Genomic DNA, 113,231 nt, shown 5'->3' on the forward strand with positions numbered 1-113,231 from the left:
TGGCGAGAAGACCGCCCGTCGCCTCGCCGACGATCGCCGGCTCCTGCAGGCCCATCGCCTCGATCGCCCGGGACAGCACCTCGACGGGATCGCCCGCCAGCGGGGCGGAAGCGCCATGACCGGGAAGGTCGAAGACGACCACCGGCCGTCGGTCCGCCAGTCGCGGCAGGATCGCATCGAAACGCGCGTGATCGTCGCCCCAGCCATGGAGCAGTACGAGCGGTCTGCCCGCTCCGCCTTGCTCGCCGCGCCAAGCCAGTCCGCTGGAGAAGCCACGGTCGCTCGCGTCTCGCGGGCGCGCGCCAAGAACATCCCCCGGTCGCCGCTTAAGATAGTCCGCAGCGGCTTCGTGAAGATCGGTGGTCGCGTCGAGGACGAGGACGTCGTCGCGTCCGGCCGGCAGACGCTCCAGGTGCGCGGCGAGCACATCGTCGCGTGTCGCCATCAGCAGGCGCGGGGCGGCTGGCGCAGACAGCCAGTCGTCGGCCCGAAAAGTGAAGGCGGCGCGATAGACGTCACGATAGCGGTCGCCGGACTCGAGCAGGTCCATGGCGTTGGCGTGCAGCCGGTCGAGCGGAGACAGATCATAGGCCAGGCGAGCGCGCGGCGTTGGATCGCTCCAGGGGAAGAACAGCACCTGCTCCTCCATCCGCGCCCAGATCCAGGCCATGTGCGCGCCGTCCCAGCTGGGCGCGAACGGCGGCAGGTAGTTGGCCAGGAAATCGGCGCGCTCCTGCTCGGTCCAGGCCGGCAACCCTTCCAAGGCGGCGGCGGCGACCCGATCCGGCGCGATCGTGGCGAGAGCGCAAGCGGTGCAGGCGCCGGTGTGGAACCCGTAGAGTCCAAACCGTCCCAGGCCGAGCGCGTCGGCGAAGGCTAGCAAGGCGCGGGCGAAATCTCCGGAGTCGGGCTGGGCTTGGAATAGTGGAGTCGACAGGCCCGCGCCGGGGGTGTCAGGCGCGATCACACACAAGCCGCGCCGGGCCATCGTCTCGGCGACGCCGGCGACCGCCCGCGAGGACTGGGGCGATCCGTGCACCGCCAGCACGACGGGCCCCTCGCCCCAGCGCCTGTAGTGGACGACGCGATCGCCCACGTTCAAGAAATGGCGGCTGCTGGTCAGCGACTGTTTCATTGGCGCCCACTGGACTCCCGGGCGTCCCTTAAGGACGCTAGCGGCTTGTCGAGCCGAAGCTAACATGGATAAATGATATACATATAGACCATATTCGACGAGACGAACCGTCGGGCTTCTAGCGGGAGAGCGAAATGGACGGATCTGGCGAGGCGCGGAACGCCGGCCCTGCGCAGGACTACGAGGGACCGCCGGACTATCGCGTGGTTGGGCGACATTCGCTGCTGCCCGACATGACGCACGACGAGATCGAGCGTCTGAACTATCTGGCTCAAATGAACCGCCACCTGTCGACGCGCGTGATGCCGTTCGTGAAGGTGGCCTACGACGCCCGCGTCGAACCTCAGCTAAAGGCCCAGGGCGGCCCCAAGACCCGCCATGATGTCCGCAAGGCCCTGCTGAAGGATCCCGCTTTCCAGACATGGTCCAGCCTGCGCCGCGCCACCATGGAGCAACGGCAGCAGGCGGGCCGCTGGACGGCGCTGCGCCAGGCCGAAGCGCTGGCCGCGAAGGCGGAAGGAATCCTGACCAACTCGAACACGCTGGAGCTTGACCCGAGCATCAAGCAGCCCCGCTATGTCTCGGCCATCGACCACCATTGCATGCCCGGCTCGTACCACACCGAGCGCTTCCCCGGCGATGTGTCCGGCGCGGCCAACTACGACGCGGGCCTGTTCGCCACAACCGGCGGCATGTTGGGCCGCTTCAATGACGGCGGCGGCGTCGCCGTGGCGCGCTGGGTCAAGAAGAACCTCCCCGACTTCAAGCCCAAGCGCATTCTCGATATCGGCGCGACGCTCGGCCACAACACCGTGCCGCTGGCCCTGGCCTTCCCCGACGCCGAGATCGTGGCGGTGGACCTGGGCGCGCCGATGCTGCGCTACGGCGCGGCGCGGGCCAAGGCTCTGGGCGCCCACAACATCACGTTCGTGCAGGCCGACGGCTCGGACCTGTCGCGCTTCGCCGACGGAAGCTTCGACTGGGTGCAGACGACGATGTTCCTGCACGAGCTGTCGTTCGGCTCGATGCGCGCCATCCTCGCCGAGACGCACAGGCTGCTGGCCCCCGGCGGGATCGTCCTGCACGTGGAGCAACCCCAGTACGACAAGGCCATGCCGCTGTTCGAACAGGCCATGCGCGACTGGGACGCTTTCTACAACAACGAGCCGTTCTGGAGCGCCCTGCACGAGATCGACCTGGACGCCTACATGGTCGCCGCCGGTTTCAAGACGGAAGAACTGATCCACGGCGCGGTGACCGCCGTCGTCGACAAGGACGTCTTCCCCGACGCGGCCGATGATGACTCGGAAGACTATGGCCGCAAGGCCGCCTGGCATGTGATCGGAGCGCGGAAACCCCAATGAGCATCAACGACGCCCTCCTCGCCTCTGCCGCCAAGCCGGCCGGCAAGCGCCCCTACTTCCTGAACCCCGAGGTCGAGCGGGTCATGGCGATCACCCTCGCCGTCGCCCAGGAACTCGCGGTCGCCCGGCAGCGGATCGACACGCTCGAACGCCTCCTCGACGCCAAGGGCGTCCTGGACCGCGAGGCGATCGAGACCTTCCGCCCGGACGCGGACGCCGCCGCCGAGCGGGGCCTGTGGACCCAGGAATACCTGACCCGCGTGCTGCGCATCGTGCAGCAGGAGGGCGAGGCGGCCGCCGCCAAGGGCGACATCACGTCCGAAGCCGTGGCCGAGGAACTGAACCTGGAATAGCCGGCCTCTTTGGTCCGTATCACAGAGGGCAAGCGTCTACGGCGCTTGCCTTCGACGCGTCTGGCGCACGCCCAGGCCTTCTCCTCGAACGCTCCGGATTCCGATGAACCTGCTCCGCGCCGCCACCCTGACCACCGCCGATCTGGACGCAACGGTTGATCGCTACGCCAGATGGCTGGACTACGCGCTGGTCGAGCAAGGCGACATCCCGGCTGACATCGCCGTCAGCTGGGGCGCGCCTACCTCCGCGGGCAAGCGCTTCGCGGTCATGCGTCCAGCCTCCGGCGTCGACGCCTACCTCCGCTTCATCGAGGATACGCCGGTCGCCGGCTACGCGCCGCTGCGCACGTTCGGCTGGGCCGCCGTCGAGATCTGCAACCAGGACGTCCTGGCCGTGAACGAACGGATGCTGCGCTCGCCGTTCGAGATCATCGGACCGCCCAAGACGATCGACGGCATCCCAACAATCCACCCGATGCAGGTCAAGGGCCCTGACCAGGAGATCGTCTACCTCACCGAGATCAAGCCGGAAGCCCAGGGCATGGGCTTGCCTCGCCCCCAAAGCTTCATCGACCGCCTGTTCATCCTGGTGATGGCCTGCTCGGATATGGACGCTTCGGCCGAGTGGTTCGCGAGCAAGCTAAAGCTGACGCTCAGCCCCTCGACCTCGATCATCTACACGATGATCAACGGCGCCTTTGGCCTGCCTGCCGACACCAAGCACGCTTTCCGCATGGGCGGCCATGACGGCGACGTCTTCATCGAGTTCGATCAGTACCCTGAGCAGACGGTCGCGCGCCCTCGCCATGATGGGGCCTTGCCCCCAGGAGTCTCGCTCTGCACGCTGAAGCATCCTGACTTCGACACCATCGACGCGCCCTGGATCGTTCCCCCGACCCGCCGTGAAGGGGCCCTCTACGGCGGCGGCCGTGTCGGAACGGTGACGGGGCCCGATGGAACCTTGATCGAGGTCGTGGAAGTCTAGCCTGCGCATCTTGCGCCAAAGTAAAAAAGCCCGGCGAGCGATCGCCGGGCTTTTCCGTTTCGAGACCCGCTCGCGGATCAGAAGTGACGCGTCACCGAGAAGGTCACGCGGCGCGGATCGCCATAGTAGTAGCCGTTGAAGACGGAGTGAATATAGACCTTGTCCGTGCAGTTCTTGCAGGCCAGGGCGGCCGACCAGTCGCCATTGTCGCTGTTGTAGGCCAGCGACATGTTCAACAGGGTGTAGGCGTCCGACTGCGAGTTCAGCGCCGTCGGGGTCCTGGTCGAAGGGGCGGAGTTGGAAGCCGTCGTCCAGAACTTGCCGGTGTAATTGGCCTCGATGTTACCCGTGAACGAACCCGCCAGGGCCGCGACCGGCAGGGTGTAGGTGGCCCCCACCGCCACCGTCTGCTTGGGGAAGCGAGACAGTTCGTCGGACGGATCGATCGCGTTGACATAGACGCCCGTCACCGAATTGGTGAACGACTGCGCCCGGGGGTTCACATAGGTGTACTTGCCTTCCTGCAGACCAGCCGTGGCGTAAAGGTCCAGGCCGCGCACCGGGCGGGCGAACAGTTCCAGCTCAACACCCTTGACCTCGATATCGCCCGCATTGTCCTGGGTCGAAAGGGTCGTGCCAACGACAGACCCCGGCGTGGTGTAGGATAGCTGCAGGCCCTTGGTGGTGGCGTAGAACGCAGTCGCGTTGAAGCGCAGGCGGTTCTCAAGCCATTCGCTCTTCAGACCGCCCTCGTACGACCAAGTGTATTCCGGCTTGAAGTCCTGGAACGCCTGCGGGGTGTAGGCGGTGCGGGTGTTCCAGCCGCCGCTCTTGTAGCCGCGCGTGGCGCTGACATAGAGCATCTTGTCGTCGTCGATCTTGTAGTTCAGGCCAAACTTGGGCGTGACCACGTTGGCTTTCAGCTTCGTGTCGACGCCGGCCGCGACCAGGTCGGCCGTGGTCATGCCGCCGTACGGCGTGGCGCGCAGCTCAACCTTCTTGGTCTCGTTGGTGAAGCGCGCGCCGACGATACCGGTCAGCTTGTCGGTGAACTGATACTCGCCTTGGGCGTAGGCGGCGTAGCTGGTCGTCGTATTGACGATATCCCGAACGCTGGAGAAGCCCCTGGCGGTTCCGCAGGTCATGTTGCCCGCGCCATTCAGCCCAGCGCTGCAAGAGACGCTGGCGCCAAGCACCTGGCCGGCCAGCGTGTCGTTGTCTTCCGTGAATAGATAGACGCCGGTGACGTACTTGGCCTTGTCGCCAATCGTGCCGTTGATCTTAAATTCCTGACTGAAGGACTTATAGGTCCCGTCATTGGTCAGATAGAACGGCGTGGGCGTCGTGGTTGAGCCCTTCACCGGCAGGGAGAAGTCGACGACGAAGGTCTGGGTTGACCAGCGATAACCCGTCAGCGAGGTGAAGGTGATATTGTCGCCGCGCCATTCGACATTGGCGACCGCCGCGTTCGATTCCGCCTTGGTGTGCAGGCCGCGATTGGCCAGAGCGTCGGAAATCAGGTCGCCCGTGCCGCCGTAGGTGACGCCGCGCATCGTGGTGTGATCGCGATCGCCGGCATAGGCGCGCAGGGCGCCGCCCTTGCCCATCATGTGCTCGAGCGACAGGTCAATGGTCATGTCGTCGCTGGGCAGAAGCCGCACCGCGCCGCGAACGCCAGCGTTCTTGCTGCCGTTCAGGGTCTGGCCGGTGGCGTCGTTGTGAAGATAGCCCTCGTCCTTGACGTAGTAGCCGTTCAGGCGCGTCTGGATCTTGTCATTCACAGGCAGGTTGATCGCACCGCGGAACTGCGCGCCGTCAAAAGAGCTGACGCCGCCCTGGACAAAGCCGCCGAAATCAGGACCCGGCTTCTTGGTGACGATGCTGATCGCGCCGCCGGTCGAATTGCGGCCAAACGTCGTGCCTTGCGGACCGCGCAGGACTTCGATCCGCTCGATGTCAAAGAAGCCGTAGTTGTTGACGTTCTGGCGCGGCACGATGATGTCGTCGACATAGGTCTGCACGGGTGGGTCGATCGTCGCGATCTGTTCGGTCGAGCCGAGACCGCGGAGGTAGTAGGTATTGGCCGAGCCGAAGCCCGTGTTGTTGCTGCCGAAGAGGTTGGGCACCATCCGGACCAGATCAAGCGCCTGGCTCACCTGCCGCGCCTCGAGTTGCTTGGCGCTGAAGGCCGAGACCGACACAGGCACGTCCTGCAGGTTTTGCTCGCGCCGCTGCGCGGTGACCACGATCTGGTCGAGTTGGGTTTCGCCCGCGTTTTGGGCGTGAGCGAGGCCGGGCCCCAACAACGCCGCGGCGGCGGACGCGCCGATCAGAACCTGCTTCCGAACCATGACCTTTTCTCCTCCTCATATCCGTGAGCCGGATAATTGATATATTTTTATGTCATTAAATGTCCGGACAACTATATCCCGTCAAGCGCGTTCAATTGCGCCTGGCCGCCTGCGCTTTAGGCGCGTCTGGGGTTCAAACGCTGCCTGGTTGGTCAGCTACCAGACCCAGCGGCTGCAAAGAAAACGGCGCTCGCCTAAAGGACGAGCACCGCTCTGGTTCTGCAGCTCTTCCAGGTCTCAGGCGCGCGCGGCGATCTTCACCAACGCCTTGCCCTGGTTCTGGCCGCGCATCAGCCGCTCGAAGTGCGCCGCCGCCTTGTCCAGACCTTGAACGGCGTCCTCGACCACCTTGAGCTGACCGCTGAGCACCCAGGGCGTCGCCAGCTCGATCCACTCGGCCCAGCGCGGATAGAAGTCGTAGACAACCAGGCCATGGACGTGGGCCCGCTTGCCGATCACCGTCCCGACGGGAAGGGTCGCCGGCGTGCTGTTCTGATAATGCTCAGCCAGACCGCACAGCACGATGCGCCCGCCGACCCGCAGGCGCTGCAGCATCGGCGTCAGCACCGAGGCCCCAACGTTCTCGAAGTGGACGGTCTGCCCCTCGGGCAGCGCCTCGGCCACGCGATCGGTCCAGCCCTCGACGCGGTAGTCAAAGCAATCGTCGAAGCCATACACATCCCGCACCAGGGCGCACTTCTCGGCGCCGCCCGCGATGCCGTAGGCCTTCGCCCCCAGTAGCCGCGCCAGCTGGCCCGCGACGCCGCCGACAGGGCCGGCCGCAGCGTCGACCGTGAAGATATCTCCCGAGCCGACCTTGGCCAGCTGAGTGACGCCCGCCCAAGCCGTGAGGCCCGGCATGCCCAGAACGCTGAGGTGCGCCGAGGGCTCGGCGCGCGGATCGAGCTTGCGCGCCTTGCCGGCGTCGAGAACGCCGTATTCGCTCCAGCCCACCTCGCCGGCCACGATGTCGCCGGGGGCGAAACCCTCGGCCTTGGACTCCAGCACCTGGGCGACGCACTCGCCCGGCAGCCGCCCACCGACCGTCGGCGCGGCTCCACCCAGGTGCCGTCCCCGCAGGCGGGATCCGATATAGGGGTCAAGGGACAGGTCGAGGACGCGAACCAGCAGCTGGCCCTGCGCCACGGCGTCCGTCTCGCGCTCGACGACGTGAAAATCGGCGGCGACAGGCATGTCGGCGACGGGCCGCGCCAGGACCACTTCGAGGCTTTTCATCAGAGCGGCATCCTTCCTAAAGGTCCTCTGCAGCGAGGAAATCAGAGTACTGAGCCGCGCGCGCCTCGGTCGAGGCGGCGCGGGGCGCGAGTGTTCCGCGCGGCGTCCGCGAAGCCAGGATCTCGCCGCCGGCCTGGCGCGGGTCGCCGGGGTCGGAGGGGAACAGCACCCGCGAGCCGACCTTCGGCGCGATATCGTTGAGGTCGACGTCCAACGCCGCGCGCAGGGCCGTCGACCATGTTCCGGGCTGCCTGAGCATGTCCAGGGTCGATTGGCGAAGCCTTTCCGGGCGGATATCCGGCTCGCGGTGACGGATGGCTGCGGCCGAGCCATCCCACCACGGATATTGCGCCTCCCGGTCCCGCAGCAGATGCCAGGCCCGAAGCCAGTGGGCGCCCGACCGTTCTGGCTCCAAGGCGGCGTCGGTCTCCACTAACCAGCGTGCGCGAAGATCGGGAGAGACCAGAGGGGCGCCGTCCGCCACGAGCGCGGCGACGAGGTCCGGCCGTTGCGCCGCGAGCCCCAGCGCAAAGGCGCAGGAGGCGCCGTCCGCGACGATGTCGGCCGGCGCCAGCTGAAGGGCGCCCAGCACGTCCTCCAGCCAGGCGACATGCCCCTCGAAGGCGGCGTGTTCGACGGGATCGCTGCAGCCGCAGCCCGGAAGGTCGATCGCCAGGACCGGCCTCCGCGCGGCGAGGTCCTCCAGCCAGCGCCCCTCCCCGCCCGCGCCGCCGGGGAGGTCATGGAGGTAAAGGATCGGTCGTCCAGCGTCGGCGCCAAAGCTTCGCACGTGAACCTGTCCCGCCGGCGTGTCGACGTAAAAGCGACCGCCCCTCGCAGGCGGCCCCTCCGATCTGGCTTCGCCGGTCGGCTGGGCGAACAGCGTCTTCAGGATCTCGAGCCAGCGGCGCGTATCGGCGGGCGCAGAGCGCGCCACGATGCTGGTCGACCGGTCCGCCGGGATGCGCGCCAGATGGGCGTGCAGCACATCGTCCTCGCGCGCCATCACAACGATCGGCGCCTTCACGCGGCGCAGATTACGGCTGGGATCATGTCGCATCGCCGCCTCGTAGGCCGAGACATAGGTCGGCCCCGCCAGAAAGTAGTCGAGCGCATAGGCGTGCATCTGGGCGATCGAAGGCTGGTCGATCGGCATCCGCGCCGACTGCGCCTGATGAAACCAGGGGAACCAGCGCCAGGTGTCCAGCACCCGCGTCCACTCCCGCGCAAGCCATGCGCCTTCGCCATCCAGCGTGAACGGTCGCATGTAGGACGCGATGAACGCCTCGTCGGGCGCTCTGACAGGAATGGACAGACCATCTAGCACCGCCAGAGCGACCCGATCGGGCGCGCTCACGGCGAGTTCCAGCAGGATCTTCGAGCTGGTGTGAAAGCCGTAGAAGATCGCTCGACCAACGCCCAACGCCTCAAGCGCGTCACCCAGCGCCTCCGCGAAATCCGCTATAGAGGGCTTTCCTGGCAAGGGATCGGACTCGCCGTAGCCGGGCGTATCCAGCGCGATCACCTCGTAGCGATCGCTGAAGGCCTCCAGCAGCGGCGCATGCAGACTCGATGAACGAGGCGAGTCATGCAGCAGAACCAAAACCGGTCCGGCGCCCGCGGTGCGGTAGTGGACGTTTCTGTCCCCCACGCGAACGAACCCCCGCCTTATGGTCACTCAGACGACTCCGTCGGATTCCAGCGCGACACCGCTTGCGCTCGCTTCGATGACAGATGTTATATGGTTATATCATTAGCGCAATCGCTCGGTCGGAGAGATCCCATGGACGCAGCCCTTCCTGAAGGCGACACCCAAAGCCAGGTCCTCGCCGAGCTGAAGCAGATCGTGGGCGTCGACCGGGTCGCCAGCGACGAGGCGCGCCGCAAGCTCTTCAGCCAGGACATCTACAAGGTGTCGGATGACGTGGTGGTCGCTGTGGTCTCGCCCGAAGACACCGACCAACTCGCGCGAGTCGTCAGCGTCGCCGCGCGCCATGATCTGCACATCGCGCCGCGCGGCGCGGGCATGAGCTACACGGCCGGCTACGTGCCGACCTCGCCGCAGACGCTGTCGATCGACACCACCCGCATGAACAAGGTGCTGAACGTCAACGCCGAGGACATGACGGTGAACGTCCAGGCCGGCTGCACCTGGAAGACGCTGCACGACACCCTGACCCCGATGGGTCTGCGCACGCCGTTCTGGGGCCCGCTGTCGGGCCTGACCTCGACGGTCGGAGGCGGCCTGTCGCAACTGAACGCCTTTTTCGGCGCGAGCCTCTACGGCACGACCAGCGAAAGCGTCGTGTCGGTGACGGTCGTGACCGGAACCGGCGAGGTCCTGCGGACGGGCCTGCAGCGGCCGGACGGCGCGCCCGCTCACTGGCGCCACTACGGGCCCGACCTCACCGGCCTGTTCGCTGGCGACTGCGGAGCGCTGGGGGTCAAGGCGGAGATCACCCTGCGTCTGATGCAGGCGCCGGCCCACGAATCCTACGCCTCGTTCGCCTTCGAGACCGGCGCCCAGATGCTGGACGCCATGAACACCATCACCCGCGCGGGCCTCGCCTCGGAGCTCTGCGGGTTCGACCCTGGCCTGACCCGCGTGCGGATGAAGCGCGCTTCCCTCGCCGCCGACGTCTCGGCGCTGAAGAACGTGGTCTCCAAGCAGAAGTCGCTGTTCGCCGGCGTCAAGGAAGCCGCCAAGATCGCCCTGGCCGGCCGCTCGTTCATCGAGGAAGACACCTATCCCCTGCACGTGATCTGCGAGGGCCGTTCGAAGGCCGCCGTCGACGCCGACATGGCCGAGGTGCGCGCGATCATCGCCCGGTTCTCCGGTAGCGAGATCGAGAACACCATCCCCAAAGTCATCCGCGCCATGCCGTTCACGCCGCTGAACAGCATCCTGGGCCCCGAGGGCGAACGCTGGGTGCCGATCCACGGCGTCCTGCCCCTGTCGCGCGCCAAGGACGCCTTCGCCGCCCTGAACCAAGTCTTCGCCGACATGGCGCCGCAGTTCGAGAAGCATGGCGTCTACAACGGCTTCCTGTTCTGCACGCTGTCGACAAACGCCTGCATCATCGAGCCGACCTTCTATTGGCCCGACGCCCGCCAGGCGATCCACGAGGCCACGATCGAGGCCCCGCACCTGGCCAAGCTGCCCACCCTCCCCGCCGACGCCGAGGCGGCCGCGGTCGTGGTCGAGGCGCGCAAGCGGGTGATCGCGGTGTTCCAGGCGCACGGCGCCGGCCACTTCCAGATCGGCCGCACCTATCCCTACAAGGACAGTCGCGATCCGGCCGCCTGGCGTCTTCTGCAGACGATCAAGACCGAGGTCGATCCCGACGGTCGCCTGAACCCCGGCGTGTTGGGCTTGGGCGCATGAGCGAGACCTATCGGGCGCTCCGCCTCGAACGCTTCGCCAAGACCCTGCGTGAGGCCGCCGACATCGTCGAGCTGCCCGTCGTCGCCCCGGGGCCGGGCGAAGTGCTCGTCACCAATCACTGGTGCGGCGTGAACGGCCTGTTCGACGTCCAGATCGCCCGCGATGCGGTGTCCTACGTCAAGTTAAAGCCGCCGATCGTGATGGGCGTCGAAGCCGCCGGGATCGTCGAAGCCATCGGTCCCGGCGTCGAGAGCCTGAAGGTCGGCGACGCCGTGGCCAGCAACCGCTTCGGGGGCGGCTATCGCGAGCGCAACATCGGCCCGGCCGAGTCCTTTGTCCGCCTGCCGGCCTGCACGGCCGAGATGCTGACCTTGGCCTCCACCGGCGTCTCCGCCCATGTCGCCATGCACGTCATCGGCCAGATCCAGCCCGGCGAGACCGTCGCCATCTCGGCCGCCGCCGGCGGCTTGGGCCACATCCTGGTGCAGTTGGCCAAGCTGCGTGGCTGCAAGGTGATCGCCATCTGCGGCGGCGCGCGCAAGGTCGAGTTCGTCAAATCGCTGGGCGCGGACGTGGTCATCGACTACCGCGCCGAGTCGATCGCCGAGGTCCTGAACCGCGACTTCCGCGACGCCTTGAACCTGGCGATCGACACCGTGGGCGGCGAGGTGTTCGACGCCTTCCTCGACAATCTGGCGCCACATGGCCGCCTGGTCGTCGCTGGCGTGGCCCAAGACATGGACGCGGGTCCCGAAATGGTCACGGCCCCGCGCGTGGCCCACAAGCTCTACTACAAGGCCGCCTCGATCCGCGGCTTCATGAACGGCCTGCTGACCGCGCACTGGCCCGCCGCGCGTGAAGAGCTGCTGGAGCTCTACGCCCAGGGCAAGATCATCGTGCGCTTGGACGACAGGACCTTTGACGGCGTCGAAAGCCTCTATGACGCCGTCGACTGGCTGACCTCGGGCCGCTCGATGGGCAAGGTCGTCGCGCGCCTGAAGCCCGCCTAGTCCGCCGATAGGAAGGCTTCGATCACGGTGGCGGGATCGGCTCCCCAGGGGTCCCCGCCGTCGCTGGCCAGCGCCGCATAGGTCACGTTGGGCAGCAGTTCGGCGGCGGCGCGAGTATGCGGCAGCAGAGGATCGTTGGGACGCGCCAGGGCCAGAACGGGGTGGCTAATCTTTGGAAGCCGCTCTGCGCCCGGGTATCGAAACGCCGCGCCATAGGCCAGGTGATAGGTCTCGGCCGCCTTCAACACCTCGACCAGCCAGCTGTGCAGGACGGCCGGCGGCGGCAAGGTCCCGCCATGCAGATGGGCGGCGCTGCGGCCGTACCAGGGCCAATAGACCAGTTGGTCTCGCAGGAACATGAAGGCCGTCTGCAGGTAGGCGCCGCTCAGATCAGGTTTGAGGCTGGGCGTGTAGTTGGCCAAATATTCGTCCCGCTCCTGCGGCGAGAACAGGCCAAAGCCGTCCAGCACGACCTTGCGCACACGCTCGGGCGCCAGCAGCGCCGTTTCAGCCGCGATCGCCGCGCCCGTGTGCGAGCCGTAGAGATCGACCTTGTCCAGGCCCATCGCGTCTAGAAGCTCGATCAGGCCACGGGCGTAGTCGGCGATCTCTGGCTGGGCCACGGACAGAGCCGGACTGTCGCCGTGGCCCGGCGTATCCGGTGCGATCACCCGCCGGCCCTTCGCCAACTGCCGCGCCAGGGGCGCCAGCTGCGCGGAGGCGCCGGGCGAAGCGTGCAGCATCACCAGGGGAGCCCCCTCCCCGCCCTGGCGAAGATGGACCTGCCGGTCCGGCAGATCCACGAAAGCGCGCTTCAGGACATCGGCTTGGCTCATGGCTTGCTCCGCTAAAGCACTCGCATTCGAAACTCGCCGTCCGCCGACCTGCGACGAAGACCGCTGATCGCATTCTCGGCCCAAAGCTCGACGCTGACCGTCGCGCCGACGCCGGGCTCGATATCGAACGCCCTGGCCGTCAGCTCGACAATGTCGCCGCCGTCGATCGGCGCCTGGAAGTTGACCGCCTGGGACGCGGCCATCATGACCGGTGCGCGCAGGGCTCGGGTCGAGGCGACGAACGCCGCCTTGCCCATCATCGCCAGAGCCTCTCCGCCGAACAGCGTGCCGTAGTGATTGGTGCGATCGGGGAAGACCATCTCGATCATCCGCAGCGCGCCGTCTTCCGGCTCGAATGGAGACTCCAGAGGCGGCATTTCACGCAGAGGCGCATCATTGGCCGGCACGGCGACCATGTTGAAGACGCCGCGCGTGCACTCGCGCCGCTCGCCGGTCAGCAGGTTCTCGGCGCTGAGCACCGCCTCGACGCCGATCGAACGTCGGCCAACGCGGACAACGCGGCCCTCGGCCTCGACGATCTCGCCCAGCTTGGCCGGCGCGCCAAAGTCGATCCGCTCGCACGAGGCGGTGACGAAGGCCATGCGGGCGTGGCGCGTCGCGGCCACGAACGCGACCTTGTCCAGGTGCGACAGCCCCGTTCCGCCGAACAGGGTGCCGTGGTGATTGGTGTCGGTCGGAAAGACGATGTCGACCAGACGGCTGGCGGCTCCGCTCATGCGGCGGCTTGGGTCGCGGGCTGGAAACCGAGCGGCAAGCCGGCGTCGGGCGTGAAGCCGTACAGCGGCTCGCCTGGCAAGGCAGCTTGCAGGATCTCACGCACCTTCAACAGGGCCGGCAAGTCGATCCCCGTCGACAGACCCATCGCCTCCAGCATGAACACCAGGTCCTCGGTGACGATGTTGCCGCTGGCGCCGGGCGCGAACGGACAACCGCCCAGCCCGCCGAGCGAGGCGTCCAGGGTCGTCAGCCCGCAGTCCAGGGCCGCCAGGGCGTTGGCGAGGCCAAGCCCGCGGGTGTTGTGCAGGTGGATTCCGGTCAGGACCTCTTCGCCGAATGCGCCATGCACCAGACGAATCAGACGGCGAACCTCGGCGGGGTTGGCGTAGCCGGTGGTGTCGGAGAGACCGACTTCGTGGCAGCCGGCCTTCAGCAGCCCCTCGGCCAGGCGCAGGATCTGGGCGTCGGGGATGACGCCCTCCAGAGTGCAGCCGAACACCGTCGACAGACTGCCCTCGAACTTCGGGCGCGCCCCTTCCGGCTGGTCGGCGATCAGCTCGGCGATGGCCTTGGCCTCTTCCAGGACCTGATCGTGGGTGCGCTTGATGTTGCGCAGGCTGTGGGTCTCGCTGACCGACAGCGGCAAAGTCATCTTGTGCGCGCCGGCCTCGATCGCCGCCTGGGCGCCGCGCAGATTCGGCACCAGCACCGCCACAACGAGTCCCGGCAGGCTGCGCGCGAAGGCGACGACCTCGGCGGTGTCGGCCAGTTGAGGCAGCACCTTGGCCGGGACGAAGGAGCCGACCTCGATCTCGCGGACACCGGCCCGATACTCGGCCTCGATCCAGGCCTTCTTGGCCTCCAGCGGCATGATGGCGCTGATGCTCTGCAGCCCGTCGCGCGGACCGACCTCACTGACCAGAATGGCGGGTTCCAACGGCTTCCCCTGAAAACGCGAAAACGACAATTGATATATTTATAGATCATATTGTAGGTTTCAGCCAACGCCCTCGCGAACAAGGGGCGACTGGAGTTGCGCATGTCGGCGAGCGGTCCCCTCTCGGGCCTGAAAGTGGTCGAATTCACCCACATGGTGATGGGGCCGACCATGGGCCTGATCCTGGCGGATCTCGGCGCGGACGTAACCCGCGTGGAGCCCATCGGCGGCGACCCGACCCGGAGACTCGTCGGCTCGGGATCGGGCTACTTCCCGATGTACAATCGCAACAAGAAAGCGGTATTCCTGAACCTGAAGGCGCCCGAGGACCTGGCCAAGGCCCACGCGATGGCGCTCGACGCCGATATCGTCCTGGAGAACTTCCGTCCGGGCGCGCTGGAGCGTCTTGGGCTCTCCTATGAGGCCCTGTCGAAGGAAAATCCGCGTCTGATCTACTGCTCGGCCAAGGGCTTCCTGGCCGGCCCTTACGAGAACCGCACCGCCCTGGACGAGGTGGCCCAGATGATGGGCGGCCTGGCCTATATGACCGGCCCGCCCGGCCGCCCGCTGCGGGCCGGCGCATCGGTGATCGACGTCACCGGCGGCATGTTCGGCGTGATCGGCGTCCTGGCGGCGCTGGCCGAGCGCGAGAAAACCGGCCGCGGCCAGGCGGTGAAGTGCTCGCTGTTCGAGACCACCGCCTTCCTCGTCGGCCAGCACATGGCCCAGAAGGCCGTGACCGGCAAGGCGGCCAACCCGATGCCGGCCCGCATCTCGGCCTGGGCCATCTACGACGTGTTCGAGACCGGCGACGACCAGCAAATCTTCGTCGGCGTGGTCAGCGACAGCCAATGGAAGACCTTCCGCGAGGCCTTCGACCTCGGCGAGATCGGAGCGGACGAAACCCTGGCCGCCAACAACGCCCGCGTGGCGGCGCGCGATCGGATCCTCCCCGTGGTCCGCGCGACCTTCAAGCAGTTCACTCTGGCCGAGCTGGCGGCGAAGCTAGAGGTGATCGGCCTGCCGTTCGCCCCGATCACCCGGCCCGAGGACCTGTTCGACGACCCTCACCTGCTGGCCGGAGGAGGCCTGGTCGAGGTTGGGCTGCCGAACGGCGATCGCACCCTGCTGCCCGCCCTACCGCTCGAGATGAATGGCCAGCGCATGGGCGTCTATCTGGACCCGGCCAAGGTCGAGCCCGAGGACGTCGCCGGATGACCGGCAAAAGCCTGTTCGACAAGATCTGGGACGCCCACGCCGTCCAGACCCTGCCGGGCGACGCGGCGCTGATCCTGATCGACCGCGTCTTGCTGCACGAACGCACCGGCGGCGTCGCTCTGAAGAGCCTGAAGTCCAGCGGCCGAGCCATCGCCGCGCCGCGCCAGGCCTTCGTGACGATGGACCACGTGGTCGACACCCTGCCCGGCCGCACCGACAAGACCCTGATGCCCACCGGCACGGCGTTCATCGTCGAGACGCGCAACGCCGCGCGCGAGGCAGGGCTGACTCTGTTCGACATCGGCGACGAACGGCAAGGCATCGTCCATGTGATCTCGCCCGAGCAGGGTCTGGTCCTGCCCGGCGCCACCCTGGTCTGCCCCGACAGCCACACCTGTACGCAAGGCGCCATGGGGGCCCTGGCCTGGGGCATCGGCTCGACCGAGGCTGAGCACGCCCTGGCGACCCAGACCCTGCGGATCAAAAAGCCGCGTACGATGCGGATCACGATCGACGGCGCGCTTGCCCCGGGCGTCACCGCCAAGGACCTGGCCCTGCATGTGGTCGCCGAGCTGTCGTCCTCGGGCGCCAAGGGCTGTATCGTCGAATACGCCGGGTCTGCGGTCGAGGCGCTGTCGCTGGAAGAGCGCCTGACCCTTTGCAACATGGCCACAGAACTGGCGGCGTTCAGCGCGATCATCGCGCCCGACGACAAGGTTTTCGACTACCTCGCCGGCCGCCCCTACGCGCCGAAGGGCGAGCAGTGGACGCGGGCTCTGGAGAGCTGGCGCGATCTGCGCAGCGATCCGGATGCCGTCTTCGATGTCGAGGCCCATATCGACGCGAACGAGGTGGCGCTGATGGTCACCTGGGGCTCCAGCCCGCAACAGGGCGCGCCGCTCGACGGCGAGGTTCCAAGCTACGAGACCGTGGCCGGCCGCGACAGCCGCGAGGCCTATGACCGCGCGCTGGACTATATGGACCTGAAGCCTGGCCAACCTTTGTTGGGCCTGCCGATCCAAGGCGCCTTCATCGGCTCCTGCACCAACAGCCGCATCTCCGACCTGCGCCGCGCGGCGGCCGTGCTGAAGGGCCGAAAGGTCGCCGACGGCGTGCGGGCCATCTGTGTGCCGGGATCGAGCCAGGTGAAGAAGCAAGCCGAGATCGAGGGCCTGGACCGCATCTTCCTCGACGCCGGCTTCGAGTGGCGCGATTCCGGGTGCTCCATGTGCTTCTTCGCCGGCGGCGAGAGCTTCGGCGAACGCGAGCGCGTGGTCACCTCGACCAACCGCAACTTCGAGAGCCGCCAGGGTCCGGGTACACGATCGCACCTGGCCTCGCCCGAGACCGTCGCGGCCTCGGCCATCGCCGGCGCGATCGCCGATCCTCGCCCGTTGAGCCGCTGACCATGGAACCGCTGACCAAGCTGACCGGCGTCGCCGCCCCGCTGATCCGGGCCAATATCGACACCGACGCGATCATCCCTTCGCGGGAGATGAAGGGCGTCTCCAAGACCGGACTGGCGGACGGCCTGTTCGCCGGCTGGCGCTACGCCAGCGTCGGCGGCCGCGAGCCCAATCCGGACTTCGTGCTGAACGATCCGGCCTATGCGGGCGTCCGCTTCCTGCTCGGCGGCGAGAACTTCGGCTGCGGCTCCAGTCGCGAGCACGCGGCCTGGGCGCTGGCGGAATATGGCTTCCGCGGCGTGCTGGCCCCCTCGTTCAACCCGATCTTCTTCAACAACTGCATCCGCAACGGGATCGCCCCGGTCACGGTCTCGGCCGCGACCATCGCCGCGCTGGCCGCCGAGGTCTCGGCTGACCCGCAGGGACGCCCCCTCACCCTCGACATGGACGCGCTGACGATCACCGCGCCCTCGGGCCTTACGGCGCCCTTTCCTTTGGCGCCGGAAGCCCAGGAGATGCTCCGACAAGGGCTCGACGAGATCGACCTGACCCTAACCGCTCGCGAGGCGATCAACGCCTTCCGCGAAGCAGACAAGACACGACGTCCCTGGATCTATGCGTAACTCTCGATAAGCGGCGCGGCCCATGCACTCGACCCCGAACCTCTACGACTACTGGCCCTACAGGGACCGCCCCAAGATCGTATGGCCGGAGGGCAAGAAGCTGGCCTTCTGGATCGCGCCGAACATCGAGTTCTACGAGTTCGACCCGCCCAAGAACCCCTCGCGCGGCGGCTGGCCCAAGCCGGCGCCCGACGTCGTCGGCTACTCCCAGCGCGACTGGGGCAACCGCGTCGGCCACTGGCGGCTGATGGAGATGATGGACCGCTACGGCATGCGCGGTTCGATCTCGCTGTCGACGGCTCTGATCGACCACCATCCCGAGATCATCGAGGCCTGCGTCGCGCGGAACTGGGAGTTCTTCTCGCACGGCATCTATAACACCCGCTATTCGTACGGCATGACCGAGGCGCAGGAACGCGCGGTGATCGAGGACTCGATCCGCTCGATCCAGGCCGCGACCGGACAGCGAATCCGGGGCTACCTCGCGCCGGCCCTCACCCACACCGAGCGGACCTTCGAGCTCCTGGGCGAGTACGACTTCTGGTACACTTGCGACCTCTTCCAGGACGACCAGCCCCAGCCGATCAAGACCCGCCAGGGTCAGGTGATCTCGATGCCCTACTCGCTCGAGGTCAATGACGTGATCACCTACGGCCAACAGGGCATGGACCCGTGGCGCTATGCCGACGTGCTCAAGCGTCACTTCGACCAGCTGCTGGCCGAGGGCGAGGAGAGCGGCACGGTGATGTGCATTCCGCTGCACGCCTATCTGGTCAGCCAGCCCCATCGCATGGGCCCGTTCGAAGAGGCGTTGAAACACATCGCCACTCACGCCGACGACGTGTGGATCACCACGGCGGCCGAAATCGCCGGCTACTATCGCCAGACCTATTGGGACCAGACACTGGCCGACATCCAAGGCCGCGGCCTCGCCACGGGCGGCTTCGGCTTCGCGCCCCAGGAGGACAAGGCATGAGCCTCCCCGACGACTATCTTGTCTATCCCAAGCGCCAGTACGGCATGGACCAGGCTCTCTACGCCTGGCGTCCTTCGGACAAGCGCGCGCCCGTCGCCTGGCCCGAAGGCAAGGCCGTGGCCGCCATGATCGTCGTGCCGATCGAGCATCATATGCTCAACCCGACCGGCAAGCCGTTCAAGCATCCGGGCGCGATGGTCACGCCCTATCCGGACCTGCGTCACTTCACGACGCGCGACTACGGCAATCGCGTCGGCGTCTTCCGGATTCTCAAGGCGCTGAAAGCCGCCGGCGCCAGGGCGACCTTCCCGATCAATGCGGTGCTGCTGGACAAGGTCCGACCGCTGGTCGACGCCATTCTGGAGGACGGTCACGAGATCGCCGCCTATGGCGTGGACACCGACCACATCCACTGGGGCGGCCTGGACCGTGAGACCGAGACGGCCTGGATCGACGAGACCAAGGGCCTGTTCGCCAAGGCGGGTCTGTCGCCCCGCGTGTGGCTAAGCCCCGCGCGCCAGCAGTCGTTCTCGACGCTGGAGCTGCTGGCCCAGGCCGGCTTCGAGACCTGCCTGGATTGGGAGCAGGACTCCGTTCCGGTCCGCATGGCCACGCCCGGCGGCGACATCATCGGCGCGCCCCTGTCCAACGAGTTGGATGACCGACTTCTGCTGGCCGACCGCAAGCAGGACGAGGCGGTCTGGAGTCGTCAGATCCTGGAAGCGGTCGCCTGGAGCAAAGCCGAAGCGCCGCGCTTTGGCGGCCAGGTCGTAGGCTTCACCCTGACGCCCTATGTCACGGGCCAGCCCTTCCGCTCGGCCGCCGTGGCGGACTTGCTGAAAGCGCTCACCGCCGACGGCGGCGTCTGGACCGCAACGGCGTCCCAGATCGTCGACGCCTGGGCCGCCGCCCAGCCCTAACCTCAAGTACGCGCTCCGGAGGTCGTCATGACCAAAGACCTGAAGTTCGAACCGACCATGGTTCGCGAGAACAAGACCGCCCGCGAGCTCTATGAGGCGGTGAAGGCCAATCCGGCGCGGGCGCGCTTCGGGTTCGGCGAGAAGCTGGCGATCGTCAACATCGACTTCCAGCAGGCCTACACGCGGCCCGACCTGTTCCCGAAGTCGGCCTATGTGACCCATCCGGATCAGATCGCCTTCACCAACCAGATCTCGCGTCTGGCGCGCGGCGCCGGCATGCCGGTGGTCTGGACCCGGGTGGCCTACAAGGAAGACGGCGGCGACGCCGGCGTCTGGGGCACGCGCACCGACACGCCCGACAGCCTGCAGAACATCAAGTACGACAGCCCGCGCCACCAGTTCGACCCACGCGTCGAGATCGACGAGCACGTGGACCTGGTCTTCACCAAGCGCATGCCCAGCGCCTTCTTCGAGAGCCAGCTGCAGAGCTATCTGGTCTGGCACAAGGTCGACACGGTGGTGATCACCGGCGGCTCGACCTCGGGCTGCGTACGGGCCACTGGCGTGGAGTCACTGTCGCGCGGTTATCGCACGATCGTCCCTGAAGAATGCGTGGCCGACAAGCACGAGAGCTACCACTACGCCAACCTGACCGACCTGCAGCTCAAGTACGCCGACGTGGTTGAGGTGGCCGAGGTCATCGCCTGGCTGGAGGCGCGTCAGTTAGGCGCCTGAAGCCTGAATAACGGGCGTCTTGGCTAAGCGGAGCTTCAGGCTTGCGTCCGCACGTGAGACCTCGCAAAAATGATATAAAATTATGTCTTTTGGACAAGGGAGGGTCGAAGCGTCATGACCCGTCAGGACAACGAATTCGCCAAGGGCTGGCCCTACGTGCTCTGCGCTCTGCTTGGCGTCGGCATAGGCCTTGGTCCGGTGCCCTTCTACACCATCGGGATGGTGGCGCCGCATCTGGCCAAGACGTTCGGCTGGTCGTTCTCGGAGATCATGCTGGGCCTGCCCGTCATGACCTTCGCGGCTCTGCTGGCCGGGCCCGTGATTGGCATTCTGGCGGACAAGTTCGGCGTGCGTCGCGTCGCCCTGATCTCGGTCGTGATCTTCAGCCTCTCGTACATGGCGTTCGGCCTGTCCAATGGCTCTCTCCCCCTCTATCTGCTCACCTGGACGGTGATGGCCATTGGCGGCGCGGGCACCCTGCCCATGACCTGGACGCGGCCAATCAGCGCCCACTTCCGTCGCCAGCGCGGTCTGGCCCTAGGTTTCGCCCTGATGGGCACCGGCCTCTTCGGCTTCCTGATCAAGCCATTCGCCGCCTGGCTGATCGCCGAGCACGGTTGGCGCTCGACCTATTTCGTGATCGGCGCCCTACCCCTGCTGATCACGCTTCCGGTCGCTCTGAAGTTCTTCCACGACATCAAGCCCGATGCGACAAGCCAGCCCGAGGCCAGTAAGGCCGCCGCCGACGGCTTGACGCTGAAGGAGGCCCTCAAGACCTGGCGCTTCTGGGCCATCTGGCTGGCCTTCGTGCCGATCGCCTTCGCCACGTCCGGCCCGATTCCGAATATGGAGAACCTGCTGAAGGCCCAAGGCTTTGACTTGGCGCAGATCGTCAGCCTGGCCCCGCTGATCGGGCTCTCGGTGATCGTCGGCCGCCTGCTGGGCGGCTGGCTGATCGACCACTTCTGGGCGCCGGGCGTGGCCATGGCGCTACTCAGCGTCTCGGCCCTTGGCTGTGTCGCCCTGGCCCAACCGGGCGCTGGCTATGGCCATGCCTTCTTCGCGATCTGCATGATCGGCTTCGCGGCCGGTATGGAATATGACCTACTAGCGTATCTGACGGCCCGTTACTTCGGCCTGCGCGGCTACGCTTCGATCTACGGCGCGCTCTATGGCGCTTACGCCCTAGGCGCCGGTGTGGCGCCGGTCGCCTATGGCGCGGTGTTCGACAAGACCGGCGGCTATGGCGCCGCGCTCTGGCTATCGGCCGTGCTTCTGGTGCTGGGCGCTCTCGTCCTGCTGACTCTGGGCCGCTATCGGCGCGAGGCAGAGCCTGAGACCTCCGTCACCGAGGACGTCGCCCGGAGCGCCAACCATGCGCCAGCGTCGTGAGCACAAAGAAGAAGGGCGGCGTCTCAGGACGCCGCCCTTTCCATTTTCCGCTCCGAAGACCGCTACTTCAGGGTCTTCAAATAGGCGATGACATCGGCGCGGCGCTTCGGATCGGGAACACCCGCGAAAGCCATGGAGGTCCCCGTGGCGAACTTGGTCGGACGGGTCAGCCACAGATCCAGCTTGGCGTCGTCCCACTTGCCCTGCGTACCGCTCAAGGCCTTCGAATAATGCGAATAGCCCGGACGGCTGGCGATCTTGGCCCCGTAGATCCCATGCAGGCTTGGCCCCATGCGAGACGGCCCCTTGGCGTCGACCGAGTGACAGGCTTGGCACTGAATGAAGGCCTTCTTGCCGGCCTGGGCGTCGCCGACCACCTGGGCCATGGCGGAAACGGGAAGAGAAACAGCGCCGCATGCGGCGAGGACTATCAAGACCGATTTCATCGAATTCGCACTCGTTACGGTGACGCCGCCTTAGAGGGGCTCGTGGCTTTTTTCATCATGAGGCGTCGCGACGAGACCGCACACAGCGACGGTCGCGAAGCCGAGGATCAGGAACTCCAAGAACGACTTCAACACAATGAGCCTCATCAACTGGAGCCTATGCTTGCCAAGTATGACCACACAGCGACTCTGCACCATGCTCGGGCGCGTGAAAGTCGCCAGGTGGATAGAGCCGCTCACCACGGACTGGGAAGCTTGTTCGATGGACGCCGCTCGCTCCGCGGCAGTGTAAAAAAGCGTCAGTTTCGCCCCATGAAACCACCGAGTTCAGGACAATGATCGAGACCTTCGCGGACGGCGCACTGACGCTAGAGATCTTTCAGCAACACGCCGTCCTGACCCTGGATCAGCCCGCGCGCAAGAACGCGATGAGCCAGGCGATGTGGCGCGCCCTCCCAGAGGCGCTCGCGACCGTCGACCGCTCGTCGGCCAAGGTTCTGGTCTTGACCGGCGCCGGCGGTGTGTTTTCGGCGGGCGCGGACATCAGTGAATTCGAGCGCGTTTGGGCCAATGCCGAGAGCGCCCAGGCCTATGCCGAGCTGATCACCCAGGCCGTCAACGCCCTTTCCGACTTCTCCAAGCCGACCTTGGCGGCGGTACGCGGCCCTTGCGTGGGCGGCGGCATGGCCCTGGCCCTGGCTTGCGATCTTCGCGTCGCCGATAGCTCCGCCCGCTTCGGCATCACGCCGGCCAAGCTGGGCCTCGTCTATTCGCTCGAGGACACCAAGCGGCTGGTCGACGCGGTAGGCCCCGCCAACGCCAAGGACATCCTGTTCACGGGCCGTATTCTCGACGCCGAGGAAGCCCGAGCCATCGGCCTGCTCAACCTCGTCGTTCCGCCGGAGAGCTTCGACGCGGCGCTTCAGACGAAGGTCGACCAGATCGCCGCCGCCTCGCAATGGAGCACGCGCGGGATAAAGGCGATCATCGGTCTGATCCTGGCAGGACAGAGCCGCGACGACGACCGCACCCGCGCCGCCTTCCTGGAAGCCACGCAAGCCGCCGATTTCCAGGAGGGCCGCGCGGCCTTTCTCGAGAAGCGTAAGCCCAACTTCCCCTTCCGCTAGCCGACACCGACGTTTCCGGAGTTTCCCATGTCCACCGCCCGCAGATGGCCCGAGGGCCAACGCCTCGCCCTATCCATCGTCGTCAATGTCGAGGAAGGGTCCGAACGCTCGATCGCCCGCGGCGACAAGGGCATGGAGGCGGTCGACGAACTGGGCATGTTCGTCAAGGATCCGATCCGCAACTATCCCAACGAGAGCAACTACCAGTTCGGCCTGAAGGTCGGCGCGCGGCGCGTTCTCGATATCCTGGCCAAGCACGGGGCCAAATCCACCTGGACCATCTGCGCTCAGTCTCTGGAGGGCGAACCCGATCTAGCCAAGGCCATCGTCGCCGCGGGCCACGAGCCCTGCAGCCACGGTTATCGCTGGCAGTTCCAGTACAAGATGGACGAGACGGCCGAGCGGGCCTTCATCCGCAAGGCAGCGGACTCGATCGAGGCCACGACGGGCCAGCGCCCGGTCGGCTGGCTGAGCCGCTATCTGACGACCGACAACACCCGCCGGCTGCTGGCCGAGGAGGGCTTCCTCTACAGCATGGACGACTTCTCGGATGAGTATCCGTTCTGGGATGCGCCCGACGGCAAGCCGATCGTGGTGATCCCCTACCAGATCGACACCAACGACATGAAGATGTGGAGCGATCCGGCCTATACGGCGCGAGACTGGCTGGACTACGCCATCGACAGCTTCGACACCCTCTACGCCGAGGGCGGCGAACATCCGGCCATACTGTCGATCGGCCTGCACCTGCGCATCATCGGCCGCCCCGGTCGCTCCTGGGCGCTGGATAAGCTGCTCCAGCACGCCAACGCCAAGCCCGGCGTCTGGATCGCGACCCGGCGTGAGATCGGTGAGCACTTCGCGAGAATGTCGCCCTATCCAGGCTGATCGCCGCGTCTTCCGCGCATAGAAAACGCCCGGTGGGACCTTCCGCCGGGCGTTTTGCCGTTCACGCCGGCGCTTCTAGAAGGGCTTGGTGGCGCCCAGGAAACAGACGCCCGCGATCGTGATCCAGTAGACATAGGCCATCAGGCGGGCCAGCACGATCTCGCGTTCCAGCGCGGCCTCTTCGGCGGGATTGGGACCTTCGGCCAGGCGACGGAAACGAACCGTCCAGGCGCGCATGACGAAGCGCAGGCCAAGGCCGATGATCAGGGTGAAGCCGTACAGCGTCAGCTTGGCCGGGTACCACAGGGTCCCGGGACCGGCCTCCAGCGGACCATGGCCCAGCATCGAAGAGACGCCCACGATGAAGATCAACGGGATCAGGACGTAGCGCAGGCCTTCGTCGATCTTGGTCAGACGGATGCCCAGGTCGGATTCGCGCGCCAGGAACGCGCTCCAGGTCAGACAAAGCCAGGCCGCGAAAGCGATCCACATGCCAACCAGGAAGCCGCCGCCATAGGGCTGAATCCCATAGATGTGGCCCATGTGCAGGCCCAGCGGCAGCAGCAAGATGATCCCCGTGCGCGCCAGGATGTCGATCCGATAGGCCGTCTCCAGGTGGCGACGTCGCTCCTCCAGCGAGAGCTTGCGGTTGACGATGTTGTACGACGTCTGGAAGACGCCCCACTCGCCGCCAAGCCAGTAGACCATCGCCAGGATGTGAACCCAGCGCAGCACATCCAGTTCGTTCAGGTTCATCGCCCCCTCCTGATATAATAATATATCATTATCACTCGAAGGAGGTGCAGCGCTCAAGCGAAAAGCCCCTACCTCTGGCAGGGAAATTCAACCTCACCGCAGAGTGAGTTCGCCGACGGCGTCCTTTCCGATCGCGGCGGTCAGCGCGGCGGCGGCCTTGCGATCCCCCGCGCCATAGGCGGCGAGGAACTGGGCGGAGATCTCCACGCCCCGTTTCAGGCCCTCGCTTTGGGCTGGAACGTCGCGTTCCGGGCGGCAGATCAGGTGACCGAAGTAGTGGTCCACCCCTTCAAGCACCAAGCCGTACTTGTCGCCCGGCGGGGCGTTCTCGAACGCGGCGAGATGGACCCGCCAGTCCGGCGCGCCCGGCGGCACGTCCAGGGTTCCCGTCTGGATCAGGGCGGGCCTGGCCAGGCTCTTGAACCCTTCGGCCGAGATCAGGCCCGGCGTCACGCCCGGCGGCGAGAAGGCCACCACCGCCTTGATCGTCGCATCCGACAGAGACCCTTCGAAGCCTGCCGGACGCTCGGCGGCGGCGCCGCCAAGCGTCAAGGCGACAAGGGCACCGTAGGAGTGACCCGCGGCGATGTAAGGCTTGCCGCCCGCGAAAGCCTTGGCCAAGGCGCGCATGTCCAGCAGCCGCGCCTTCCAGCTGTCGGCCATGCCATACTTGGCGCGATCGGGATGGTCGGTGGAGTCGACATGCAGGGGCGCGGCGATATCGAAACCAGCGGCGCGCCAGGGCTCCAGCAGATTCACGTACTTGCCGGGAGCCGACAGCGCACCATGCGAGAAAAGGATCAAGCCCTTCGGCTTGCCCGACGCCTTCCAGACGCTGACCTGGACCTGGCGACCGTCATCGGTGGTCAGGGTCCGCAGGGACGCAGCCATGGCCGGCGCGGCGGCCAGCGTGGCGACAGCCGCCAGAAGGGATCGACGATCGATCATCACGCCCTCTCCTAGGCCTTGCGCCACAACGGCTCGAGCCGCGCGCCAGGATCGGTGAGCACATCCGGATGCCGTTCCTTCGTCGCTTCGATCCAAGCCGCCGGCAGGTCCTTTATGGCGACGCCCCAGGCGCCGGCGCCGTTGCCCATCAGGTGCCCGGGGGCGTCGCCCATCTTCAGCCACGGGCGCCAGTTGACGACGGAGCTATAGGCGTTGCGGCAGGTCACGCGTGAGGTCTTGTTCGACGCCAGTTCAGCGACGCTGGTCTGTAAGGTGACCAGCTCGCTGTAGTGCAGCGGCTTGGCCATCCCCGGAATCTGCGCTTCGGTCAGGACCTCCTCGGTCCACCAAAGGTCAGGTCCGATGATCAGCGGCGACAAGGTGGCGTGACGGATCTGCAAGCCCGGGATCGCCGGCTCGGGCCGGATCACCAGATCCTCGCCGATCACGACGCGCGCCGGCTTGGTGAAGGTGTGAGCGACGTCGACGGTCTCGCCCGTGTACGGGTTGGCCCAGCGGTCCATGACCTTGCCGGTCTCGAGATCGGTGAAATAGGCGACCTCGTAGGTGAAGCCTTCAAACCGACCGTCAGGCAGCTCGCGATACCGGACGAAGGTGGAAGCGGTCACCCCGTAGAGCGGGCGCACCTCGGCGCCGACCACGCCGTAGTAGCGGCCGCTGATGCAGCCGGCGACCAGCGATTGGTCCAGCGATCCGCGCAGGCGCATGAAGGCCCGCAGGCGCTTCTTGCCGTCGGACAGGTCGAGACTGGGCGCGGCCTGCGCCGACTGCACGGCCAGACCGGCGCCGGCGACAGCCGCGAAGCCCGTGACGACCAGACCACGGCGGGTGCTGTCGATCATTTTGAAACTCCCGAGGAAGAAGCGCCGGCCTCAAGGCCGCGAAGGATGGTGTTGGGCAGGATCGCATTATCCCATTCGGGCGACGCGGGCGGGGTCTCACCCAAACGGAGCACGATCAGGCGACGGGATGGCGCGATGTAGACCACCTGGTTTGAATTGCCGTCGAACAGGACGAGGTCCTTGGCGAGATAGGGTTCGCTGTGCAGCACTCGCGGTCCAGCGACGTCCAGCGCGCCGAAGCCGCGGCGCTGCGCATAGGGCTCGCCCAGATAGAGGCCCATGCCGACATGCGGGTTCTGCGGCGTGGCCGTCCGCATCTCGGTCACGAAGCCCTTGGGCAGCAGACGCTTACCGTTCCAGACGCCGTCGTCCATGATCAGGATGGCCAGCCGCAGCCAGGTCTGGGCGGGCGTCATCATGCAGCAGCCCGCATGCGCCACGCCGCCGGGTCGGTTCAGCCAGACGCTCACGTCAGGCGCGCCGGTAGGCTGGAGCAGCTGCTGCGACAGGAAGGTCGAGAAACGCTGCTTTGCGGCGCGCTCTAGGACGATCGCCACCAGCTCGGCGTTGGCGTTGCTGTAGTCGAATCGCTCGCCGGGCTTGGCCACCAGGGGATATTCGGCGATCAGCACCTCTTCGTGCCGTGGGCTGAGATAAGCGCGGTTGAGGATGTGGTCGGCCGTTGGGGCGGGCCCTTGCGGCATCAGGCCGGTGCGCATGTCCAGCAAGTGCCGGATCAGGATCTTCGACCGATCGTCGCCCTTCCATTCGGGGATGAAGTCGGCGACGGGCTGGTCCAGCGACTTGATGTAGCCCAGCTGGATGGCGCGCCCCACCAGGACCACGCCCAGGGGCTTCGACAGCGATTTCGAGACCAGCGGCGTATCGGTCTTTGTCTCGCCGAAATAGGTCTCGCGCTCGATCGCGCCATCCCTCCAGACGATAAAGGCCGTCGAGCGGTTGGCGCGGGCGTAGGCTTCGGCTGCGTCCAGGGCCGGCGCCGCGATCTTAGGCGCCGTTGCGCGCGACGGAGGCGTCGAGCCGGTCTTGCCTGCGGCGCGTTCAGCCGGCGCATAGGTGGTCATGATACCGCCCTTCAGCTGGGCGAAGCGCGCCTCCAGAACGGCGCGATCTGCCTCGGCCGTCGGAACTTGCTCGCTCCAGGCGTTTCCAGCGCTCAACAGAGCAAAAGCCAGCGCGGCGACGATCCTTGATGCGGCCTGATTTCGCCCAGCGTTCTTCATGTGACTCGCCCTACTGAACCTGTCGGAGTCTAAGCTGAACTCGCGCGCGCCCGTGCCGCTCCGAGCCCCTTTTGTCCGTAGCGCGGATACAAGGCGAGCATGGGTTGCATCGACAACGCTGGCCGTCCGATCGTGACCGTACAGTTTGAGGAGACGATCATGCCCGCCAAAATGACTCGCCGCGAAGGACTTGGACTAGCGGGTCTGGCCGCCGCCGCGCTTTCGGTTTCAGCCACCAGCGCCAACGCCAAGCCGAAGATCGACTTCGTCACCAAGGTCGATTTCAAGGACCCCAAGTGGAACCGCGACACCTACGCCCGGATGGACGCCGACGTCGATCCGACCAAGGAAAAGTGCGGTTGGATCCGCGGCACCGCCTTCGGCGTCCGCCCCAACGAACCAGTCCGCCCGCTGTTCGAGGTCGAGGGGTTCAGCTTCGTTCGCATCAAGCGCCTGGAAGACGGCAGCTGGCGACGGATGCTGCGCGAGATCGTCTTCTATCGCGACAGCAAGACCGGCGAGGTCCTCAAGACCTGGCACAACCCCTATACGAACGAAGACGTCCGGGTCGTGCCGATCGCCAACGACCCGTTCAACTTCACGATCAGCGAGTACCTGCCCGACCCGCCCTCGTACGGCGGCCTGCAGACCGCCAAGGCGCCCAAACGGCCTTACCTGCTGGACTGGACTGCGGGTCCGGAAGACACCCTGATCTGCCGCACCGGCATCGACATGATGTATCCGAACGCGCTGCAGCCCGACAAATGGCCGCGCGAGTCCTCAGGTCCGATGAACCGCGTCTCCGAGCACTTCATCTACACGATCAAGCGCAAGGACGCCGAGAACCCCCACCTGACCCACATTCCGCATGTCGGCGCGTGGTCGCGTATCACGCCGTGGCTGCCCTGGATGCTGATGGGCCAGGCCGAGGGTCACGTCTCATACTTCACGACCTTCGGGACCCTGCCCGGCGGCGTGAAGGACCTTAAGCCGGACCTGGTCGAGGCCGCCCGCGCGGTTGACCCGAAGTTCCTCAGCGCCCCGACCGAGGACTATGGCCCGTCGCTGTCGAGCCTTGAGAACTACGCCCGGCAACAGACGCCGGCGCCGGTTCCGCCGGGCTGGACGCCGCCGCAGCCACCGCCGGTCCCAACCTTTCCCAAGAAACCGGCCTGATCGGGACGCCGATGGATCGCCGCACCCTCATCGCAACGTCCCTGGCCGCCCTAGCGGCCGGGACGGCGTCCGCCGCCGAACTGCCGCAGGAGGGCAAGCTCAGCGTCGCTCAACTGCGCGCCCGCTACATGACGCCGGCCGACAAGCTGGTGACCCTGGGTGGCGTGGAGGTGCGCTATCGTGACGAAGGTCGCGGTCAGCCGATCCTTCTGCTTCACGGCTCGCAGAGCACGCTAGAAACCTGGGACGGGGTCGCCGAGGTCTTGAAGCGCCGCTATCGGGTCATCCGCTTCGACGTGCCGCCCATGGGCCTGTCGGGTTCGGTCAGCGAGGCCTCGAAGGCCACGCTGACGGGCCCGGATGCTCTGATGATCGGCTTCCTGGATCACCTGAAGATCAAGCAGGTCATCGCTGTTGGCGTCTCTAGCGGCGGCACTATGGCCTACTATCTGGCGGCGGGGCATCCAGATCGCGTCAAAGCCATCGTGCTGTCCAACTGCCCGTCGGAGCCGCTTGATCGACTCGGCCTGGTTCCCCCGCCCGAGATCACTGCGGCCAACGCCCGGATCAAGGCCACGGGACTGCAGGACAAGGCCTGGTGGCGAACCTATCTGACTTGGCTTTACGGCGACCCCGCGCGGATCACCGACAAGAAGATCCAAGTCAGCTACGACATGGGTCGACGCGGCGCCGAACCCAACATGGTCCACCTGCTGGCCCTAGCCGGCAATGGCGAGGAGACGGCCAAGCGGCTCAAGGCTGTCAAGACGCCGACCTTGATCATCTGGGGCATGCGCGATCCGGTGCTGCCGCCGAAGGTGGGCACGGATCTGCGCGATCGCCTCACGAGCGTTATCCCCTCGATGGTCGCGCTCGACGACGTCGGTCACTATCCGCCCATCGAGGTTCCGGAACGCTTCGCGTCGATCGTCGAGACCTATCTGACGCAGGTCCTGCCGCGCTAAAACGCGACGAGCTCTGAACGCGCGGCCGCCCTTGGCGTCCGCGCGTTTTCATTTGCAGAAGAGACGGCGCGAGCGCTTCCACCCACGCATCCGGAGCGTGCGGGGCTTCGACCTCAGGGTGCGAAGTGCGTAAGGTTTGATGCGAATTTCGACCCAAATGGCCCATGAATAGACCAATTGAAGTCGGGTCGGGGTGGCGTTTCTCGCACGTCGGATAAAAGCGATCTGCCGCCGCATCCGATACCGTTGGTTTCTGCAGCATACCCCTGTCGCCCACGAATGAGGCGCGCCAAACGATGGTCGGAAAACAGCAATTGGGGGATTTCGCTATGAACACGAAACGGATCACCAGAAGCGCTAAAGCGCTCTTGATCACCAGCGCGGCCCTGGCCGTCGGCGTTCCGTCGCTCGCCCTGGCGCAGAGCGCCGCGCCCAGCGGCGCCGTCGAAATCGGCGAAATCGTCGTCACAGCGCGGAAGCGCGCCGAAGACGTCCAGACGGTGCCGATCTCGATCAGCGCCCTCTCGGCCAAGGATCTGGAAGCCCGCAACATCAGCAACCTGGCGGACCTGTCGAACAGCACGCCCGGCGTGGCGATCACGTCGATCACCGGCGGCACCACCCTGCTGATCTATCTGCGCGGCCTCGCCCCGGCCAATACCGCCAACGACCTCAACGTCGACGGCAACGTCGGTGTGTTCATTGACGGCATCTACCAGACCAGCCGCAACACGCTGGACGTGATCTCCGTCCTTGACCCCGGCCAGATCGAAATCGCCAAGGGCCCGCAGAGCGCGCTCTACGGTCGGTCGACCTTCGCCGGCGCGATGGGCATCACGACCAAAGGCCCCAGCCACGACCTGTCGGGCGCCTTCTCGGCCACCGCCGGCGTCGACAAGGACTTCCGCGTGAAGGGCACTGTGTCGGGCCCGGTCGCCGAGAACCTGTACGGTCGCCTGTCGGCCGGCTATGCGACCTATGACGGCTTCGGCAAGAACGCCGCCACCAGCGACAAGCTGGGCGGCTTCGACAAGAAGGCCATCGCCGGCTCGCTCGAATGGGCGCCGACCGACACCTTCACGGCCAAGCTGTCGGGCTTCTACACCAAGTCGGCGGTCGAGGCCTCGCCTAGCTCCGTGCTAGCGCTCGGCAAGTTCAACTGCGGCACCACGAACGCCTCCACCGGCCTGCCCACGCTGTACTGCGGCGAGGTGACCACGCCCAAGACCAGCGACATGTCGACCGACATCCCCGACACGCGCTCCAAGAACGCCCAAGTCGCCCTGGATATGAAGTGGGACCTGGGTTGGGCCTCGTTCGTCAGCGTCAGCGGCGTGACCGCTTCGCAAAACCAGGCCTATTCGGACTACGACGTCACCAGCGGCGGCGTGCAGTTCGGCGTCTGCACTCTCGGCGCCGGATGCCTGGCGAACGGCGCCTACACGCGTCTGGCCAAGTCCAATCTCTATGTCGCCTCGCGTGAGAAGGTGCGCACGGTCAGCCAGGAGTTCCGCCTGCAATCGCCGGACTCCTCGAAGCTGAAGTGGATGTTCGGCGGCTACTACTTCAACTCAATGATCCCGCTGGCGGCAGGCGGTCTCGGCGCCGACAGCACCGGCCTGGCGGCCAATGAGCGCTACGTGACGGTCACGCAGGTCGGAACGCCCGCCGCGACCGGCGTCGGCGCGTACGACTTCACCGCCAACCTGTTCCTAACGGGGGATGGTTCGGCCAATCAGCTGTTTGGCTCCTACACCAAGTCGGCGACCCGCACGAAGTCGCTGTTCGGTTCGGTCGGCTACGAGTTCGGCAAGCTGCGGGTGAACGCCGAAGCACGCTACAATATCGACCAAAAGCGGGCCCAGACGTTCTCGGTCACCAACGCGACGTTCCAACCGAACATCTACAAGCCGATTGACGACGTGAACGTCCCAGCCGCCGGCGTCTTCCCGGTCGCCAGCACGCCCTATCGCAAGACCTACAAGAACATCACGCCGCGCTTCAGCGTCGACTACCAGTTCACCCCGACGATCTTCGCCTACGCAACGGCGGCGAAGGGTATCCGCTCGGGCGGCTTCAACACGGCCAACGCGGTCAGCGCGACCGGCATCCTGGCCAGCGAGGTCTCGTACGACGAAGAGGAAAACTGGACCTATGAGGCCGGCTTCAAGAGCCGCCTGCTGGACCGTCGTCTGCTGCTGAACGCCTCGGTGTTCCACACCGACTGGAGCAACGCCCAGGTCTCCTCCTATACGGACAATCCCACGGCGGTGAATCCGGTCCGCATCGTCCGCAACGCGGGCGACATCAAGGTCGACGGCTTCGAACTGCAGACCGACTTCCAGGCGACCGACGCGATCCAGATCGGCGGCAGCCTCACCTACTCGGATCCGAAGTTCCAGGATGGCGCCTACGACGCCTCGTCGATCACGCAATGCGTCACCGCGACGGGAACGGCGGCGACCGGCTGTAAGGTCACGACAATCACGCTGGCCAACGGCGCCACCCGCGTCGTGCCGTCGATCGCCGGCAATCGTCCGCAGCGCGCGGTCAAGACGCAGTGGAACCTCCACGCGGTCGGCCGCTACGACGTCTTCGACGGCTGGACCGCCGAAGGCCGCGTGGACGTCAACTACACCGGCTCGATGTACAACAATCTGCTGAACACGGTGAAAGTCGGTTCACGCACCCTGACCAACGTCCGGCTCAGCCTGGCGAAGGACAACTACAACGTGGCGCTGTGGGCCAACAACCTGTTCGACGAGACCTACGTGACCAACTCGATCAACCAGCCCCGCGCCGGTTTCCCGAGCGCCTACAGCATCCCGGAAATCTATCTGGGCGAAGGCCGACGCGTCGGCGTGACGATCTCGGCCACCTACTGATCACTCCCCGACCGCCGTCGCTTCTCCCCGGAGCGAGGTGTCGTCAACTCCACGCCGTTCCGCTCAGCGGACGGCGTGGTTCTCTTTTTGCGCCGCTCTCCGACGAGCGGATAAAGACGATCCATGCCTCGCCTTGCGCGGCGGACTGTAATCTCTTCGGACCAGTATCAATCCCACGAGGCGTCCCATGACCTTCACGCGCCGGCAAGCGATCCTTGGAGCCGCCATCGCCCAGCTGGGGGCCGCCGCCGCGCTGGCGCCGGCAGCGCAAGCCGCGCCCAAGGCAGCCAAACCCAAGGACGCCAAGTCTCCCGCGTCTTCGTCGGAGCCCGACGTCATCATCCTGGGTGCCGGCATCTCTGGCCTGGGCGCGGCGAGCCTGCTCGAGGAGCAAGGCGCAAAGGTTCTGATTCTGGAGGGCCGCCAGCGCGTCGGCGGCCGCATCTTCACCCTGCTGGACCAGCCGGGCACACCGGAAATGGGCTTCAACTCGATGGGCGCGGGCTATGGCCGCGGCATGGACATGGCCCGCCGCGCCGGCGTGGAGCTCTATGACGTCGCCCCGCGCTACATGAAGGATCCGCGCCAACAGTTCGTCCTGGGCGGCGTCACCCTAACCCGCGAGGAGTGGGCCGCTTCGCCCGGCAACCCCTTCCCGGCGGCGCTGAAGAGCATGATGCCCTGGGAAATAGCGCCGGTGCTGGTGTCCAAGAACAATCGCCTCAAGGACTGGGCCGACTGGATCGCGCCGGAAAGCGCGCCGCTGGACATCTCGATGCACCAGTTCCTGAGCCAGCAGGGGCTAAACGACGCCGCCATTCGCCTTGCGTTCGACAAGGCGCCCTACTACGGCCTGAACGGCCACCAGTCCTCGGCTCTTGTCTACGAATTCAACGACGGCTGGGGCAAGGCGCAGAGCGCCGCGGGGCCCGGCAGCTTCGCGGTCAAGGGTGGCAACCTGCTGCTTGCCCAGGGCCTGGCGTCCAAGCAGAAGGGCGACATCCTGTTGGGTAAGGAGATCGTCTCTATCAGCAGCGGCCCCGACACCGCCGTTGTCACCTGCCGCGACGGCTCGACCTATCGCGCCAAGAAGGTGATCTGCTCTCTGCCGTTCTCAGTGCTGCGCAATATCAACTTCGAGCCCGGTTTCACCGGCGCCCAGGCCCAGGCGGTGGCCACCCTGCCCTACCAAGCCATCTCGATCGCTTTCCTGACCGTGTCCGCGCCCTACTGGGAGAAGGACGGCCTGCCGCCGACCATGTGGACAGACGGCCTGCTAGGCCAGGTGCTGGCCCAACGCTACGGCCCGACGCCGGACGAAGTGACGGGCCTCAGCGTCTTCGCCCGGGGCGAACTGGCTCTGACCTGGGACCGCATGGGCAAGGAGAACGCCCTGGCGATGATCGTGTCGGAGCTGGAACGCCTGCGTCCGGCCGCCAAGGGCCTGGTGAAAGGCGCCTACTATCACAGCTGGGGCCTGGAGCCGTTCAACGGCGGCGACTGGGCCTACTTCAATCCGGGCCAGATCACGACCTTCGCGCGGCAGATGAGCACGCCGGTCGGACGCGTCCACTTCTGCGGCGAGCACACCGGCACGTCGAACCGGGGCCTGGAGGCGGCGCTGGAGTCGGCCGAGCGCGTGGCGCTGGAGATCCTCTCGGCCTGAGCCCGACGCCAAGACAAAGCTAAAGGGGCGGCCCGCGAAGGCCGCCCCATTTTTTTGGCCAGGATTCAAGGCTTAGCGCGCGGCCTTGTCCAACAGCGCGATCGCCTCGGCCTCGCTGACAACCTCGGCGTACTTAGCCTGCAGGTCGAACAGATTGGCCTCGTGCGGCCCTGGGTGGCGGTCACCGCAGGCTTCCCGGACGACATAGGGAACAAAGCCGTGCTGCAGGGCGTCCAGCCCCGTGGCGCGCACGCAGCCCGAGGTGGAGAACCCCGTGATCAACAGGCTGTCGATCCCCATGGCGGTCAGGGTCGAGGCCAGCGACGTGCCGAAGAAGGCCGAGGCGTATTGCTTGCTGACGACGACATCGCCCGGCGCGGGCTGGAGCGTGTCCGGGAACGCCCCGTCCGCCGAGCCGGCCTTGAACGCCTTCAGCGCCGGCACCTTGCGGTAGAAGAGCCCGCCGTCGCGGCCCCCTTCCGCATAGACCACATTGGTAAAGACCACGGGGACGTCCTCCGCCCGAGCGGCCGCGACCAGCCGCTCGTTCGACTCCAGGGCGACCTGGAAGGCCGGATCATAGAGTGGCGAGCCGGGCCGCAGATAGGCGACCACGACGTCGACGATCAGCAGGGCCGGCCGCTGGCCGAACGGCAGCCGGCCATCGAACGCGCCAGCGTAGTTGGCCTTGAGGTCCTGCTGGCTCATCAGGCCGCCGCCGTGTGGCGCAGAGCGACCGGCTTCTTCGGCGCCGGCAGACCCGTCTCGGCCAGGCAGTTGGCCCGCAGGGTCTCGATGTCCGGACCGAAGTTGAACGGACCCGACTGGGCGGGACGTTCGGCGCGGATCTTGGTCCGCAGCGCCTCGGTAGCCGAAGCGTCGACCTGACCGTCCTTCAGCACCACGCCATAGCGGCGCGCGCCGCCAGCGGTGACGAGGCCTTGCTCGACCTCCAGCGCGACCAGCGCCGGGTCGCGCTCCAGCGGATCACCCCAGCCGCCGCCCCCCCAGGTGATGAAGTGCAGGCGATCGCCCGCCTCGACCTCGAGGTCCTCGACCTTGTTGCCGACGACCTGGCTGGTCCCGTCGGCCTTCTCCAGGATCTTGCGGGCGCGGGCGCCAGGCTCGCCGCCGTTCACGCCCCAGGGGACAGTGAACCAACGGTCGTCATGAATGGCGATCGTGCCCTTTTCCAGGAACTTGTAGGTCATCTGGATGCCGTTGCCGCCGCGGTGCAGGCCAGGACCGCCGGAGTCCGGCACGGTCTCGTAGCGCTCGATGATCAGCGGGAAGTAGCGCTCAAGGAACTCGTTGGGCACGTTGGTGAAGCCCGGCCACAGCGAGTGGCCGTCCGGCCCGTCGCCCATCGGCTTGCCCGGAATGCCGCCAAAGCCGATCTGGAACAGCTGGAACCATTTTCCCTTGGCGTCGAAGCCCGAATAGAACAGGTGCGGCGACGACGAGAAGCCGGCGGCGCACAGGAACTCGGGCGTCTTCTGGCCGAGCAGACCGCCCAGGATGTCGAAGATCCGGCCCAGCGCGTGGGTGCGGCCCGACAGGGCGGCCGGGAACTTCGGCTTCAGCAGCGAGCCTTCCGGGATGTGCACCTCGATCAAGTCGTAGAATCCGTCGTTGAACAGGATCTGCGGGTCGAAGACCATGATCATGTAGATGCCGAAGAACATGCGCAGCATGTTTTCGTTCAGGAAGAAGTTGATCGAGGCCTGGCTCTGCGGATCGGTACCCGTGAAGTCCAGGTGCACCTTGCCGCCCTCGCGCCACATCGTGCACTTGATCTTGTAGGGGCCATAGCCCAGGCCGTCGTCGCAGACATAGTCCTCGAAGCTGACCGGGGCCTCGCCGATCGAGGTGGCGATCAGGTGCTCCATGGCGCGATGGTTGCGAGCTAGAAGCTCCTCGCAGGCCGAGGTGTAGACGTCGTCCCCGAAGCGGCCGGCCAGCTCGATCACGCGGCGCGCGGCCACGCGGCAAGAGGCGATCAGCGCGTTGAGGTCGGCCGAGCACCAGTCCGGCTTGCGGGTCTGGTGCATGATTAGCTTGATCAGGTCCTCGTTGTACTCGCCCTTCTTCCAGATCTTCACGGGCGGGATGCGCACGCCCTCCTCGAAGATCGAGCGGGCGTCGATCGGCATCGAGCCGACGACCTTACCGCCGATGTCCGACTGGTGGCCGAACATCGAGGTGTAGGCCAAGAGGCGGCCGTCCTTGAACACGGGCAGCAGCACCAGCCAGTCGTTGGAGTGGCTGATCGCGCCGCCGACCGAGTACGGGTCGGACAGGAAGATCATGTCGCCTTCCTCGACCGTGCCCTCGAAGCCCTCGAGGAACGGGCCGATATAGGAGCCGAACTGGCCGACGATCATGCGGCCCTTGTGGTCGGCGATCAGCGGGAAGGCATCGCCCTGCTCGCGAATGCCCGGCGACATGGCGGTGCGCACCAGGGTGGCGTCCATCTCGATGCGGGCGTTGCGCAGGGCGTTCTCGATCACCTCAAGCGTGACGGGATCGACGGTGACCTTGGTGAAGGGCGTTTCGTTGGACTGGATGATCCGTGCGGGCATGGTCGTCCTCCTCAGGCCAGGTTGATCAGGATGTTGCCGACCGCGTCGACCTTGCCGACGCAGCCCAGCTCGATGAGCGTCGTGGAGTCCATCTCGATCACGATCGCCGGACCCGGAATGACATCTCCCTGCTTGAGCTTGGCGCGGTCATAGATCACCGCCGGATGCAGACTGCCGTCCATCCAAAGCTCGTGGTCTCGGATCTTGGCTTCCGACGGATCGCCATTGCCCACCGGCAGCGGGGCGGCCGGCAGGTTAAGCGCCGCGCCCATGGCCACCGCACGCAGGTTTACCAGCTCGTGCGGCGTCTCCATGTTGAACGTAAAGAGGCGCTTGTGCTCGGCGTCGAAGCGGTCGGTGATGCCCTTCAGGCCATCCTTGCGCAGGGTGTCGGCGTCGATCGACAGCGGCACCTCGAAGGCCTGGCCCTCGTAGCGGACGTCGATCTCGAACTGGCTGACGATCTGCGCCTCCGGTACGCCGTCGGCCAGTAGTTCGCCACGCGTCTGCGCCGCCATCTCCTCCAGCAGCGCGATGACCTCCTCCTGCGAGGTGTCTTCGACGCGCTTGGAGAACGATCGCGCCGTCTCGGTGCGCATCCGCGTGGTGGCGTCGCCCAGAGCGCAGAGCACGCCCGGGGAGACCGGCGAGATCGCCGGCCAACTGTTCATCAGCTTGGCCACCGCGTTGACGTGCAGCGGACCGGCGCCGCCGAAGCCCATGACCGCAAAGTCGCGCGGGTCATAACCCTGCTGCACCGAGATCATCCGCAGCGCGCCGAACATGTTCTCGTTGACGATGTCGATGATGCCGCGCGCGGCTTCGAAAAGACCGATGCCGAGAGAGTCGGCGATCGTCTGGACGGCCTTCTTGGCGCCCTCGCGATCCAGCTTGAACGTTCCGCCCAGCAGGGCTTCCGGCAGATAGCCCAGCACGACGTTGGCGTCGGTGACGGTCGGCAGTTCGCCGCCCTTGCCATAGGCCACGGGACCTGGCACGGCGCCGGCCGATTGCGGGCCCACACGCAGCGCCTTTGTCAATTCAGGCACATAGGCGATAGAGCCGCCGCCCGCGCCGACCGTCTTGACGTCCAGGGCCGAGGCGCGGACCGACAGGTGGCCGACCTCGGTGGTGCGCACGCGGCGCGCCTCCAGGTTCTCGATCAGGGCCACGTCGGTCGAGGTGCCGCCGACGTCCAGGGTCAGGATGTTCTTGATCCCTGCGTTCTTGCCGACCCACAGGGCGCCGGTGACGCCGCCGGCCGGGCCCGACATCAGGAGAGCGACAGGATGCTCCTCGGACTTCTCCGACGACATCAGGCCGCCGTCCGAGCGCAGCAGCGACAGCTTGCCCGCCATGCCGGCGGCCCGCAGCTTGCCGCGCAGATTGCTGACATAACGGCTGACGATCGGACGCACGGCCGCGTTGGCGACGGTGGTCAGGGTGCGCTCGTATTCCTGCATCTCGGGCAGGACCTCGTGGCTCAGCGACACCGGCGCGTTGGGCAGGATTTCCGCCGCCAGTTCGCCGACCCGCTTCTCGTGGGCGCCGTTCAGATAGGCGTTCATCAGCGACACGGTGATCGCCTCGACGCCCTGAGCCTTCAGCTTTTCGAGCGCGGCGCGAACCTCGGCCTCGTTCAGCGGCGCCAGCTCGTCGCCCTGCGCGTCCATGCGTCCGCCGACTTCATAGGTGTCCAGCAGAGCCGCCAGCGGCTTGGGCTTGGGCCACACGATCCAGCCGGCCAGACCCCCGGGCACGAAGCTGCGGGCGATCTGCATGATCTGGCGATAGCCTTGGGTCACGATCAGGCCGACGCGCGCGCCCTTGCCTTCCAGGACCGCGTTGGTGGCGACCGTGGTCCCGTGCAGGAACACCTCGATGTCGGCCGGCGTAATTCCGGCCTTCTGGCAGATCGCTTCGACGCCATTGAGGATGCCCACCGAGCTGTCGGCCGGCGTCGACGGCGTCTTGTGTCGCCAGAACGCGCCGGTCTCCTCCTCGAGGAGCAGCAGGTCGGTGAACGTGCCGCCCACGTCGACACCCAATCTGTAGGTCATTCCGGCGCTCCGAAGATCCGCGTACGTGAAAATCGCGCAGGCGTGGCGCCGCGCTTCGGAGCTAGAAAACGCAACCCCGCCTCGGCGCGCCAACGCAGGCCGCCCGACTATCCGCCACGCGGAAGAACGGGCGGCCGACGCTCGCCTGGCGCCCATTCCGCGGGACGCGGCGCGCAAAGAAAAAGGGCCGCGAGCGCTGGCCCGCGACCCTTCAAATTTCCTCCGCGCCGGCGCCCTAGAGGCCCAGCACGCCCGGCGCTAGCAGGCCCTTCGGATCCATCCGCGCTTTCACGGCGCGGACCAGGTCCAAGGCCTCGCCCTGCACCACGCCAGCGTAGGGATAGGCGCGACCCAGTTGGTAGTAGATCGCGCCATGAGCGTCGAATAGCGCGACAAGGTCGGCCTTCAACTTGTGCGCATAGGCGCGGGCTTCGGGATTGTCCGGATGACGCGGCAGCGCGGCCAGATAGTCGGCGGGCACATAGGCCTCGTGATAGGCCGAGATCGCATCCGGCCAATACAAGGCCAGCTCGTAGAGCAGCCCCCCCGCGCCGACGGTGGAGAACATCTCGCCCTTCCACACGCCAAGTCGCTTCATGTCAGCCTGGCGTTCGGCGAAGAAGGCGACCAAGGCGGCGTTGACGGCCTTGCCCTGCGAGTGGGGGAAGACCCCATGCACAGGGACCCAGCGTTCGCCGTTGGGACCCAGCACATTGTAGAACGGCGCAAACGGCATGCCGCGCACGACGGCGGGCACGGTCGCCGGGATTTCGCGGCCGTAGGGCGCCGCGATCTGTCGGATACGATGCAGGCGAGCCTTCACCTCCGCATCGTCGACGCCTTCGACGATGTAGTGGATCATGTAGGCCGAGACGGCGATGTCCCTGCGCGCGCGCAGAGCGCCGCCGAGCAGTTGGCCGACGCCCGCCGCCAGCGAGGGCGAGGACTTCAGGATCGACAGCGCCATGCCCAGCAGGTCGCCAGCGCGATCCTGGCGGGCGATCTGCCCTTGAGACAGGGCTCCATCAAGGATGAAGCTGGTGTCCTCCAGGCGCTCAGCGGCGACGAGGCGCAGAACCTCGTGCATCGCGCCGAAATCCGCGAAGGCGAAGGAGATCGGACGGTGCGCCGGACGGACCTTGAGCAGCGGCAAGGTGATCCGCGCCTTCACGCCCAAGGCGCCGCAGTCGCCGGTGAACAGGCCTGTCAGATCGGGACCGTAGTTGCGCGTGAACGGCGCGCCGCCGTTGATCGCCGAGCCCGTGCGGACCAGCGTCCCGTCCGTCGCGATCATATCCATCGCCAGCGCCGAGCCGGCGGAGATGCCGTAGGCGCCAGAGCCGTGACTGATCGTGTTCTGCGACATCGAGCCGCCGACCGTGGCCACCAGGCCCGAGAACGGCCCCCAGAACGGTGTGCGCAGGCCGCGCGCGTCGAGTTCGCTCTTGAGCTTGGCCCAGGTCACGCCCGCCTCGACCGTGACATAGGCGTCGGTCTCATTGATCTCGACGATGCGGTCGAGGCCGCCAAGGTCGAGCAGGACCTGCCCCGCCGCCGAGGGCGTGTAGCCGTCGGTGTAGGACGCGCCGCCGCCGCGAACATTGATCGGCGTATCGGCTTCGGCCGCCGCGCGCACCACCGCCCGCAGCGCCTCGACGCTGGCGGGACGCACCACCGCGATCGGCTCGGCCTGGGCGCGGAAGACGTCCGTGTAGAACGCGGCCGCCTCGAGCCCGCGCTGCACATTCTCGGCGCCGACGATCGCGACCAGGGCGTCGACCAGCGACGCGGCGGTCTTGGCGCTCATCGGACGGCGATTTCTTCGATCGTCTGGATGAAGCCGTCGGCCGTCTCGTGGGCGGCAGCCTCGGCGGCCTCCTTGCGCATCAGATAGAACAGGCGCGACAGGAACGCTTGGCGGCGCGCCTCGCGCGCTTCCAGCGCCTCTTGATCCAGCTTCAGGCTCTTAACGCCCTCGGCCAAGTCCAGGCCCTTGTCCTTGGCGACGCGCTCCAGCGAGTCGACGTGATCGGCCAGCACCGAGACTTCCTCGGCCAGGACCATGATCATCGACATCATCTGGTCAAGCGGCGGCGTCTCGTAGAAACTCGGACGCTTGCCCTGGGCGTTACGGATCATCGTATCGGTCATGGGGTACTCGGTTGATCAGAGCTTTTGGGCGATCAGGACTTCCCAGCCCCCGCCCGGCGCGAACTCACCGGCGGTGAACTCGCGATCATTGACGGCCTCGGCCGCCTCCTGGCTGTAGCCGTCGGCGGCCTGAGCGAACTCCATCACCGCCATGGGCGCGGTGTCGAAGCGGATGGTCTCGGCCGGAAATCCGGCGTCCTTGGCGAGTTGGACCTGGTCCATCTCGCGCATCGCGCCCCAGAAGGGCTCGTTGTTGTAGTAGGTCTCGTTGTCCAGGATGAACTGGGTGAACGGGTCCATCAGATCGAACGGCGGCAGGTCGGCGTGGATCATGAAGCCGCCCTTGGCCAGCACCCGCTGACACTCCTTGAAGATCTTCGGCATGGCCTTGCCGGAGGTCTCGTGCAGCAGGATGTGGCTGACCACCAGGTCGAAATGGCCGTCCGGGAAGTCGATGGCCTCGGCGTTGCCTTGGACGAAGTTGACCTCATAGCCCATGGCGCCGGCGCGGGCGTGGCCATAGCGGACCTGGGCCTCAGCCACGTCCATCGCCCAGACCTCGGCGTCCGGGAACAGCTCCTTGTACGGCAGGGTCGAGTGGCCGACGGTGCAGCCCAGATCTAGGATTCGCTTGGGCGAGAAGCCGTTCAGGCGGCGCTTGACGTAGTTGCAGACCGAGCGGCCCATGTCGTCGTTGTCGGGGCCGGTATAGCCCATGGCGTAGAGGAACACACCGCGATCATAGAGCACGCCCAGGCCGACCGAGTCGCCGCCCGCGCGGCCGGCGTAACCGCCGGGCATGCAGTGGATGTCCAAGGCGCTGACATAGCGCGGCACCTGGAAGTTCTCTGGGATCATCAGCTTGCCAGGGTTCTTGGCCGAATAGGCCTCGGCCTTGGCCTTCAGGTCCGGTAGCTGGGCGTCGATGCTGTCGATCACCGAATCCCACAGCAGCTCCTGGCTGATGCGATTCACCGCCGCGTAGTGCTGGAAGTAGGGATCCGGGACCATCGCCTTGCGGATGTCGTGGCGATCGGCGGGCGCGCGGCCGGTCTCGGCCTCGAACTTCTTGGCGGCGCGAGCGCGATAGACGGGGCCCAGGCCCGGCAAGATGCTCGACTGGATGAACTGCTTCAGACTCTTGGTGAATTCCTGACGCGAAGCCTCGTCCGGCGTCGCGACCGGCAACATGTCGTGCTGCGCCTGCTGGAATGTGTTGAGCATCTGAATACGCGCTCCCGTCGCCTATATCCTTACCGTTGACACTGGCCCCAGGGGGCGCGCGAACAACGGCTATGTCCGGACTATCCACTAGGCGAGCGCCAAAACAAGGCGCCGCTTGGACAGGCGAGGCATGTCATTCCACGAGCGCACCCGACTCGGGCATATGGCCAAGCTATGGCCGTATTCGCGCTGCGAACATTGACAGTCCTGACCCTTACGTGTCGGCCGGGGTTGTCCAAGGTCTTGCACGCGCGCTGGGCACTACGCGTTTGGGCGCGGCGTGAGTTTTGAAAGGACTGTCCGACGTGACGACGAGCGACACCCTGGAAGCCAAACCCTTCGGCGGCCACAAACCCGCGCCCGCCACGCTGGACTTCCTGGCGACGCGCCACGGCCTGCTGATCGACGGCGTCTGGACCGAGAGCGCCAAGGGTGAGAGGATCGAGACAGTCGATCCGGCGACAGGGCTCGTCATCGCCTCCGTGGCGGCGGGCGACGCCAGCGATATCGACCGCGCGGTCGCCGCCGCGCGACGGGCGTTCGAAGGCGCCTGGGGCCGGACAACGGGCGCAGAGCGCTCGCGCCTTCTGACCAAGCTGGCCCAACTGATCGCGCGCGACGCTGACCTGTTCTTCGAGCTTGAGATCCTGGACAACGGCATGCCCGCCGCCCTGTCGCGGATGATCGTCGACGGCGCTGTCGACTTGATCGACTACTATGCCGGCGCCGCACGCCGGATCGAGGGCACCACCACCGCCTCGCCCGAGCACCTCGTCGCCTTCGGCGGCGAGGCCCTGACCTACACGACGCGTGAAGCCGTTGGCGTGGTTGGCCAGATCATCCCGTGGAACGTGCCGCTGTCGATGGCCTGCCTGAAGCTCGCGCCGGCCCTGGCGGCCGGCTGCGCCGTGGTGCTGAAGCCCGCCGAGGAAACGCCGCTGTCGACCCTGCACCTGGGCAAGCTGATTCAGGAGGCTGGCTTTCCCAACGGCGTGGTCAATGTCGTCAACGGTCGCGGCGAGACTGCGGGCGCGGCCCTCGTCGCCCATCCCGACGTCGACAAGATCGCCTTCACGGGCTCGACCGAGGTCGGCCGCCTGATCGTGCGCGAAGCCGCTACGACGATGAAGAAGGTCTCGCTGGAGCTCGGCGGCAAGTCGCCAGTAGTGGTGTTCCCGGACGCCGACCTTGATCTGGCCGGTCCGGGCGTCGCCATGGCGACCTTCTTCCTGCAGGGCCAGAACTGCATGGCCGGCACCCGCATCTTCGTGCACGAGAAGATCCACGACGCCCTGGTCGAGCGCATCAAGGCCTTCGCTGGCGCGATGAAGGTCGGTCATGGCCTGGACCCGACCAATCAGTTCGGGCCGCTGATCTCGGCCGGCCATCGGGCCCGCGTCCTTCAGCGCATCGAGGAGGCGAAGGCGTCCGGGGCCGAGCTGGTCCTAGGCGGCGCGCCGCTGGACCGTCCTGGCTTCTTCGTGCCGCCGACCATCTTCACGCGCACCCGTCCGGACATGAAGGTCTGGCGCGAGGAAATCTTCGGTCCAGTGATGTCGATCCAGACCTTCGGCGACGAGGACCTCGACGCCTTGGCCCGCCGGGTCAACGACAGCCCATTCGGCCTGTCGGGCAGCGTCTGGACCCGCGACCTCTCCACCGCACACCGCATGGCCGCCCGCATCCGCTCGGGCCACGTCTCGATCAACTGCCACGGCGCCGTGGCCTCGAACATTCCGTTCGGCGGCTACAAGGAGTCCGGCTGGGGCCGCGAGTTCGGCCGCGAGGGCCTGGACCTCTATCTCGAAACCAAGGCCGTCACGGCCCGTCTCTGAACCCCTTTCTCACGCACGGAGATCCTGCGGTGACCGACATCCTCGAAGCCGTCCGCCCCGCCAGCGCCCGCGCCCAGGCGCTGCTGGCGTCGCCCCAGACCTTCGGCCTGCTGATCGACGGTCAGTGGATCCAGGGCAAGGCCGGCTCCACCCTGCCCTCGCTGGATCCGGCCACAGGCCAGGTTCTGGCCAATATCGTCGACGCCGGACCCCAGGACGTGGACGCCGCCGTGGCGGCCGCTCGCCGCGCCTTCAACGGTTGGGCCAGCCTGGTCCCCGGCCAACGCGCCGCGATCCTGTGGCGGATCGCCGACCTGATCGAAGCCAATATCGACGAGCTGGCCGAGCTTGAGACCCTCGACCAAGGCAAGGCGCTGTATGTCGGTCGCTGGGCCGAGATCCCCGGCGCGGTAGCCCAATTCCGTTACTTCGCGGGCCAGGCCATGGCGATCGAGGGGCGCACCATCACGACCTCGGTCATGTATCAGCCCGCCGGCAAGGAAGTCTCGGCGTGGACCCTGCGCGAGCCGGTGGGCGTGGTCGCCGCCATCGTGCCCTGGAACTCGCCGCTGGTGCTGACGGCCATGAAGCTGGCCCCCGCCCTCGCCGCCGGCTGCACAGTAGTGCTGAAGCCCGCCGAGGACACCTCGTTGACGGCCCTGCGCCTGGGCGAGCTGATGCAGGAGGCCGGCCTGCCGCCGGGCGTGCTGAACATCGTCACCGGCCGGGGCGCGACCTGCGGCTCCATGCTCGCGGCCCACAAGGGCGTCGACAAGGTCGCCTTCACCGGGTCCACGGCCACGGGCCGGGCGATCCTCGACGCCTCCAAGGGCAACCTCAAGCGCGTGACGCTGGAGCTGGGCGGCAAGTCGCCGGTGATCGTCCTGGACGACGCCGACCTCGATCTCGCCATCCCCGGCGTAGCCAACGCGATCTTCTTCAACGGCGGCCAGGTCTGCGTCGCCGGCTCGCGCGCCTATGTCCACGCCTCGATCTACGACAAGGTGCTGGAAGGCCTCGCCGCCCAAGCTAACAGCATCCAGCTGGGCCACGGCCTGAACCCTGGCAGCCATATGGGTCCGCTGGTCTCGTTGAAGCAGGCCGAGCGGGTCGAGGGCTTTGTCCAGCGCGCCCGCGCCGGCGGGGCGTCGATCGTCGCCGGCGGCGAGCGCCTGGGCGCCTATGGCACCTTCATGACCCCTACCGTGGTCGCCGAGGTCAAGCCGTCGATGGAGATCGTCCGCGAGGAGGTGTTCGGTCCGGTGCTGGCCGTCCAGCGCTTCGACGACGTCAACGACGTGATCGCCCAGGCCAATGACAGCGACTATGGCCTCGCCGCCAGCCTTTGGACGACCTCGCTCTCGCACGCCCACCGCCTGTCGCGCCGTATCCAGGCCGGCACCGTCTGGATCAACACCCACTCGATGTACGATTGCAGCCTGCCGATCGGCGGGGTGAAGCAATCGGGCTACGGCCGCGACAGCGGCCTGGCGGCACTGGACAACTATCTGGAATGGAAGACGGTCTGCGCGGTCGTCTGACGGCGGCGCGATCATCTGGGAAGAAAGAAGGCCAGGCTCCGCGAGGAGCCTGGCCTTTTCCTTGTCAGCCTAATCCTGTCAGCCTTGGGTCGGCTCAAGGTCCGCCGGCTTCAAGTGGTAGGCTCGGATCACCAGCAAGCTCAGCAACACGAACACCGCCGGAACCAGCGAGTAGTTGACCAGGATGCCCCGCAGCGCCGACGCGCCCTGCGCCACCGCCCCGCCGTGCGAGGCGTGGAAGCCGGCCGCCGAGAGCACGACGCCGCCCAGGAAGGGTCCGATCGCATAGGCCAGCTTCTCCGAAGCCGAGAACACGCCCGTCAGCGCGCCCTCGCTGGAGCGGCCATTGCGGACCCGGTCATAGACCACGGCGTCCGTCAGCATCGACTGGGCCATCAGGAAGAAGCCCGAGTTCAGCACGCCGATCAGGGGCGCGCGGACCAGCGCCAGTATCTGCTCGCTAGTCACATCGCCCAGCATCGGCAGATGCGCCACGACCGGACCGCCCGGCTTGGCCACGAACCAGGTGAAGGTCAGCAGGGCCCAGGCGAAGGCCGACAGGCTGAACACCGCCCGCTTACCGATCTTGCGCGACAACCAGACCCAAAGCGGCTGGCTCGCCACGGTGCCGGCGCACATCAGCAGGATGAACGGTATCAGCAGGGCCACATTGCCCAGCACGAACAGGAACATCAGAGCGACCGCGCCATAGCTCGCGGCCTGGCCGACGCTTTGGATGAAGAAGGCCGCCAGCAGCGTGCGGAAAGGCGGGTTGCTCCAGGCCGTGGTCATCTGAGCAAGGAAGGCTTGAGGCTCGCCGCTGGTGGGCGCGCGGAGCTTGCGCGCGACCAGCGCGGGCGTCAGCATCGAAACTAGGCAGACAACGCCGAAGATGGCGCCCATCGCGGTCCATCCCTTCGCGCCGCCGCCGGCCCAGCCGATCAGAGGCTGGGCGAAGCCGACGCCGGCCAGGACGCCGACCATGGTGAAGACCACGCGCCAGGCCAGGATCTTGGTCCGCTCGTGGGTGTCGGTCGTCATCTCTGACGCCAGCGCCATATAGGGCACCAGGAAGGCGCTATAGGCCGTCGAGGTCAGGGTGTAGATCACCGCGACATAGATCGCGGTCTTGACCTCCGTGGTGAAGGTCACGGGCAGGAACAGCGCGAAGAAGCCGAGTGCGGTCAGCGGAGCGCCGACCAGCAGGAACGGCGCCCGCCCCCACGAGGCCTTCTTGCGATCCGAGAACGAGCCGATCAGCGGGTCGCACAGGATGATCCAGAGCTTGGGAATGAGGATCGCCAGCCCCGCCAGCCAGGGCGAGACGCCCAGCATCGTGGTCATGAACAGCGGCAGCAGCACCGTGGGGCTGTCGCGTACGATCTGGGCCCCCACCTGTCCGACGCCATACAACAACATGCGGCCCGCGCTGACGGCGGTGGTGGGTGGGCTTACGCCGCCCGAATGCGAATAGGTCACGCCAGTCTCCCTAATGGGCGGAAACAGAGTCGCGCCCAAGAGGCCTGAGCCTCCTGAGCGCGCATGAAAAGGCAAGTCCAAAGGCCGCCGCCCCCGCCGCGGCCCCAGGTCCTCGTCAATATTTGTAGCGAACCCGCAGGGTCCACTTGGCCGGATCGACCGCCTGGCACCAGTTGGCGACGCCGGCGATAAAGACCGCGCAAGAGTTGTAGTACTTCTCGTTGGTTACGTTCTTGCCCTCGACGCCCACCGACCAATGTTCGTCCGGCGAGGTCAGGGTGAGCGAGGTGTTGGCTTGGCCGTTGCCGTCGATCAGGCCAATCGCGCCATTCGTCGCTTCGGAGTACCAACGGCTGCGGAAAGCGTAGTCGGCCGCCAGGGTCAGCGCCCAGCCGTCGAACGCTGCGGGCTCGACCTTCCACGCCGCGCCCAGTTGCCCCTGCCACTTGGAGATCAACGGCAGCTCGGTCGCGCCAGCCTGGGCGGCGGAGGTGTTGGCGCCGAGCTCGTTATACTTGGCGTCGGTGTAGGCCAAGTTGGCGAACAGGTTCAGATTCCGCACCGGCGTGACCGCGAACTCGACCTCGACGCCCGAGATCGTCGCCTTTGCGGCGTTTTCGGTGATGTTTGAACCGTTGCGCAGCGCGCTTTGCTGCAGGTCGCTGATCTTCTGAGTGTAGGCGGCCAGGTTTAGCTTGCCGCGCCGATCCCAGAACTCAGCCTTGGCGCCAGCTTCGTAGGACCAGTTGTACTCAGGCTGATAGGGCGCGCCGTAAAGGGTCGGATTGGCGATCATCAAGCCGTTGAAGCTGCCCGAACGATAGCCACGCGAGATGACGCCATACAGCATCACGTCCTCGGCGGCCTGGTACTGAACGCTGACCTTCGGCGTCGCGGCCTTGGCGTCCTGATGGGTGCTAACGCGCGCCGCCGTCAGGGGGAACGAGAAGCCGTTCTGGATGACGCCGTCGAAGTGCTTGTCGTCCTTGCCATAGCGCAGACCGCCGGTAACCGTCAGCTTGTCGGTCAGCTTGTAGTCGGCCTGGCCGTAGAGCGCGTAGCTCTTGCTGTCGATCCACATCGAGGTGGGCAGCAGGGCGAAGGCGGTGGCGCCAAAGATGCCGGGACCGAAGGTGTCTCGTAGCACCTGCTTGGCGTCTTCCTGGAAGTAGAAGGCGCCAACGATCCAGTTCAGGCGATCGCTCTCGCCCAGCGCCTGGAACTCCTGTGTAAACTGCTGGGACGTCGCGTTGGTCGCCCGCAGGAAGCCGGCCACGGGCGCCGTCGGATTGAACAGCAGCGCGCCGCCCGTGAAGTCCAGGGTCCAGTCATCGTCGAGCGTGTTGTAGGCGGTGATCGACTTGACCTTGAATGCGCCGAAGTCATAGCCGACGTGGGCCGAAATCGAGCCGCGCGTGTTGTCGCCATCGCCGTTGACCGGGCTGAAGTACGCGCCGTAGCCGCCGCCGTTCAGGACCTTGCCGCCGTTGTCGACCGGCGTGAAGTGCTGGCCGTCGGATCCGGTCGTCTCATAGGTCGCCGACAGCTTGAAATCCCAGGGGCCGGCGTCGATTAGCCCCAAGGCGCCGTGAACGCCCCAACTGTAGCTGTTGCCGATACGGGCGCCGGTGACGCTGTGCTTCTGCCAACCGCCCTGCGAGCCATACATAGCCGAGAAGGCGCCAGCCCAGTGATCCGAGATCGGCGCGCCGGCCGTTATCTTGACCTGCTCCTTCTCGTAGCTGCCCACCGCGCCCTCGGCGGTGAGCCAGCTCTTCCCGTCCGGCTGTCGCGTGACGAACTTGACCGCGCCGGTCATGGAGTTACGGCCGTACAGCGTCCCTTGCGGCCCGCGCAGTACCTCGATCCGTTCGATGTCGGCCAGGCTGAAGTTCGCGGCCGACAGACGCGACTGGTAGACGTCATCGATGTAGAGGCCGACGGGCGACTCCGAGGTGACGATGCCGCCAGTCAGGTCCTGGGCACCGCGCAAGGCGATGGCCAAGGCCGACGGCGAGGCAGTCACCTGCTTGATGAACAGGCTGGGCACGGCGCGGCCGAGGTTTTCCACCTGGGCGATCTGCTGCTGGGCCAATTGCTCCCCGCCCAACGCGGAAACCGCGACCGGCGTCTTCTGCAGGTTCTGCTCGCGGCGCTGCGCGGTGATCACGAGATCTGGCAGCGCCCAAGACTCCGCGCCGTTGGCCGGTTGACTGGGAGACGCCTGCGCCGGCTCCGCGGCCCATGCCGCCGGCGCCAAGAGGGTTAAGGCTGACGCTAGAGGAAGTGCACGACGCATGAAGATCTCCGCGCGCTCGGTTAATGTCGCGCCACTCTTCGCGAGGCCGTGAAGCTCATGTGGCGGGCAGCCACGCCCTATCCGATAGGCGAGAAGCTAGGCCTCGCCGCGCCCATCGGAGCCGCCTAAACCGCCGCGTCGGCAGGTCTGGGCGACGCCTATGAGGCGAAGACAGCGCCCAAGGGCCGGCGTCTTTCGCCAGCCGGATAGGCGGCGGGAAAGTCTTGACCTTTATCAAGCCCTTGACTGGTCGCGGGACGTTTCGAATGGCCTCGAGACGATCCGATAGTCGTTCATCTCAGCGCCCGCCCAGCGAGAACAGCGAGCACTGTTTATCCACCAAGCGGATAGTCATAAGCTTGCGTTTGAGGCGCCGGCGCCGAGGCCTTGCGCATGTTCGGCTGAGTGATCACGGTGTGGATAAGAAGCGGCCAGAAGGCCGCCACGCGGACATATGCTCGCGGATATCAAGAGGAGGTGACGCATGGAACGTGGAGTTCCCATTCGTTCGATCAGCCGTTGCATGTCGGTGCTTCAGGCGATCAATCGTCACGGCTCTCTGTCGCTGATGGAGATCGCCCAGGCGGCAAAGGTGCCCTACCCCACGGCTTGCCGCATCGTGCAGACCCTGCTGCACGAGGGCTTTATCGAACGGGAGCCGGACCGAAAACGCTATCGGCCGACCGTCCTGGTGCTATCGCTGGCCAACGGCTTCCAGGTTCACGACCGCCTGATCCAGGCCTCGCGTCGCTACATCGTCGACCTGACCTACAAGCACAATTGGCCGCTGTCGGTCGTGACCCGCGTCGGCCAAACGATGGTGGTGCGTGACTCCACCCACGCCCTCACCTCCCGGACATTCTCCAACTACTACCCGGGCTTCACCCTGCCGATCCTGGAGTGCGCTTCGGGTCGGGCCTACATCGCCCATGCGGGCGGCGAGGAGCGGGAGACGATCCTGAACGGCGTGCGCACCCTGCCCGGCGCCACCGATCCTCAGACCCTGACGCTTTTCGAGAGCGAAGTGGTCCTGAACGAAATCCGGCGCGACGGCTACGCCACCAAGGGACGCAACTTCCACAACGCCACGCCGGGACGGACAGCGTCCATCGCCGTGCCGATCTTCGATCAAGACGAGTTGGTCGGCGCCCTGACGATGGTGTTCTTCGCCTCGGCGATGAAAATGTCCGAAGCCGTCGACCGCTACGTCCCCGATATGAAGGCGGCCGCGGAACGGATCGGCCTGGACCTTGCATCCGGCATGCACCGCATCGCGGCCTAAAATTCTATCAAGCCGAAGACAAAGAAGCCCCGGACCGATGGTCCGGGGCTTTTTCGTCGTGGTCGGTTCTTTGTCTTCTGGAAGCGCCCTAGCGAACCTGACCCGGGATATGGCTCTCGTGGTTCTGCAGGTACCAGTCGGCGATCTCCTCCCGGGTCGCCCACCAGACGCCCGGCAGGGATTGGGCGTGGGCGATGAACTCGCGAAGGGCGCGGATGCGATGCGCCCGGCCCGAGACGTGCGGGTGGAGGCCAACGTTCATGATCCGCGCGGTCTTGGCCCCCTCGGCATAGAGGACATCGAGCTCTTCGATCAGGGCGTCGCGGAACTCGTCGGTCGTGTAGTTCTTGCGGGTGATGAAGGTGAAGTCGTTGATCTCGTTCGAGTAGGGCACCGACACGATCGGGCCGTTCTCGGTGCGGATCATGAACGGCTGATCGTCGTTCATGATGTCGCAATAGAACTTGCAGCCCTGCTCGGCCAGGACGCTGGCGGTGTTGAGCGTGCTGCGCAGGCTGGACGACAGCCAGCCGGCCGACTTGCGGCCCGTGTACGTCTCGAACTGGGCCAGGGTGCGCAGAACGAGATCTCGCTCGGCTTGCGGGTCCTTGGCGAAGTTGGTCAGCAGCTCGCCTTGCTCCCAGTTGTGGGCCAGCAGTTCCCAGCCGCGTTCAAGCACGGCGTCGGTCATAGCCTTGCGGCGCTCGAAGGTGACGGCGTTGGTCGTGCACGAGGCCTTGGCGCCCATCTCGTCGAACAGCTCGAACAGACGCCAGATGCCGACGCGCTGGCCGTATTCGCGCCAGGTGAAGTTCGGGAAGTCGGGCGTGTCGCCCGGCAGGACGTCGGGCAGGATCGCCGGACCGCCGGCGTAGTAGGGCTTATCCGTCGGCTTGGTCAGGTCCCAGGTCTCGAGGTTGAACGTCAGGACCAGGGCCACCCGCGCGTCGTTCGGCCAGGTCAGGCGGCCGCGCTGCGGAAGCGGTACGTAATCATATTCCATCTTCAACGTCCCCGATCGGGCCGACACGCCCGGCAATGGCGGAGGACGGGCTTACCGCCCGCCCTCCGGACGAACTCTAGTGATCCAGCAGCAAAGAGCCGAATCCGTCGATCTGGTCCTTGATCCCAGAGCTACGCAGCGCGTGCCAGTAGGTGGCGGTGTTGATGGCGATCACCGGCTTCTCCAGCCAGAATTCCGCCATGGCCGCGACCTTGGCGAAGGCCAGGTTGGTGCCGCATTGGACAACGGCGTCGGCGCCTTGCGAGACCTCCTCGGCGGCGCGCTTCAGGGTCAGCGGCGTCTCGTGCGCGATCTGCATCGGCGACGGCGACTTCAGGCCTTTGACCGCGGTCACCTCGTAGCCCATGTCCTCGAAGAAGGTCTTCACCTGGGCGTCGCCCACCGGCGCATAGGGCGTCACGACGCCGATCTTCTTGATGCCGCCATAGGCCTTGAGCGCCTTATCGACGGCGACCGAGCCCATATAGACCGGGCGTCCGCCAGCGCGTTCCTTGACCTTGGCCATCAGCTTCTCGGCGCCGTCCGCGCCGTCCCAGAAGGTCTCGGCCGACATGCCCAGGATGACCGCGCCGGGGTCCATGCTGATCGAGGCGTCGATCGCGTCCATCGTCCCATTACGGATGTTCTGGATCATCTCCATGAAGGTCGCGTCGTCGGTGACCTTGGTGTCGGGAATGATGATCCGCGAGAAATGGTTGGTCACGCCGCGCGGGCGCATGTCGTCATATTCGGGCTGTACGCTCGTATTGGTCGACGGCGCGACGACCGCGAACTTCATGCGCCATCCCAGAGAGTCAGTCATTTTCCACTCCTTCAGTGGTGACAGTGGCTGCGGTCCAGCACGGGCATAGCTAGCCGCTGACAGCGCAGCCAAAACGCCTCCGCTGGGCCATGACCGCCCTGCGATCAGTCACCAAATCCGCCGCCCGCCCGCCGTCCCGCCCGTTGTTCTTAGGGTGCTGAACATGGCTGGGAGCAGTGTCTTGAGCGCTTACATCGTCGCGACCGTCGACATCACCGACGCCGAACGCTTCGCCCTTTACGCCAAGGGCATAGCGGGTCTCGCCGAGCGGTTCGGAGGCGAGCCGGTGGTCAAAGGCGCGGTGACCGAGGTGCTCGAAGGCGACATCGCCGTGGGCCAGCGCGTGGTCGTCACGCGCTTCCCCAGCGTCGAGGACGCCAAGGCCTACATCGCCAGCCCTGAGTACCGCGCGGCTTGCGAGCACCGGAAGGGCGCGGCCGCCGTCGCCATCCGCCTGCTGACCGCCTGACCGCAACGCCAGACCTTTCGAAAGCGATTATCCTGATGAAGCGGACTAAGATTCTCGTTGTGGGCGCTGGCCCCGTCGGCGCGATCGCAGCCTACCGTCTGGCCCTGGCCGGTCTGGAGGTGGCGCTGGTGGAGGCCGACGCCTTCCCGCGCGAAGACATGCGCGCCTCGACCCTGCACCCGCCGACCCTGTCGATGCTGAACGAGCTGGGCCTGCTGGACACGTTGGACGCTCAGGGCCTGCGGGCTCCGGTCTACAACTACCGCAACCGGCGCACCGGCAATGTCCTGGCCTTCGACATGGCCGAGATCGCCGACATGACGCCGTACCCGTACCGGCTGCAGTGCGAGCAGTTCAAGGTCACGCGCCTGATCACGCCGCTGCTGGAGAAGCTGCCGAACGCGCAGATGCTGTTCCAGCGTCGCCTGATCAACTTCACCCAGGACGACGACGGCGTCACGGCGCACTTCGAGACGCCCTTCGACATCGAGACCTGGCGCGCCGACTACATGATCGGCGCCGACGGGGCCAACTCGATCGTCCGCAAGTGGCTGCAGATCCCGTTCGAGGGCTTCACCTATCCGGAGAAGTTCCTGACGCTGTCCACGGACCATCCGCTTGAGAAGGAGATCCCCAACCTGGCGACGGTCAACTACGTGGCCGACCCTGACGAGTGGTGTGTGATCCTGAAGGTGCCGTCGTTCTGGCGTGTGCTGGTGCCCGTGCCGGACGACAGTAGCGACGAACAGATCCTCAGCGAGGACAACAAGACCGCCATCTTCTCGCGCCTGATCGGCGCCGAAAAAGCCCCCTCTGTTGAGACGGCCCACCGGACGATCTACCGCGTGCACCAGCGCGTGGCCGAGCGCTATCGCCAGGGCCGCGTGATGCTGGCCGGCGACGCCGCGCACCTGAACAATCCGCTGGGCGGTTTTGGCATGAACTCCGGCGTGCATGACGCCTGGAACGTCACGGGCAAGCTGATCGAGATCTACAAGGACGGCGGCGACGCCGACGCCCTGCTCGATCGCTACGAGCGCCAGCGCCGCACGGTGATGCTGGAATTCGTTCAGGCCCAGACGATCAAGAATAAGCAGGCGATGGAGTCGGCCACCGGCGACGTCACGGCGATGGAGCAGGAGCTTTCGGGCCTGCTGGCCGACCCGGAGGGCCGTCGCGCCTATCTGAAAAGGCAGGCCATGCTCTCAAGCATGGAGCGCGAGGCCACCATCCAATGAACCAAGCGTCGACGCCGGGCTCGTCGGTGAACGGGCCGGCGACGCTTTACGACAAGCTCTGGGCCAGCCACGTGGTGGCCCATGGCGAGGATGGCCAAACCCTCCTCTATATCGACCGCCACCTGCTGCACGAGGTCAGCACACCCCAGTCATTCGAGACTCTGCGGCGGACCGGCTCTCCGATCTGGCGGCCCGAGACGCATCTGGCGGTCGCCGACCACGCCGTGCCGACGCGCGCCCGAGGCGGCGCGATCGCCGATCCCCAGGCGCGCGCTCAGGTCGCCCTGCTGGCCACCAACTGCGCCGAGTTCGGACTTGAACACCTCGCCCTCGATGGCGACCGCCAGGGCATCGTCCACGTCATCAGCCCCGAGCAAGGCTTCACCCTGCCCGGCCTGACTCTGGTCTGTGGCGACAGCCACACCGCCACCCACGGCGCGTTCGGGGCGCTGGCCTTCGGGATCGGCGCCAGCGAGTGCGGTGTGGTGATGGCCGTGCAGAGCCTTTGGCAGACCAAGGCCAAGACACTGCGCGTGACGTTCAAGGGCGCCCTGCCGCGTCACGTCACGGCCAAGGATATGGCCCTGGCCCTGATCGCGCGGATCGGCTCGGCCGGTGGTGTCGGCTACGCGATCGAATATGCCGGCGAGGCGGTGCGCGACCTGTCGATGGAGGGCCGCATGACCCTCTGCAACATGACCATCGAGGCCGGCGCCCGGGTGGGGCTGGTCGCGCCGGATGAGAAGACCTTCGCCTACCTCCAGGGTCGCCCGCGCGCGCCGACCGGCGCGGCCTGGGACGCGGCCGTGGCTCACTGGCGCACGCTGCCCACTGATCCGGAGGCCGTCTTCGATCGCGAGATCGAGATCGACGCCGCGACGATTGCGCCGCAGGTCAGTTACGGCGTCAGCCCCGACCAGACTCTGCCCGTGGACGGCAAGGTCCCCTCTCCCGACGATCTGCCCGCCGGTCCCGCACGCGATCAGCTCGCCTCGGCTCTCGCCTATATGGGCCTGAAGCCTGGGGCGAAGCTGACCGATATCGCCATCGACACGGTGTTCATCGGCAGTTGCACCAACGGCCGCCTCGAGGACCTGCGCGCCGCCGCGGCCATCGCCGCCACCGGCAAAGTCGCCGAGGGCGTGACCGCGCTGGTCGTGCCTGGCTCCACGGCGGTGAAACGACAAGCCGAGGCCGAGGGTCTCGATAAGGTGTTCCTGGGCGCCGGCTTCCAGTGGCGTCACGCCGGCTGCTCGCTGTGCGTGGCCATGAACGACGACCGGCTACCGGCCGGCGCGCGCTGCGCCTCGACCTCGAACCGCAATTTCGAGGGCCGCCAAGGCGCGGGCGCCCGCACCCACCTCGTCAGCCCGGCCATGGCCGCCGCCGCCGCCCTGGCCGGTCGCCTGGTCGACGTCCGGAGCCTCTGAAGCCATGGACAAGATCGAAATCGTTGAGGGTCCGATCGCGCGCCTGCCGGCGGCAAATGTCGACACCGACATCATCTATCCGGCCCGGTTCCTGCTGATCACCACGCGTGACGGCCTGGGCAAGCTGGCTTTCCACGACAAGCAGGACGCCCCCGACTACGCACCGATGTTCGCCGCGCTAGCGGGCGGCGCGCCGATCCTGGTGGCGGGCCCCAACTTCGGCTGCGGCTCCAGTCGCGAACAAGCCGTCTGGGCGCTGAAGGAAGCCGGGTTCAAGGTCGTCATCGCCCCCAGCTTCGGCGAGATCTTCCAGTCCAACTGCGCCAAGAACGGCGTCTTGGCCATCCGCATGGACGCGGCCGAGGGCCTTTCCACGCCCTATGGTCTAGAGAACGGCCAGCCCCTCAGCGTCGACCTGCGCGCCCAGACCCTGACCGGTCCAGATGGCGCCGTCGCGCCGTTCGTCGTCAGCCCGGCGTTGCGCGAGGCGCTGCTGAACGGCTGGGACGATATCGCCCGCATCAAGGCCCTGCACCGGGCCGATATCGAAGCCTTCGAAGCCCGCCGGCGCGTCGCCGAGCCGTGGCTGTTTCCTGGAGATCGTCCATGAGCAAGACCGCCGTCCTCAAGCAGAAGCTCGCAGCGGGCAAGTTCTTCGTCGTGCCGGGCGTACACGACATGATCGCGGCGGTCATGGCCGATCGCGTGGGCTTCGACATAGTCTATGGCACCGGCTACTGGCTGACCGCCTCCGCCTATGGCCTGCCAGACGCCGGCATCGCCACCTACACCCAGATGCTCGACCGCATGGCGACCGTGTCGCGGGCCAGCAAAGCCGCTCTGATCGCCGACGCCGACACCGGCTATGGCGGGCTTCTGAACGTCCACCACACGGTCAAGGGCTACGAGGCCGCCGGCGTCAGCGCTATCCAGCTCGAGGACCAGGAGTTCCCCAAGAAGTGCGGCCACACGCCCTTCAAGCGCCTGATCTCGACCCAGGACATGGCCGACAAAATCCGGGTCGCCAAGGACGCGCGCGAGGACATGCTGATCGTGGCCCGCACCGACGCCCGCCAGTCCGAGGGGCTGGATGGGACGCTGCGTCGCCTCGAAGCCTACGCCGAGGCCGGCGCCGACATCCTCTTCCCCGAGGCGCTGACCAGCGAAGAAGAGATGCGCAAGGCCTGCGAGACCTTCGGCAAGCCAGTGATGGCCAACATGGCCAATGGCGGCCTGACCCCCGTGCTGAAGGGCGACGTTCTGGCCGACATCGGCTTCGCCTTCGCGATCTATCCCTCGTTGACCAGCCTGATCGCCGCCTCGGCTATCGAGCAGGCGCTGGTCAAGCTGCGCGACGAGGGGGACGGCGAACCGGCCGATATGCCCATGTTCAACTTCAAGGCCTTCTGCGAGCTGATCGGCTTCAAGGACGTCTGGGCGTTCGAGGAAAAGTGGGGCGGCAAGCAATGACCAAGACGATCCGCGCCCTAGTCCTCGACGCCTGCGGCTGCTGCGCCCGCCCCTATCGCGACTCCGCGCCGCTGCGCGTGGCGGAGCTGACCCTGGATCCGCCAGGCCCGGGCGAGCTGCTGATCCGCATCGACGCGGCTGGCCTTTGCCACAGCGATCTGTCGGTCGTGAACGGCGATCGTCCGCGCCCGATGCCGATGGCCCTGGGCCATGAGGCCACGGGGATCATCGAGGCCTTGGGCTCGTCCGACGATCCGACCTTCAAGGTCGGCGACCGCGTGGTCATGGCCTTCCTCCCGGCCTGCGGCGAGTGCGAGGACTGCGTGGCCGGCGAAAGCTATCTCTGCGGTCCCGGCTCGCGCGCCAATGGCGAGGGCCGGATGCTGCGCGGCGGCTCGCGCTTGCGCGAGGGTGACACGCCGATCAAGCACCACCTGGGCGTCTCGGGCTTCGCCGAATACGCCGTGGTCGATCGGCGCTCGGCGGTGAAGATCGACGACGACGTGCCCGCAGAGATCGCCGCCCTGTTCGGCTGCGCGGTGCTGACCGGCGTCGGCGCGGTGATGAACAGCGCCAAGGTCCAGCCCGGCGAGAGCGTGGTGGTCTATGGCCTGGGCGGTGTTGGTCTCTCAGCCCTGCTGGGCGCGGTGGCCAGCGGCGCCAGCCCGGTAATCGCCATTGACCCCGGGCCGGCCAAGCGCGAGCTCGCCCTGAAGCTCGGCGCGGCGGCGGCCTTCGCGCCGGCCGAGGCTGAAGCGGGGATCAAGTCAGTGACACCCCGCGGCGCGGACGTGGTGATCGAGACCGCCGGCAAGGCCGCGGTACTGTTGGCCGCCTACGCCGCCGGCCGTCGCGGCGCGCGGATCGTCACCGTCGGCCTGCCCAATCCGGCCGACATTCTCAGCCTGCCGGCCGTCTCACTGGTGGCCGAGGGCAAGACTCTGATCGGCAGCTACATGGGTTCGGCCGTGCCGGCGCGGGACATTCCCAAGTACATCCGCCTCTGGAAGGCCGGCCGGCTCCCTGTCCAGCATCTGCTGACTTCCCAGAGCCCGCTTTCGGAGATCAACCGCCTGCTGGATGCGCTGGAGGACGGCTCGGCCATCCGCCAGATCCTGCTGCCGCACGAGGCCTAGGAAGAAGCGCTCATGACCTTCGCCTGCTCGGCCCTGATCAGAGCCACCCTATTCGTCCGCGACCTGGAACGGTCCACGGCCTTCTACGGTGCAATGGGGCTGACGGAGGTCTACTATGAAGGTTTGCTGGAAGACCCGTCGGCCAGCGCGCTGATCGGCTTTGATCTGCACTGGCCCTACCCGGTTCGAATCTTGAAGAGGGTCGGTCCGAACTTCGGGATGGTGGGCCTTTTCCAGCTGGACTCGCGGCACGAAGCTGAGGTCCTGCCACCGGCCGCCGGACCGGCGCGGATCGGCGAGGCGGCGCTGATCTTCTATGTCGCCCAATTGGACGAGGCGGTCTCGCGGTTGACGACCGCCGGCGCAAGCTGGCTCGGCCCCAAGCACATCTTCCGCCTGCCCCACTGCGCCCAGGCCGAGATCAGCCTGCGCGATCCGGACGGCGTTCTGGTCAACCTGATCGAGCGCGATCCGGCCGAGCAGAACCTGACAGCCGAGGCGCTATCCGCTCAGCGGTGAAGCCGCTCGCGCGACCGCTCCCGAAACGCCACGGCCGGTAACGGTTCGCCTCCAACGACGAGGGAGCCGCCGCCATGACCGTGTTCAACCCGCTGAACCTGGCCGACCCTGACCTTCTGCGCCGACAGGCGCTCGTCGGCGGCCAATGGATCGACGCCAGGGACGGTCGGACCCTGGCGGTGACCAACCCCTCGACGGGCGCGGTCATCGGCCATGTCCCCAACCTTGGCGTCGAGGAGACGCGCGCGGCCATCGCCGCGGCCCAGACGGCCTTCGCCAAGTGGCGCAAGACTACGGCCGGCGAGCGCTCGATCATCCTGCGTCGGCTGTTCGACCTGATGCTGGTCAATATCGACGACCTGGCGCGCATCATGACCGCCGAACAGGGCAAACCTCTGGCCGAAAGCCAAGGCGAGATCCGCTACGCCGCAAGCTATATCGAGTGGTTCTCCGAAGAGGCCAAGCGCGCTTACGGCGACATCATCCCCGAGAACCGTCCCGACCGCCGCATCCTGGTTCGCAAGGAGCCGGTCGGCGTGTTCGCGGCGATAACGCCCTGGAATTTCCCGGCGGCGATGATCACCCGCAAGGCGGGCGCCGGATGGGCGGCAGGCTGCGCTGGCGTGATCCGTCCCGCCAGCAAGACTCCGTTCTCGGCTCTGGCCATTGGCGTGCTGGCCGAGCGCGCGGGCCTGCCGCCGGGCGTCTGCAATGTCATTACCGGCTCTGCCGGCCCCATGGGCGGCGAGCTGACCAGCAACCCGACGGTCCGCAAGCTCAGCTTCACCGGCTCGACCGAGGTCGGCGCAGCGCTGCTGGCGCAATGCGCGCCTACCATCAAGAAGACCTCGATGGAGTTGGGGGGCAACGCGCCCTTCATCGTGTTCGACGACTCCGATCCCGAGGCCGCCGCCAAGGGCGCCTTGGCCGCCAAGTTCCGCAACAGCGGCCAGACCTGCGTCTGCGCCAACCGGCTGCTGGTCCAGGCTGGCATCCATGACGCCTTCGTCGAGGCGCTGAACCGCGCGGTCGACGGCCTGAAGATCGGCGATGGCCTGGAGCCCGGCGTCACCATGGGCCCGCTGGTCGACCAGAGCGCCTTCGCCAAGGTCGATGAGTACGTCCAGGACGCCGTCGCCCGGGGCGCCAAGGTCGTGCGCGGCGGCGCACCTGCGTCGAACGGGGGGCTCTTCTACCAGCCGACAGTCCTCATCGACACGCCGGTCGACGCCCTGTGCTTCCGCGAGGAGATCTTTGGTCCCGTCGCGCCGATCTTTCGCTTCGAGACCGAGGAAGAGGCGATCCGCCTGGCTAACGACACCCCGTTCGGCCTGGCCGCCTATCTCTACACGCGCGATCTTTCGCGCGCCTTCCGGGTCAGCGAGGCGCTGGAGTACGGCATGGTCGGCGTCAACGAAGGCCTGATCTCAACCGAGGTCGCGCCCTTTGGCGGCGTAAAGGCCTCGGGCCTGGGCCGCGAGGGCTCCAAGTACGGCATGGACGACTACATGGAGCTCAAATACGTCGGCCTGGGCCTGGAGCTATCCGCTTAGCGACAAGCTTGATGAGGGTCTTTGCCGGATCGCCGAACGCGCTCTACAGGCGAAGGCTCGATACTTTTCGAAGTCCGCCTGGAGGCCGCGCGTGAATCCCAAGCCCAGCATCGTGATCGTCGGCGGCGGCATCGGGGGCCTGTCGGCCGGGATCGGGCTCGCGAAGGCGGGCTACAGCGTCGACATCTTCGAAGCCGCGCCGGCCTGGGCCGATATCGGCGCCGGCGTAACCCTCGCGCCGAATGCGATGAAGGGCTTCCAGTTTCTGGGCGTGGGCGACACCGTGGCCAAGGCGGGCGTGGAGCCCAAGGCCCAGACCATCCGCCATTGGCAGGACAACCGCGTCCTCTTTCATCTCGAACGCGGCGATGAGATGCGCCAGAAGTACGGCGCGCCCTACGTCTATATCCATCGCGCTGACCTACAGGCCATCCTCGTCAAGGCCGCGCAAGACGCGAGCGCTCGCCTGCATATCGGCCGACGAGTAGAGAGCGTCTCGCCCGTCGACGGCGGCGCGGAGCTGGTCCTGGAAGACGGCGAGACATTCCGTGCCGATCTGCTGATCGGCGCCGACGGCGTGAAGTCTATCGTCCGCAAGCTATTTGAGGAAGCCACGCCGCACTTCACCGGACACGTCTGCTACCGGGCTCTGATCCCGGTGACGCCGGCCGTCGAGGACCTAGCCAAGAACCCCGGGATGCACATTGGCCCCGGCCGCCTAGCGGTGCGCTACCCTGTCCGCAACTCCGAAATCCTGAACCTCGTCTTCTTCATCCGCCAAGCGGGCTGGGAGGACGACGGGTGGACGATCCCCGCCACCAAGGCGGAGCTGTCGACGGCTTTCGAGGGCTGGTGCCCGGATATCCACTCAATGATCGCCCAGATCGACGAAAGCCGGCTCTACAAATGGGCGATCAACGCCCGCACGCCGCTGCCGACCTGGCGGCTGGGCCCGCACATCACGCTGCTAGGCGACGCCGCTCACGCCATGACGCCATTTATGGGCCAAGGCGCGGCCGCCGGCATAGAGGACGCCGTGGTGTTGGTGCGCGCGTTGGAGGTTTCTTCCAGCCTCGACCAGGCGCTATCGCGCTACGAGAAGGCCCGGCACGAACGTGCCAGCTTCATCCAGATGGAGTCGAACGCCAACGCCGACCGCATGCAGGGCCAAGAAGCCGACAACTTCGGTCTGGGCGGTCTGAAGAACGAAGAGACACTGGGCCTGTTCGACTACGACCCGGCCACCGTCGAGATCTGATGCTCATGAGCGCCTCGCAGTGATCGAGAAATTCTACGTCTCAACCGCCGCGGGCCAGATTCACGGCCGCCGCGTCTCCGGACCGGGCGCGCCCATCATTCTTCTGCATCGCACGCCCGTCTCTTCCGAGAGCTTCGAGGCGGTGCTGGAGATCCTGGATGGGCGGCGCGCGGCGATCGCTCTGGACACGCCGGGTTTTGGCGGCTCGTTTCGTCCGGAAGGCCAGCCCTCGACCTTGGCCTATGCACGCTGGCTGATGGACGCCATCGACGCCCTGGGCATCGAAACCTTATACCTCGGCGCGCATCACACCGGCGTCCACTTCGCGGTCGAGATGGCCGTGATGGCGCCCGACCGCGTGCTGGGAATGCTGCTCAGCGGGATCATCCATGCGCCGGCCGAGGAACGCGCCAAGATGCGCGCGGATATCGGCAAAGCCCGCCCCATAGACGTGGACGGCGTTTATATGACCGATTGCTGGAGGACGATGAAGGGCCTCTTCCTGGACCCGGTCCCCGCCCTCGTTCACGCCGAAACGATGGGAGCCCTAAACGCGATCGAGGGCCGGGACCAAGCCTTTGACGCTATCCTCGATCAGGACTTTGAGGCCGTGCTGACGAAAGTCGCCTGCCCTGTCCGCGTAGCCCAGGCGACGGACGATCCCCTGACGCTGACGGGGATGCTGGAGCGGGTTCAAGCGCAACGCCCCGACTTTCCGATCGAACGGTTCGGGCCGGCGTTCCTGGCGGCGCCCGAACGCCAAGCCGGCGCATTCGCCCGCGCTCTCATTCGCCTAACCGAGGACACCGACGCCACGATGACCGACCGCCGCTACCAATTAAACCGCGCCAGCGCGGGCTATAATCTTGCGCGCGTCGATCAGACCACGCCCCTCCCCGGCCCCGACGAAGTGCTAGTCCATGTCCGCGCGGTGTCGATCAATCGCCGAGATATCGGCGTGCGCGACCTCTCCTATCCGGTAGGCGGCGCCGATGGCTTCACGCCCTTGTCGGACGCCGCCGGCGAGGTTGTCGCCGTGGGGGCGAATGTCACGGAGTGGAAGCCGGGCGACCGCGTGACCTCGACGTTCTTCCAGGCTTGGCCGGACGGGCGGCTGACCTTGCCCGCCGTCATGTCTTCGCTCGGAGCCGGCGGTCCAGGCGTGTTCGCTGATCATATCGTGCTGTCTCGCCATGGCGTCATCCGCACGCCGGAGCATCTGACGGATGAGGAAGCCGCCTGCCTGCCCTGCGCGGGCGTCACCGCCTGGAACGCGCTGATGACCCTGGGGCGCCTCCAGGCTGGCGACTGGGTGCTGATCATCGGCACCGGCGGCGTCGCGCTGTTCGCGCTGCAGATCGCGGTCGCGGCGGGCGCTCGCGCGATCGTGCTGTCCTCCAGCGACGAGAAGCTGGATCGCGCCAAGGCCATGGGCGCGGAAGTCGGGATCAACTACGCCTCGACTGCGAATTGGACGGAGGCCGTGAAGGTGGCCAGCCGCGGCTTCGGCGTTCAGCACGTAGTCGAGTTGGGCGGCGCAGGCACCCTGCCCAAATCTTTGGCCAGCCTCGGCCTGAACGGTCATCTAGCCCTGATCGGCGCGCTCGACGGGTTTGGCGGGCAGTTGGACGCCCTGCCGATGATCTTCTCCGCCCTCCGCGTCAGCGCCGTGATGGTGGGCTCCCGGGCCGATCACGAGGCCTTGGCCGCGTTCGTGGCCGAACACGCGCTTCATCCGGTCATCGACAGCATCCACGACTTCGAGAACGCCGATGCGGCATACGCTCGGGCCGCTGGCGGCGCCTTCGGCAAGGTTGTGGTGCGCATGGAATCTCAAGCATGACCCAGACCATCCTCGTCACTGGCGCCAACCGCGGCATCGGCCTGGAGCATGTGCGCCAAGCCCTCGCCGCGGGACAGTTCGTGATCGCCGCCTGTCGCTCGCCCGAGAAAGCCGGCGAGCTGGACCAATTGCATCAGCGCTTTCCTGAAAGACTGAGGATCGAACAGTTGGACACCGGCGGAGCCGCTTCCATCGCCGCATTGGCTTCGCGACTGGACGGAACTCCCATCGACATCCTGATCAACAACGCCGGGCTCTATGGCGGCGGCTGGGATGACAGCGCGGCGCGGCAGACCCTGGCAGGGATGGACTATGAGCAGTGGGAAGAGATCCTGCGGGTCAACGTCATCGGCGTTTTCAGGCTTACCGCCGCTTTGCTTCCGAACCTGAAGCTCAGTGAGCGGAAACTGGTGGTCATGATGTCTTCTGACCTCGGCTCGATCGCCAACAATAAGCAGGGCCAATCGCACGCCTATCGCAGCAGCAAGGCGGCGCTGAACATGCTGACCAAGGGCCTCTCGGTCGATCTGCGCGAACAAGGCGTGACGGTGATGTCCATGGCCCCTGGCTGGACGCAGACCGATCTTGGCGGCGCCAATGCGCCCTGGCCCGTCGACGAGAGCGTTCGCCGCCAACGCGCGGTGCTAGCCGAAATGACCTTGGCGCGTGGCGGCGAGTTCTTGAACCTGAAGGGCGAGACGGTCCCCTGGTGAGCCGCCTATTCGGCGGCCAGGAACTCGCTCACCACCTGCGCCCACTCCTCGGGATAGGCGTCGACCGCGTCCACCCCGCCGCCGGGTAGCTCGACGAAGGAGAAGTCGGGGCGCATGTCGCGAGCGCGCAGCGCCGCGTCGTAGATGACGTCGTCGGGATTGGTCAGGATCAGCGTGCGATGCTTGATCCGTGTCATCGCCTCGGCGTGGTCGTATTGGAACGCCGCGTTGTGGCCCCACCACATCTCGCCATAGCCGATGAACTTCTCGGCAACGATGCGGGTCAGCACGGCCGGATCGGGATGATGGCTGGAGCCATGCAACTGCCAGCGCACCTGGAAGGTGTGCGCCAAGTGGCTGCCGTCCTGGTGATGGACCATGTCCTTTTCCTCGGCCGTCACCGTATCGCGCAGTTCCTGCAGCTCAGCCTCGGTGAAGGGCGTCGGACCGTTGATCACCAGATTGATCACGCGATCGGGCCAGCGTAGCGCGACCTCGGTCACGACCTGGGCGCCGGTATGATGGCCGGCGAAATCCGCCCGCGCGATGTGCAGATGATCCAAGACCGCCGGAAACACCGAGGCGTAGTCGGCGATCGTTGGAACGTCAGGCGTGGGATCGGAACTGCCGAACCCCGGGTGATCGACGGCGATCACGCGCAGCCCGCGCGCGACCAGGGCCGGAACGAGCAGATCGAACTGGCGCGCCGATTGCGGCGACTGGTGGCTCAGGACGATCGGCCGCCCCTCACCGCCTGTATAGTGGAAATGGACCTGGCCAAACGGCCCGTCGGCATAGCCGCGACGCGCGATCATAGGGAACTCCCAGGAACTAGGGATGAGCGGTCAACGCCGCCTTGGCGCGCAGCGCGGCGTTAGCGCGCACGTCGGCGTAGAACAGGCCGAAGTCGTGATAGTGCAGGCTGCCGCCTGGCAGCGGCTGCAGTTCCAGCGATGGGTCGGGCGTGACGACCAGGAAGCCTCGGTCGCAGCGGGCGGCGACCTTGCCCTTCTCTAGCGGCCGCATGGGCGAGGCGTCAGGCGTTCCTGGAACCGCGCCTAGGCTTTGGGTCGCGTCGGCGGCCGGCTTGTCGGCGTCGAAGGTCAGCGGATTGACGCACAGCGTGGTCTTGCCGGCGACGTCGCCGTGAAGCGCGACGAACCGGCGCTCGGAAGCCTTGGCGATAACGTCTAGATCCGCAGACGGCAGCACCGAGTTCCACTGGACCAAGCAGTGTAGCTGGTCGGGCTTCCGGCAGATCGGCACGGTCTTGTAGGTCAGCGGGAAGTCACCCTCGGCCAGATTGAAACCGATGGTGTAAGCGGCGACCATCTTGGCCTGCAGGGACTTTCCGTCGATACGGCGCTGGACCAGGCGCGCCACGTGCGAGCCGCCCTGGCTGTGGCCGACCAGGATGAACGGCCGACCGTGGTTCTCATGGGCGATGTACTCGTCGAAGGCGCGCTCGACATCGCCATAGGCCAGGTCGAAGGCCTTCCCGCCCTCCCCGTCCATCTTCATCAGGGCCAGGGTGGAGGCCTGGCGATAGCGCGGCGCGAACAGACGGCAGCAGCCGTCGAAGATGCTGGCCTGGCGCGCCGTGGCGCTGCCATCGGTCCAAGCGTTCAGCGTGGCGTCGGCGGGATAGCCGTTCCACTTGTCGGTGCTGCGCAGGGTCGTCGGATGGACGTAGAAGACGTCCACCTTCTGGTCTTTGCCGGCGACCACCGCGCCGGGCGCGGGGGTCGCGCCGACGCCCTTGCCAGCGAACGCGGCCCAGGAGGCGCGATTGGCGTAGTCCAGGGCGGGCGGCGGCATTTGGCTGGCGAAATCGACGACCTGCCGACCGATCGCCGGCGAGGCCATCATCAGCAGCCCGGTCAGCAGGCCGAGCTTCCAGAAGATCCGCCCAAAATACCCGCGTCCGGCCATGGTGTCCCCGCTTAACTTACAGCCCAGAGGGACACCATCTCGCGCGAATGCGCAAACTCGGCCCACAGGATGACCACTGGTCGGACAGACTACGGCGCCGACCAAACCCAGCCACGGCGTAGCGATCGCGCGCCCCTGTCTGCAGCAGCACCACGGTCTTGGGATTGGCGGCCAAGACAGCCGCGATCAGGGCGTCCTGACCGTTTCGCAAAGCCCTGAAATCAGGACTTCTTCGGACGCACATAGCCGGGGGTCTCCGGAGGCACCTCTTCGGCATAGCGCATGAAGGTGTCCTGCACGCCCTCGTCCGGCCCGTCGGTCGGCTCTTCCAGCAGATCCGGGCGATCTCGCTCAACCCGCTTGAGAACGGCCTTGGGCACATCCTCCGGACCGCCGGTGATCTTGTAGCTGTGCATGCGCCCCATCAGCACGCCCTGTGCGCCACTCTGGCCCATCTTCATCCACGGCCACCAAGGCCCCTGTCGCATGAATCCGGCATGATAGCGCGCCGACACCACCGAGCGGTCGTCGATCTCGGCGGCGGGGGTAAACATCGTGAAGTGTTCGGACGGATTGATCACCGGCCCCGTTGAGGCCTTGGGCCAGCCTGCCGGCGTCACGGGGTTGGTGTACTCGTGGGCGTAGTCCCAGCCGAGCAGATACTGGTCGCCGACGCGGTTCCACGGCAGCCGGAACGGCTGGGCCTTTGGTGCGCCCATGTCGTTGTTCTTCGTCTCTCCGTCGCCGACCTTGAACACCTTCTGCTCAAGGCCGAGCGTTCCTCGGAAGCGGTCGTTCAGGAAGGTGTAGACCTCGACCTTCTCGCCTGTGTAGGGGTTGTCCCAGACGTCCAGGATCTCGCCGGTGGCTAGATCGGTGAAGTAGCTGCACTCCTTGCCCATCACCTTCACCGAGCCGTCGGGCTGGATAACGTTGCGAACATTGCCAAACCCGCAGAAGCCAAACAGTGGCTTTGCGCGATGGCTGCCAACCAGCCCGTACTGCACGCCGTAGTAGCCCGACAGCACCGCCTTGGGTCCGATCGTGCCCCACATCTTGGCAAAGCCGTAGAGGTTCTCGCGCGGGTCTTCGATGTTCAGCGGACGAATGTTCGGGTTCGCTGCCTCGGCGGCGGGCGTGACCATTGTCATCGCGCCGGCGCCCACCAACCCTCCCAGAGCGCCGCGGCGTGAAACGACCCGGCCAAACGTCTCGAACATCATGACGGCGTATCCCAGCGTGACACCCCCTTTGCTGGAGGCGCGGGAAGGATGCCGCGAATGCCTAGGTCAGAGACGCGCGCGCCCCGACTTCTCCGCCCTGCGACCTTGGCAAGGCGGATAGGCCGTGGTCCGCCTAGAACTTAGGTGGCACGGTCACGTCGAAGCTCCCCCAATCCTTGGTGATGAACACCTCGTCGATCAGGGTGCGCTGGAAGCAGACGCCGTCGCGGAACCACTGCCAGGTGCGGGCGCGGTTCTGGCGGTCGTCCGAGTTCTGGATCATCTCATAGAGATAGACATCCGGCTCGCCCTTGCGGGTCCAGTTCAGGCAGGTCGAGCGACCATAGTCATCGGGCGACATTTGCGAGGCCCAGCCCTTGATCAGATCGTTGTCCCACCAGACGCGGCCATTCTCATACCAGGCCGGAAAGTCGCGAGTTTCGCTACGGCCGTCCTCCCAGAAATAATAGTTGGTCTGGTGATAGCGGACCTTCCCGTCGCCCTCGTCGATCAGACGGCACAACAGACGCGAACGGTGCTGGTCGGTTAGCTCGCCGGTCTTAGCGTCGTAGTAGCGATACCAGCCCTCCCAGACGCCTTCGTTGCTGACCAGGATCGGCATGGTTTCGTAGATGGTTCCCATCGGGCGTCTCGGCCTCTCGCATGCTGACGCCGACCCTCGCGAATTTACACAGTTCGGGAACGTCAGCGGTTTCGAACCGCGCCTGGGCGCGACTCCATGGCTTTCCATTGCGTTAGGCTGTCACGCGCCGAGAGTGACAAGCGGAGTGTAATCTATCCGCGGCGCGAACATGGGAGGCTGGACAGAACACCCTCCGACCACGAGGTACAGAAACAACCCAAGGCGGCTCCCCCGCGTCCCGGATCAAAAATGCGAACTTTTCGCCGCCTTTTGCGCGCCCGCCTACGATCTGGCGGCGAGAAAATCGCAATGTCGGCGGCTCTGGCGCACTGTATCGCGCACTGGCGTAGTTTTGGCGCGCCCTGCTGGATTCGAACCAGCGACCGCTCGCTTAGAAGGCGAGTGCTCTATCCAGCTGAGCTAAGGGCGCGCGTCCGCAGCTTCAGCCTCCGGACTCTAGTGGGTCCAGGGCTGCTTGCGGTTGGCCGCGAAGTTATCGGCATAGGCCTTGATGATCCGCTTGGGCGTCTTGGGCTCGAACAGCTGGAACGCAATCTCGTGACGCTGGGCGTAGGCCACGGCCTCGTCGCGGGTATCGAACGTCAGGCGGATCTGGCCGTTCATGTCGCTGGACTGGGTCCAGCCCATCAGCGGATCGGATTTGCGGGCCGAGGCCGGTTCGAACTCCAGCACCCAGTCCTTGGTCTTGGCCTTGCCGGACTGCATGGCGTTCTTGGCGGGGCGATAGATGCGGGCCAGCATGGACCTCTCCCAAAGTGCCTTACCGATGGTCGGAGCGGCAGGATTTGAACCTGCGACCCTCTGCTCCCAAAACAGATGCGCTACCAGGCTGCGCTACGCTCCGAAACATCGGCAGGCGGCTGCTCTACAGGGGTTCGGCGCGCGGATCAACGGACGTGAGCATCATCCCTTCGGGAAGATCCTGTGCAAAACCCGATCGCCCGGCAAAATCCCCAACTGTGCGGCCCTTCCGCCCGCGATCTCAAGCACGCCCAGAACCAAGCCGCCGGACGGTAGCGGCGTTTCGTCGTGGGGGCGCGCGTTGCGCACGATCGACAAAATGCGCCCGTCTGGGCCAGCGGGATCAGCGTGTAGATGGGGCCGCCTGTAATGCCTCGATCAGGCGCCAGAGACTTGCGGAACATCAGTCCCCTCGCCTGCTCGGCTTGAGTGGCGGCGATCTCGACCTGGAAGCGGGCGCGTCCCCGGCTGGTCACGACTTCGACCATCTCCAGCCTGGCCTCGACCGCAGAGGCGGTATCGAGGCCAAGCGCCCATGCCCCGCATGTCATGGCCAGCAGGGCGCGTCTGTCGATCATCCGTTCCGCCACGCGTCACACCTCGTCCGAAAGCTTGTCACGGAGACTAACTTCCGGACCAAGGCGGCGAAAGTCAGGCGTCGCCTGCGGTGATTTCGGCGACCACGAGGCCCTTCGGACCTCGCGCGAACCGGACCAGGACATCATCGCCGGGCTGAAGGTCTTCCAACCCGCCCCGTCGAAGCGTCTCGATATGGACGAAGATATCGCCTGGTTCGGCGTCGCGGACTACGAAGCCATAGCCCTTGGTGCGGTTGAACCATTTCACCTTGGCGCGCTCGGCAGGCCCTTCGGGGACCAGCGCGCTGCGGCCATGGCTGTCGCATCGCTGGCCGTCTCGCCGTGGAGGACCGTCCGCGAAGGTCCGCTTCTGCCGCTCGATCGGCGCGGGCGCGGAACTCTCGTCGAGGTTGACGACCTCGCTGACCTGCCAGCCCTTGGGCCTTCGCACGACGTCGCACACGATCATCGCGCCTTCCAGAGCGGTTTCCCGTCCGCAATTGCGCAACGAAGTCACATGCAAAAGCACGTCCTTAAGCCCGGTCTGGCCTGGATCATCAGGTACTATGAAACCATAGCCCTTGCCGGCGTCGAACCACTTCACCCTGCCACTAATGCGTACGAACTCTTCGTGCGCCGCAGCGTCCTCAAAATTGTAACCAGACATCCCACCCCTCTGGCTCGCTTGATCAGCCCATCGGAGCGAGCACACGAGAACAGTGTTCTCGCGTGAGGAGAGCCGTCAATGACGAAATCGCGTCAAACGGCTCAGCAAGCGGCATCCGCGACATTTCGCCGCAGACACACTCTAGAAACATTCTGAAATACAGCCAGGAATGGCAGTCCCTAGGGGAGTCGAACCCCTCTCTCCAGATTGAAAATCTGGCGTCCTAACCGATAGACGAAGGGACCACGTCGCCGCTGTTGGCGGGAACATCGTCGAGATATGGCCTCGCGGGTGGCAGTCCCTAGGGGAGTCGAACCCCTCTCTCCAGATTGAAAATCTGGCGTCCTAACCGATAGACGAAGGGACCACGGCCCCGCGAGGAAGCGGGTGTATAGCCGCGCCGTTTGGGGCGCGCAACCCGGCAAAAGTCATTTTTTCTGTCCGTCCACATCCTCCGCGACGGCGGATGAAGATCCCCCATGCCAGAACGGTAACGGATGCGCCTAGGCGTAGCGCGCGCGCGGATCGTGGGCGTCTTCGATTTCGAACTGCACCCCGTTGCGGCCCATATAGTCATCGGGCTTGAGACGTCCCGCCACGTCCAACGCGCTGCCGCCGGATAGAAGCCGCTGCCCAAGCGGGGTCTCGGCGCTGCGCCAGCTGACAGCCTTGATTCGATCGCCCGTCGGCCCGACGAGATCGAGCCGCACATGTCCGCCCTTCAAGGCCGTCACGCGGTCGGGTCGCACCTGGGTCATGGCGAACATCGGCTCAGGATTGCCAGGTCCAAAGGGCGCAAGGCGCTGGAAGTCGTCGTGCAGCGCGCGGCTCGCGGCGCGCGGCTGCAGCAGGACGTCGATCTCTACGGCTTCAGCGCCCGCCGCCTCCATCTCCCCGGCAAGACGCTCTTCGAGGAACGCCCGAAACTCTGGAATCAGCTCTGGCCGAATCGAAAGGCCAGCGGCCATGGCGTGACCGCCGCCGGCCATAAGAAGCCCAGCCTCGAATGCGGCCTGGATGGCTCGCCCGAGGTTCACGCCAGGTTGCGAACGCCCGGAGCCCTTGCCGACATTGGCAGCGCGGTCGATGCCGATGACCACAACCGGCTTGCGATAGCGCTCGCGCAGACGCCCGGCGACGATGCCGATCACGCCGGGGTGCCAGTCCTCGCCGGCCACGACGATGACGGGAGCGTCGGGGGCGAAATTGCCACGCTCCAACATAGCCGCGGCCTCTTCGACCACGGCGGCCTCGACCGCCTTACGCTCCGTGTTGAGGCCATCCAGCTCCTCGGCCAAGGCGCGGGCCTCCAGCGGATCGTCCGTCGACAGAAGCCGCGCGCCCAGGTCAGAACGTCCGATGCGGCCGCCAGCGTTGATGCGGGGCCCCAGGATGAAGCCGGCGTGGAACACCGTCGGCGGACCAGAGCCCTTGCCGACCTCGAACAGCGCCTTGAGGCCCGGATTGGCCCATGCGCCCATCGTCCGCAGGCCAAGAGCGGTCAGCGCGCGGTTAAAGCCTACCAGCTGGGTGACGTCGCAGACCTCGCCCAGCGCGACGAGATCCAGCCACTGGCGCGGATCAGGCTGCGGCCGTTCCTCGGTGAACAGCCCCCGCTTACGCGCTTCGCGATTGAGCGCCGCCAGCAGCACGAAGGTCACGCCGGCCGCGGCCAAGACCCCCTGCCCGCTCTGGCAACCAGGACGGTTCGGATTGACGACGGCGGCGGCCGCGGGCGGATCCTCGCGCATCAAGTGATGGTCGATGACCACGACCTCGAGCCCGATCTCCCCCGCGCTAGCGATGGCGTCATAGGCCGCCGCGCCGCAGTCCAAGGTCACGACCAGTTCGGCGCCGCTGTCGCGGATCTTGCGGAAGGCGGCGGGACTGGGCCCATAGCCTTCGGTCAAACGATCGGGAATGTAGATTGGCAGCTCGACGCCCATGTAGCGGAACCATCGCACCAACTGGGCGGCGCTGGTCGCCCCATCGACGTCATAGTCCGCGAAGACCATGGTCGGCCGCCCCTGCTCGAGAGCGTCGATCAGAATCTCCGCCGCCCGGTCCATATCGGTAAAGCTGGATGGATCGGGAAATAGCGCCTTCAGGGTCGGGCGAAGATAGTGTTCGGACTGCTCAAGGGATACGCCTCGCGCGGCGAGGGCCCGCGCCAATGGCTCGATCAGCCCATGGCGCTGCTGGATGTCTCGCACGATCAAGGGATCGGCCGCCCGCTCGCGCCAAGCGCGACCGCTCAGCGAACGTTCAACGCCGAGAAAGGCGCTGGGAGCGAAATTGGAGACACCGTCAGCGGCCATGGCGTCAGAGTATCCGGTCATGCGGATTCGCTCCATGCGGCGCCGCTATGACAGTCACGGACGCAGGTCAGCCGAGAAGCATCTCCGAGCGCACGATCTCAACCTCGTTGGCCGAGCCCAGCACGACCGGCACGCGCTGGTGCAGCTTGGTGGGCTGGATGTCGAGAATACGCTCGGCGCCGTCGGTCGCCTTGCCGCCGGCCCGCTCGACCACCAGCCCCATCGGGTTGGCCTCGTACATCAGACGCAGCTTGCCGGGCTTGCCCGGCTCGCGGGCGTCCCACGGGTACATGAAAATCCCGCCGCGCATCATGATGCGGTGGACGTCCGCCACCATCGAGGCGATCCAGCGCATGTTGAAGTTCTTAGCTCGTGGACCTTCCTTGCCCTGCAGGCAACCGTCGATGTAGCGGCGCACGGGCTGCTCCCAGTGGCGCTGGTTCGACATGTTGATCGCGAACTCGGTGGTGTCGGGCTTGATGGTCAAGGCCGGATGCGTAAGCAACCACTGACCGTCGGCGCTGAGGGTGAATGCGTTGACCCCGCTGGACAGCGTCAAGACCAGCATGGTCTGCGGGCCATAGACGGCATAGCCAGCGGCGACCTGGTTGCGGCCAGGCTGCAGGAAGTCGGCTTCGATCGGCGCGTGGCTGGTCGGCGCCGGAAGCACCGAGAAGATGGTGCCGACCGAGACATTGACGTCGATGTTGCTGGAGCCGTCCAGCGGATCGAAGGTGACGAGATAGCCGCCCACGCGCCCGGTCGATTCGACCTCTTCCAGCTCTTCGGAAGCCAAGCCCGCGACTGGAGCGCAGGCCTTCAGGGCGTCGCTCAGCATGTCGTTGGTGATGACGTCGAGCTTCTTCTGCTCTTCGTCCTGCACATTCGTGCTGCCCGCAGCGCCCAGGCTGCCCGATAGCGCGCCAGACGCAACCACACGGCTAATCTGAGCGCAGGTGGAGGCGATGGTTCGGACGACATCCTTCAGAGCGGCGTCCGCCGGCTCCGCCGCGAGCCAGGCGGCCAAGTCGACAAAGGTGGTCATAGGCAACCTCTAAACCAGAGCAGAGCGGCCGCCTCTAGCGGACGACCGTGACAGGAAGGTTTCAAACCTTCCGCTTCATGCGGACCTCGCGGACGGTGCCCGTCGAGGAGTTCATCACCAGGGTGTGGGTGTGGACGCAGCCGTCGCGGAAGACGACGCCGTCCACGAGCCCGCCGCGCGTCACGCCCGTGGCGGCGAAGATCGCCTCGTCGCGGACGATCTCGTGCAGGTCATACTTCTTGTCGAGGTCAGTGACGCCCCAGCGCGCGGCGCGGGCGCGCTCGTCGGCGCTGCGGAACAGCAGGCGCCCCTGGAACTGGCCGCCGACGCACTTCAGCGCCGCGCAGGCCAGCACACCCTCGGGCGCGCCGCCGGAGCCGAGATAAAGGTCAATGCCCGTCGAGGGGTCGGTGGTGTTGATCACGCCGGCGACGTCGCCATCGGTGATCAGGTGGACGCGGGCGCCGACCGAACGCAAGCCGGCGATGATCTCGGCGTGGCGAGGACGGTCCAGCACGCAGACCGTGATCTCGGTCGGCGCGACACCCTTGGCCTCGGCCAGCGCCTTGACGTTCTCGCCAGGCGACCGGTCCAGGTCGATCACGCCAGCCGGCAGGCCTGGGCCACAGGCGATCTTGTCCATGTAGGTGTCGGGCGCGTTCAGCAGCGTGCCCTTCGGCGCCCAGGCCATCACGGTAAGGGCGTTGGGTTGGGCCTTGGCGGCCAGGGTCGTGCCTTCCAGCGGATCGAGCGCGATGTCGATCCGAGGCCCCTTCCCCGTGCCGACCTTCTCGCCGATATAGAGCATCGGCGCTTCGTCGCGCTCGCCCTCGCCGATGACGATCTCGCCGTCGATATTCAGCTCATTGAGCGCGTTGCGCATGGCGTCGACAGCGGCCTGGTCGGCGGCCATCTCGTCGCCACGTCCCAGCATCGTCCAGGAGGCGATGGCGGCGGCCTCGGTCACGCGAACGGCGTCCAGGACCAGCGAGCGGTCCAGGGTGTTCGAACTCATCCGTTTCTCCTAGCCCCCGCAGCCGGAGGCCTAGTTCCCAATGTCGCCTTCGGCGCCCAGATTCCTGGGTCGTTAGATGCGCGCGACGCGCAGAAGGCGGGGACGCTCTAGCACGGTCTGCAGCTTTTCGATGCGGCTAATCGCGTCCAGCAGCTTCGATTCCGGGGTCGCATGGGTAACGAGCACGATCGGCACCCCGCCCGCGCCTTCGATAGGCTTTTGCAGGAAGCTGTCGATGGAGACGCCGCATTCGGCCAGGGTTTCCGAGATCGCGGCGATCACGCCAGGCTGGTCCTGGACCATGATCCGCAGATAGGCCTTGCCCACGGCGCGGGTCGGGTCGATGGCGATGAACGGCTTCAGCTCGCCGGCCGGCGCCTGGAAAACCGGACGCATGGCGCGAGTCATCACGTCGGCGATATCAGCGGCCACGGCCGCAGCGGTCGGGCCCGCGCCCGCGCCGGGCCCCTGGATGAAGATCCGGCCGATCCGGGTGCCCTCGATGAACAGCGCGTTCAGCGCCCCGCCGGCCTGCGCCAGCGGATGGTCCAGCGGAACCAGCGAGGGATGGACCTTCACCGCGACGCCGTCCTCGGACTTGGCGGCTCCGGCGATGAGCTTGATGCGATAGCCCAGGTCCTTGGCCAGCTTGATGTCGAGCAGGTCGACATCGCTGATGCCCTCGATCTCGGCCGCTTCGAAGTTCGGTGCGCAGCCGAAGGCCAGGGCCGCCAGGATGCTGATCTTGTGGCCGGCGTCGAAGCCACCGACATCCATGGTCGGATCGGCTTCCGCGTAGCCCAGGCCTTGGGCTTCCCGCAACACGTCGGCGAACGAGCGGCCGGTCTTCTCCATCTCAGAGAGAATGAAGTTGCAGGTGCCGTTGAGAATGCCGGCCACCGAGATAACGTCATCGCCGACCATTGCCTCGCGCAGCATCTTCACCGCCGGGGTGCCCCCCATGACGGCCGCTTCGAACAGCAACGGAACGCCCTGGGCTTCCGCCAGGGCGGCCAGCTCCGCGCCGTGCACGGCGATCAGAGCCTTGTTGGCCGTGACCACCGGTTTGCCGGCCTTAAGGGCGGTCTCGACGGCGGCCTTGGCCGGACCGTCGGAGCCGCCAATCAGTTCGACGAAGAGGTCAATGTCCGGCGACCCCGCCAGGGCCACCGGATCATCGAACCAGGCGAGGTTCGAGATGTCGACCGTGCGCGGTCGCGACTTCGACCGGGCTGAGACCGCGGTCACGACCGCCTTGTCGCCGGCCGGCGCAAAGCCGGGACGCTCGGCCAGGAACTGTAGGAGGCCGCCACCCACGGTGCCCAGGCCCGCAACACCCACGCGCCAGGTCTTGTTCGTCATCTTGAAGTCCTCGTTACGCCGTCGGGAAAGGCCAGCCTCAGGCCTGTTCCATCTTGTTGTGGGCCTTGGCCAGGATGGAGTCGGCGTTGGCGATGAATTTCTTCACGTTGCGCGCGGCCTGGCGGATGCGGTGCTCGTTCTCGACCAGGCCGATCCGCACATAGCCCTCCCCGTACTCGCCAAAGCCGATACCGGGCGCTACGGCGACGCCGGCCTCCTCGATCAGCAGCCGCGAGAACAGCATTGAGCCGGCCTCGCGATACTGTTCCGGGATCTTGGCCCAGGCAAACATCGAGGCTGGCGGATTGGGGATGTCCCAACCCGCGCCTTGCATCGACTTGATCAGGGTGTCGCGGCGGCTCTTGTAGATGGCGCGGATTTCATCGACGCAGTCCTGCGGACCATTGAGGGCGGTCGCGGCGGCTACCTGCACCGGCGTGTAGGCGCCATAGTCTAGATACGACTTCACGCGGGCCAGAGCCGAGCAGATGCGGCTGTTGCCGACCACCATGCCCACGCGCCAGCCGGCCATGGCGTAGGTCTTCGACAGCGAGTTGACCTCGACCGCGATGTCCTTGGCGCCATCCACCTGCAGCACCGAAGGTGGCGGATTGTTGTCGAAATAGATCTCGCCATAGGCCACGTCGCTGATCACCAGCAGGTCGTGCTTTTTGGCCAGCGCGATGGCGTCCTTGTAGAAGTCCAGATCCACCCACTGGGCGGTCGGGTTCGACGGATAGGACAGGATCAGCACGCTGGGCGGCGGCACCGAGTGCTTCACCGCGCGGCTGATATTGGAAAGATATTCCTCCGGCGACAGGGCCGGCACGTGGCGGATGATGCCGCCGGCCATGATGAAGCCGAAGGCGTGGATCGGATAGGCCGGGTTCGGGCAGATTATGACATCGCCCGGGCCGGTCAGGGCCTGGGCGAGGTTGGCGAAACCTTCCTTGGAGCCCAGGGTCGCGATGACCTCGGTGTCGGGGTTCAGCTTCACGCCGAAACGGCGGCCATAGTAGTTGGCCATGGCCTTGCGCAGGCCAGGAATGCCCTTGGAGGCCGAGTAGCGGCCCGCCTTGGGATCCTTGGCGGTCTCGATCAGCTTATCGACGATATGCTGCGGCGTCGGCATGTCGGGATTGCCCATGCCAAAGTCGATGATGTCGGTCCCCTCGGCGCGCAGGCGCGCCTTGATCTTGTTGACCTCTTCAAAGACGTAGGGCGGCAGGCGGCGAATACGGTGGAAATCGGTGCTCATGACAGCTCATTGCGCCGCGTCGGCGCTTTGGGAGCGAAAAGTCGGGCATGGATAGACCCCGAGCGGGGCCAAGCCAAGCCAGTTCGAGGAAGATTATGCCTCCGTCGCCCTATTGGGGCTGTGACGGAGGCGCGCTAGCTCGGCCGCGAGCTGCGCGGGCGAAGGCTTCGGTGTTGGCGCGGTCGGTGTCCGTCGGCGCTTCGAACGCCGGCGGCGTGGCCTCGCGGCGCGCCTTGGCGGCGTAGGCCTCAGTTCCCTTCAGTTCCCAAGTCGACGGCGCGGTGGCGCGCGTCAGCGCGTCGCCAGCGACCTGCTGCTGAGCGACGGCCTTGCGGATCTGATCAGCGCTCGGGATATCGCTGGGAATCGCCGGAATTTCGGAGAGCTTGCGACGCGGCCCCTTGGTCTTGGCCGCGCTCGCGACGGCCGCGGCCACGGGCGAGCTGGGATCCACTGGCGCGGTCTTGAACGGGTTCGCGCAAGCGCTCACGCCGGCCGCGAAGCCGACGATAAGACCGAGACGCATGATTTTGCGGGTGTCGCCGTTCATTGGTTCTGGTCTTATGCGATGATCGCGGCGAGCGAAAGGCGTCCAACGTCGCTTTTCGCGAACTGGCTTTGGACAAGCGGAGGAAACCTCATGGCCACGGCGAAGGCCGCACCCAAGCCCAAGAAGAAAGCCACGCCAAAGGCCCAAAAGGGTCAGGCCAAGGCTCAACCCAAAAAGACGCCGCCGCCCGAGACCTCGGCCTCACCGCCGCCGCCAAAGACCGAGTCGCCGCCGAGTTCATCGACGAACGGCGCCCCTCTGCCCGCGTTCGAGACGCTGCTTTCGCCCGAACAGGTAAAGCTGGTCGAGACACTATCGGCCAACTTGGCGCGCGCAGCGGTCACCGCCCAGGGCGCGATCGCCGAGGCAGCCTTGCGCCAGGCCGATCGCCCGACGGCTCTGACGCCCGATCCCTTCCACGTCGCGCCAGCGCTGAACGAAGTGATGAATCGCCTCGCCGCACAGCCCGACCGCCTGATGCGGGCCCAGGCCGACCTCTTCAGCCGCTACATGGACCTCTGGCAGTCGGCGGCCCGCCGCGCGGCAGGCGAAGAGGTCGAGCCCGTGGTCTCGCCGGCGCCGGGCGACAAGCGGTTCAACGATCCCGACTGGGCCTCGAACCCGATGTTCGATCTTATGAAGCAGTCCTACCTGCTGTCGTCGAACTGGCTGAACAGTCTGGTGGCCGAGGTGGATGGCGTCGACCCCGCCACCAAGCGACGGGTCGAGTTCTTCACCAAGATCCTGACCGACGCCTTCTCGCCGTCGAACTTCCTGATGTCCAACCCGGCCGCCTTGCGCGAGGCCGTCCAGACTCAGGGCGAAAGCATCGTCCGAGGCATGGAGAACTTCGCCGCCGACCTCGAGCGCGGGGGCGGCCAGCTGGCGATTAGCCAGACGGACCTGGCCAAGTTCAAGGTTGGCGAGAACGTCGCCACGGCCCCCGGCAAGGTCGTCTACCAGAACGATATCCTGCAGCTCCTGCAGTTCGATCCGACGACCGAGACGGTCTGCGAGATCCCGCTGCTGATCTTCCCGCCGTGGATAAACAAGTTCTATATCCTGGATCTGCGCCCCGAGAACTCGATGATCCGCTGGCTGACCAGCCAGGGCTTCACGGTCTTCGTCGCCTCTTGGGTCAATCCGGACCGCAAGCTGGCCGACAAGACCTTCGAGGACTACATGATCGAAGGCGTCTACGACGCCACCCAGCAGGTCATGACCCAGTGTGGCGTCAATAAGGTCAACACGGTCGGCTACTGCATCGGCGGCACCCTGCTGTCGGTCGCTCTGGCCCACATGGCCGCGCGGGGCGAAAAGCGCATCAACTCGGCGACCTTCTTCGCCGCCCAGCAGGACTTCGCTGAGGCCGGCGACCTTTTGCTGTTCACCAACGAGGAGTGGCTGCGCTCGATCGAACAACAGATGGACCAGGCCGGCGGCTTCCTGCCCAGCCAGTCGATGGCCGACACCTTCAACGCCCTGCGCGGCAACGACCTGATCTGGTCGTTCTTTGTCAGCAACTACCTGATGGGCAAAGAGCCCAGGCCCTTCGACCTGTTGTTCTGGAACGCCGACCAGACACGGATGCCCAAGGCCCTGCACCTGTTCTACCTGCGAAACTTCTACAAGGATAACGCCCTGGCCAAGGGCGAGCTGACGATCGGCGGCGAGCGGCTGGACCTGTCGAAGGTGAAGGTCCCGATCTTTGTGCAATCCTCCAAGGAGGACCACATCGCGCCCTACCGCAGCGTCTTTAGGGGCGCCAAGCTGTTCGGCGGTCCGGTCAACTTCATGATGGCGGGCTCGGGCCACATCGCGGGCGTGATCAACCATCCCGCCGCTAACAAGTATCAGCACTGGATCAACGAACAGACGTGCGATTCGGTCGAGACGTGGCAAGCCGGCGCCAAGGAGTTCCCAGGCTCGTGGTGGCCCTATTGGGGCGACTGGCTGAAGGCGCGCTCCGGCGGCCAGGTTCCAGCTCGCGATCCGGCCAAGGGCAAGCTGAAGCCGCTGGAGAACGCGCCGGGCAGCTTCGTGCTGGTGAAGTCCAATACGGTAGACGCGGGCTAGAGCCCCGCGTCTTCCTTCAAGCCCAGCGCGATGTTCAGGTTCTGAACCGCCGCGCCCGACGCGCCCTTGCCCAGGTTGTCCAGCAAGGCCACCAGGCGGGCCTGACCGCTGGCGTCCGAGCCGAATACGAAGAGCTTCAGGCGGTTGGTGCCGTTCAGGCCTTCGGGGTCCAGGGTCGTCAGGGCCTTGGCTTCATCCAGGGACGCGACCTCGACGAACGCCTCGCCCTTGTAGTGCCCTTCGAGGGCCGCGTGGATGTCGGCCAGCGACGCGCCGTTCAGGCTCGCAAGGTGCAGCGGCAGCTCGACGATCATGCCCTGAGCGTAGCGGCCGACGGCGGGCGTGAAGATCGGACGGGTCAGCAGGCAGCCGTGCTTCTGCATTTCCGGGACGTGCTTGTGACTCAGCGATAGGCCGTAGATGAAGTACGGAGCCCGGGTGTGGTCGGGGGCGCTCTCGTCCTCGAACTGGGCGATCATCGCCTTGCCGCCGCCGGTATAGCCCGAGACGGCGTTGTACGAGACCGGCAGCTCGGCCGGCAGGATGCCCGCGCTGACTAGCGGCCGCGTCAAGGCGATAGCTCCGGTCGGATAGCAGCCCGGATTGGAGATCCGCTTGGACGCGGCGATCTTGCCGCGCTGGGCCGCGTCGAGTTCCGCGAAGCCATAGGCCCAGTCCTCGGCCGTGCGGTAGGCGGTCGAGGCGTCGATGATCACGGTGTCGGGATTGGTCACCAGCGAAACGGCTTCCTTGGCCGCGTCGTCGGGCAGGCACAGGATCACCGCATCGGCGCCGTTCAGCATCTCGGCGCGGGCGACCGGGTCCTTGCGCTTGTCGGGATCGATCGAGACCAGCTGAAGATCCGTGCGGGCCAGCAGGCGCTCGCGGATCTGCAGGCCGGTGGTGCCGGCTTCGCCGTCGATGAAGACCTTAGGGGCGCTCGCCATGGGCGGACTCCGATCCAGACAGAGACAGGGAATAGACCAAGAAAAAGGGCGCTTCGGAGACCCGAAGCGCCCTCTTCCAAACGCGTGGATACGCGCTTAGCGCTTCGAGAACTGGAAGCTGCGGCGGGCCTTGGCCTTGCCGTACTTCTTACGCTCGACGACGCGGCTGTCGCGGGTCAGGAAGCCATGCGGCTTCAGGACCGGGCGCAGGCCGGGCTCGTAATAGGTCAGAGCCTTCGACAGGCCGTGACGGATCGCGCCAGCTTGGCCCGACAGGCCCGAGCCTTCCACGGTCACGACGACGTCGAATTGACCGAGGCGATCGGTCACTTCCAGCGGCTGGGCGATCATCATGCGCAGCACCGGACGGGCGAAATAGACTTCCTGGTCACGACCGTTGATCGTGATCGAGCCCTTGCCCGGCTTGATCCAGACGCGAGCGATCGCGTTCTTGCGCTTGCCGGTCGCGTAGGAGCGGCCTTGGGCGTCGATCTTCGGTTCGGCCGGAGCGACTTCCGGGTTGCTGGACAGGCTGGCCAGCGCGTCAAAGCCTTGTGCGTCGGTCATGACTTAGAGGCTCCGGGTGTTTTTGCTGTTGCGGGCCGCGAAGTCGACGACTTCCGGGCTCTGCGCTTGGTGCGGGTGCTCACCGTTGTTGTAGATGAGCAGGTGGGTCAGCTGCTTGCGAGCCAGCGGGCTCTCCTTGGGCAGCATGCGCTCGACGGCCTTCTCCAGGACGCGTTCCGGGAACTTACCGCCCAGCACCTTGCGGGGGGTGGTTTCCTTGATGCCGCCCGGGTGACCGGTGTGACGGTAGTAGACCTTGTCGTCCAGCTTCTTGCCCGTGAACTTCACCTTGTCGGCGTTGATCACGACGACGAAGTCGCCGCAGTCGACGTGCGGGGTGTAGTCAGGGCGGTGCTTGCCGCGAAGACGCATGGCGATGAACGAAGCCAGACGGCCGACAACGGCGTCCTGGGCGTCGACCACGATCCACTTCTTCTCGACCTCGGCTGGCTTCAAGGAAGCCGTGATCTTCTGCATGGGATTGATCCGTAATTTCTAGGCGTCCGACCCCGAGAAATCCGGTTTCGTCCGTGTGAGGCGCGGCATGTACGGGAGGGTTCGCGAACTGTCAACATTGACGCCGCGAGAAACTTGCAAAACCCAATGAAAACAAGGCGCTGGCAGATACGGTAATATAATACCGCAACCTCGTGCTCAAACTGTCATGAAAGGGGTGCATAGCGCTGGGCGTTACCTTCTAACAGAGGCGTTCCATGACCTTTTCCCGTCGCGGCTTCATCGGCGCCGGCGCCACCAGCCTGGCCTTCGCGGCCTTTTCCGCCCGCGCCCAAGATGAAGCCCTTGAGGCTGAGACCTATCTCAATGAGGTCGAGGGTTACGGCGCGCTGATCCCCGACTCGAAAGGCATGATCGACCTGCCGCCAGGCTTCCGATACCAGGTGATCTCCCAGGCTGGCGAGACGATGAGCGACGGCTTGTTGGTGCCCGGCAAGGCCGACGGCATGGGCTGCTTCGCGCTCGACGCCGAGCGCGTCCTGCTGGTGCGTAACCACGAACTTTCGGTCAGCGACATCCACAACGGCGCCTTTGGCCTCGGCGAGCGGCTGATCGACCGCATCGACCGCTCTAAGGTCTGGGACTTCCAAAACGGCCAGCGCCCCCTGCCCGGCGGCACGACCACGCAACTCTATAATCTCAAGACCGGCCAGACCGAGCGCCAGCACCTGTCCCTGGCCGGCTCGCTGGTCAACTGCGCGGGCGGCGTCACCCCTTGGGGCTCCTGGCTGACGTGCGAGGAGACGACGCTCGAAGCGGGCTTGGAGGTCGGCAAGGATCACGGCTGGGTCTTCGAAGTGCCTTCGGCCCATGTCGGCCTCGTCGAGCCGGTCGCCCTGAAGGGCCTGGGCCGCTTCAAGCACGAGGCCGCCTGTATTGATCCCCGCACGGGCGTCGTCTACCTGACCGAGGACGTGGCCGACGGCCTCTTCTATCGTTTCCTGCCGAACGATCGGCGCAACCTGGCAGCGGGCGGACGCCTTCAAGCCCTGGGCCTGGTCGATGCTCCCCAAGGCGGCGACACCCGCAACCAGGAAGAAAAGACCTTCCCTATTGGCGGCTGGAAGGCCGCGCGCTGGATCGACCTGGACGGGGTCGACAACCCTTACGACGACCTTCGCCGACGCGGCCACGCCAAGGGCGCGGCGATCTTCTGCCGGGGCGAAGGCGTGTTCTTCGGCCAGGGCGAGCTCTATTTCGCCTGCACCGCCGGCGGCGCGACCGGCTCGGGCCAAATCTTCCGCTACGTCCCCTCGGCCACCGAGGGCCAGGCCGGCGAAAAGGACCTGCCCGGCAAGCTGCAGTTGTTCGTCGAGAGCCAGAACGACCGGGTGCTGGACTACGCCGACAACCTGGTCGTCGCGCCCTGGGGCCATGTGATCGTCTGCGAGGACCGCTATTCGGACACCCTGCGCAATCACCTGCGCGGCGTGACGCCCCAAGGCAAGATCTACACCCTGGCCCGCAACGTCTTCACCGGAAACTCCGAGTTCGCCGGCGCGTGCTTCTCGCCGGACGGCGGCACGCTGTTCGTCAACTTGCAGAACCCGGGGGTCACCCTGGCGATCACGGGGCCTTGGGCGACGGTGAAGGCCTAGGTTGGTCACGAGCCATTGTCCTCACGCGGCTTGCCGCTGAAGGGATGGAAAGGACGCGGAGCGCCGGACATCCGTCCGGAGGTGTTTGTAGTGAGTACCGTTTCGACGAAGCCAGACGCTCCGCGTAGCCGTTATCCGGTGAGCCAGCGGGGCGCGGGGTTTTAACCCGCTCCCGACAGTCGGCCCCCGACGGGCGGGCCAGGGCGACGAACCCCGGTCCCGGAACGTCCAGGCGATTTCAGCCCGGACCTGTCGCGTTCGCCTATGTCTCCGCCGCCCCCTAAGGGAAGGATCTGGGGCTTCGTCCCGATGTTTCAGGGAGCCCGCCACTGGATCCGCCGCGAAGACGCCTTCCCGAAAGAAGACCGGCGAGCGCTTCCCGCTCGACCACCCCCGACAGCCGTCACGATCGCCGGCCGGACGTCCCTTCCGCGCTATCGGGTGAGATCAGTATGGAGGGGGATTCAACGCGGATCACACAGCGGCGTGTAAAAGTGAGAAGTGGTTGAAATCGCTGACTTCGATTCCGGATACGCCGAGCATAGAGCGCCGCGAACGCCCGTAAAAGATCCTCCCCCGTGACACGGGGGAGGTGTCGCGGAGCGGCGGAGGGGGCGAACTGGACATCGGCCGAAGCTGGCCCCCTCCGGCCCTCTGGGCCACCTCCCCCGCTAGGGGGAGGAAAAGACGAAGACGCCTAGGGACGCCGCACGCGCCAGGCGAAGGCCGTCGCCGCGGCAAGCAGCACCGCCGCCCCAGCCTGGTGCAACACGCCCAGGCTGATCGGCACGGCCGCCATCAAGGTCCAGACACCCAAGGCAGCCTGCAGCACCACAATGACCGCCATCGTCGTGGCGATCGTTTTGCTTTCGGTAGCCAAGGGCCTGTCACGCCCCGCGATCACGGCCAACGCGATCCCAGCGACGAGCAGGACATAGGCCACAAGACGGTGATGCAGTTGCACCGCGCCCTGGCTATGAGCCAGGGTCCCCCAGAAGCCGTTGCCGACATAGCTGTCCGGGACCAAATTGCCGTTCATCAAGGGCCAGTCATTGTAGACCAAACCCGCGTCATTGCCGGCGACCAAAGCGCCGAGCAGGCTTTGGAAGAACACCGCCCCGAGGAAAGCGAGCGCCCAGCCGCGCCAGGGCGAACGCTCCTCGACGCGCGGCGCGCCGTTCCAGGCGTCTAGGGCCGTCCAAATCAGGATCACGAACAGCGCCAGGGCCAGGCCCAGGTGCGTCATCAGCCGCTCGGGCGCGACCGATACCCGCTCAGAAAGCCCGCTGGAGACCATCCACCAGCCGATCAGTCCCTGCAGCCCGCCCAGGCCCAGCATGACCGCGCAGCGCCAGATCAGGCGACGGGGGATGTCGCCACGGATCAGGAAAACGATGAAAGGGATCGCGAAAACCAGACCGACGGTGCGTCCTAGCAATCGGTGGGCCCATTCCCACCAGAAGATCCCCTTGAACCCTTCCAGGGTCATGTCTGGATTGACCAGCTTGTACTGCGGGATCTGCTTGTAGAGCTCGAAGCTCTCGCGCCAGGCCTGATCCGACATCGGCGGCAAGGCGCCCATGATCGGTTGCCACTGGGTGATCGACAGCCCCGAATCCGTGAGGCGAGTCGCACCGCCGACGACGACCATGCAGAACACCATGGCGGCGACGATGAAGAGCCAGATCGCTACAGGACGCGAACGGTCGGAACGCAGGAAAGACGTCATGGGGTCGGCAAAGCGTCACTTCTGGGCCGAAATGCGGCCGAACCTTCCTACGCCCGCCGCGCACGCGCATCAATGCCGTAAGGCTACGCATGACGACGCTCGCGCGTCATGGCAAAAGCCGTCCTCTAGGAGGAGCGCATGAGCGGTACGGGGGTCTTCGCGGCGACGATCGTCGGCATCATCGCCGGCTGGATCGCCGACGTCGTGCTGGATCGGCGACACTCCCTGTTCATCAAACTCTTGATTGGCGTAATCGGCGCGTTCATCGGAGCCTTCACGGCCACGCGCATAGACCTTCACCTCGACGGACTGCTCGGCGAGTTGGCGGTCTCCAGCGTCGGCGCTGTCCTATTCCTGGCCATGCTCGGCCTTATTCGGAGACCTGCGTGAGCGCTCCCCTTATTCCGGCCCGCCTGCGCAAGCTGATCGGCTCGATCGCGGTGATGATCGTGCTGTTCGCCTGGATCTGGGTCTTCACCAGTCTGTACGACCGCCTGCCCCAGAATCGCTTCGTGCACCTGGCCTACTTCGTGGCTCTGGGCATGGGCTGGATCCTGCCGGTGATTCCGCTGATCTCTTGGATGGGCAAGGCCGACAAGCGCCTTTGAGAGCGAGCATCTCTCACCCAACACGTCGCGGCGTGCCTAGCGAATCAATTTGAGATTGCAATTGCGGAAAGGCAATTTTCGAGAGACCCTCGTTTTGCGTCTTAAACCAATACATTCGCAAAGAGGTCGTCATGCACTTCAGGAAATGGATTAGAAATTTTCTCGTTGTCGCCGCCGTTGTCACGCCGTTGAACATCGCCACGACGAATACGGCAACCGCGCTTCCGGACTACTGCACAGCGGCCGCGTGGACATATTGCAGAGGGGAAACGGATATCAACGGATACCCGCTCGTCTTCGGCAGCCCTGAGTTTCAGGCCTGCGTTGCAGCGATCAAGCCGCACTTGACCGAGTGCACGGAGAAGCCGGTTTGCCTCGTCAACGGGAAGCCGGCTCCCTGCTGAGGCCACCCCATATCCAAAACAAAAAGGCCGCCCGAAGGCGGCCTTTCTTTCTTCCGCAATTCCCGAAGGAAATGGTCGGAGCGACAGGATTCGAACCTGCGACCCCTTGACCCCCAGTCAAGTGCGCTACCAGGCTGCGCCACGCTCCGACGCGGAAGAGGCGCCCTTATAGGCGCCGGTCTTGGCTTGGGCAACAGCCATTTCGGACGAAATCGCAGGACCGTAAAAGACCCTAGCGCGACAACAGTCCGTCCAATCGCGATTTCATCTCGGTGAGGTCGCGCAACATGAAGGCGAGGCGCTCGCGGGCGCCCTCGTCCAGGCGCGATTCGCCACGCTCAGACCGGCCGTAATCCAAATCAACGGCAAGCTTGGTCGAATCGTTCGACCCAAAGCCTGCGGCGATCACCTGCGCCAGACCATGGTCGCGATGCAGCTTCTGCACGCCCTTGATGGTCAGGCCTTCGTTATGGAGCAAGGTGCGGACGCCGTTCAGCACGGCCACGTCCTGGGGACGATAGAAGCGCCGTCCGCCGGCGCGTTTCATGGGACGAATAAAGGAGAACTTGGTCTCCCAGAAGCGCAGGACGTGCTGCGGCACGCCCAGCTCCTCGGCGGCTTCGGAGATCGTGCGGAAGGCGTTCGGCCCCTTCGCCACCGCATGAATCCTAGTCGCCCAAGGCGCGGTCAATTCGCGCCTTCATGACCTGGGAAGCGCGGAAGCCGATCACGCGCCGAGGTTCGATCTCGGCGGGCTCCCCTGTCTTGGGATTGCGTCCCATCCGGGCCCGCTTGGCGCGAACCTGGAAGACGCCGAAACCGGAAAGCTTGACCGTCTCGCCCTTCTCCAGGGCTTCAGCCACCAGATCCAGGGTGCGCTCGACGAGGCCGGCGCAGTCCTGACGGGTCAAACCGACCTCTTCATGGACCGCCTCGCATAGGTCGGCCCGGGTCAAAGTAGAGCCCTTCATGCAACCCCCTCCACGCGTATCCTGGCGGCCCGAAGACCACCTCCGATAAAGCATTCCCGGCGGAAAAGCGCTGATTGCGGCTGCCCTCAACTCGCCGCGCCCTCACCCACCGAAGACCTCATGCCGTGATTATCGCATGAAGTCAAAGGCTCAAGGTCAACAGTTCATGCCATTCGCGAAGCGGGCGCCATCATGCGCATCAAAGCCGCAGAACGCAGGCGCCCCAGGTCAAACCGCCGCCGCCCATGGCTTCGAGCAGCAGCAGATCGCCCTTCTTGATCCGCCCGTCGTTGATCGCATGGGCCAGGGCCAGCGGGATCGAGGCGGCCGAGGTGTTGGCGTGAATCGCGACCGTCGAGACGACCTTGTTCTCGTCGATGCCGCAGCGATGGGCCACGCCCTGCAGGATTCGCTGGTTGGCCTGGTGCGGAATGAACCAGTCGACGTCCGAGACCGGCACGCCCGCCTTCTCGGCGGCCGCGTGGATGGCTTCGGAGATGTTGACCACGGCGTGCTTGAAGACCTGGTTGCCCAGCATCCGCAGCTTGCCGACCGTGCCCGTGGTCGACGGACCGCCGTCGACATAGAGCAGCTCCTGCTTGCTGCCGTCGGCGCGCAGAGCAAAGCCCAGCATACCGCGATCGCTGGTGGTCCCCTCACCTTCGCCGGCCTCCAGCACGACCGCGCCGGCGCCGTCGCCGAACAGCACGCAGGTGCCGCGGTCGCTCCAGTCCATCAGCCGGGTCATGGTCTCGGCGCCAATGACCAGGGCGCACTTGGCGTGGCCGCGCGCCACGAAGCCGTCGGCGACGCTCAGCGCGTAGACAAAGCCCGAGCAGACGGCCTGGACGTCGAAGGCGATCCCAACCGGCGCGCCAAGCTTGCGTTGGACGATCGTGGCGACCGCCGGAAAGGTCAGATCGGCCGTCGTCGTGGCGACGATGATCAAGTCAACATCGGCGGCGGTCTTGCCGGCGGCGGCCAGAGCCTCGCGGGCGGCTTCGGTGGCGAGATCCGAAACAGGCTGGTCATCAGCCGCCTGGTGGCGTTGGCGGATGCCGGTGCGCTCGACGATCCATTCGTCGCTGGTGTCGACGAACTTGGACAGGTCGTCATTGGTCACGACCTTGGGCGGCAGATAGGCGCCGACGCCGGTCACCACGCTACGAACTACGCTCACTCGGCCGCTCCCTGGGCATCAACGCCGGAATTGGGCTCCTCGCCGGAAGCCTCGTCCTTGGCCGCGGCGGCGGTCAGGCGCTTCAGATTTCTGTCGATCTCGGCGCGGAAATCGCTGCGCGCGAGGTTGGTCGCGACCCGGATCGCTGAGGCGAAGCCGCCCGCGTCCGCGCCGCCGTGGCTCTTCACCACGATTCCGTTCAGGCCCAGCAGCGGCCCGCCGTTCACGCGGCCAGGATCCAGGCGCGCGCGCATCTTCTTCAGGGCGCCCGAGGCGATCGCCGCGCCCAGCATGGCCAGCGGCGTCGAGGTCAGGGTGCTCTTGATCTCATTGGAGAAGAACCGCGCCAGGCCTTCGGCGGTCTTCAGGGCGACATTGCCGGTGAAGCCGTCGGTGACGACGACGTCCACCGTGCCGTAGGCGATGTCGTTGCCCTCGACAAAGCCGTGATAGTCGAAGTCCAGCTTGGTCTCACGCAGGATGGCGTGCGCCTCGCGCACCTCCTCATGGCCCTTCTGCTCCTCGGAGCCGACGTTCAGCAGGCCGACGGTCGGACGATGCGAGCCATGCACCGCGTGGTGGAAGGCCGCGCCCATGATCGCAAACTCGACCAGTTGAGCCGCGTCGCTTTCGACATTGGCGCCGACGTCCAGCACCGCCGTCACCCCCTTCATCGTCGGCCAGTTGGCGACAATGGCAGGACGCTCCAGGCCCGCGCCCATGCGCAGGATCAGCTTGGAGATCGCCATCAGCGCGCCGGTGTTGCCCGCCGAGACGCAGGCGTGGGCCTCGTTCTCGCGCAGCGCCTCGACGGCGTTCCACAGGCTTGAGCCCTTGCCCCGGCGCATGGCCTGGGCGGGCTTTTCGTCCATGCCGATCGCCTTGTCGCAATGGCGGACCTCGCTGACGGCCTTGGCGGTCGGATGCTTGGCCAGCTCCGCCTCAATGGCCGGGCCATCGCCGTGCAGCAGGAAGCGCACGCCGGGCAGCGTCTTGGCCGCCTGGGCGACGCCGGGCACGACGATGGAGGGGCCGTGATCGCCGCCCATGGCGTCGACCGAGATGACTACGGATTGAGACACGTGGCGCTGAGAGCTCCGGCAGGCGGTCCGGCCGCCCTCAAGGCGGCGGACGATACATCCGCGTGAATATCACGCAAGCGGTCGAGTCGGAGCTTCTAGCCCTGATCGTCCTTCAGATTCAGCCCCTTCAGGGCCGCGAACGGGGACAATTCCACCGGTTCTGGCGGCTGGACAAAGACTGCGCCGGGTTTGCGGGGGAACGGATCCAGCTCCAGGGCCAGGTGCTCGACCACATAGCCGGAGACATCAACGACCTCGCCCTCGAGCACGTCCGGCGGATCGTCGCCGTCAGGATCGGCGCCCAGGTCGCCGGACTCCTCCTGCGGCGCGTTCTGGCTGTCGGCGGGCAGGACGCGCAGATGGAATCGGGCGTCGATCGGGGTCTCGAAGTCGTCGGCTGTGGCGCTGCAGGTCTGGACGAGCCGCGCGCGCAGGACGCCCGAAATCTCGGCGCCATCCAACCACGAGGTCAGGAACACCTCGGCCGAGAGCGCCTCCAGGCTGACGACGCCCAGCTGCAGAGCGATCGTCTTGCGCTGCTCGGCGCTCGGCTCAAGGCGCAGCTTCACGGCGCCACGATCGACCTGAGCGAGCGGAATCTCGCAGGGCCAGGGCGCGGTCACGGGGTCGGCCAAGTCACATCTCCTTGCAGCAGGGCGTCCAGCGGCTGTTCCGCAAGCGCCGCGCGCGTCTTGATCACATAGGCGGTCAGGGCGGCGACGTCGCCCTCGCCTCTTTCCTCGAGCGCGGTTCGGGCCAAGAAGTCGCGCGTGGCCGCCCCGTCCGGCAAGCTGGCGACGGCTTCATCATAGGCCTTCAGGCGGCCATAGAAGGCGCCAGCCAGCTTCTTCATCTTCTTGCCGACCGAGGTGTCGGCCACGCCGATTTCCCGGAAGGCGTCGTCAAGGCCCTTCACATAGGAATCAAACACGGCCTGAGAGGTCTCCGCTGCGGCCTCGCCTTGCCCCTTCAGTCGCTCGATCAGGAAGATCACGTGCAGACTGAACAGCTCGAACCGGCCCTCCATCGAGTCGCGGACGCCAAAATCACGATAGAAAGCCGGCGAGCGCGCCTGCGCCACGGCGCAAGCGTAGAGCTTGCCCCCCGCCGCCTTGGTGGGCCTGGGCTTTAGCCATCGGTCCAGAAACATTGAAACGCCTCGATTTCGCCGCGACATCCCGCTAGAGGCGGGGTCCGCTTTCACGCGGGCATTGAACTAAGCCCCCGCGGGCGATAGGTCAAAGTCTGCATTTTTCCGGTTCGGAGCCTTGATGTCTCGCCCCGCCGTTTTCGCCGCCGCTGTCCTGGCCCTGGCGCTCGCCACTTCGGCCTGCACGCCGCTGACGAGTTATTCCGGGTTCCAGGCCATCGAGGCCAGGCCCGCCGACATGAAAGTCGGAGAGGACAGCAAGTCCACCTTGATGGAAAAGCTGGGTTCGCCGTCGACGGTTTCGACCTTCGACAACAACACCTGGTACTACATCTCGCAGACCACCGACCGGGTCGCCTTCTACTATCCGCGCGTGATCAAGCGCGACGTCGTGGCGATCAAGTTCAATCCGGCCGACGAGAAGGTCGCCTCGGTGAACACCTACACGCTGAAGGATGGCAAGGTCATCGCCTACAACGGCCGCGAGACGCCGACTCGCGGCCGCGAGATGACGATCCTCGAACAGCTTCTGGGCAACGTCGGCCGCGGCGGCATGCTGCCGCAAGACGACGAGGCCCCCGGCCAGCGTCCGGGCGATCGTCGTTAAGCCCAAACGCCACCGCAAGCTTTACAAAGCCGCTCGCCGTAAGGTGGGCGGCTTTTCTTATACTGCTCAGAGTATTCAAGAATGGACAGACTTGGTCACACCGGCGCATTTACTGTGAATAAAAAATTTACCTTTCTTCTTGAGACACATTGCCGCAGTCTAAGCCCTCCTTAAGACCGACTTGAACGCCCCCTGAATTCTGAAGGCGCGTAAATCGCGCACTCATGAGTTCAGAGACAGGAGGAGGCGCACTGTGGAGACGACGGACCTTCGCGCCCTATCCATCCTGTTGATCGACGACAACGCCAACATGCGCCGGGTGATCACCACCATCCTGAAGTCGGCGGGCGTACGGAACATCCACGAGGCCGACGATGGTCTGGGCGCCTTGCGGATCTTCCAGACCAAAGAGATCGACATCATCTTTACCGACCTGGTGATGCAGCCCGTGGACGGCCTGGCGTTCGTCAAATGGGTCCGCACCTCGACGGCCAGCCCCAATCGCTATGTCCCGATCATCATGATGACCGGCCACGCCACTCAGCGCACCCTGAACGAGGCGCGGATGGCCGGCGTGACCGAGTTCCTGGTCAAGCCGCTGACCGCGCGGACGGTGATGCATCGGATCAACGAAATCATCAACAATCCCCGCCCCTTCGTTCAGGCCAAGGCGTATTTCGGCCCCTGCCGGCGGCGGCGAATAGACCACGACTTTGTCGGCGCAGAGCGGCGGGGCGAGGTGCCGATCGACGTGATTCCGAGGGCCAGGGCCGCTCCCGCCGAGCTCACTCCGGAAGAGATGTACTAAGTCTACAAGGACAAACGCCCCGGAGTTTCCTCCGGGGCGTCGTCGTTTCAGGCGATGGCTTTCTCGATCAACCGCCGTGGGCCAGGACCGCCAGCAGCAGCAGCGCCACGATGTTGGTGATCTTGATCATCGGGTTCACCGCCGGACCCGAGGTGTCCTTGTAGGGATCGCCGACGGTGTCACCGGTGACGGCGGCCTTGTGGGTCTCACCGCCCTTCGTGTGCAGGACGCCGTTCTTGTCGGTGAAACCTTCCTCGATCACCTTCTTGGCGTTGTCCCAGGCGCCGCCGCCGCTGGTCATCGAGATGGCGACGAACAGGCCGGTGACGATGACGCCCATCAGCATGGCGCCGAGCGACGCAAAGGCGTCGACCTTGCCGGCGATGGCGTTGATCACGAAGAACAGCACCACCGGCGAGACGACCGGCAGCAGGCTGGGGACGATCATCTCGCGAATGGCCGCCTTGGTCAGGATATCGACGGCGCGGCCGTACTCCGGCTTCACCTCGCCCGTCATAATGCCCGGGTTCTCGCGGAACTGACGGCGGACCTCGGCGACGACTGACTCGGCCGCGCGCCCGACAGCGGTCATCGACATGCCGCTGAACAGGAACGGCAGCAGACCGCCGAACAGCAGGCCAACCACCACGTACGGATTCGACAGGTCAAACGTCACCGGGCCCATGCCGTCGAAGAAACTGCCCGGCGTCGCATTGGCCGAGAAGAACTTCAGGTCCTCGGTATAGGCGGCGAACAGCACCAGGGCGCCGAGACCAGCCGAACCGATGGCGTAGCCCTTGGTCACGGCCTTGGTGGTGTTGCCAACGGCGTCGAGCGCGTCGGTGGTGACGCGGACTTCCGGCGGCAGGCCGGCCATTTCGGCGATGCCGCCGGCGTTGTCGGTGACGGGTCCAAAGGCGTCCAGCGCGACGATGAAGCCGGCCAGCGACAACATGGTTGTGGTGGCGATCGCAATGCCGAACAGGCCCGCCAGGTTATAGGTGACCACGATGCCAACGATGATGGTCAGGGCTGGCAGCGCCGTGGCTTCCAGCGACATGGCCAGGCCCTGGATCACGTTCGTGCCGTGACCCGAGACCGAGGCCTGGGCCACCGACTTCACCGGGCGGAAGTTCGTGCCGGTGTAGTACTCGGTGATCATCACGATGGCGGCGGTGACGGCCAGGCCGACCAGACCACAGTAGAACAGGCCGTCGGCCGTGTAGGTCCGGGCCTCGGTCACGACCGGAGCCGGGACCAGCTGGTGCAGCACGTACCAGACCGCCGGGATCGACAACAGGCCGGTCACGATCAGGCCCTTGTACAGCGCGCCCATGATGTTCTGGCTCTTGCCCAGGCGGACGAAGAACGCGCCGATGATCGAGGTAACGATACAGACCGCGCAGATGGCCAGCGGCAGCAGCATCATCGCGCCCACGGCCTCGTGGCCGCGGAAGAAGATCGCCGCGAGAACCATGGTCGCGACGGTGGTCACGGCATAGGTCTCGAACAGGTCGGCCGCCATGCCGGCGCAGTCGCCGACATTGTCGCCCACGTTGTCGGCGATGGTCGCGGCGTTGCGAGGATCATCCTCGGGGATGCCGGCCTCGACCTTACCCACCAGATCGCCGCCCACGTCGGCCCCCTTGGTGAAGATGCCGCCGCCGAGCCGGGCGAAGATGGAGATCAGCGACGCGCCGAAGCCCAGGGCCACTAGGGCGTCGACGACGCTACGGCCGGTGGCCTCAAGACCCAGAACCTCCGTCAACACCCAGTAGTAGCCGGCGACGCCCAGCAGAGCGAAGCCCGCCACCAGCATGCCGGTGATCGCGCCGGAGGTGAACGCCAGGGACAGCCCCTTGGCGAGACCTTCAGACGCCGCCTGGGCCGTGCGCACGTTCGCGCGCACCGAGATCAGCATGCCAGCGAAGCCCGCCGCGCCCGACAGCACCGCGCCAACCAGGAAGCCCAGAGCGGCCCACAGGCCGATCAGCAGGTAGACAGCGACGAGGATGACCGCGCCGACGATCGAAATGGTGAGATATTGCCGCCGCAGATAGGCCTGAGCCCCTTCCTGGATCGCTGCGGCGATCTCCTGCATGCGTGCATTGCCGGCCGAGGCCCGCATCAGACTGGCCGTCTGCACGGCGCCGTATAGCACCGCCAGAAGCCCGGCCCCAATGGCCAGATAAAGCCAAAGACTCATTAGGTTCTTCGCCCCTTCGCGCTTCTTTGCAACGAGGGGACGCCGATCCGCCGGCGGCGACCTTGAGCCAACTCAAACAAGCCAACTCAATCGCCGTCGAGGTCGACAGGCGGGCCTTATGGCCTCGTGCCCCCTCGTACTCCCTGAAAATGACGACCGAACGGTGTCATGCGAAGGACACTGTCAGATGCCTTGGGGGCGCGCAACCCGCGTTGGCGCAAGCGATTTTCGCGGCGCGCCGGCTCAAGCTGCTGTGTTTCAGGGATTAGGATTGTCGGGCTTGTTCTGGATCGCTCGCAAGGCCGCCGCGTTCGGCGGCATGACCCGCTGGCGTGGAATCTGCTTGGCGATCTCCACCGAAGCCACCTTCCCCTTGCCGAACAGCGTGGCGCATTGGCTCAGGACAAAGGCTTGAAGCCGAGGACCATCGACCTCCTGCCAGGTGTCGGGACGGACGAAGGGCGTGCGATAGGCCGCGCGCATGATCGCGTCCCGTAACACCGGTTCCTGAACCTTGAAGCTCTCGACCTCGGCGCCGGAGGTTAGCCTGAGCGTCAGAGCCACAAAGACGTAGTTCACGATCCGCCCATTGACGACGATCGGGATCGTCATCGAGCCCAGCTTGTAGGTCGGATCGAGCGCCTGAGCCTCGCCGTCCTTCTTCTTTTCCGAGCTGGCGAGGGCTGGGCCAGCCGCGAAAGCGCCCGAAACAAGTCCCAGGACGAGGCGGCGGGAATAGATGCGGCGGAGGCTCATGAGCCCAACCTTAGCAAGCGGGGCTTGATATTCCCCTACTAGGGCCTTGCGCGTCAAAACGGAATCGTTTTGACGCGATAACAAGGCTCTAAATCAAACACTTAGAGCGTGACTCGTGCCGAAATCGGCTCCCACTTTCGGCGTGACGCTCTAGCCGTGCAGCCAGCCCAGGCGCGAGGGGGTCACATCGCGCCCCTTGTAGTAGGCCGACACGCCCTCGCCTTCGACGAACTCGCCGATCTCGCTGACCTTGACGCCCGCCGCCGCCGCCGCGATGCGGAAGTTCCAGGCCTCGTTGGGATCGACAGCGCAGACGATCTCGTAGTCGTCGCCGCCGGAAGCGAGCGAGATACGTCCCTCGACCTGCTCGGGCTGGAGCTCCAGCCAAGCCTGGCCGCCCGGCGAGAGCGGTAGACGTTCCAGATCGACCCGGACGCGGCACCCGCTGGCCTTGGCGATATGGCTACTGTCGGCCAGCAAGCCGTCGGAGACGTCAGCGGCGGCCTTGGCGTGCTGACGCATGGACTCGCGAAGGCCGATGCGCGGCTCGGGCTGGCGATAGCGGCGAAGCAAACCGCCGTCGGGATCGGCGACCTCGCCCCATTGGGCCAGCAGGCCCAGCCAGCCGTCACCGATCGTACCGGACACCATGAGCTTGTCGCCCGGCTTGGCGCCCCGGCGCAGGATCGCCTCGCCTTCCGGAACCCAACCCAGCAGGGTCGCCGACAGCACCAACGGGCCGGAGGTGGTCACCGTGTCGCCGCCCAGCAGCGAAATGTCGAAGAGCGCGCCGTCTTCTGCCAGACCGCGCGCGAAGGTCTCGCGCGAGGTGACGTCCGAGCCCGAAGGCCAGCCGACGGACAGGAAATAGCCGTAGGGCTCGGCGCCCTTGGCCGCGAGATCGGAGAGATTGGTGCGCAGCAGCTTGCGCGCGACCACATCCAGCGCCTCGTCGACCAGGAAGTGCACCCCGCCGACCATGGCGTCCTTGGTGACCACCAGGTCATAGCCCGGACGCGAGGGCAGCACGGCCGCGTCGTCTAGCAGATCGAGCGCAGCCGGATCGCCCCGCGTCAGCGGACGCAGAAGCCGTTCGATATGGTCGAATTCAGTCGCGGGCGCCACCGCTGTGGATGGCGCCTCGTCTTCAGCGAACCAGTCTTCTTCGTCAGTCTCTTGCATCACGGGCGATCGCGTCGAGGGCGCCATTGATGAAGCCTGACTCGGGACCCTCAAAAAAGGATTTCGCTATCTCGACATACTCATTGATGACGACTTCGGTCGGAACATCCGGCCGATACATCAATTCGTAGGCGCCTGCCCGCAAAACAGCGCGCGCGGTTGCGTCCAATCTTTCGAGGCGCCAACCCGAAGCCAGACGCTTGACGATCCCCTGGTCCACCTTGGCCTGATGGGCCACGACCCCTTTAGCCAGCTCGGCAAAGAAGGTTTCATCGGCCGCCGCCAGACGCTCGCCCTCGACGTCCCGGTCGAAGCGATGCTCCGAAAACTCGCGGATGACGGAGTCGACGCCGGCACCTGAAACTTCCATCTGGTACAGCGCCTGGATGGCCGCTAGGCGAGCGACCGAGCGCGGTTGGGTGCGGGGTGCGCTCATCTGCCGCGCCCCAGAAGCTGACGTTTCAGCGCGATCGTCTCCAGGCAAGCCTTGGCGGCCGCGCCGCCGCGATCGCCTTCGCTGACCTTGGCGCGGGCCCAGGCCTGCTGCTCGTCATCGACGGCCAGCACACCAAAGCCGATCGGCAGACGCCGGCCGATGCCCAGGTCCTGCAGCCCGCGAGCGGTTTCGTTCGACACGAGCTCGAAATGGTAGGTCTCGCCGCGGATCACGCAGCCCAAGGCGACATAGCCGTCGTAGCGCACGCCCACGGGGCCTTGGCCGGCGTCGTCCGCCAAGGCGATCGCCGTTGGGATCTGGAGCGCGCTGGAAACCGTGATCACATCGTATTCCGCGCCATAGGCCTCGATAGCCTGGGCGGCCCCGCGCAGCAGCTCGTCGGAGACGCCCGAATGGCTTCGGCCCTCCACGATCAACAGGCGGATGTTGTCTTCAACCATCTAGCTCGACTCTCCACGGCCGCGTCGCGCGCGACCAGAAACACACATTAGGCTTAACGGACTATAGCTCTTCCTCGACACTGTCGCTCAGTCCCTCTTCGGTGAGGAACTTGGCGAAGTCGCCGGTTTCCTTGAAATCGCGATAAACCGAGGCGTAGCGGACATAGGCCACGTCATCGAGGGATTTCAACGCCTTCATGACCATTTCGCCGACCGTCGACGACGGCAGCTCGGTCTCGCCCATGCTTTCCAGCTGGCGGACGATGCCGTTGATCATCCGCTCTACCCGTTCCGGATCGACGGGGCGCTTCTGCATCGCCAACGTGATCGAACGCACCAGCTTGTCGCGGTCGAACGGCGAACGCCGGCCCGAACGCTTGTGGATGATCAGCTCGCGCAGCTGGACGCGTTCGAAGGTCGTGAAGCGGCCGCCGCACTCGGGGCACATCCGGCGACGGCGGATGGCCGCGCCGTCTTCCGACGGGCGGCTATCCTTGACCTGGCTTTCGGCGTGGCCGCAGAAGGGACAGCGCATGATATGGCCCCTCCCGCGGCGCCGCGAACGCGTAGGCGAAAGTGTTGGCGGTTTCGCCGCCTAACGCGTTCGAAAACTAACAAACCAGCCCCTCTTGTACACAAGAGAGGCTGAGGCGCCATTAGTTGTAGATCGGGAACCGGCCCGTCAAGGCCAGCACTTCCTCGCGGACCTTGGCTTCGACTGCGGCGTTGCCGTCGGGACCGTTGGCGGCCAGACCGTTGACCACTTCGCCGATCAGCTCGCCGACGCGGGTAAACTCGGCTTCCTTGAAGCCGCGCGTCGTGCCGGCCGGCGTGCCCAGGCGGATGCCCGAGGTGACCGTGAACGGCGCGGTGTCGAACGGCACGCCGTTCTTGTTGCAGGTGATGTGGGCGCGCTCAAGGCTGTGCTCGGCGTCGCGGCCCGTCACGCCCTTGGGACGCAGGTCGACCAGCATCAGGTGGCTGTCGGTGCCGCCCGAGACGATGTTCACGCCCGACTTCAGCAGGGCCTCGGACAGCGCGCGCGCATTGGCGATGACCTGGTGGGCGTAGGCCTTGAACGACGGCTGCAGCGCCTCGCCGAAGGCGACGGCCTTGGCGGCGATGACATGCTCCAGCGGGCCGCCTTGCAGGCCGGGGAAGACCGCCGAATTGACCTTCTTGATGATGGCCTCATCGTTGGTCAGCACCATGCCGCCGCGCGGACCGCGCAGGGTCTTGTGGGTCGTCGTCGTGACGATGTGGGCGTGCGGGATCGGGTTCGGATAGGCGCCGCCGGCGATCAGGCCGGCGTAGTGGGCCATGTCGACCATCAGATAAGCGCCAATCGAGTCGGCGATCTGGCGGAACCGGGCGAAGTCGATCTCGCGGCTGTAGGCGCTGCCGCCGGCGATGATCAGCTTGGGCTTCTCGCGCTGAGCGATCTCGGCCACGCTGTCATAGTCGATCAGGTTGTCCTGCTGGCGCACGCTGTAGGAGACCGGCTTGAACCACTTGCCCGACTGGTTGGCGGGCGAGCCGTGGGTCAGGTGACCGCCGGCGGCCAAGTCCATGCCCAGGAAGGTGTCGCCCGGCTGAAGCAGGGCCATGAACACCGCCTGATTGGCCTGCGAGCCCGAGTGCGGCTGAACGTTGGCGAAACCCGCGCCGAACAGCGCCTTGGCGCGTTCAATGGCGATGGTCTCGATCTCGTCGACATACTCGCAGCCACCGTAGTAGCGCTTGCCGGGATAGCCCTCGGCGTACTTGTTGGTCAGAATCGAGCCCTGGGCTTCGAGCACCGCCTTGGAGACGATGTTCTCCGAGGCGATCAGTTCGATCTGGTTCTGCTGCCGATCCAGTTCGCGACCGATGCGATCGAAGATGTCCCGATCGGCGGTGGCGAGGTCGGCCCCGAAAAAGGCGTTGAGGTTGGCTTCAGTCATCACGCTCTCCTGGCGCTGCGGGGAGTCGGCAGAGGCGCCCTCTTTAACGAGATAGGCGCGGCAATCAATCTTGGAACCACATGTGAAGCTGTGCGTTGCAGTCGCTCAGGGCGGCGTCGTCCCCCTGCGACATGACAATGGCAACAACGAGAGTGGGATATCTCATGGCGTCTCAGGGCGGCGGCAATCCGGACACGAGAGGCGCGAACAGCCTCGATATCCTGGGGCTCAGCGCGGACATCGTGGCGGCCTATGTGGCCCAGAACACCGTGTCGCAGGCGGCCATTCCCGAGCTGATCCGGACGGTTCACGGCGCCCTGACGTCGCTTAGCAATGGCGGCGAGCCACCTCCTCCTCCGGAGAAGGTCAAGCCGGCCGTCCCGATCGGCCGCTCGGTGCAGCACGACTATATCGTCTGCCTGGAAGACGGGAAGCAGTTGAAGATGCTCAAGCGCTATCTTCGCTCGCACTACGACATGAGCCCGGAAGAGTATCGTCGCAAGTGGGGCCTGCCGCCTGACTATCCGATGGTGGCGCCAGCCTATGCCGCTCGGCGCTCGGATTTCGCCAAGAAGATCGGCCTGGGGAAGGGCGTGCGCCGCGGCAGCTGACGGCGCTCCGACCAGCAGGCATGCGAACGCCGCCGGGCTCCGGCGGCGTTTCTCGGTTCTACGATGACGACTTTGGTCGAAGCTGAAGTGTGCTCTGTCCTTAAGCCGCGTAGCCGCCCATGCGGGCTACGTTGCAGTGGGCCCACAGCTTTTCCATCGCCGAGACCAGCTTGCGCATCATCTCGTCGCTGTGGAACGGCGTGGGGGTGAAGCGCAGGCGTTCGGTGCCGCGCGGAACGGTCGGATAGTTGATCGGCTGCACATAGACGCCGTGATCGGCCAGCAGCATGTCGCTGATCATCTTGCAGTGGACGGGGTCGCCGACCAGCACCGGCACGATGTGGCTGTCGTTCTCCATCACCGGCAGGCCGGCGGCCTTGAACATGGCCTTTAGAGTCGCGGCGCGCTCCTGGTGGATTTCGCGCACTTCCGGATGGGCCTTTAGCCACCGCACACTGGCCAGCGAGCCGGCCACCAGGGCCGGAGGCAGCGAGGTCGTGAAGATGAAGCCAGCGGCCATCAGGCGGATGGCGTCAATCACCTCGGCGTCGCCGGTGATATAGCCGCCCATGACGCCGAACGCCTTGCCCAACGTGCCTTCGATGATGTCGATGTCGCCCATCAGGCCTTCGCGCTCGGCGACGCCGCCGCCGCGCGGGCCGTACATGCCGACCGCGTGGACTTCGTCCAGGTAGGTCATGGCGCCGTACTTCTTAGCCAGGGCGATCGTGCCGGCGATGTCGGCGATATCGCCGTCCATCGAGTAGACGCTTTCGAAAGCGATCAGCTTGGGCGCGTCGGTCGGCGCTGCGGCCAGCAACTGTTCCAGATGCGCCAGATCGTTATGCTTGAAGATCTTGCGCGGGCCGCCGCCGTTGCGGATGCCGGCGATCATCGAGGCGTGGTTCAGCTCGTCTGAAAAGACGATCAGGCCCGGCAGGATCTTCTGGACGACCGACAGCGTCGCCTCGTTCGAGACATAGCCCGAGGTGAACAGCAGAGCGGCTTCCTTGCCATGCAGGTCAGCCAGTTCCTGCTCCAGCAGGACGTGGTCGTGATTGGTGCCCGAGATGTTGCGGGTGCCGCCCGAGCCCGAGCCATGCGCGTCCACCGCGTTCTTCATGGCTTCCAGCACGACGGGATTCTGGCCTTGGCCGAGATAGTCGTTGCTGCACCAGACAACGACCTCGCGCTCCGAGCCGTCCTGACGGGTCCAGGTCGCCCGAGGGAAAGCGCCGCGCTGGCGCTTCAGGTCGGCGAAGACGCGGTAACGGCCTTCGTCGCGGATCTGATCGACGGCGCTGCGGAACGCGGCTTTGTAGTCCATTGCGATCTCTAAACCGGCGGCCGATCAGGCGACGGTCCCCTTGATTACAGGCTGGGCTTTTCGCACCAAGCGCCCTTAGTGTCCATCTAAGGGCGTTTACCTAGCAAATAGAAATACCCAATCCGCGCCAACGATATTGTCTATGGGGGGACAACTCGTCGCGGCGCGCTGTCAGGCCAATTCGCTCAGCCTACCCCGCAAAAGCTGAATCACCGCCGAGAAGTCCTTGCCGCCAAAGCCGTTGGCCGCGAACAGGGCGTACAGCGCCTCGGCCTGTGCGCCCATCGGGGTCGAAGCCCCTACCTGGGCGGCCGCGCCCTGCGCCAGCTTCAGGTCCTTCAGCATCATCGCCGTAGCGAATCCCCCGTCAAAACCGCGATCGGCCGGTGTCTGAGGGCCGACGCCAGGTACGGGACAATAGGTGCTCAGCGACCAGCATTGCCCCGAGGACTTGCTGGCGATGTCGAAGAAGCTCTCTGCCGCCAGGCCCAGCTTCTCGGCCAGGGCGAAGGCTTCGCAGACGCCCAACATCGACACGCCCAGCAGCATGTTGTTGCAGATCTTGGCCGCCTGCCCCGCCCCGTGCTCTCCGGCGCGGATCGTGGCGCGGGACATGGGCTCCAACGCGGCCTCGACCGCCGGAAAATCGCCCGCGTTGCAGCCGACCATGAAGGCCAGGGTCCCGGCCTCGGCCGCCATCACCCCGCCGGACACCGGCGCATCGGCGAAACGGAAACCCGCCTCCCCCGCTTGCCGCGCCACATCGCGAGCAGTCTCGACGTCGATCGTGGAGCAGTCGATCAACAAGGCTGATTTCGGAGCGTTCTTCAGAACATCCTCGCCATAGACCGAACGCACGTGCGGTCCGGCGGGGAGCATGGTGATCACCACCTCGGCGTCCGCAACCGCCTCGGCGACGGACGCAGCAGCCTGACACCCAGTGGACACCGCGCGCGCCATGGCGTCGGCTGAGACGTCAAAGGCCCGGACCTGATGGCCGGCGCCCGCCTGGTTGGCGGCCATGCCGCCTCCCATGTTTCCCAGCCCGATGAACGCGACGCGGGTCATCCACTGCTCCCTGCAAAGACGAACCGCGCCTCATGGGCGCGGCTCTTATGACTATGTTTGGTTCGTCAGCGCGCCGAAGCAGGCTTGCGGAACTTGTAGACGAACTGGTCGGTCTTGCCGCGGATCGACGGGTCGTAGACGTTGACCTTGCGAGGGTCCGACGCGGAGCGGAGCACCTTGCTCTCGCCTTCGAAGATGAAACCCGCCGCCGTGACCTCGGACTTCACCACCGCCGGGTCGATACGATGTAGATCCTCAGTGTTGCGCAGGCCCGAACCCGGCTCGGCGGCGTGGTCGATGACCAGGTAGACGCCACCCGGCTTCAAGGCCTTGAAGATCTGGCGGTTCACGACCGACAGGTCCGCCGGACCCATGAACTTGTCGTGCATGTCGTGATAGTTCTGGGCCGTGAACACGAGGTCCAGCTTCTCCGGCGTGGCGAAGTTGGGCAGGGTGTTCAGGATCACCTTCACGTTCGAATAGGCCGGATCGCGGGCGATGGCGTTCACCGCCGGCTCGCGCTTGGCCAACTTGGTCAGCTCGTCGGGGACATAGGCGTAGACCTTGCCCTTGGGCCCGACGGCCTTCGAGAAGATCCGCGTGAAGTAACCACCGCCAGGGATCAGGTCAGCCACCTTGGCGCCCGGCTTCACACCCGCAAAGGCCAGCACCTCGCCCGGATGGCGCGCTTCGTCGCGCACCATGTCGACGGCGGGGCGCGAGGGATCGCTCAGCGCGGCGGCGATGTTCGCCGGGATAGAGATGGAAGCCGGACCGGAAGGCGGCGGCGGCGGCGGTCCCAGCATCGGCTGTGTGGCGCAGGCGGCGAGGCCGAGCACGGCGACGAGACTGAGAAGCGGCTTACGCATGGCGATCCTTCCAAACCGGCACTTTATTGTTATGCAACACGTTAGCGCAGCCCGCCGCTCACGTCAGCGGCGTCCATTCCTCGTCCGTCGGTAGGGGCGCGAAAATCTCGTCCAGCATGGCGTCAGAGACGTCTTCCAGCCGCGCCGGGTTCCAGCGGGGCGAATTGTCCTTGTCGATGATCACCGCCCGCACGCCCTCGATGAAGTCGTGTTTGCGGACCACGCGCGAGCCGATCCGGTACTCCATGGCCATGTTGTCGGCGAAGTCGGTCATGGCCGCGCCACGCTTGAGCTGCTCGAAGGCGACCTTCAGCGTCTGGGGCGATTTGGTCTTCATCACCTCCAGCTGAGCCTTGCCCCAGTCGCAGGAGTCGAGAGTCAGGAACTCGACGATCTCCTCAACGCTCTCGCCCACGAACAGCCGGTTCAGGTCCTGCTCGAAGCCCAGCAGCGAGGCCTTGCCGGCGTCGGCGCGGTACTTTCGCAGGGTCTCGTCGATGCGTCGCGGATCGGCGACGATCGCCTTTTTTAGCCCCTCGACCGCGCCGAACTCGACGAAGTGGGTGGCGATGCCCAGACGCATGCAGTCCGCGCCCTTGATCCGCGCGCCGGTCAGGGCCAGCCACAGCCCCGCCTTGCCTGGCAGGCGCGGCAGGTACCAGCCGCCGCCGACGTCCGGAAACAGGCCGATGCCGGTCTCGGGCATGGCGAAGGTCGTGCGCTCGGTGGCGATCCGCACGTGGGCGGGCATCGAGATTCCGACGCCACCGCCCATCACCACGCCGTCCATCACCGCCACGACCGGGGTGTCGTAGGTGAACAGCAGGTGGTTCAGCTGATATTCGGTGTGGAAGAACCGACGTGCCTCGGCTCCGTCCTTGGCGCCGCTGTCCGCCAGCATGCGGATGTCGCCGCCGGCGCAGAAGCCCCGCTCGCCCGCATGGTCAATCAGCACCATGTAAATCTCGGGATCGTCCTGCCAGTCCAACAGGGCGGCGATCATGGTCTCGCACATGCCCAGCGTCAGAGCGTGCAGAGCCTTGGGGCGGTTGAGCGTGATGCGACCGACGTTCTTTTGGACGCGGATCAGAACTTCGGGGTCTTCGGTCATGAGTGGCCTTGAAGGTTCAGGCGTGTTCGGCGGGTTCAGCGACCGGCGCGCAGTCGATCCGCTCGATCCGGCCGCTAGCCAGGCGAAAGACGGCGTCCTGGGGGATGTCCTGGCGCAGGGTCTCTTCCTTGGAGAGACCGGCATAGAGGCCGCGCAGCAGCCGGCCGGCGACGCCATGGCTGACCACGATCAGGCGGCGTTCCGGCTCGGCCGTCTGTTCGGCCAGCCAGGCGCCAAGACGCGCGGTCATGACCTCATAGGTCTCGCCGCCCGGCGCGTAAAACCCCCAGGCGTCGTCGCCGTGCAGATGCGGGTTCTCGCCCCTCACCTCCTCGCGGAGGCGTCCGGACCACTCGCCAACGTCGATCTCGACCAGGCGCTCGTCGAAGTCCACGCCGAGACCCAATCGCTCGCCGATCGCCTCGGCGGTGTGGCGCGCCCGGCGCAGCGGGCTGGCGACCAGTCGCCAGTAAGCCCGTTCGGCGGCGGGCGCGAGATCGTCCAACAAGGCCGCCATGGCGCGGGCCTGAGCCTGGCCTAGCGGGGTGAGATCGGACTCGATCCGCCCCTGCAGGCGCCCCTCGCGGTTGTGGAAGGTCTGGCCGTGGCGGCAGAGATAGATCATCCGACGCTCATTGGCGGAACATCTCGCGGGCGATGATGACGCGCATGATCTCGTTGGTCCCTTCCAGGATCTGGTGCACCCGCAGGTCGCGCACGATGCGTTCCAGCGGATAGTCCTGGAGGTAGCCGTAGCCGCCATGCAGCTGCAAGGCGTCATTAGCGACCCGGAAGCCGGCGTCGGTGGCAAAGCGCTTGGCCATGGCGCACAGCTTCGTCGCCTCGGGATGCTTGCTGTCCAGCGCGTGGGCCGCGCGACGGACCATCAGGCGGGCGGCCTCCAATTCCGTCGCCATGTCGGCCAGCTTGAACTGCAGGGCCTGAAAGTCCTTCAACGGCTTGCCGAACTGGTTGCGCGTCTCAAGATAGGCCTTGGCGGTGTCGAGTGCGAACTGGGCGCCGCCGAGCGAGCAGGAGGCGATGTTCAGCCGTCCGCCGTCCAGACCCATCATGGCGAAGCGGAAGCCCTCGCCTTCCTGGCCGATACGGTTCAGGGCCGGCACGCGGCAGTTGTCGAAATTGACCTGAGCGGTGGGCTGGGCGTTCCAGCCCATCTTGCGCTCATTGGCCCCGAAACTCAGGCCCGGCGCCCCCTTCTCCACCACGAAGGCCGACACGCCCTTGGCGCCCTCGCCGCCCGTGCGCGCCATCACGACATAGACGTCCGAGACGCCGCCGCCCGAGATGAAGGCCTTGCCGCCGTTCAGCACATAGTGGTCGCCATCCAGCTTGGCGCTCGTGCGCATGGCCGCGGCGTCCGAACCCGAGCCCGGCTCGGTCAAGCAGTAGCTGGCGATCAACTCCATCGAGGTTAGCCGCGGCAGGTAGCGCTGGCGCAGGTCGTCCGAGCCGAAGCGGTCGATCATCCATGAGGCCATGTTGTGGATGGTCAGGTAGGCGGCGACCGGCACGTCGCCATAGCTCAGCGCCTCGAAAATGATCGAGGCGTCAAGGCGCGACAGGCCGCTGCCGCCGACGTCCTCGTTCACATAGATGCCGGCGAAGCCCAGCGCGGCGGCCTGGCGCAGGACGTCGACGGGGAAGTGCTTCTTCTCGTCCCATTCGGCCGAATGCGGGGCAAGCTGTCCCTCGGCGAACGCGCGCGCCGCATCCTGGATTGCAACCTGATCCTCATTCAGCGCGAAATCCATGCGCGACTTCCTCCCGATCGGGGCAGAACGGCCCTCGTTTCTTTTCGCCTGACTGCGCCGCCGCCGCGCGGCTGTCAATCGCGCTCGGCGCCGCGCATCGGAAGGTTTCGCAAGCCCGCAGGAGGTGTGGCCTGAAATCCTCCGTTACACGACTTGAATCGGCAGAACGGCCACACCCCTTGATAACGATCCGCATTCAGCCCAAATGGCGATCTTCGAGTCTGACCGTTCTCAACAAAAAATCTGCATCAACGACCATGCGTTTCGTGAAGTTCGTGAAGGCCGCCCTGGTGGCGGCCCTGGGAATGACCCTCATCACCGCTTCGGCCCACGCGGCTGACGGCGGCGACATCGCACGTAGCTATGGCGTCTGGCGCAATCCGAAGAATAGCGTGCATCTTGAGATCAAGGACTGCGGGCCCGCGACCTGCGGCGTCGTGGTCTGGGCCAGCCCCAAGGCCGAGGCCGACGCGCGCAAGTCGGGCACGGACACCCTGATCGGCAAGCAGCTCCTGCGTGACTTCGAAGCCCAGAAAAATGGCTCCCTGAAGGGCCGCGTCTGGGTTCCGACCTTGAAAGTCACCCTGGTCGGCACCGCCGACATCGTCGACGCCAAGACCATGCGCGCCAAGGGCTGCGTGATCGGCAACTTCCTGTGCAAGTCGCAGCTGTGGACCCGCATCGACGGCCCGGCGCTGATGGCCTCGCGCGCCGCGCCCTAACCTCGACTCGCCACTTTCGCTTGATTCAGCGCAAGAGCCGCGCGCACACTCCAAGTGTACAATGATCACTTGAGCGTCCGACAGAGACGCCAAGCGATCCAGGCCGCATCACGGCCGGCACGGGAGGAACGAGCATGGACGAAGCGGCGACGCTTCAGAGGCCCGCGCGCGGCGCGGCCAGCGAGCATTTCGACTGTATCATCGTCGGGGCCGGCATCTCCGGCGTCGGTGGCGCCTACCACCTGACGCATCAGAGGCCCGGAACCCGCTTCGTGGTGCTGGAGGCGCTAGAAAGCTTTGGCGGCACCTGGCTGACCCACACCTATCCCGGCATCCGCTCGGACAGCGACCTCTATACCTTCGGCTATCGCTTCAAGCCCTGGGTCGGCCCTCCCATCGCCACCGCCGGCGAGATCCTCAGCTACATGGGCGAGGTGATCGACGAGAACGATCTGGCCCGTCACATCCGCTATCGCCGCCGGATCACCAATGCATCCTGGTCCAGCCTGGACAAGCTCTGGACCCTGATGGTCAGCGGCCCCGACGGCGTCGAGACCTACACCACCAACTTCCTCTGGATGTGCCAGGGCTATTACCGACACTCGGTGGGCTACACGCCGCAATGGCCGGGCATGGCGGACTACAAGGGCCGGATCGTCCATCCGCAGACCTGGCCCAAGGACCTGGACCTTAAAGGCAAGAGGGTCGTCGTGATCGGCTCCGGCGCCACCGCCGCGACCCTGGTCCCCAACATCGCCGGCGACTGCGCCCACGTCACCCTGCTGCAGCGCTCGCCCACCTATTTCGTGCCTGGCCGCAACGAGAACGAACTCGCCGACATGCTGCGCCAGCTTGAGATCGACGAGCGCTGGATCCACGAGATCGTCCGCCGCAAGGTCCTGTTCGACCAGAACGAGTTCACCCGGCGCGCGATCGAGGAGTCCGACGCGGTGAAGGCCGAGCTGCTAGAAGGCGTGAAGATGTTCCTCGGCGAGGACTTCGATATCGAGAAGCACTTCACCCCGCGCTATCGCCCCTGGCGCCAACGGATCGCCTTCGTGCCGGACGGCGACCTCTTCCAGGGTATCGCCTCGGGCAAGGCCTCGGTCGTCACCGACGAGATCGAGCGTTTCACGGAAAAGGGCCTGCTGCTGAAATCCGGCCAGGAGCTTGAGGCCGACGTCATCGTCACCGCCACCGGCTTCGATCTCAGCGTGCTGGGCGACATCGCCTTCGAGATCGACGGCAAGCCGCTGGATTTCGCCGACACCGTCACCTATCGCGGCATGATGTTCACCGGCGTGCCCAACCTCGTCTGGGTGTTCGGCTATTTCCGCGCCAGCTGGACGCTGCGCGCCGACCTGATCGGCGACTTCGTCTGCCGCCTGCTGGCGCACATGGAGAAAACGGGCAAGACGCAGGTCGAGGTCACCCTGCGTCCTGAGGACAGCGACATGAAGATCGGGAGCTGGATTGATCCCGAGGACTTCAATCCCGGCTACCTGATGCGCAACATGCACCTGCTGCCCAAGGCCGGCGAAAAGCCCGAGTGGCGCCACACCCAGGACTATTGGAGCGAGAAGGAGGTCTTTCCCAAGATCGACCTTACCGACACAGCGTTCCGCTATTCGTGAGAGCGCTTAAGGCGTCTGCAAACTTGCCTCGGCGGGCGGCGCGGTCCAAATCAACGGCATGACCACGCCGCCCCTCGCCCCCTACCCGCACACCCGCCTGCGCCGCGTGCGCCAGAGCGACTGGGTCCGCCGCCTCGTCCGCGAGACCGAGGTGCGGCCGTCCGACCTGATCTGGTCGATGGTGGTGCACGAGGGCGAAGGGACCATTCCGGTGGCCTCGATGCCGGGCGTCGAGCGGTTCTCGGTCAAGGAAGCCGCCAAGGCCGCCGTCCGCGCACGTGACTTAGGGATTCCCGCCATCGCCATCTTCCCGCACATCGACGGGTCGCGAAAGGACGCGACCGGCTCGATCGCCGCCGATCCGGACGGCGTGATCCCGCGCGCGGTCAAGGCCATGAAGGACGCCGCCCCCGAGGTCGGCATCATGTGCGACGTGGCCCTGGACCCTTTCACCGACCACGGCCACGACGGCGTGGTCGAGGGCGGCAAGATTCTCAACGACGCCACCATCGAGCGCCTGATCGAACAGGGCCTGATGCAAGCCGAGGCCGGCGCCGACATCCTGGCGCCTTCCGACATGATGGACGGCCGCATCGGCAAGCTGCGCGCGGCGTTGGAAGCCGCCAGCTATCAGGACGTGATGATCATGTCCTACGCGGCCAAGTACGCTTCGGCCTTCTACGGCCCCTACCGCGACGCCATCGGCTCGGCCAAGCTGTCGGCTGGCCCCAATGGGACGGGATTGGGAGACAAGAAGACCTACCAGATGGACCCGGCCAACACCGAGGAAGCCATCCGCGAGGTCGCGCTCGACATCGCCGAGGGCGCTGACATGGTCATGGTCAAGCCGGGCATGCCCTATCTCGACATCCTGCGCCGCCTGGTCGAGGAGTTCCGCATGCCGACCTACGCCTTCCAGGTGTCGGGTGAGTACGCGATGATCATGGCCGCCGCCCAGAACGGCTGGATCGACAAGGACCGCGCCATCCTGGAAAGCCTGACCGCCTTCAAGCGCGCGGGCGCGGCGGGGATCATTACCTACTTCGCCCCCTGGGCGGCGGAGAAGCTGGGCGGCTAGCTTGCGCCCATGACCCGCGTCCTCGACATCGTCACCGCCGTGATCCGCGACGCGGACGGCCGCATGCTGCTGGTCCGCAAGCGCGGGACCTCGACCTTCATGAAGCCGGGCGGCAAGCGCGACGCCGGCGAGGACGACCTGACCACCCTGGCCCGCGAGCTCGAAGAAGAGCTCGGCTGCCGGCTGATCGCCGCCAAACTGCTTGGCCATTTCAGTGCGCCCGCCGCCAACGAAGCGGGCTTCACGGTCCAGTCGGCGACCTATCTGGCGACGGTCGAGGGCGATATCGCGCCGCGCGCCGAGATCGAAGAGTTGGTCTGGATCGACCCCGCCGCGCCGGGTGGCCTGCGTCTCGCACCGCTGCTGACCGAGCAGGTGCTGCCGGTCCTGCTGGAGATCGCCTAGCCCTTCGAGCCCAGAGCGCTGATGCGCCCTTGCACCATCTCCAACGCCAGCTCCCGCGCGCGTTCGGGAGGACGTCCCAGCAGATCCGACAAGGTCGGGCCAAACAGTCCCGTTCCGACGGCCAGGATGATGTTCAGCAGGATGAAGTCCACGACCTTCTCGCGATCGAGGCCCAGGTCCTGGGCCAGGCGGGTCTGGATGATCTCGTCGACCACGTTGCGGACCACGGTCAGCCGCCGGCTCTCGCCCGTCAGCTCCAGCCAGGCCGCCAGCCGCGCCGCGCCCTTGGCCTCGAAGGCCTCGAACAGGGCCTGAGCCCCAAACCCCGGCGTCGCGCCGCCGGTGTTGAAGCCGGTGATGACCTTGTCGGCGAGGTTGCGGATCATCCGCTCCATCAGCGCCGTCTCGACGCCCGCGATCGAGCCGAAATGGTGGATGACGTTGGCGTGCACCACGCCGGCGGCCTTGGCCACGTCCGCCAGCTTCAGCGCCTGGGGGCCGTGTTCGACCAGGATCGCCTCGGCGGCGGCCAGGATGTTCTCGCGCGCGGCCTCGGGCGAGCGGCGGACGCGAGTTGGACGGGGCGCGGACGCTTCTATTGACATTTTTGTCAGTACAACCAAATCTCAGGTTCAGGTCGATGTCCAAGCCCTAGACCGGCGGAGCCCCGAACGCCATGACCCAACCCACGACCCACACCAAGACCCTGGCCAAGCACACGCCCGACGACCTCGCCGTCGCCCCGCGCGATATCCGTTTTGACCTCGACAAGGCGCGCCAAGGCCATTGGCTGGGCGGCGATCCGGTCGGCACGGCGGTGTTCAACGCCCTGTCGCTGACCTTTCCGGATGGCGAGCGCGTGTTCATGGACGCGGTGAAGGCCTATCGCGATCGCCTGACCGGCAAGCTCGCCGAAGACGCTCGGGGCTTTGTCGCCCAGGAAGCCATTCACTCGCGCGAACACCATCACCTGAACAGCCTGATCGACCGCGAGCGCTATCCCGTCGCCGAGATCGAGGCGATGGTCCGCCAGCGCGTGACCTTCATTCGCGGGCGTGGGCCGATGGCCATGCTGATCGCGACCATCGCTCTGGAGCACTTCACAGCCATGATGGCCGAGATGCACGCCCGCCATCGCGAGCTCTTCGCCACCACCGATCCCGAGATCGAGAAGCTGTGGCGCTGGCACGCCATGGAGGAAACCGAACACAAGGCCGTCGCCTACGACGTCTTTCTGGAGGTGACCAGGGATTGGTCCCCGCTGAAGCGCTATCTTGTCCGCTGCCGGGCCATGGCGCTGGTGACGCTGATGTTCACCCGCAACATCACCCGCTACGCCGCCCGGCTGCTGGCGGCTGACGGCTATGCGCCTGATGCGGCGGTCAAGGCGGTGAAGCGCTTCCTCTGGCGCGAGCCGGGCGTCTTCAGCCGCGGCGCCAAGACCTACTTCGCCTGGTACCGGCCGGGCTTCCACCCCTGGGACCAGGACGACCGGGCGCTGATGGCCGACTGGAAGGCGGAGTTCGACGCGGCGGTGGCTTAGGGCTTAGGGCTTAGGGCTTAGGGCTTAGGGAAAGAAAAAGTCCAGCCCCTCAATATCACCGTCATTCCCGCCCTCGTGGCGGGAACCCCTGGTTCAGCTGACACGTGAGACGCCAGCGGACTGCTGAGCAGTCCGCCCCACACGCACCTGCGACGGACAGAGAGGTTCTCGCCACAAGGGCGAGAATGACGGACATTTGGGATGGCGAAACAAGAACGGCGGCCCGTGAGCCGCCGTTTTCGTTATCCAGGGTGGGAAAGCCCCTACCCCGCAATCAGCCCGAAGTCCGCCACCTGGCCCATCGCATCCCGCACGGCCGCCAGCGTCCGCAGGCGGTTGTCGCGGTGGTCGGGGTCGTTGACGAAGACGCCGTCCAGATAGGCGTCCACCGGACCGCGCAGGCCAGCCAACTGGGCCATGGCGCCGGTGAAGTCTTCCGACTTCAGGGCGTCGGCCAGCGGGCCCTTCAGCACGCGCAGGGCGTCGAACAGCTGGACCTCGGCGGCGCTGTCGGCGGCGGGCGCCTCCGGCTCGCCGCTCGGCAGGGCGCCCTTCTTTTCCTCGGCCTTGAGGATGTTGGAGGCGCGCTTGTAGCCGGCCAGCAGGTTCTTGCCGTCGTCGGTCTTCAGGAAGCCGTCCAGGGCCTCGACCCGCGCGACGATGCGCGCCAGGTCGTCGTCACCCAGGGCGAACACCGCGTCGACGAGGTCGTGGCGCTTACCCTGATCACGGAGGGTGACCTTCAGGCGGTCGGCGAAGAAGGCGATCAGGTCTTCCTTGCCGAACTTGGCTAGCGAAACCCGCAGCCCGTTCTCCAGGATGATCCGGATCACGCCCAGCGCCGCGCGACGCAGCGCATAGGGGTCCTTCGAGCCCGTCGGCTTCTCGTCGATCGCGAAGAAGCCGACCAGAGTGTCGAGCTTGTCGGCCAGGGCCACGGCGATCGCCAGCGGCGAGGTCGGAACGGCGTCCGAGGGGCCTTGCGGCTTGTAGTGGTCCTGGATCGCGGCGGCGATCTCGGGATCGAGGCCGGCCTCGCGGGCGTAGTAGCCGCCCATCAGCCCCTGCAGTTCCGGGAACTCACCGACCATGCCGGAAGCCAGGTCCGCCTTGGCCAGCCGCGCGGCTTCCTTGGCTTTCTCGACATCGGCGCCGACCCGCGGGGCGATCTCGCCGGCTAAGGCGACGATACGCTCGACGCGCTGGGCCATGGTGCCGAGCTTGGCGTGGAAGGTCACGCCGTTCAGCTTTTCAAGCCACGGTTCGAAGCCGGCCTTGCGGTCCTCGTCCCAGAAGAAGCGGGCGTCGGACAGGCGCGCCGACAGCACCTTGGCGTTACCAGCGGCGATCACCTTGCCGCCGTCCGCGGCTTCGATGTTGGCGATGGTGATGAAGTGCGGGGCCAGACCCGGCTCGCCGGGCTTCTTCACCGCGAAGTACTTCTGGTGCGTGCGCATCGAGGTGCGGATCACCTCGGGCGGCAAATCCAGGAACGACGGATCCATGTCGCCCAGCACCGGGGTCGGCCATTCGGCCAGGCCCGCGACTTCGTCGAGCAGGCCCTGGTCCTCGACCAGTTCCAGATGACGGGCGAAGCAAAGGGTCTTGCAGCCTTCCAGGATGCGCGCCTTGCGCTCCTCGACGTCCAGCACGACGAAGTGCTTTTCCAGGACCGCGACATACTCGTCGAAGTCCTTGGCCACGAACGGCTTGGCCTCGCCCATGAAGCGGTGGCCCTCGGTGACGTCGCCGCTTTCGACGCCCTCGATCGAGAACGGCACGACCTCGCGGTCTAGCACGCACAGGATGCGCTTGAGCGGCCGCACCCAGCGCAGCTTCTTGTAGCCCCAGATCATCGACTTGGGCCACGGGAAGCCCCGGACGATGGCCTCGACCATCTCGGCGACGATTTCGGCGGTCGGACGGCCCTTCTTTTCGATGAAGGCCATGTAGACGCCGTCGCGCTCGACCAGCTGGTCTTGCGTCAGGCCCGTCTTGCGCAGGAAGCCTTCCATGGCTTGCGGCGGGGCGCCGACGCG

The 113,231-nt window shown here is 66.1% G+C and carries 104 protein-coding genes, 5 tRNA genes and 1 pseudogene (1 of these 110 running past the window's edge); 45 read left to right on the top strand and 65 right to left on the bottom strand.

The window, feature by feature from the left end; genetic code table 11:
• Positions 1-1,135: alpha/beta fold hydrolase (locus CSW59_RS09320; RefSeq protein ID WP_099443790.1), on the bottom strand; the 1,135-nt coding region annotated here is incomplete at its 3' end.
• Positions 1,136-1,269: 134 nt separating this feature from the next.
• Between CSW59_RS09320 and CSW59_RS09325 the strand changes: the two genes are divergently transcribed.
• From CSW59_RS09325 to CSW59_RS09335, 3 genes are all read left to right on the top strand, one after another.
• Entirely contained in the window at positions 1,270-2,499 is a 1,230-nt protein-coding gene (locus tag CSW59_RS09325; RefSeq protein WP_099443791.1) for a class I SAM-dependent methyltransferase, read from the top strand.
• On the top strand, positions 2,496-2,852 hold the full coding sequence (locus CSW59_RS09330) for a hypothetical protein (protein WP_099443792.1): 357 nt from the start codon (positions 2,496-2,498) through the stop codon (positions 2,850-2,852). The genes CSW59_RS09325 and CSW59_RS09330 overlap by 4 nt, the downstream gene beginning before the upstream one ends.
• 103 nt (positions 2,853-2,955) lie before the next feature.
• Positions 2,956-3,837, top strand: coding sequence for a hypothetical protein (locus CSW59_RS09335; protein WP_099443793.1), 882 nt, complete (start codon positions 2,956-2,958; stop codon positions 3,835-3,837).
• Positions 3,838-3,914: 77 nt separating this feature from the next.
• Here CSW59_RS09335 and CSW59_RS09340 read toward each other — a convergent pair whose 3' ends face one another.
• From CSW59_RS09340 to CSW59_RS09350, 3 genes are all read right to left on the bottom strand, one after another.
• On the bottom strand, positions 3,915-6,188 hold the full coding sequence (locus tag CSW59_RS09340) for a TonB-dependent receptor (RefSeq protein ID WP_099443794.1): 2,274 nt from the start codon (positions 6,186-6,188) through the stop codon (positions 3,915-3,917).
• Positions 6,189-6,425: 237 nt separating this feature from the next.
• Entirely contained in the window at positions 6,426-7,424 is a 999-nt protein-coding gene (locus CSW59_RS09345; protein WP_161495034.1) for an NADP-dependent oxidoreductase, read from the bottom strand.
• Between the two features lie 16 nt (positions 7,425-7,440).
• Entirely contained in the window at positions 7,441-9,075 is a 1,635-nt protein-coding gene (locus CSW59_RS09350; RefSeq protein WP_161495035.1) for an alpha/beta hydrolase, read from the bottom strand.
• 132 nt (positions 9,076-9,207) lie between these two features.
• Here CSW59_RS09350 and CSW59_RS09355 point away from each other — a divergent pair, with 132 nt between their 5' ends.
• Together CSW59_RS09355 and CSW59_RS09360 are read left to right on the top strand one after the other, a co-directional pair.
• Positions 9,208-10,809: an FAD-binding oxidoreductase gene (locus CSW59_RS09355; RefSeq protein ID WP_099443797.1), complete on the top strand. Its 1,602-nt coding sequence runs from the start codon at positions 9,208-9,210 to the stop codon at positions 10,807-10,809.
• Positions 10,806-11,819 carry a zinc-binding dehydrogenase gene (locus tag CSW59_RS09360; protein ID WP_099443798.1) on the top strand — a complete coding sequence of 338 codons (1,014 nt, stop codon included), beginning with the start codon at positions 10,806-10,808 and terminating at the stop codon, positions 11,817-11,819. The genes CSW59_RS09355 and CSW59_RS09360 overlap by 4 nt, the downstream gene beginning before the upstream one ends.
• On the opposite strand, the gene CSW59_RS09365 is transcribed toward CSW59_RS09360, so the two are convergent.
• Genes CSW59_RS09365 through CSW59_RS09375 form a run of 3 tightly spaced genes read right to left on the bottom strand, consistent with a single transcriptional unit; the run spans position 11,816 to position 14,330 of the window.
• The gene (locus CSW59_RS09365) at positions 11,816-12,655 is read right to left on the bottom strand and encodes an alpha/beta fold hydrolase (protein WP_099443799.1); all 840 of its coding nucleotides are present in this window, start codon (positions 12,653-12,655) and stop codon (positions 11,816-11,818) included. The genes CSW59_RS09360 and CSW59_RS09365 overlap by 4 nt on opposite strands.
• Positions 12,656-12,666: 11 nt before the next feature.
• On the bottom strand, positions 12,667-13,392 hold the full coding sequence (locus CSW59_RS09370; protein ID WP_099443800.1) for an acyl-CoA thioesterase: 726 nt from the start codon (positions 13,390-13,392) through the stop codon (positions 12,667-12,669).
• Complete coding sequence (locus tag CSW59_RS09375; RefSeq protein WP_099443801.1) at positions 13,389-14,330, bottom strand: hydroxymethylglutaryl-CoA lyase; 942 nt, start codon at positions 14,328-14,330, stop codon at positions 13,389-13,391. Before CSW59_RS09375 ends, CSW59_RS09370 begins: the two co-directional genes overlap by 4 nt.
• A gap of 102 nt (positions 14,331-14,432) precedes the next feature.
• Between CSW59_RS09375 and CSW59_RS09380 the strand changes: the two genes are divergently transcribed.
• The 7 genes from CSW59_RS09380 to CSW59_RS09410 all read left to right on the top strand — a co-directional run bounded on the left by CSW59_RS09380 (position 14,433) and on the right by CSW59_RS09410 (position 21,600).
• On the top strand, positions 14,433-15,548 hold the full coding sequence (locus tag CSW59_RS09380) for a CaiB/BaiF CoA-transferase family protein (RefSeq protein WP_099443802.1): 1,116 nt from the start codon (positions 14,433-14,435) through the stop codon (positions 15,546-15,548).
• Positions 15,545-16,954 carry a 3-isopropylmalate dehydratase large subunit gene (locus CSW59_RS09385; RefSeq protein WP_099443803.1) on the top strand — a complete coding sequence of 470 codons (1,410 nt, stop codon included), beginning with the start codon at positions 15,545-15,547 and terminating at the stop codon, positions 16,952-16,954. The genes CSW59_RS09380 and CSW59_RS09385 overlap by 4 nt, the downstream gene beginning before the upstream one ends.
• Positions 16,955-16,956: 2 nt before the next feature.
• Positions 16,957-17,577, top strand: coding sequence for a 3-isopropylmalate dehydratase small subunit (gene leuD / locus CSW59_RS09390; protein WP_099443804.1), 621 nt, complete (start codon positions 16,957-16,959; stop codon positions 17,575-17,577).
• Between the two features lie 22 nt (positions 17,578-17,599).
• Positions 17,600-18,553, top strand: coding sequence for a polysaccharide deacetylase family protein (locus tag CSW59_RS09395; protein ID WP_099443805.1), 954 nt, complete (start codon positions 17,600-17,602; stop codon positions 18,551-18,553).
• A complete protein-coding gene (locus tag CSW59_RS09400; RefSeq protein ID WP_099443806.1) occupies positions 18,550-19,473 on the top strand; it encodes a polysaccharide deacetylase family protein in 924 nt (307 codons plus the stop codon). Before CSW59_RS09395 ends, CSW59_RS09400 begins: the two co-directional genes overlap by 4 nt.
• Before the next feature lie 27 nt (positions 19,474-19,500).
• Positions 19,501-20,208, top strand: coding sequence for an isochorismatase family protein (locus CSW59_RS09405; RefSeq protein ID WP_201722762.1), 708 nt, complete (start codon positions 19,501-19,503; stop codon positions 20,206-20,208).
• A gap of 114 nt (positions 20,209-20,322) precedes the next feature.
• Complete coding sequence (locus CSW59_RS09410) at positions 20,323-21,600, top strand: MFS transporter (RefSeq protein WP_099443807.1); 1,278 nt, start codon at positions 20,323-20,325, stop codon at positions 21,598-21,600.
• Positions 21,601-21,662: 62 nt separating this feature from the next.
• On the opposite strand, the gene CSW59_RS09415 is transcribed toward CSW59_RS09410, so the two are convergent.
• The gene (locus tag CSW59_RS09415; RefSeq protein WP_201722763.1) at positions 21,663-21,986 is read right to left on the bottom strand and encodes a cytochrome c family protein; all 324 of its coding nucleotides are present in this window, start codon (positions 21,984-21,986) and stop codon (positions 21,663-21,665) included.
• 395 nt (positions 21,987-22,381) lie between these two features.
• Between CSW59_RS09415 and CSW59_RS09425 the strand changes: the two genes are divergently transcribed.
• Complete coding sequence (locus tag CSW59_RS09425; RefSeq protein WP_099443810.1) at positions 22,382-23,173, top strand: enoyl-CoA hydratase-related protein; 792 nt, start codon at positions 22,382-22,384, stop codon at positions 23,171-23,173.
• Positions 23,174-23,200: 27 nt separating this feature from the next.
• Positions 23,201-24,061 (top strand): polysaccharide deacetylase family protein, encoded by an 861-nt coding sequence (locus CSW59_RS09430; protein WP_099443811.1) that lies wholly within the window; start codon positions 23,201-23,203, stop codon positions 24,059-24,061.
• Positions 24,062-24,136: 75 nt separating this feature from the next.
• Here the strand turns inward: CSW59_RS09430 and CSW59_RS09435 are convergent, their stop codons facing one another.
• From CSW59_RS09435 to CSW59_RS09450, 4 genes are all read right to left on the bottom strand, one after another.
• Positions 24,137-24,817: a hypothetical protein gene (locus CSW59_RS09435; protein ID WP_099443812.1), complete on the bottom strand. Its 681-nt coding sequence runs from the start codon at positions 24,815-24,817 to the stop codon at positions 24,137-24,139.
• Positions 24,818-24,910: 93 nt separating this feature from the next.
• Entirely contained in the window at positions 24,911-25,765 is an 855-nt protein-coding gene (locus CSW59_RS09440; RefSeq protein ID WP_099443813.1) for an alpha/beta fold hydrolase, read from the bottom strand.
• 11 nt (positions 25,766-25,776) lie between these two features.
• Positions 25,777-26,628 carry a DUF1838 family protein gene (locus tag CSW59_RS09445; protein WP_099443814.1) on the bottom strand — a complete coding sequence of 284 codons (852 nt, stop codon included), beginning with the start codon at positions 26,626-26,628 and terminating at the stop codon, positions 25,777-25,779.
• Positions 26,625-27,809, bottom strand: coding sequence for a serine hydrolase (locus CSW59_RS09450; protein WP_161495036.1), 1,185 nt, complete (start codon positions 27,807-27,809; stop codon positions 26,625-26,627). The genes CSW59_RS09445 and CSW59_RS09450 overlap by 4 nt, the downstream gene beginning before the upstream one ends.
• A 222-nt stretch (positions 27,810-28,031) precedes the next feature.
• On the opposite strand from CSW59_RS09450, the gene CSW59_RS09455 reads away from it, so the two are divergent.
• From CSW59_RS09455 to CSW59_RS09470, 4 genes are all read left to right on the top strand, one after another.
• Positions 28,032-29,048: a DUF1838 family protein gene (locus CSW59_RS09455; protein ID WP_201722764.1), complete on the top strand. Its 1,017-nt coding sequence runs from the start codon at positions 28,032-28,034 to the stop codon at positions 29,046-29,048.
• 11 nt (positions 29,049-29,059) lie between these two features.
• Positions 29,060-30,013 (top strand): alpha/beta fold hydrolase, encoded by a 954-nt coding sequence (locus tag CSW59_RS09460; protein WP_099443816.1) that lies wholly within the window; start codon positions 29,060-29,062, stop codon positions 30,011-30,013.
• Between the two features lie 329 nt (positions 30,014-30,342).
• Positions 30,343-32,898 carry a TonB-dependent receptor gene (locus CSW59_RS09465; protein ID WP_161495037.1) on the top strand — a complete coding sequence of 852 codons (2,556 nt, stop codon included), beginning with the start codon at positions 30,343-30,345 and terminating at the stop codon, positions 32,896-32,898.
• Between the two features lie 187 nt (positions 32,899-33,085).
• Positions 33,086-34,564: an NAD(P)/FAD-dependent oxidoreductase gene (locus tag CSW59_RS09470; protein WP_099443818.1), complete on the top strand. Its 1,479-nt coding sequence runs from the start codon at positions 33,086-33,088 to the stop codon at positions 34,562-34,564.
• A gap of 72 nt (positions 34,565-34,636) precedes the next feature.
• On the opposite strand, the gene CSW59_RS09475 is transcribed toward CSW59_RS09470, so the two are convergent.
• The 6 genes from CSW59_RS09475 to CSW59_RS09500 all read right to left on the bottom strand — a co-directional run bounded on the left by CSW59_RS09475 (position 34,637) and on the right by CSW59_RS09500 (position 42,581).
• Positions 34,637-35,272: an isochorismatase family protein gene (locus CSW59_RS09475; protein WP_099443819.1), complete on the bottom strand. Its 636-nt coding sequence runs from the start codon at positions 35,270-35,272 to the stop codon at positions 34,637-34,639.
• Positions 35,272-37,146 (bottom strand): hydantoinase B/oxoprolinase family protein, encoded by a 1,875-nt coding sequence (locus CSW59_RS09480; RefSeq protein WP_099443820.1) that lies wholly within the window; start codon positions 37,144-37,146, stop codon positions 35,272-35,274. The genes CSW59_RS09475 and CSW59_RS09480 overlap by 1 nt, the downstream gene beginning before the upstream one ends.
• A gap of 11 nt (positions 37,147-37,157) precedes the next feature.
• Positions 37,158-39,206, bottom strand: coding sequence for a hydantoinase/oxoprolinase family protein (locus tag CSW59_RS09485; protein ID WP_099443821.1), 2,049 nt, complete (start codon positions 39,204-39,206; stop codon positions 37,158-37,160).
• Positions 39,207-39,441: 235 nt separating this feature from the next.
• Positions 39,442-41,013 (bottom strand): FAD-binding oxidoreductase, encoded by a 1,572-nt coding sequence (locus CSW59_RS09490; protein ID WP_099443822.1) that lies wholly within the window; start codon positions 41,011-41,013, stop codon positions 39,442-39,444.
• Positions 41,010-41,357 carry a hypothetical protein gene (locus CSW59_RS09495; protein ID WP_099443823.1) on the bottom strand — a complete coding sequence of 116 codons (348 nt, stop codon included), beginning with the start codon at positions 41,355-41,357 and terminating at the stop codon, positions 41,010-41,012. The genes CSW59_RS09490 and CSW59_RS09495 overlap by 4 nt, the downstream gene beginning before the upstream one ends.
• Positions 41,358-41,372: 15 nt before the next feature.
• Entirely contained in the window at positions 41,373-42,581 is a 1,209-nt protein-coding gene (locus CSW59_RS09500; RefSeq protein ID WP_099443824.1) for a class I SAM-dependent methyltransferase, read from the bottom strand.
• Positions 42,582-42,886: 305 nt separating this feature from the next.
• Here CSW59_RS09500 and CSW59_RS09505 point away from each other — a divergent pair, with 305 nt between their 5' ends.
• On the top strand, positions 42,887-44,416 hold the full coding sequence (locus CSW59_RS09505; protein WP_201722765.1) for an aldehyde dehydrogenase: 1,530 nt from the start codon (positions 42,887-42,889) through the stop codon (positions 44,414-44,416).
• A 29-nt stretch (positions 44,417-44,445) separates the two neighbouring features.
• On the top strand, positions 44,446-45,957 hold the full coding sequence (locus CSW59_RS09510) for an aldehyde dehydrogenase (protein ID WP_236632195.1): 1,512 nt from the start codon (positions 44,446-44,448) through the stop codon (positions 45,955-45,957).
• A 78-nt stretch (positions 45,958-46,035) separates the two neighbouring features.
• On the opposite strand, the gene CSW59_RS09515 is transcribed toward CSW59_RS09510, so the two are convergent.
• Positions 46,036-47,436 (bottom strand): MFS transporter, encoded by a 1,401-nt coding sequence (locus CSW59_RS09515; protein ID WP_099443825.1) that lies wholly within the window; start codon positions 47,434-47,436, stop codon positions 46,036-46,038.
• A 115-nt stretch (positions 47,437-47,551) separates the two neighbouring features.
• Positions 47,552-49,606, bottom strand: a complete 2,055-nt coding sequence (locus CSW59_RS09520; RefSeq protein WP_161495038.1) for a TonB-dependent receptor — start codon at positions 49,604-49,606, stop codon at positions 47,552-47,554.
• Positions 49,607-50,219: 613 nt separating this feature from the next.
• Here CSW59_RS09520 and CSW59_RS09525 point away from each other — a divergent pair.
• Positions 50,220-51,017, top strand: coding sequence for a helix-turn-helix domain-containing protein (locus CSW59_RS09525; RefSeq protein ID WP_099443827.1), 798 nt, complete (start codon positions 50,220-50,222; stop codon positions 51,015-51,017).
• An 88-nt stretch (positions 51,018-51,105) separates the two neighbouring features.
• Here the strand turns inward: CSW59_RS09525 and CSW59_RS09530 are convergent, their stop codons facing one another.
• Both CSW59_RS09530 and CSW59_RS09535 read right to left on the bottom strand, forming a co-directional pair.
• Positions 51,106-52,020, bottom strand: a complete 915-nt coding sequence (locus CSW59_RS09530; protein WP_099443922.1) for a polysaccharide deacetylase — start codon at positions 52,018-52,020, stop codon at positions 51,106-51,108.
• Between the two features lie 76 nt (positions 52,021-52,096).
• Positions 52,097-52,843 carry an arylmalonate decarboxylase gene (locus CSW59_RS09535; protein WP_099443828.1) on the bottom strand — a complete coding sequence of 249 codons (747 nt, stop codon included), beginning with the start codon at positions 52,841-52,843 and terminating at the stop codon, positions 52,097-52,099.
• Positions 52,844-53,024: 181 nt separating this feature from the next.
• Between CSW59_RS09535 and CSW59_RS09540 the strand changes: the two genes are divergently transcribed.
• The 11 genes from CSW59_RS09540 (at position 53,025) to CSW59_RS09590 (ending at position 64,472) form a co-directional block, all read left to right on the top strand.
• Positions 53,025-53,312: a DUF1330 domain-containing protein gene (locus CSW59_RS09540; protein WP_099443829.1), complete on the top strand. Its 288-nt coding sequence runs from the start codon at positions 53,025-53,027 to the stop codon at positions 53,310-53,312.
• Between the two features lie 35 nt (positions 53,313-53,347).
• Complete coding sequence (locus CSW59_RS09545; protein ID WP_201722766.1) at positions 53,348-54,550, top strand: NAD(P)/FAD-dependent oxidoreductase; 1,203 nt, start codon at positions 53,348-53,350, stop codon at positions 54,548-54,550.
• The gene (gene leuC / locus CSW59_RS09550) at positions 54,547-55,980 is read left to right on the top strand and encodes a 3-isopropylmalate dehydratase large subunit (RefSeq protein ID WP_099443830.1); all 1,434 of its coding nucleotides are present in this window, start codon (positions 54,547-54,549) and stop codon (positions 55,978-55,980) included. The genes CSW59_RS09545 and leuC overlap by 4 nt, the downstream gene beginning before the upstream one ends.
• A gap of 4 nt (positions 55,981-55,984) precedes the next feature.
• On the top strand, positions 55,985-56,590 hold the full coding sequence (gene leuD / locus CSW59_RS09555) for a 3-isopropylmalate dehydratase small subunit (protein WP_099443831.1): 606 nt from the start codon (positions 55,985-55,987) through the stop codon (positions 56,588-56,590).
• A complete protein-coding gene (locus CSW59_RS09560; RefSeq protein WP_099443832.1) occupies positions 56,587-57,450 on the top strand; it encodes an oxaloacetate decarboxylase in 864 nt (287 codons plus the stop codon). Before leuD (CSW59_RS09555) ends, CSW59_RS09560 begins: the two co-directional genes overlap by 4 nt.
• Complete coding sequence (locus CSW59_RS09565; RefSeq protein ID WP_099443833.1) at positions 57,447-58,586, top strand: alcohol dehydrogenase catalytic domain-containing protein; 1,140 nt, start codon at positions 57,447-57,449, stop codon at positions 58,584-58,586. The genes CSW59_RS09560 and CSW59_RS09565 overlap by 4 nt, the downstream gene beginning before the upstream one ends.
• A gap of 12 nt (positions 58,587-58,598) precedes the next feature.
• Positions 58,599-59,105: a VOC family protein gene (locus tag CSW59_RS09570; protein WP_099443834.1), complete on the top strand. Its 507-nt coding sequence runs from the start codon at positions 58,599-58,601 to the stop codon at positions 59,103-59,105.
• 74 nt (positions 59,106-59,179) lie between these two features.
• On the top strand, positions 59,180-60,658 hold the full coding sequence (locus CSW59_RS09575) for an NAD-dependent succinate-semialdehyde dehydrogenase (protein ID WP_099443835.1): 1,479 nt from the start codon (positions 59,180-59,182) through the stop codon (positions 60,656-60,658).
• A gap of 91 nt (positions 60,659-60,749) precedes the next feature.
• Positions 60,750-61,916 (top strand): FAD-dependent monooxygenase, encoded by a 1,167-nt coding sequence (locus tag CSW59_RS09580; protein WP_099443836.1) that lies wholly within the window; start codon positions 60,750-60,752, stop codon positions 61,914-61,916.
• A gap of 19 nt (positions 61,917-61,935) precedes the next feature.
• Positions 61,936-63,759, top strand: a complete 1,824-nt coding sequence (locus CSW59_RS09585) for an alpha/beta fold hydrolase (protein WP_099443837.1) — start codon at positions 61,936-61,938, stop codon at positions 63,757-63,759.
• On the top strand, positions 63,756-64,472 hold the full coding sequence (locus tag CSW59_RS09590; protein ID WP_099443838.1) for an SDR family oxidoreductase: 717 nt from the start codon (positions 63,756-63,758) through the stop codon (positions 64,470-64,472). The genes CSW59_RS09585 and CSW59_RS09590 overlap by 4 nt, the downstream gene beginning before the upstream one ends.
• Positions 64,473-64,477: 5 nt before the next feature.
• Here the strand turns inward: CSW59_RS09590 and CSW59_RS09595 are convergent, their stop codons facing one another.
• The 17 genes from CSW59_RS09595 to CSW59_RS09675 form a co-directional block, all read right to left on the bottom strand.
• Positions 64,478-65,287, bottom strand: a complete 810-nt coding sequence (locus CSW59_RS09595) for an alpha/beta fold hydrolase (protein ID WP_099443839.1) — start codon at positions 65,285-65,287, stop codon at positions 64,478-64,480.
• Between the two features lie 16 nt (positions 65,288-65,303).
• Positions 65,304-66,404 carry a DUF3089 domain-containing protein gene (locus CSW59_RS09600; RefSeq protein WP_099443840.1) on the bottom strand — a complete coding sequence of 367 codons (1,101 nt, stop codon included), beginning with the start codon at positions 66,402-66,404 and terminating at the stop codon, positions 65,304-65,306.
• Between the two features lie 221 nt (positions 66,405-66,625).
• Positions 66,626-67,627 carry a DUF1838 family protein gene (locus CSW59_RS09605; protein ID WP_099443841.1) on the bottom strand — a complete coding sequence of 334 codons (1,002 nt, stop codon included), beginning with the start codon at positions 67,625-67,627 and terminating at the stop codon, positions 66,626-66,628.
• 133 nt (positions 67,628-67,760) lie between these two features.
• Positions 67,761-68,270 (bottom strand): DUF3598 domain-containing protein, encoded by a 510-nt coding sequence (locus CSW59_RS09610; protein WP_099443842.1) that lies wholly within the window; start codon positions 68,268-68,270, stop codon positions 67,761-67,763.
• A 353-nt stretch (positions 68,271-68,623) separates the two neighbouring features.
• Positions 68,624-68,700 (bottom strand) — tRNA-Arg (locus CSW59_RS09615).
• 26 nt (positions 68,701-68,726) lie between these two features.
• Entirely contained in the window at positions 68,727-69,032 is a 306-nt protein-coding gene (locus CSW59_RS09620; protein WP_099443843.1) for an ETC complex I subunit, read from the bottom strand.
• Between the two features lie 26 nt (positions 69,033-69,058).
• Positions 69,059-69,135: transfer RNA gene (locus tag CSW59_RS09625), tRNA-Pro, on the bottom strand.
• Positions 69,136-69,178: 43 nt separating this feature from the next.
• On the bottom strand, positions 69,179-69,610 hold the full coding sequence (locus CSW59_RS21800; RefSeq protein ID WP_369825762.1) for a DUF192 domain-containing protein: 432 nt from the start codon (positions 69,608-69,610) through the stop codon (positions 69,179-69,181).
• Positions 69,611-69,683: 73 nt separating this feature from the next.
• Positions 69,684-70,277: a stationary phase survival cold shock domain protein CspD gene (gene cspD / locus CSW59_RS09635; protein ID WP_099443844.1), complete on the bottom strand. Its 594-nt coding sequence runs from the start codon at positions 70,275-70,277 to the stop codon at positions 69,684-69,686.
• 170 nt (positions 70,278-70,447) lie between these two features.
• Positions 70,448-70,522: transfer RNA gene (locus CSW59_RS09640), tRNA-Glu, on the bottom strand.
• Between the two features lie 47 nt (positions 70,523-70,569).
• A tRNA-Glu gene (locus CSW59_RS09645) sits at positions 70,570-70,644 on the bottom strand.
• A gap of 136 nt (positions 70,645-70,780) precedes the next feature.
• On the bottom strand, positions 70,781-72,595 hold the full coding sequence (gene recJ / locus CSW59_RS09650; protein ID WP_099443924.1) for a single-stranded-DNA-specific exonuclease RecJ: 1,815 nt from the start codon (positions 72,593-72,595) through the stop codon (positions 70,781-70,783).
• Positions 72,596-72,662: 67 nt separating this feature from the next.
• The gene (locus tag CSW59_RS09655; RefSeq protein ID WP_099443845.1) at positions 72,663-73,640 is read right to left on the bottom strand and encodes a class 1 fructose-bisphosphatase; all 978 of its coding nucleotides are present in this window, start codon (positions 73,638-73,640) and stop codon (positions 72,663-72,665) included.
• A 61-nt stretch (positions 73,641-73,701) separates the two neighbouring features.
• A complete protein-coding gene (gene glpX, locus CSW59_RS09660) occupies positions 73,702-74,655 on the bottom strand; it encodes a class II fructose-bisphosphatase (protein WP_099443846.1) in 954 nt (317 codons plus the stop codon).
• Between the two features lie 72 nt (positions 74,656-74,727).
• Entirely contained in the window at positions 74,728-76,017 is a 1,290-nt protein-coding gene (locus CSW59_RS09665) for a homoserine dehydrogenase (protein ID WP_099443847.1), read from the bottom strand.
• 37 nt (positions 76,018-76,054) lie between these two features.
• On the bottom strand, positions 76,055-77,275 hold the full coding sequence (locus tag CSW59_RS09670) for an LL-diaminopimelate aminotransferase (protein WP_099443848.1): 1,221 nt from the start codon (positions 77,273-77,275) through the stop codon (positions 76,055-76,057).
• A 109-nt stretch (positions 77,276-77,384) separates the two neighbouring features.
• Positions 77,385-77,801: a hypothetical protein gene (locus CSW59_RS09675; RefSeq protein WP_236632196.1), complete on the bottom strand. Its 417-nt coding sequence runs from the start codon at positions 77,799-77,801 to the stop codon at positions 77,385-77,387.
• A 114-nt stretch (positions 77,802-77,915) separates the two neighbouring features.
• Here CSW59_RS09675 and CSW59_RS09680 point away from each other — a divergent pair, with 114 nt between their 5' ends.
• Positions 77,916-79,901, top strand: coding sequence for a class I poly(R)-hydroxyalkanoic acid synthase (locus CSW59_RS09680; RefSeq protein WP_201722767.1), 1,986 nt, complete (start codon positions 77,916-77,918; stop codon positions 79,899-79,901).
• On the opposite strand, the gene argC is transcribed toward CSW59_RS09680, so the two are convergent.
• From argC to rplM, 3 genes are all read right to left on the bottom strand, one after another.
• Positions 79,898-80,848 carry an N-acetyl-gamma-glutamyl-phosphate reductase gene (argC, locus tag CSW59_RS09685; protein ID WP_099443850.1) on the bottom strand — a complete coding sequence of 317 codons (951 nt, stop codon included), beginning with the start codon at positions 80,846-80,848 and terminating at the stop codon, positions 79,898-79,900. The two genes, CSW59_RS09680 and argC, sit on opposite strands and share 4 nt — an antisense overlap.
• A 96-nt stretch (positions 80,849-80,944) precedes the next feature.
• A complete protein-coding gene (rpsI, locus tag CSW59_RS09690) occupies positions 80,945-81,415 on the bottom strand; it encodes a 30S ribosomal protein S9 (RefSeq protein WP_099443851.1) in 471 nt (156 codons plus the stop codon).
• 3 nt (positions 81,416-81,418) lie between these two features.
• Complete coding sequence (rplM, locus tag CSW59_RS09695) at positions 81,419-81,892, bottom strand: 50S ribosomal protein L13 (RefSeq protein WP_099443852.1); 474 nt, start codon at positions 81,890-81,892, stop codon at positions 81,419-81,421.
• Between the two features lie 236 nt (positions 81,893-82,128).
• On the opposite strand from rplM, the gene CSW59_RS09700 reads away from it, so the two are divergent.
• Both CSW59_RS09700 and CSW59_RS21805 read left to right on the top strand, forming a co-directional pair.
• A complete protein-coding gene (locus CSW59_RS09700) occupies positions 82,129-83,529 on the top strand; it encodes an alkaline phosphatase PhoX (protein ID WP_099443853.1) in 1,401 nt (466 codons plus the stop codon).
• Between the two features lie 49 nt (positions 83,530-83,578).
• Positions 83,579-83,679 (top strand): annotated as a pseudogene (locus tag CSW59_RS21805) (hypothetical protein); the annotation flags it as partial.
• 547 nt (positions 83,680-84,226) lie between these two features.
• On the opposite strand, the gene CSW59_RS09710 reads toward CSW59_RS21805, so the two are convergent.
• On the bottom strand, positions 84,227-85,258 hold the full coding sequence (locus CSW59_RS09710) for a COX15/CtaA family protein (protein ID WP_099443854.1): 1,032 nt from the start codon (positions 85,256-85,258) through the stop codon (positions 84,227-84,229).
• 138 nt (positions 85,259-85,396) lie between these two features.
• On the opposite strand from CSW59_RS09710, the gene CSW59_RS09715 reads away from it, so the two are divergent.
• Entirely contained in the window at positions 85,397-85,648 is a 252-nt protein-coding gene (locus tag CSW59_RS09715) for a GlsB/YeaQ/YmgE family stress response membrane protein (RefSeq protein WP_099443855.1), read from the top strand.
• Positions 85,645-85,866 carry a DUF2842 domain-containing protein gene (locus tag CSW59_RS09720; RefSeq protein ID WP_099443856.1) on the top strand — a complete coding sequence of 74 codons (222 nt, stop codon included), beginning with the start codon at positions 85,645-85,647 and terminating at the stop codon, positions 85,864-85,866. The genes CSW59_RS09715 and CSW59_RS09720 overlap by 4 nt, the downstream gene beginning before the upstream one ends.
• A gap of 476 nt (positions 85,867-86,342) precedes the next feature.
• Here CSW59_RS09720 and CSW59_RS09730 read toward each other — a convergent pair.
• From CSW59_RS09730 to CSW59_RS09760, 7 genes are all read right to left on the bottom strand, one after another.
• Positions 86,343-86,419 (bottom strand) — tRNA-Pro (locus CSW59_RS09730).
• A gap of 83 nt (positions 86,420-86,502) precedes the next feature.
• Positions 86,503-86,928, bottom strand: coding sequence for a MerR family transcriptional regulator (locus CSW59_RS09735; RefSeq protein ID WP_099443858.1), 426 nt, complete (start codon positions 86,926-86,928; stop codon positions 86,503-86,505).
• Between the two features lie 10 nt (positions 86,929-86,938).
• On the bottom strand, positions 86,939-87,241 hold the full coding sequence (locus tag CSW59_RS09740; RefSeq protein WP_066686891.1) for an integration host factor subunit alpha: 303 nt from the start codon (positions 87,239-87,241) through the stop codon (positions 86,939-86,941).
• A 199-nt stretch (positions 87,242-87,440) separates the two neighbouring features.
• Positions 87,441-88,421, bottom strand: coding sequence for a beta-ketoacyl-ACP synthase III (locus CSW59_RS09745; protein ID WP_099443859.1), 981 nt, complete (start codon positions 88,419-88,421; stop codon positions 87,441-87,443).
• Complete coding sequence (gene plsX, locus CSW59_RS09750; RefSeq protein WP_099443860.1) at positions 88,418-89,503, bottom strand: phosphate acyltransferase PlsX; 1,086 nt, start codon at positions 89,501-89,503, stop codon at positions 88,418-88,420. Before plsX ends, CSW59_RS09745 begins: the two co-directional genes overlap by 4 nt.
• A gap of 95 nt (positions 89,504-89,598) precedes the next feature.
• Positions 89,599-90,138: a DUF177 domain-containing protein gene (locus CSW59_RS09755; protein WP_099443861.1), complete on the bottom strand. Its 540-nt coding sequence runs from the start codon at positions 90,136-90,138 to the stop codon at positions 89,599-89,601.
• Complete coding sequence (locus CSW59_RS09760; RefSeq protein WP_099443862.1) at positions 90,123-90,653, bottom strand: ubiquinol-cytochrome C chaperone family protein; 531 nt, start codon at positions 90,651-90,653, stop codon at positions 90,123-90,125. Before CSW59_RS09760 ends, CSW59_RS09755 begins: the two co-directional genes overlap by 16 nt.
• A gap of 121 nt (positions 90,654-90,774) precedes the next feature.
• Between CSW59_RS09760 and CSW59_RS09765 the strand changes: the two genes are divergently transcribed.
• On the top strand, positions 90,775-91,260 hold the full coding sequence (locus CSW59_RS09765; RefSeq protein WP_099443863.1) for an outer membrane protein assembly factor BamE: 486 nt from the start codon (positions 90,775-90,777) through the stop codon (positions 91,258-91,260).
• 310 nt (positions 91,261-91,570) lie between these two features.
• The gene (locus tag CSW59_RS09770) at positions 91,571-92,068 is read left to right on the top strand and encodes a response regulator (RefSeq protein WP_369825763.1); all 498 of its coding nucleotides are present in this window, start codon (positions 91,571-91,573) and stop codon (positions 92,066-92,068) included.
• Positions 92,069-92,135: 67 nt separating this feature from the next.
• Here the strand turns inward: CSW59_RS09770 and CSW59_RS09775 are convergent, their stop codons facing one another.
• The 7 genes from CSW59_RS09775 to glyA all read right to left on the bottom strand — a co-directional run bounded on the left by CSW59_RS09775 (position 92,136) and on the right by glyA (position 99,052).
• Complete coding sequence (locus CSW59_RS09775) at positions 92,136-94,274, bottom strand: sodium-translocating pyrophosphatase (RefSeq protein WP_099443865.1); 2,139 nt, start codon at positions 94,272-94,274, stop codon at positions 92,136-92,138.
• Between the two features lie 258 nt (positions 94,275-94,532).
• On the bottom strand, positions 94,533-95,030 hold the full coding sequence (locus tag CSW59_RS09780) for a hypothetical protein (protein ID WP_099443866.1): 498 nt from the start codon (positions 95,028-95,030) through the stop codon (positions 94,533-94,535).
• 150 nt (positions 95,031-95,180) lie between these two features.
• Positions 95,181-96,239: a thiamine-phosphate kinase gene (gene thiL / locus CSW59_RS09785; RefSeq protein ID WP_099443867.1), complete on the bottom strand. Its 1,059-nt coding sequence runs from the start codon at positions 96,237-96,239 to the stop codon at positions 95,181-95,183.
• Positions 96,199-96,648: a transcription antitermination factor NusB gene (gene nusB, locus CSW59_RS09790; RefSeq protein WP_099443868.1), complete on the bottom strand. Its 450-nt coding sequence runs from the start codon at positions 96,646-96,648 to the stop codon at positions 96,199-96,201. The genes thiL and nusB overlap by 41 nt, the downstream gene beginning before the upstream one ends.
• Positions 96,645-97,109, bottom strand: coding sequence for a 6,7-dimethyl-8-ribityllumazine synthase (gene ribH, locus CSW59_RS09795; RefSeq protein WP_099443869.1), 465 nt, complete (start codon positions 97,107-97,109; stop codon positions 96,645-96,647). Before ribH ends, nusB begins: the two co-directional genes overlap by 4 nt.
• 61 nt (positions 97,110-97,170) lie before the next feature.
• Positions 97,171-97,644 (bottom strand): transcriptional regulator NrdR, encoded by a 474-nt coding sequence (gene nrdR / locus CSW59_RS09800; RefSeq protein WP_099443870.1) that lies wholly within the window; start codon positions 97,642-97,644, stop codon positions 97,171-97,173.
• 121 nt (positions 97,645-97,765) lie between these two features.
• Entirely contained in the window at positions 97,766-99,052 is a 1,287-nt protein-coding gene (glyA, locus tag CSW59_RS09805) for a serine hydroxymethyltransferase (protein ID WP_099443871.1), read from the bottom strand.
• Positions 99,053-99,216: 164 nt separating this feature from the next.
• On the opposite strand from glyA, the gene CSW59_RS09810 reads away from it, so the two are divergent.
• A complete protein-coding gene (locus CSW59_RS09810; RefSeq protein ID WP_099443872.1) occupies positions 99,217-99,663 on the top strand; it encodes a MucR family transcriptional regulator in 447 nt (148 codons plus the stop codon).
• Positions 99,664-99,763: 100 nt separating this feature from the next.
• Here CSW59_RS09810 and hemA read toward each other — a convergent pair whose 3' ends face one another.
• The 6 genes from hemA to CSW59_RS09840 form a co-directional block, all read right to left on the bottom strand.
• On the bottom strand, positions 99,764-100,990 hold the full coding sequence (gene hemA, locus CSW59_RS09815; protein ID WP_099443873.1) for a 5-aminolevulinate synthase: 1,227 nt from the start codon (positions 100,988-100,990) through the stop codon (positions 99,764-99,766).
• Between the two features lie 171 nt (positions 100,991-101,161).
• Complete coding sequence (gene mmsB, locus CSW59_RS09820; protein ID WP_099443874.1) at positions 101,162-102,058, bottom strand: 3-hydroxyisobutyrate dehydrogenase; 897 nt, start codon at positions 102,056-102,058, stop codon at positions 101,162-101,164.
• 65 nt (positions 102,059-102,123) lie between these two features.
• Positions 102,124-102,927 (bottom strand): class I SAM-dependent methyltransferase, encoded by an 804-nt coding sequence (locus CSW59_RS09825; protein WP_099443875.1) that lies wholly within the window; start codon positions 102,925-102,927, stop codon positions 102,124-102,126.
• A gap of 58 nt (positions 102,928-102,985) precedes the next feature.
• Positions 102,986-104,038 carry an enoyl-CoA hydratase/isomerase family protein gene (locus CSW59_RS09830; protein ID WP_099443876.1) on the bottom strand — a complete coding sequence of 351 codons (1,053 nt, stop codon included), beginning with the start codon at positions 104,036-104,038 and terminating at the stop codon, positions 102,986-102,988.
• 16 nt (positions 104,039-104,054) lie between these two features.
• Complete coding sequence (locus CSW59_RS09835; protein ID WP_099443877.1) at positions 104,055-104,663, bottom strand: histidine phosphatase family protein; 609 nt, start codon at positions 104,661-104,663, stop codon at positions 104,055-104,057.
• Positions 104,664-104,670: 7 nt separating this feature from the next.
• Complete coding sequence (locus CSW59_RS09840) at positions 104,671-105,810, bottom strand: isobutyryl-CoA dehydrogenase (RefSeq protein ID WP_099443878.1); 1,140 nt, start codon at positions 105,808-105,810, stop codon at positions 104,671-104,673.
• 257 nt (positions 105,811-106,067) lie between these two features.
• Between CSW59_RS09840 and CSW59_RS09845 the strand changes: the two genes are divergently transcribed.
• From CSW59_RS09845 to CSW59_RS09860, 4 genes are all read left to right on the top strand, one after another.
• Complete coding sequence (locus tag CSW59_RS09845) at positions 106,068-106,532, top strand: DUF2147 domain-containing protein (protein WP_099443879.1); 465 nt, start codon at positions 106,068-106,070, stop codon at positions 106,530-106,532.
• Positions 106,533-106,666: 134 nt separating this feature from the next.
• The gene (locus CSW59_RS09850; RefSeq protein ID WP_099443880.1) at positions 106,667-108,166 is read left to right on the top strand and encodes an NAD(P)/FAD-dependent oxidoreductase; all 1,500 of its coding nucleotides are present in this window, start codon (positions 106,667-106,669) and stop codon (positions 108,164-108,166) included.
• A gap of 58 nt (positions 108,167-108,224) precedes the next feature.
• The gene (gene hemB / locus CSW59_RS09855; protein ID WP_099443881.1) at positions 108,225-109,244 is read left to right on the top strand and encodes a porphobilinogen synthase; all 1,020 of its coding nucleotides are present in this window, start codon (positions 108,225-108,227) and stop codon (positions 109,242-109,244) included.
• Positions 109,245-109,253: 9 nt separating this feature from the next.
• Positions 109,254-109,649 (top strand): NUDIX domain-containing protein, encoded by a 396-nt coding sequence (locus CSW59_RS09860; protein ID WP_099443882.1) that lies wholly within the window; start codon positions 109,254-109,256, stop codon positions 109,647-109,649.
• On the opposite strand, the gene CSW59_RS09865 is transcribed toward CSW59_RS09860, so the two are convergent.
• Positions 109,646-110,272: a TetR/AcrR family transcriptional regulator gene (locus CSW59_RS09865; protein ID WP_099443883.1), complete on the bottom strand. Its 627-nt coding sequence runs from the start codon at positions 110,270-110,272 to the stop codon at positions 109,646-109,648. The two genes, CSW59_RS09860 and CSW59_RS09865, sit on opposite strands and share 4 nt — an antisense overlap.
• A gap of 53 nt (positions 110,273-110,325) precedes the next feature.
• On the opposite strand from CSW59_RS09865, the gene CSW59_RS09870 reads away from it, so the two are divergent.
• The gene (locus CSW59_RS09870) at positions 110,326-111,192 is read left to right on the top strand and encodes a metal-dependent hydrolase (protein ID WP_099443884.1); all 867 of its coding nucleotides are present in this window, start codon (positions 110,326-110,328) and stop codon (positions 111,190-111,192) included.
• A gap of 263 nt (positions 111,193-111,455) precedes the next feature.
• Here the strand turns inward: CSW59_RS09870 and glyS are convergent, their stop codons facing one another.
• A protein-coding gene (gene glyS, locus CSW59_RS09880) for a glycine--tRNA ligase subunit beta (RefSeq protein WP_099443885.1) crosses the window boundary here: on the bottom strand, positions 111,456-113,231 show its 3' portion. The gene runs 219 nt beyond the window's last position; 1,776 of the gene's 1,995 nt are visible here — the last part of the coding sequence; its start codon lies off the right edge, out of view — the gene reads right to left on this strand; the stop codon is at positions 111,456-111,458.

Source organism: Caulobacter sp. BP25 (genome assembly GCF_002737755.1).
Classification (GTDB): domain Bacteria; phylum Pseudomonadota; class Alphaproteobacteria; order Caulobacterales; family Caulobacteraceae; genus Caulobacter.

Bases quoted from the DNA above. Each gene is read 5' to 3' on its own strand.
- recJ (WP_099443924.1), bottom strand. From the start codon at position 72,595: ATGGCCGCTGACGGTGTCTCCAATTTCGCTCCCAGCGCCTTTCTCGGC.
- CSW59_RS09495 (WP_099443823.1), bottom strand. From the start codon at position 41,357: ATGACCGATACGATGATCCGTAACGCCCAGGGCAAGCGTCCGAGTTTC.
- CSW59_RS09530 (WP_099443922.1), bottom strand. From the start codon at position 52,020: ATGGAATATGATTACGTACCGCTTCCGCAGCGCGGCCGCCTGACCTGG.
- CSW59_RS09325 (WP_099443791.1), top strand. From the start codon at position 1,270: ATGGACGGATCTGGCGAGGCGCGGAACGCCGGCCCTGCGCAGGACTAC.
- glpX (WP_099443846.1), bottom strand. From the start codon at position 74,655: ATGAGTTCGAACACCCTGGACCGCTCGCTGGTCCTGGACGCCGTTCGC.
- CSW59_RS09335 (WP_099443793.1), top strand. From the start codon at position 2,956: ATGAACCTGCTCCGCGCCGCCACCCTGACCACCGCCGATCTGGACGCA.
- CSW59_RS09590 (WP_099443838.1), top strand. From the start codon at position 63,756: ATGACCCAGACCATCCTCGTCACTGGCGCCAACCGCGGCATCGGCCTG.
- CSW59_RS09715 (WP_099443855.1), top strand. From the start codon at position 85,397: ATGAGCGGTACGGGGGTCTTCGCGGCGACGATCGTCGGCATCATCGCC.
- CSW59_RS09570 (WP_099443834.1), top strand. From the start codon at position 58,599: ATGACCTTCGCCTGCTCGGCCCTGATCAGAGCCACCCTATTCGTCCGC.
- CSW59_RS09830 (WP_099443876.1), bottom strand. From the start codon at position 104,038: ATGACCGAAGACCCCGAAGTTCTGATCCGCGTCCAAAAGAACGTCGGT.
- CSW59_RS09355 (WP_099443797.1), top strand. From the start codon at position 9,208: ATGGACGCAGCCCTTCCTGAAGGCGACACCCAAAGCCAGGTCCTCGCC.
- CSW59_RS09525 (WP_099443827.1), top strand. From the start codon at position 50,220: ATGGAACGTGGAGTTCCCATTCGTTCGATCAGCCGTTGCATGTCGGTG.
- CSW59_RS09430 (WP_099443811.1), top strand. From the start codon at position 23,201: ATGTCCACCGCCCGCAGATGGCCCGAGGGCCAACGCCTCGCCCTATCC.
- CSW59_RS09340 (WP_099443794.1), bottom strand. From the start codon at position 6,188: ATGGTTCGGAAGCAGGTTCTGATCGGCGCGTCCGCCGCCGCGGCGTTG.
- CSW59_RS09760 (WP_099443862.1), bottom strand. From the start codon at position 90,653: ATGTTTCTGGACCGATGGCTAAAGCCCAGGCCCACCAAGGCGGCGGGG.
- CSW59_RS21800 (WP_369825762.1), bottom strand. From the start codon at position 69,610: ATGATCGACAGACGCGCCCTGCTGGCCATGACATGCGGGGCATGGGCG.
- mmsB (WP_099443874.1), bottom strand. From the start codon at position 102,058: ATGACCCGCGTCGCGTTCATCGGGCTGGGAAACATGGGAGGCGGCATG.
- CSW59_RS09485 (WP_099443821.1), bottom strand. From the start codon at position 39,206: ATGACCTACAGATTGGGTGTCGACGTGGGCGGCACGTTCACCGACCTG.
- CSW59_RS09435 (WP_099443812.1), bottom strand. From the start codon at position 24,817: ATGAACCTGAACGAACTGGATGTGCTGCGCTGGGTTCACATCCTGGCG.
- thiL (WP_099443867.1), bottom strand. From the start codon at position 96,239: ATGGCGCCCTCGACGCGATCGCCCGTGATGCAAGAGACTGACGAAGAA.
- leuD (WP_099443804.1), top strand. From the start codon at position 16,957: ATGGAACCGCTGACCAAGCTGACCGGCGTCGCCGCCCCGCTGATCCGG.
- leuD (WP_099443831.1), top strand. From the start codon at position 55,985: ATGGACAAGATCGAAATCGTTGAGGGTCCGATCGCGCGCCTGCCGGCG.
- CSW59_RS09600 (WP_099443840.1), bottom strand. From the start codon at position 66,404: ATGGCCGGACGCGGGTATTTTGGGCGGATCTTCTGGAAGCTCGGCCTG.
- CSW59_RS09850 (WP_099443880.1), top strand. From the start codon at position 106,667: ATGGACGAAGCGGCGACGCTTCAGAGGCCCGCGCGCGGCGCGGCCAGC.
- CSW59_RS09835 (WP_099443877.1), bottom strand. From the start codon at position 104,663: ATGATCTATCTCTGCCGCCACGGCCAGACCTTCCACAACCGCGAGGGG.
- CSW59_RS09605 (WP_099443841.1), bottom strand. From the start codon at position 67,627: ATGATGTTCGAGACGTTTGGCCGGGTCGTTTCACGCCGCGGCGCTCTG.
- CSW59_RS09710 (WP_099443854.1), bottom strand. From the start codon at position 85,258: ATGACGTCTTTCCTGCGTTCCGACCGTTCGCGTCCTGTAGCGATCTGG.
- hemB (WP_099443881.1), top strand. From the start codon at position 108,225: ATGACCACGCCGCCCCTCGCCCCCTACCCGCACACCCGCCTGCGCCGC.
- CSW59_RS09740 (WP_066686891.1), bottom strand. From the start codon at position 87,241: ATGAAGGGCTCTACTTTGACCCGGGCCGACCTATGCGAGGCGGTCCAT.
- ribH (WP_099443869.1), bottom strand. From the start codon at position 97,109: ATGGTTGAAGACAACATCCGCCTGTTGATCGTGGAGGGCCGAAGCCAT.
- CSW59_RS09405 (WP_201722762.1), top strand. From the start codon at position 19,501: ATGACCAAAGACCTGAAGTTCGAACCGACCATGGTTCGCGAGAACAAG.
- CSW59_RS09455 (WP_201722764.1), top strand. From the start codon at position 28,032: ATGCCCGCCAAAATGACTCGCCGCGAAGGACTTGGACTAGCGGGTCTG.
- CSW59_RS09330 (WP_099443792.1), top strand. From the start codon at position 2,496: ATGAGCATCAACGACGCCCTCCTCGCCTCTGCCGCCAAGCCGGCCGGC.
- CSW59_RS09575 (WP_099443835.1), top strand. From the start codon at position 59,180: ATGACCGTGTTCAACCCGCTGAACCTGGCCGACCCTGACCTTCTGCGC.
- CSW59_RS09765 (WP_099443863.1), top strand. From the start codon at position 90,775: ATGTCTCGCCCCGCCGTTTTCGCCGCCGCTGTCCTGGCCCTGGCGCTC.
- CSW59_RS09610 (WP_099443842.1), bottom strand. From the start codon at position 68,270: ATGGGAACCATCTACGAAACCATGCCGATCCTGGTCAGCAACGAAGGC.
- CSW59_RS09400 (WP_099443806.1), top strand. From the start codon at position 18,550: ATGAGCCTCCCCGACGACTATCTTGTCTATCCCAAGCGCCAGTACGGC.
- CSW59_RS09675 (WP_236632196.1), bottom strand. From the start codon at position 77,801: ATGCGTCTCGGTCTTATCGTCGGCTTCGCGGCCGGCGTGAGCGCTTGC.
- rpsI (WP_099443851.1), bottom strand. From the start codon at position 81,415: ATGACCGACGCACAAGGCTTTGACGCGCTGGCCAGCCTGTCCAGCAAC.
- CSW59_RS09480 (WP_099443820.1), bottom strand. From the start codon at position 37,146: ATGCCCGCACGGATCATCCAGTCCAACGAAACGCCCTTCACCAAGGTC.
- CSW59_RS09680 (WP_201722767.1), top strand. From the start codon at position 77,916: ATGGCCACGGCGAAGGCCGCACCCAAGCCCAAGAAGAAAGCCACGCCA.
- CSW59_RS09840 (WP_099443878.1), bottom strand. From the start codon at position 105,810: ATGGATTTCGCGCTGAATGAGGATCAGGTTGCAATCCAGGATGCGGCG.
- CSW59_RS09560 (WP_099443832.1), top strand. From the start codon at position 56,587: ATGAGCAAGACCGCCGTCCTCAAGCAGAAGCTCGCAGCGGGCAAGTTC.
- CSW59_RS09825 (WP_099443875.1), bottom strand. From the start codon at position 102,927: ATGCGTAAGCCGCTTCTCAGTCTCGTCGCCGTGCTCGGCCTCGCCGCC.
- CSW59_RS09380 (WP_099443802.1), top strand. From the start codon at position 14,433: ATGTCGGCGAGCGGTCCCCTCTCGGGCCTGAAAGTGGTCGAATTCACC.
- CSW59_RS09565 (WP_099443833.1), top strand. From the start codon at position 57,447: ATGACCAAGACGATCCGCGCCCTAGTCCTCGACGCCTGCGGCTGCTGC.
- CSW59_RS09665 (WP_099443847.1), bottom strand. From the start codon at position 76,017: ATGACGAACAAGACCTGGCGCGTGGGTGTTGCGGGCCTGGGCACCGTG.
- hemA (WP_099443873.1), bottom strand. From the start codon at position 100,990: ATGGACTACAAAGCCGCGTTCCGCAGCGCCGTCGATCAGATCCGCGAC.
- CSW59_RS09475 (WP_099443819.1), bottom strand. From the start codon at position 35,272: ATGAGCCAGCAGGACCTCAAGGCCAACTACGCTGGCGCGTTCGATGGC.
- CSW59_RS09460 (WP_099443816.1), top strand. From the start codon at position 29,060: ATGGATCGCCGCACCCTCATCGCAACGTCCCTGGCCGCCCTAGCGGCC.
- nusB (WP_099443868.1), bottom strand. From the start codon at position 96,648: ATGAGCGCACCCCGCACCCAACCGCGCTCGGTCGCTCGCCTAGCGGCC.
- CSW59_RS09345 (WP_161495034.1), bottom strand. From the start codon at position 7,424: ATGAAAAGCCTCGAAGTGGTCCTGGCGCGGCCCGTCGCCGACATGCCT.
- leuC (WP_099443830.1), top strand. From the start codon at position 54,547: ATGAACCAAGCGTCGACGCCGGGCTCGTCGGTGAACGGGCCGGCGACG.
- CSW59_RS09700 (WP_099443853.1), top strand. From the start codon at position 82,129: ATGACCTTTTCCCGTCGCGGCTTCATCGGCGCCGGCGCCACCAGCCTG.
- CSW59_RS09465 (WP_161495037.1), top strand. From the start codon at position 30,343: ATGAACACGAAACGGATCACCAGAAGCGCTAAAGCGCTCTTGATCACC.
- CSW59_RS09670 (WP_099443848.1), bottom strand. From the start codon at position 77,275: ATGAGCACCGATTTCCACCGTATTCGCCGCCTGCCGCCCTACGTCTTT.
- CSW59_RS09770 (WP_369825763.1), top strand. From the start codon at position 91,571: ATGCGCCGGGTGATCACCACCATCCTGAAGTCGGCGGGCGTACGGAAC.
- CSW59_RS09365 (WP_099443799.1), bottom strand. From the start codon at position 12,655: ATGAGCCAAGCCGATGTCCTGAAGCGCGCTTTCGTGGATCTGCCGGAC.
- CSW59_RS09425 (WP_099443810.1), top strand. From the start codon at position 22,382: ATGATCGAGACCTTCGCGGACGGCGCACTGACGCTAGAGATCTTTCAG.
- CSW59_RS09360 (WP_099443798.1), top strand. From the start codon at position 10,806: ATGAGCGAGACCTATCGGGCGCTCCGCCTCGAACGCTTCGCCAAGACC.
- CSW59_RS09395 (WP_099443805.1), top strand. From the start codon at position 17,600: ATGCACTCGACCCCGAACCTCTACGACTACTGGCCCTACAGGGACCGC.
- CSW59_RS09500 (WP_099443824.1), bottom strand. From the start codon at position 42,581: ATGCTCAACACATTCCAGCAGGCGCAGCACGACATGTTGCCGGTCGCG.
- CSW59_RS09490 (WP_099443822.1), bottom strand. From the start codon at position 41,013: ATGAGCGCCAAGACCGCCGCGTCGCTGGTCGACGCCCTGGTCGCGATC.
- CSW59_RS09415 (WP_201722763.1), bottom strand. From the start codon at position 21,986: ATGGCCCAGGTGGTCGGCGACGCCCAGGCCGGCAAGAAGGCCTTCATT.
- CSW59_RS09780 (WP_099443866.1), bottom strand. From the start codon at position 95,030: ATGAGCCTCCGCCGCATCTATTCCCGCCGCCTCGTCCTGGGACTTGTT.
- CSW59_RS09860 (WP_099443882.1), top strand. From the start codon at position 109,254: ATGACCCGCGTCCTCGACATCGTCACCGCCGTGATCCGCGACGCGGAC.
- rplM (WP_099443852.1), bottom strand. From the start codon at position 81,892: ATGCAGAAGATCACGGCTTCCTTGAAGCCAGCCGAGGTCGAGAAGAAG.
- CSW59_RS09545 (WP_201722766.1), top strand. From the start codon at position 53,348: ATGAAGCGGACTAAGATTCTCGTTGTGGGCGCTGGCCCCGTCGGCGCG.
- CSW59_RS09385 (WP_099443803.1), top strand. From the start codon at position 15,545: ATGACCGGCAAAAGCCTGTTCGACAAGATCTGGGACGCCCACGCCGTC.
- CSW59_RS09870 (WP_099443884.1), top strand. From the start codon at position 110,326: ATGACCCAACCCACGACCCACACCAAGACCCTGGCCAAGCACACGCCC.
- nrdR (WP_099443870.1), bottom strand. From the start codon at position 97,644: ATGCGCTGTCCCTTCTGCGGCCACGCCGAAAGCCAGGTCAAGGATAGC.
- CSW59_RS09595 (WP_099443839.1), bottom strand. From the start codon at position 65,287: ATGATCGCGCGTCGCGGCTATGCCGACGGGCCGTTTGGCCAGGTCCAT.
- CSW59_RS09440 (WP_099443813.1), bottom strand. From the start codon at position 25,765: ATGATCGATCGTCGATCCCTTCTGGCGGCTGTCGCCACGCTGGCCGCC.
- CSW59_RS09535 (WP_099443828.1), bottom strand. From the start codon at position 52,843: ATGACTGACTCTCTGGGATGGCGCATGAAGTTCGCGGTCGTCGCGCCG.
- CSW59_RS09810 (WP_099443872.1), top strand. From the start codon at position 99,217: ATGGCGTCTCAGGGCGGCGGCAATCCGGACACGAGAGGCGCGAACAGC.
- CSW59_RS09655 (WP_099443845.1), bottom strand. From the start codon at position 73,640: ATGACCACCTTTGTCGACTTGGCCGCCTGGCTCGCGGCGGAGCCGGCG.
- CSW59_RS09470 (WP_099443818.1), top strand. From the start codon at position 33,086: ATGACCTTCACGCGCCGGCAAGCGATCCTTGGAGCCGCCATCGCCCAG.
- cspD (WP_099443844.1), bottom strand. From the start codon at position 70,277: ATGTCTGGTTACAATTTTGAGGACGCTGCGGCGCACGAAGAGTTCGTA.
- CSW59_RS09775 (WP_099443865.1), bottom strand. From the start codon at position 94,274: ATGAGTCTTTGGCTTTATCTGGCCATTGGGGCCGGGCTTCTGGCGGTG.
- CSW59_RS09845 (WP_099443879.1), top strand. From the start codon at position 106,068: ATGCGTTTCGTGAAGTTCGTGAAGGCCGCCCTGGTGGCGGCCCTGGGA.
- CSW59_RS09410 (WP_099443807.1), top strand. From the start codon at position 20,323: ATGACCCGTCAGGACAACGAATTCGCCAAGGGCTGGCCCTACGTGCTC.
- CSW59_RS09370 (WP_099443800.1), bottom strand. From the start codon at position 13,392: ATGAGCGGAGCCGCCAGCCGTCTGGTCGACATCGTCTTTCCGACCGAC.
- CSW59_RS09445 (WP_099443814.1), bottom strand. From the start codon at position 26,628: ATGATCGACAGCACCCGCCGTGGTCTGGTCGTCACGGGCTTCGCGGCT.
- glyA (WP_099443871.1), bottom strand. From the start codon at position 99,052: ATGACTGAAGCCAACCTCAACGCCTTTTTCGGGGCCGACCTCGCCACC.
- CSW59_RS09620 (WP_099443843.1), bottom strand. From the start codon at position 69,032: ATGCTGGCCCGCATCTATCGCCCCGCCAAGAACGCCATGCAGTCCGGC.
- argC (WP_099443850.1), bottom strand. From the start codon at position 80,848: ATGGCGAGCGCCCCTAAGGTCTTCATCGACGGCGAAGCCGGCACCACC.